The sequence below is a fragment of the Acidimicrobiales bacterium genome (assembly GCA_041394265.1).
Taxonomy (GTDB): Bacteria; Actinomycetota; Acidimicrobiia; order Acidimicrobiales; family SZUA-35; genus JBBQUN01.
Genome location: JAWKIO010000006.1, coordinates 519,044 through 601,413 on the forward strand (window position 1 = coordinate 519,044; position 82,370 = coordinate 601,413).

Consider the following 82,370-nt stretch of genomic DNA (forward strand, 5'->3'; position numbering starts at 1 on the left):
CGGTGTGGCCTCGGGGTCGGTACACAGCCAGGCCATCGTTGCGCCGCCCGGCCCCCAGTCCTCGCGTTGCCAGCGCCGTAGCAACGTCACCGGCACGCCGTCGTCGTCGATCTGGGTGACCTTCAGCGGCAGTTGCCAGCACACCGACGGTTTCACGTCGATCGGCGACTCGCCGTCGTCGAGCGCCGCGAGATGCAGCGCACATCCTTCCCCGCCGGCGAACCCTGGACGGTTCAAGAACACGCAGGCGCCGTCGACCACGAGGGTGCGGCGGTTGTCCGGGTCGAAATAGTCGGCCATCCCGGCCGAGTCGCCGGCGTGGAACTGGAAACGGGCCGGGTCGAGTGAAAGGGCCGCCGCTCCCACCTGCATGGCCTCATCGCGATCGAGCAGCTCCGCTCCGACGCTGCAGCACCCCTGCCCCAACTCGTTGGCCGGTTCGTCGAGGATCCCCACGCAGTCGCAACCCCAGCGACACTCCCAGCGGGAGCGGAGGAAGTCGGCGTCGAAACGCCAGCGCCGACCCCCGGGTTCCTCCTCCAACTCGATCACCGGCGAGAGGGTAGCGGAGGTCTTCTAGGCTTTCGGGGTGCCCAAGACCGACTGGAACCCGATCCTCAACGGCGAATTCGCCAAGCCTTATTGGGCGGAACTCCAGCAGTTCGTGGCCGAGGAACGGGCCCGTGGCCCCGTCTATCCGCCGCACGACGAGGTGTTCGCCGCCCTGCACCTCACCCCCTACGCCGAGGTCAAGGTGATGATCCTCGGCCAGGACCCGTACCACGGCCCGGGTCAGGCGCACGGACTCTGCTTCTCGGTCCGGCCGCCGACGCCACCACCACCGTCGCTCAAGAATCTGTTCGCCGAACTCGAGTCCGACCTCGGCATCACGCCGCCAACCGATGGCTCGCTGGAGCCCTGGGCTCGCCAGGGCGTGCTCCTGCTCAACACCACCCTCACCGTCCGGGCCGGACAGGCCGCGTCACACCAGGGCAAGGGGTGGGAGCGCTTCACCGACGAGGTCCTCATGGCCGTCAACGCCAAGCCGGAACGGGTGGTGTTCATGTTGTGGGGATCGGCGGCCCGCAAGAAACGAACGCTGATCGACACGAGTCGCCACGTCATCATCGAATCGGCCCATCCGTCGCCCCTCTCCGCCCACCGCGGATTCCTCGGAAGCCGCCCATTCAGCCGAGCGAACGCCGCACTCGTCGCCGCCGGTCGCACGCCGATCGATTGGTCCCTTCAGCCCTGACGTGGGTGAACTCGGTGGGTGGACCATCCCGCTGACCAGCCGCGACGGCAAATGATGGTGACAAGGTGGTTTGATTCCCATAACCTTTGGGAAGGGCGACGTCCAACGTCATGCAGACCTCACACTGAGACACCTCACACGGGGGCGGGGTTCGATGGGGGCAACTCATCCGACAACCGACGATGCCGCATCGGCATCCACCGCAACATCGTTGTCGAGTCGCGTGGTCGATCTGGCCCGCAACATCGCCGTCTTGGGTGGTCTCTACCTCGCCTACGCCTTCGTCCGCCGCATCACCGCCGACGACCACACCACGGCATTCGGCAACGCCGCCCGCCTGCTCGACTTCCAGAACGCCATCGGTCTGCCGTCCGAGACCATGCTGCAGTACCCGTTCCTGCGCCATCCCGAGATCATCACGGCGGCCAACACCTTCTACATGTGGGTGCACTTCCCCTTCACCGCTGCCTTCTTGGCCTGGGCGTGGTTCCGTCACCCCCGGCATTTCGGTGTCATCCGAGCCAGCCTCATCATCCTCACCACCGCCGGTTTGGTGCTCCACCTGATCTTCCCGCTGGCGCCGCCCCGCATGCTCAAGTCGGTGGGCTACATCGACACCGGCGCCGTGTTCGGCCCGAGCCCCTATGACCTGGCGGCGTCATCGGCCGCCAACCAGATCGCCGCCATGCCGTCGCTCCATGTCGGTTGGGCGCTGCTCATCGCCATCAGCGTGATCGCCCTGTCCCGCTCACGCTTCCGCTATCTGATCCTGGCGCACCCGATCATCACCACGATGGTGGTCGTCGTGACCGCCAACCATTACTGGACCGACGCCATCATCGCCGCCCTGCTGGTGGCGGGGTCATGGCTGTTCATGGTGCGACTGCGCAACCTTCCCGTGCTGCACTTCGATCTCCACCATCACGACCCCCAGCCGCCGCCACCGGCGAGGGTCGATCTTGTTGCTCTAGAGCAGGCGGCGAAGATGGGCGTCGAAGATCTCGCCGAGTTCGCCGGCGCGTCGTCCGTAGGCGTGGATCGGTGACCGTTCGGCGTGCGCCTCGTTGATCGCCACCCGGTGTGGGATCGACGGACTCCAGACACTCTTCGATCCGACCAGCTTGGCCAGTGCACCAGCTTGGGTGTGAGCGTCGCTCGACACCGCCGGCACCCGGTTCAGCACGACGCCGGCCAGCTCGAGCGCATCGTTCTGCGTGCTCCAGACGTCTTCGATGAGGTCGAGCACCGGGCCAACACCACGAACACCGAAAACGGTGGGTTCGACGACCACCAACGCATGTGAGGCGGCCACCAGGCCGTTGACCGTGTTCAGCCCGAGCGACGGTGGGCAGTCGATCAAGATCAGCTGGAACTGCTGGTCGAGGCCCTCGAGCGCCCGCCGCAGCCGGCCTTCGGGATGACGTCGGTTGACGTCGGTTTCGCGCTGGACGAGGTCGGACGCCGCCGGGAGCAACCAGATGTCGTCGCCCCATCCCGAGGCGACGATCATGTCGGCGGCGGCGCCGGGCTTGTTGGCGAGCAGAGCGTCGCCGGTCCCCCAGTTCTCGATCGCCGGTTCGACGCCGAGGGTCCACGTGGCATTCGCCTGGGCGTCGAGGTCGACGACCAGCGTCTTGACGCCCTTGGCCCAAGCGGCCGAGGCAAGCCCGAGGGTGACCGTGGTCTTGCCGACCCCACCCTTTTGATTCAGCAGTGCAACGGTGCGAGACATGGCACCATGCTTGCACCCCGACGAGGTGCAGCGGCGTATGGGTGCCGGGTCAGTCGACCCGCAGGCTCTCGACCTCGTGCAATCGGCTTCGAGTGCGGTCGAGTTCGCCGCGGATCATGGCGATCGAGGCGTTCGAGTGCGCCCGCCGGACCACGAGTTGCTCCTCGGCTCGCAGGCGCGCCTTCTGTGCGTTGCGCAGGCGACGTTCCATCGCCTCGATGACTTCGGCGTTCGCCTGCTTCTGCAGTGCCCAGCCGACAGAGAACCCGGCGGCCACACCCACCACGATCCCGATCAGCAGCATGATCATGCCCATGCGGAAAACGCTAGAGCGGTGAGCGGCCGCGAATCTTGAGCCGATCCACCCGCCCGGCGGACGCGCTCAGCCGACGATCTTGCGTTCCACTCTCGCCGGCCGAGGCTCGACGAAGAGCGCGTCTTGCTCGTGCCGCTGCTTGCCCTCGAGCCAGTGCTTCCGGCAGCGCAGGTCGTAGGTGACGGTCGCCTCGCCGCCGGTGTCGCCGACCACCGTGATTTCGCCGTCGTAGACCTGGATGCCGTTCACCAAGCGAGCGTTGTGGGTGGCCCGATCACCGCACCAGCAGCGGGCCTCGACCTGCAGTTCGCTGCGGACATCGGCCAGTTCGAGCAGCCGCTTCGATCCGTCGAACAACACACCCTGAAACGTGGTGAGCAGGCCGAACGCGTAGACCTCGATATCGAACTCGTCGACCACTCGAGCCAGCTGGTCGACCTGGTGGGGGGCGTAGAACTGGGCCTCGTCGCAGATGACCGCCTCGAGACCCGGTCCCGAGAGGTGTTCCTGGGTGATGAGGCGGAACAGATCGACCCCCGGATCGAGGATGATCGCCTCGGCCGAGACGCCGAGGCGGCTCGACACCTTGCCCGCCTGTCGATCGAGTTGGGTGATCAGCGCACACTCGAGACCACGGCTTCGCAGGTTGTGGTGGATCTGGAGGGCCTGGGTCGACTTTCCCGATCCCATGGTGCCGAAGAAGAAGCGCAGCGCAGCCATCCCCTCAACGTAACCCGAAGCGAGCACGCTGCCGCCCGAATCCCGGGCCGATCGACGATCGCCAAGCGTGCGCCCAACCGACAGCCACGTAGGCCCACTCGCACGCACCACGCCACCAGCCGGCCTGGACGACCCCCACGTCGCGACGCCCCATACCTTCACCCGCCACCGGCCCGGACAACACCACGTCAGGACGGCTCGCCCGCCGCCGGTAGCCTTGGCCACCGTGACCACCGATGGCGCCGGATCGACGACACCGCCCTCGGTCCCCCCATCGCCCCCGTCCAACGCCACGTCAGCCAACCCCGGCGACAGCACGTCCGACCCCGCAGCTGCGGCATCGAACGTCGTCGACCCCGGCCCGGCCTCGCCCAGGTCGGCAGCGAATGCCACGCCCGACGTCGAGCCAGCGACGACCGGCCAGCTCGACGGGAGCGCGACCTCACCCACCCCTGCACCAAACGGCCCGCCCGATGCCGAGCCAGCGACGACACGCCAGACCGACGAGAGCGCATCCTCACCCGAGCCGAAACGGGGCATCGCCGGCATGTTCGCTCGGCCGGTGTGGCTCGAAGCCCGAGCGCCGTTCGAGCGGCGAGCGCTCCGGCGGAGCCCGCTCTGGCAGGGCACGGGTGTGCCCGCCGGCGAGGGCCGTCCGGTCCTGATCATTCCGGGGTTCATGTCGGGTCCGCACAAGGCTCGCCAACTCTCGCACGTGCTCGACAAGGCAGGCTGGCATGTCCAGGTGGCCCGGGTCGGGTTCAACGCCGGCCCGGCCTACCACTCGGTCGACGCCGCCGCCGCCGACCTCGACACCCTCGTCGCCCAGACCAAGCAACGGGTCACCATCGTCGGCCACAGCCGGGGCGGTCAGTTCGGCCGGGTGTTGGCCGTGCGCCATCCCGACCTGGTGCGGCGGGTCATCGCGATCGGAGCGCCCCTGCTCACCAAGTACCCGCCGTTCGTCGTGGTCAAGGTCCCGGCCGAAACCCTCGACAAGGCGTGGCGCCTCGGTGCCTTCGGTTCGGTCGCCCCCGAGCGCGAGCAGCAGGTCGACGACGACCGCTACCTGCCCTTCCCCGACGAGGTCGACCTCGTCTCGATCTACTCCCGCAACGACGGCATCGTCGATTGGCGCTACTGCTTCGACCCCGCCGCCGAGATGGTCGAGATCACCGGCTCCCACCTCGGCCTGGTCAACTCGATCACCGGCATCGAAGCCATCGCCAACGCCCTCCCCCGCTGACTCAGCATCAACCGTCGAGCCTGAAGCCCATCTCCACCAACTGTCGACACTGAAGCCCGGAACTGAGCTTCAGTGTCGACAGTTCGCAGGTTTGGGCTTGTGTGCGGACAGTTCGGGCGGTGACCGGGCGTGGCAGGCCGCTGGTGAGCTTGTGCGTGCCCGCCACGTTCCGCGCTCGCCAGAACCAGTGAGTGGTTGACAAGTGCGTTTATTTACGTTTATCTACCACACATGGCACAGCGAGTGGATATGGAATGTCTTCGGCTGGCGGCCGCCAACTATGGCGCCGTCACACAGCAACAGTTGATCGCAGCGGGTGTGAGCGCGTCGAGCGTCACCCGACGAGTCCAGAGCGGGATGCTGCGATCGGTGGCCAAGGGGGTCTTCATCGTGCCGACGATGGAGGGCCCGAACTCAGTCCTGGCTGCCGGCCTCCTCCACCACCCCGACGCCGTCGTCAGCCATCGCTCCGCCGCTCGACTCCATGGCATGGCACTCAGCGACAACGAGGGCGCCGAGCTGACCGTTCCGCTGGGCACCCTTCGCCGGATCGCCGGTGCCGTGATTCATGAAACCCGATTCCTCCCGGCCGACGATGTGATGATGATCGATGGTCTCCGGGTGACCACCCCGGCACGGACGTTGTTCGACCTCTGCGCCGTCCTTTCCTTCGCTCACTACCGGCGGATCGCCGAAGAACAGTTGCTCGCCCAGGTCCCGTCCCCGGCCCGCTTCCTCGCCTGTCACCGAGCGATGGCCCGCCGAGGCCGAACCGGAAGCGGCATCATCCGCACGGTGCTCGACGAGCTGATCGACGACCAGCCGTTCCCCGCCTCCAAGCTGGAACTCCGAACGTGGGTGGCGCTCACCGACCGTGGCGTCAACTACCTGCGACGCCAGTTCGCTCCCCCGTGGTACAACGGCCTCGAGGGCATCGTCGACTTCGCTGACCCGATCGGATGCACGATCATCGAGGTCGACGGTCGCAGTCATCATCGTCTGGAACTCGACCGCCGCCGAGACGCCGCCCGCGACCGAGAGGCCAATCGGCATGGCTGGCTCGTCATCCGCATCGGTTGGCACGAAGTGATCTACCGCACCGAATCGACCATGGCCGAGATCATCGAGATCCTCGAGCAGCGGCGCAACCTCGCCGCATGAGCGGGAGTCCGGAGCGCCACCTCATCCGCCCGCTGCCATGCCCCAACTGTCAACACTGAAGCCCATTCCTGCGAACTGTCGACACTGAGGCTCAGTTCGGGGCTTCAGTGTCGACAGTTGGGCGGATTGGGCTTCAGGCTCGACAGATGCGGTGACCAACAGGTCGGCGCGGCGGCTCGACGAGGTGGCGGCTCGGGGCGATGGCTGGGCAGGGCGGCCGGCGCGCTCCGGGCGCACAGGGTCAGGAGCGGGCGGCGAGGCGGTGGGCGGTGAGTTGTTCGACGATGAGGGCGAGGCCGTCGTCGTCGCTCGAGGGGATCACGTGGTTGGCGGCGGCCTTGGCGTCGTCGGAGCCGTTGCCCATGGCGTAGGAGGTGCCGGCCCACTCGAGCATGGCGACGTCGTTGTGGTTGTCGCCGAACGCGGCGACCGCCGAGGGCGACACACCGAGATCGGCGCACAGCAGGTCGAGGGCGACCGCCTTGGTGGTGAGCTTGGCCGAGATCTCGATGAAGTTCAGCCCGGAGTACGACGGCACGGCGTTGTCTTCGACCGAGCGCACCGACGCCTGGTAGAGCTCGTCGACCGACAGCTCGTCGTGGAAGACCAGCACCTTCTGGACCCGCCCCAGCATCCCGTCGAGCACGTCGTCGATGGGATGTCCTTGCGGGACCGACGGCACCCGGTCGCTGAACCCGTGCTCGTGGGCCAGCCCGTGTTCGAGTTCGATCGCGAAACGCGCCCCCGGGATGGCGTCTCGCAGGTCGACCACGATGCCCTGGGCGATGGTCGGATCCATCCAGAAGGCCCGAACGACCTCACCCCGTTCGAGGTGGCGGGTGATCGCCCCGTTGGCGAACACCCAGTAGTTGTCGAGGCCGAGCTCGGCGATGACGTCTTCGGCCACGTGCAGCGGCCGCCCGGTCGAGGGCACCACGTGGATCCCGGCGGCATGGGCGTGATGCAGCGCCTCACGGACCCGGTGCGACAGGGTGCCGTCGCTGCGCAGCATCGTGCCGTCGATGTCGGTGGCGATCAGGTCGACCACGGGCAAGTCGACCAGCGGCAGGTCGAAGGCGAAGTGGTCGTTGGTGGGGCTCACCCCCACGTCATATCTCGTCGAGCAGGCGAGTCACAACCGCCGCGATCACGGACCGCTCCGATCGGGTCAGCGTGATGTGGCCGAACAGTGGGTGCCCCGACAGCGCCTCGATCACCGACACGATCCCGTCGTGGCGACCGATTCGCAGGTTGTCTCGCTGATTGATGTCGTGGGTCAGCACAGCCTTGGAATTCTGGCCGAGGCGGGAAAGTGCCGTCAGGAGCACACTCCGCTCGAGGTTCTGGGCCTCGTCGATGATCACGAACGCATCGGTGAGCGTTCGGCCACGGATGTGGGTGAGCGGCAACACCTCGATCATGCGGCGCCGGTGCAGCTCGTCGATGACCGACTGTGAGGCGATGGCCGACAGCGCGTCGGTGACTGCCGCCGTCCACGGGTGCATCTTCTCGTCCTCGGTTCCGGGCAGGAACCCGAGGTCCTGACCGCCGACGGCATGGAGCGGCCGAAACACCAACACCCGCCGGTACTGGCGAGTCTCGAGTGTCTGCTGGATGCCGGCCGCCATGGCCAGCAGGCTCTTGCCGGTGCCGGCCGGACCGCCGAGGCTGACCACGCCGAGCTCGGTGTCGAGGAGGAGGTCGAGCGCCACCCGCTGTTCGGCCGAGCGGGGCCGAACCTCGAACGCCGAGCGTTCCCGGACCAGATGGACCCGCTTGTCCTCCTTCACCCGGCCAAGGGCCGATTGTGACCCGGCGAGCAGCGCAACACCGGCGTTGCATGGCATGTCCCGGGCCTCGTCCAGGTCGACCACGCCCTGATGGAAGAGCGTGTCGACCACTCGGCCGGCCACCTCGACCGTGCCGAACCCGGCAGGCACCGGAGAGGTTGCCAGCTCGCTGCGGTATTCGTCGGCCTCGATCCCGAGGACGCCGGCCTTCAGCCGCAGCGGCAGGTCCTTGCTGACCAGCTGGACGTCTTCGTGCTCGTCGAGCAGGCCGATACATACGGCCAACACCCGATGGTCGTGGTTGAACGTGGCCAACGCGTCGGGCAGCTCGACATCGGCGTGGTTGGGCTCGATCCGCAGGGTGGAGCCTCCACCGAGCGGCAGCAACTCATCGAGCCCTCCGTGGAGCTGACGCAGTTCCTCGAAGAAACCGAGCGCCTTGCGGGCGTTCCAGCCCAGATCTGGGTGGTTCCGTTTCGCCTCGAGTTCGAGGATCGCCACCACCGGCACCACCACGTCGTGACCTTCGAAGCGCAACGGTGCACGGGGATCGGCCAGCAGCACCGAGGTGTCGAGAACGTAGGTCCTGCGACGAGAGGCTTCGTCAACGGTCATGGACTACCCCGATCTGGCCCGACGGGATCCGCTCCCGTCTTCTGCCGGTCAACTTGTACCAGTCCCAACGGCAGTCTTCAGACCAACTTGAGGCCTTCCATCATGATGCAATCATGCGTTCACTCTCTCGTCATCGTTCGTTGCCCCGGCCATCAGAAGACCGACCTGTTCACGGGTGGCTTCATCGGCGGGGATGACCGCGACGATGCGTCCTTCGTAGATGACGGCGATGCGATCCGAGAGTCCGAAGATCTCGTCGAGCTCGGCCGACACGACGAGCACGCCGTTCCCGCCGTCACGCTCCTCGATGAGTCGGGAGTGGATGAACTCGATCGAACCGACATCGACGCCACGAGTGGGCTGCGAGGCGATGACCAGCTTGGTCTCCTCGCTCAGCTCGCGGGCGACGACGAGTTTCTGCTTGTTCCCGCCTGACAGCGAGGCCGCCGGTGTCTCGATCGACGGCGTCTTGACGTCGTAGCGCTCGACCAGATCGGTTGCGTGCTCGGCGACGGCGTCGAACTGCCGCACCATCCGCCGAGCGAACGGCGGCTTGAAGTAGGTGGTGAGCACCAGGTTGTCGGCGACCGAGTACGAACCGACCAGACCGTCCTTCTCACGGTCTTCCGGAACGTGGGCGACCCCGAGCTCCGAGATCGTCCGAGGATCGGACTTGGTCACATCGAGCCCGGCGATCGTGATCGTGCCGGCGTCGGGGCGGCGCAGCCCGGTCAGTGCCTCGACCAGCTCGCGCTGTCCATTGCCCTCGACCCCGGCGATCCCCACGATCTCGCCCACTCGGACCTCGAGATCGATGCCGTTCAACGCCGCATGACCGCGATCGTCTTTGGCTCGCAGACCACGTACCGACAGCACGACCTCACCGGGATCGGCAGCGGGCTTGTCGACGCGCAACACCACGGACCGCCCGACCATGAGTTCGGCCAGGCTGGCCTGGGTCGACCCTTCGGTCTCGACCGTGCTGATCCACTTGCCGCCGCGGAGCACGGTCACGGTGTCGGTCACCGCCAGGATCTCACGCAGCTTGTGGGTGATGAAGATGATGCCGACACCGCTGGCGGCGAGGTCTCGCATCACCTGGAGGAGCTCGTCGGTCTCCTGGGGCGTGAGGACGGCGGTCGGTTCGTCGAGGATCAGGATCTCGGCACCCCGGTAGAGCGCCTTCAGGATCTCGACTCGCTGTTGGACACCGACCGGGAGGTCCTCGACCACAGCGGTCGGATCGACGGCGAGACCGAAGCGCTCCGAGAGCTCTCGGACCTCCTTCTCGGCGCCGGTGTTGTCGAGGAAGATGCCCCGCTTGCGTTCCGCGCCCAGCGTGATGTTCTCGGCGACGGTGAGCGGACCGACGAGCTGGAAGTGCTGGTGCACCATGCCCATGCCATGAGCGATGGCGTCGGCGGGGCCGTTGACCGGGGTCGGCTCGCCTCGCAGCAAGATCTCGCCGCCATCGGGGTCGTAGATGCCGAACAGCATCTTGACCAGCGTCGACTTCCCTGCCCCGTTCTCGCCGAGCAGCCCGACGATCTCACCCTGCCGCACTTCGAGGTTGACGTTGTCATTGGCCAGCACACCGGGGAATCGCTTGGTGAGCCCGCGGGCCTCGAGCAGCATGGGAGCGTTGTCGGCAACAGGCACGACGCATCATTCCTTTTCGTAGGGCTTGCCGGCAGCGGCGGGCGGTCGCGCACTCAGACCAGCAACGGCCAGGACGCCGACCGTGAGCACGAACGGGATCATCCCGAAGAACTGGGGCGGAATGTCGAACGCCTGCTTGAACTGGAGCTGGCTCTGCAGCGCAGTGAAGAACCCGAGGAGCAGCGCCGCGCCCAACGCACCGAACGGTCGGTAGCGGCCGACGAGCATCACGGCCAGGGCGATGAAGCCCTTGCCGTTGGTCATGCCCCGGTTGAACACCGACGCCGACTGGATCAGCAACATGCCGGCGAGTCCGGCCAGTGCGCCGGCGATCATGAGGTTCCGGTAGCGAAGGCGCACGATGTTGATACCAACGGTGTCGGCCGCGGACGGATGCTCACCCACCGCTCGGGTGCGGAGCCCCCAACGGGTGTGGAACAACGCCACGTGCACGATCACCACGATGATCAGCGCGGCGTAGGTGAGCGGGCCGTTCTCGAAGACCGCCTTGCCGAGCACCGGGATCTCGCTGAGGCCCGGCACCTTCCAGTTGGGATAGAACGGCTGGGTTCGGCCCTGCACATAGAGATACGTGGTGATACCGAGGGCGAAGATGTTCATGACCGTGCCGGCGATGATCTGATCCATCTTCAGCGTGATCGAGCACCAGCCGAGGAACAGCCCGAAGAAGGCGGCGCCGAGCATGCCGGTGAGGATGCCGAGTCCGAGCGAGACGAACGTGCCGGCGCCTGCGGTGTAGGACGAGGCCATGAAGCCGACGAACGCTGCGAACAGCATTTGGCCGTCGATCCCGATGTTGACGACGCCCGAGCGTTCACCGATGAGACCGCACAGCGCCCCCAGCAGCAGTGGCGCAGCAGCACGAACGGTGGCGGAGATCACGGCCTCGGTCTGTGTGGAGTCCCACTGGTAGGCCACGACGATGGCGATGAAGACGACCAGCGCACCGACAGCGGGGGCGAACCGCTTGATCGAGTCGAGCGCATTCGGCATCGCCTCGTCGGCGGGTGGGGTGGCGAGTGCGGTCATGTCATGCCCCCCATCCGGCGGAGAGACTCACGCTGTCCTCGCCGGCCTCGACGGCTCGGAGTCTGGTCAGGTAGCGCACCACCGACGGTGCGGCGATGAAGAACAGGATGCAGGCCTGGATGACGCTGATGATCTCCGGCTCGACCTTCGAGATCGACTGCATTCGGCTCGAGCCGGCGTCCATGGCCCCGATCAGCAGGGCGGCGGGGACGACGGCGAGCGGGTTGGTCCGGGCCAGGAGGGCAATCGTGATGCCGTCGAACCCGAGTCCGGTGTTGAAGCCCGGCTCGAAACGTCCGACGACGCCCTGGGTCTCGATGGAGCCGCCAACCCCGGCGAGGAAGGCGCTGAGTCCCATGGTGGCGATGACGATCCGATTGACCTTGATGCCCGCATAGGTGGCGGCGAACTTGTTCGCTCCGGCGGTCTTGATCTCGAAGCCGAAGGTGGAGCGCTCCAGCAACCACCACACGGCCAGGGCGGCAAGCACTGCGACCGCGAAGCCGAGCGGAAGACCGCCGACCTTGGGGATCTCGGCCGACGGGTTGACCAGCGGCGTGCGGGCGATCGCCCCACCGTCGGGGTCGTTCCAGGGTCCGTCCCTGCTGGCGAGCCAGTCGGTGAAGTTCGCGGCGACGAAGTTGAGCATGATCGTGCTGATCACCTCGTGGGTCCCCCGATACGCCTTGAGCGCCCCGACGACCATGCCGAGCAACGAGGCAACCAGGCCACCGATCAGCATCGTGAGGGGGATGTGGAGAACCGAGGGCATCGAGAAGCGGAAGCCGATGTAGGCGCCGAACGCTGCGCCCAGCAACAGCTGGCCCTGCCCTCCGATGTTGAAGAGCCCGGCCTTGAAAGCCAGGGCGACGGCGAGACCGCCCATCACGAGGGGCGTCGCCTTCTCGAGTGTGCGACCGAAGCGATCCGCCCCGCCGAAGGCGCCGACGAGCATGGCCCAGTACGCCTCGGCCGGGTTCTTGCCAGCGGCCAGCATCAACAGCGCACCGATCACGAGCCCGAGCACGACGGCGAGGGCGGGCAGGAGAGCAGTCGTTCGTAGACGTGCGAGCAAGAAACACCCTTCCAGAAGCAGGCAGCAGCCGAAACGCGAGTCGGACCCGGCGGGATGCGAGATACTCGCACACCACCGGGCCCGAATCGAGCGAATCAGGAAATGATCAGCCGCCGTAACCGGTCGGGATCGATCCGTCGAGCACGCCGACAGTGATCTCGTCGACCTGGGCCTTCACGTCGGGGCTGACGACGCTGTCGAAGTCGTGGTACGGAGCGATGCCGACATCACCGACGAAGTTGCCGCTGGTCATCGAACCAGCTGCGGCCTCGGCGATGAGGGCGACGACACCCGGGTTGATCAGCTTCATGGCGCTGGTGACGAGGCACGGGTGGGCCTCGGGCACGGTCTCCCACTGGTCAGAGTCGACGCCGATGCAGAAGGCGGCGCCGCCGTCCTTGGCGACTTCACCGAGGGCACCGTTGCCGGTCAGACCACCGGCGCCGAAGACGACGTCGGCGCCGGAGTCGAGCGCCTGGCGAGCGGTGTCAGCACCCCACGCCGGGTCGACGAAGGCCACATCGAGGCCACCGGGGTGATAGGTCGAAAGCAGCTCGACGTCGGGGTTGGTGTACTTGGCACCAGCCTCGTAGCCCTCCTTGAAGGCGACGACCGGCGGGACCAGGTCGGTACCGAGCACGGCGGCGACGGTGTTGGTTTCGGTCAGCAGACCGGCGAGGGCACCAGCGATGAAGCCGGCCTTGTCCTCGGGGAAGATGAGACCGGCGACGTTCGCCGCGGGCTCGCCCTGGAACTGGTCGACACCGATGAACAGAGTGTCGGGGTTCTCGCCGGCGGCAATGGTGGTCGCCTCGCCGAGAGCGAAGCCGACCGTCACGATGATGTCGTAGTCCTGATCGAGGAACGTGCCGATGTTGGTGGCGTAGTCCTTGGAATCCTGGGTCTCGATGAAGTCGTAGACGTCGGCAACCGAGGCCTGCACACCTTCCCAGGCCGACTGGTTGAAGGACTTGTCGTCGATCTTGCCGACGTCGGTCACGAGACCGACACAGAGGACCTCTTCGGAGGCGCAGTCGCCCTCGCCGGAGGCGCCGGCGTCGCTGCCGCTGTCCTCACCGCTGTCGTCGGCGGCGGTGGTCTCGGTTGCGCCTTCCGAACCGGCCTCGGTGTCAGAACCGCCGGAGTCGCTGCCGCAGGCTGCTGCCAGCAGGGTGAAGGCAAACATCATGGCAAGCAGACGCTTGAAGGTTGAACTCATGGGTGCGTTCCTCGCTTTTCTCTCCCAATAGGTCGTGGCGCAGTCTAAAGCGGGGCCGCAGTGGCCGCACCGCACCCGGCGTGCTGTCACACAGCGGACACACGAACGACCTGCGGGCCACGCATTGCGAACGAGTGATTTTCTGCGATGGGCGCCGAGACGAGCCGCCGTCATGGCACCCTGTTGCGCGTGTTTGGCTTCATCACCGGCTCGGGATTCTACGAACTCCCCGGCCTCGAGCAGTCACAGGTCGCCACCGTCGACACGCCCTACGGCGAGGTCGACGTCACCACCGGCACCTGGCACGACCAGCCCGTGGCCTTCCTGCCTCGCCACGGTGGCTCCCACTCGATCTCGCCGCAACAGATCAACTACCGCGCCAACATCTGGGCGCTCGCCAGCGTGGGCGTGAGCGACATCTTGGCCACCGCCGTCAGCGGCGGCATCGCCGACCACCTCACACCGGGCAGCCTCGTCCTGATCGACGATTTCATCGACTGGACCACGGGCCGGGCCGACACCTTCTTCGACAACCCGGGCGAGGTCCGCCACACCGACATGAGCGCGCCCTACGACCCGTCGCTTCGGGCTGCGCTGAACATCGCCGCCGAGGAACTCCAGATCCCGCTGGTTCGCGCCGGCACCTACATCTGCTTCAACGGCCCTCGCTTCGAGACCCGGGCCGAGATCCGCATGGCCCGCACGCTCGGCGCCGACCTGGTCGGCATGACCGGCTACCCCGAGGTCGCCCTCGCCGTCGAACACGGTGTGCGTTACGCCTCCGTCGGCGTCATCTCGAACCCGGCAGCCGGACTGTCCGACACCGAGATCTCGATCGACGACATCTGGGCGGTCATCAACGACGCGAAGGACACCGTGCTGACCCTGTTCGCACGAGTCGTCCAGGGCGGCACCCACCGAGACGAGGAGGCCAACCAATGAGCATCGGAAGCGGTCCTGCAGCCGAACACAAGGCGCGCCAATCACTGGTCGATGTCTGCCTCGCCGCCAACGCCTCGGGGATCAATCAGGGGACGTCGGGCAACGCCAGCGTCCGGTGGGGCGACGGCCTGCTCGTCACCCCCTCCGCGGTCCCCTACGAGGACACCACGCTCGACGACATCGTCTACGTGGCCGCCGACGGCACCCCGACTGGCCGCCGCCAGCCGTCGACCGAGTGGCATTTCCACCACGACATCCTTGCCACCCGCGACGACGTCGACGCGGTGCTCCACCTGCACTCCCCTGCTGCCACCGCCTTGTCCACGCTGCGCCGCTCCATCCCGGCGTTCCACTACATGGTGGCCATCGCCGGCGGCAACTCGATCCGATGCGGCGACTATGCCACATTCGGCACGCCCGAGCTCTCCACGATCGCCGTCGAGGCCCTGCGCGACCGCACGGCCTGCCTCCTCTCCAACCACGGCCAGATCACGGTGGCGGCCACTCCGGCCAAGGCGCTGGCGCTGGCGGCCGAGGTCGAGTTCCTGGCCGATCAGTATCTGCGAGCACTGGCGGTCGAACCGCCGGTGCTGCTCAGCGAAGAGGAGATGGCCGAAGTGCTCCTCAAGTTCGAGGACTACAAACGGGCCGGGGCACCGCTGCCCGACGACGATCGCTGAACGACCTCACGCATCGCCTCGTCGAGATCGACCCGCACGGGTCGACGATCGGCGACGACCTGCTCACCGTCGACCCACACATCGGTCACGTTGCCGCCCCGATTGGCGAAGACCAGATGGGTGAGCAACTCGTGCTCGTCGAGTGACGGCGTGAAGGTCGGCTGGTCGATGTCGATGCGGATGAAGTCGGCTCTCGACCCGACCGTGAGCGTGCCGACGTCGGGCTGGCCGATCGCCCGGCCACCATTCGCCGTGGCCATCAGCAACACGTCGTCGACCCCGAGCGCTTGTGGATCGTGGCGCATCCCGCGGGCGAGACCGGTTGCGAGCGAGACCCCGCGCCAGAGGTCGAGCGAGTCGCCTGACGCCGGGCCGTCGGTGGCGATCGTGACGTTGATCCCGGCATCGGCCATGGCCCGGATGTCGGCGATGCCGGCGCCGAGCTTCAGGTTCGAGTTGGGACAGTGGGCCAGCGATGCGCCGGCCTCGCCGAGCAAGCGTCGATCGTGGTCGTCGAGCCAGACGCCGTGGGCAGCGACCAACTGGCCGTCGAGCGCACCGACGTCGGCCAGGACCTGGGTGGCCGACCGACCGTCGCGATCGAGTACCACCTGCCGCTCCTCGCTCGTCTCCTCGAGATGGATGTGCACGACGGCGTCGAGCTCGGCCGCGGCTCCGACGATCAGGCGAAGCAGATCGGCGTCGAGGTCGTAGACCGAGTGCGGACCGAAGCCAACCGAGATGCGCTCGTCGGGACGGTGGTGGCGAGCGTGGAGTTCACGCACCTCGTCGAGCCGGCCGGGGAGGTCGGCGCCGTGCAACGCCCGGATGATGCCGGGCGACGACACCAGACGCCCGCCAGTGCGGCGGACCGCTTCGATGATCGCCTCGTCGTGGAGGTACATCTCCATGCTCGTGGTGACACCGGCCAGGAGCATCTCGAGCGAACCCAGCACCATGCCGGCGTGGACGTCGTCGGGCGTCATCTTCGCCTCGCGCGGCCAGATCGCCTCGCTCAGCCACCGGTCGAGCGGTAGGCCGTCGCCGGCCGATCGGAACAGGGTCATGGCGGCGTGGCAGTGGGCGTTGACGAGACCGGGCATGACCAAGCCGCCGAGCGCGACCACCGGCTCGTTGCCGGTTTCGACGGACGGCCCGATCGAGGCGACGCGACCGCCGACCACCTCGAAGGCTCCGCCGGGATGGCAGATGACCTGGTCGGGCGTCACCTCCACGAGGTAGTCCGCCGAGTAGTAGGTCGAGTGGTTCGCCATGGCGCCACGCTAGTGGGAGCACCCGTCACGACCTGATTTCATCCTGGAGGAAGGCCAAGCGTCACACCACGCCGGGGCGCGGGATCAGTAGTCGTAGTAGCCAAGGCGGGGCTTGGATCCGACGAGCACCGCACCGGCCACCTTGCCGCCGGCCAGCTCGATCAGCTCGGCGGCTTCGGCCACCTCGTTGCGGCGGCTGTAATGCACCCTGGCCACCACGACGGCAACATCGGCGGCAACGCTGGCCAGCGCTTGGGCGTCGGTGACGGCCAACACTGGCGGCGAGTCGATGATCACCAGGTCGTAGGGCTTGGAGATGGCATCGAGCACCCGAACCGCAAGGTCGCTGCGCATGAGGCCGGCCGGATTGTCGACCCATCCACCGGCGGTGACCAGGTGGAAACCGCCCTGGCCCGACGCATTGCGGATCTCGTGGATCTGCGGGATCGTCCCGCTCGCCAGCGCCTCGGTGAGGCCGTCGTCGTTGGCGATGCCGTGCAGCAGATGCTGGGTCGGGCGGCGCACGTCGGCGTCGATGAGCAGCACCCGCGAACCCTGCAGGGCGGCCCGCTGAGCGAACAGACCGGCGGTGGTCGACTTGCCCTCACCCTGGCGGGCGCTGGTGACGACGACCGTCTTGGCATTCGATGCCCGGGTGATCGCGGCGAACGCAGTAGCCAGACCCTCGATGCCTTCGAGCACAGCGTTGCTCGCCTCGTTGAGTTTCTGGACCGGGCGGCCGTTGTCGGGCACCTGGGCGAGCACCGGCATGTGGAACCGGCCCCGCTCGATGTCGCTCGCCCGGTTGACCTTGGAGTTGACCGAGTCGGCGATGAGGATCGCAGCGATGGCGAGCGCCAACCCGAGGATGGATCCGATCACGATCGTCTGCAGCGGGCGAGGCGCCACTTTGACCGCCTCGTCGGCGATGCTCGTGACCTTGGCGCTCATCTCGTCTCGCTCGAGGAAGCGCATGACCGCGGTGAACTGGGCGAGCTGGTCGGCCGAGTCACGCAGCTCGGCCTCGATCGGCAGGAGCTGATCGGAGAACGTCTGCAGCAGAGCGACCCGCTGGGTGGTGAGCCGGCTGATCGTGTCGGGATCGGTGGCCCGTTCGAGCGCAGCATCGAGCGGTGCGAGCGGGCTGAGGATGTCGGCCTTCTCGGTTTCGAGATCGTCGATCGCGTCGGTCAGCGAGGAGCGCGCCACGTCGTTGGCCTCGACCTCGAGCGCCTGGCGGGACGTCACATACGCGCTCGCCCACTGGTTGGCCAGATCCATCGCCTCGGCCGCCGTCGGCGCTTCAGCGGTGAACACCAACACGTTGGAGTCCTCGGGGGCGACGATCTCGACCGCCTCGCGATTGGGCAGCGAGCCGGAGAAGTCGTCGGACTGGACGTAGTCGAGCTCGGCCTGCTGATCACGTTCGAACTCAGGGTCCTGACTGCCGGCCGACGGGAACAGCTGCTGGCTCGACGCCGTGCGCAGCAAGACGATCGCTTCGGCCTGATGGCGCTCGGCCTGCGTCAACCCGAACAGCGCAGCCAGCAGGACCACGGGGATGAACGTGGCAAGACCCACCTTCCACCGCTCCTTGGCGATGGCGATGTAGTCCGACATGGTGCGGATGCCCGAATCGAACGCACGGTCGTCGTGTCGTCCATCGAAGGAAGTGGGGCTCGCGGCAGGCATGCCACCGAAGGTATCGGAGCCTCACTGTCCGTGATAGAGGCTCGGGTGAGATCACCCTCAGTGAGGTTTTACCTGCTCGGGGATCACCGAACGGGCCCGGCGCAGGGCGACCACGAGCAGGATCAGATAGAGAAGTTCGGAGACATACGTCGCCACCGCTGCCCCCTTCCAGCTGTGCTCCGGAATCCACCACAGGTTGAGGACCACATTGGTGAGCGCCGTCACCATGATCGCCCCGCTCACCGCACCGAACCGGCCGACACCCTTCAGCGCATCACCCATCAGCGACTGCATGATCCGCAGCACCGGGAAGCCGCTCATCGACCAGATCACCACGGCCACGCCGTCGTAGTCGTTGCCGAGTAGCCACTCGACGATCAGCGCACCGATCCACAGGGGCGGGAGGATCACGAGTCCGTAGGTCACCATCGGCTTGGCCATGCGGCGGGCGAAGGCCACGGTCGCCTCGATCCCCTCGGCGCCTTTCGAGAAGAATTCGGGGTAAATGGTGGTCGTCACGGCCGACGCGGGCAGCAAGGAATAGCTGACGATGCGGACGCCGACGCCGTACAGGCCGTTGTCCCGCTCGAAGCCCGCCCGTAGCAACAGGGTCTGGTCGATGCCGGCCGACACCGATGTCGAGGTCTGCCCGAGGGCGATGGCGCCGCCCTGGCGATAGTCGGCCGTCGTGGTCGGGATCGACAACCGGGGCCAACCGAACGACCGGACCACCCATCCGGTGGTCGCCGCCGAGACGACGACGGCGCCGACGAGGTTGACCACTGCGTAGTGGCGGAGTTCAGGCTGGTCGACGAAGAACAGCGACGCTGCGGCGACGGGCCGGGCACCGAACACGAACGTGGAGGTGAGCGCGCCCTCCTTGAAGCGCCCCAGGCCCCGCAGCAGCTGGACGTTGACGGTGCCGACGCCCGAGGCCAAGTATTCGGCGGCGGCGAGGGCGGCGATCAGGCTGGGGCTGACGTCGGGCAGGATCACCGCGGTGGCGGCCATGAGCACGCCGAAGCACACGAGGCTCGCCAACAGCGCGGTGCCGAGGCCTCGCCCCCAGATGCGGGCGATGCTGTTGGCCTCTCCTACTGAGGCTGTCAGGTCGGCGCTGCGGAGGCCGAGCAGCATCGCCTCGCCCGAGCCGAACACGGCGAACCCGAGCAGGATGCCGCCCGCCGACACCACGCCGGCGTACACACCGAACTGCTCCGGCGAGAGCACGACGGTGAGGATGGCAAGCGATCCCAGGACGGCGACGGCGCCGAGCAGGGTGCCGACGCCGGTCCACATGGCATCTCGGGATCGACCCGAGGTGAGTCGCTGTCGCAGGCCGAACACCGGACCAGTGTGCAGGGTGAAGTGTCCCGATGCCCAGGAGTCGTTGCACCCGGACTCGCTCCTGTCTGCTTTCGACGTGGCACCATCGATAGCTGTGTCGACCGCTGCCGCTACTTCGAGCGAACTAAGCCCGTTGCGGGAGGTGCCGCCGCTGGACGGCGTCGACGATCTGCTGCCGCTGACGCCGGCGCAGACCGGCATGCTCTTCGAGACGCTGAGCCAGTCCGACCCCGAGGTCTACTTCGAACAGGTGCGGTTCGATCTGGTCGGACCGCTCGACCTCGACCGGTTCCGGGCCGCCTGGCAGCTGGTCCACGAACAGCACTCGATGCTGCGCACGGTGTTCCTGTGGGACGGGCTCGACGAGCCGCTGCAGGCGGTGCTGAGCGAGGTCGAGCTCGACTGGAACGTCGTCGGTGTCGCTGGTGACGATGATGCTGCCGCTGTAAGCGACGGTGCTGGCTCGCCCCGGGAGTGGGCCGACCAGCTGGCAGCGCAACGACGATCCACCGGCATCGACCTGGGTGTCGGGCCGATCTCGAGCTTCGACCTGCTCCCCATCGACGACCAGCGCATGCACGTGATCTGGAGCTTCCATCATCTGTTGCTCGACGGCTGGTCGACCGCCCGGGTCGTCGGCGAAGTGCTCGACCGCTACGAGGGTGTCGACGCCGATCACATCAGTGGGGCCTCGGAGTTCCGGCCGTACCTGGAGTGGTTGGCCGATCGGGATGCCGGCGCAACCGAGGCGTACTGGCGCACGCTGCTGGCCTCGGTCGACGAGCCGACCACCATCGCACCGGGCGGGGCGTCGCCTGGTGGGCAATTCGTCCGGGGCCGCATCGATGCTCAGCTATCGGCGCCCGAAAGTGCGCTCGTTCGTGCATTCGCTCGCTCACAGCGAGTCACGGTCAACACGATGGTGCAGGCGGCCTGGGCCCGAACGCTCGCTCGCTACACCGGGCGCCGAGACGTGGTGTTCGGCGTGACGGTGTCGGGTCGCCCGCCCGATCTCGACGGCGCCGCCGAGGCCGTCGGCATGTTCCTCAACACGCTGCCGTTCCCGGTCAGCGTGAACGAGGGTGACGATGTGGACGGCGACTGGCTGGGGTCGCTGCAACGCCAGCAACTCGACGTGAGCCACCACGGGCATGCGTCGCTGGCCGAGGTCCAACGGTTCGCTCCTGCCGACGGTGCGCTGTTCGACTCGATCCTTGTGTTCGAGAACTATCCGATGCGGGTGGCCCACGAGGCACCGAGTGTGGAGGTCGAGCACTACACGGTCTTCGAGCAGACCCACTACGCCCTCACGGTCATGGCTGGCGACGTTCCCGACGCTGCTTCGGATGCGACGTCGGATGATTCCGACGGCCGGCCGCTCGGGTTCATCGTGGTCTACGACGAGTCTCGCCTGGCTCCGTGGTTCGCCCGCCAGATGGTCGACGACCTCACCGACGAGCTGGTGCGCTTGGCGTCGCCTGCGGACCCGCTCGACGACCTCGCCAACGAACCGGCGCGCTCGGCATCGCCAGCGGACCCGCTCGACGACCTCGCCAACGAACCGGCGCGCTCGACATCGCCAGCGGACCCAGTCGACGACCTCGCCAACGAACCGGCGCGCTCGACATCGCCAGCGGACCCAGTCGACGACCTCGCCAACGAACCGGCGCGCTCGACATCGCCAGCGGACCCAGTCGACTCCTTCTCGGCTGGCGCAGGTGTGCCTCACCCTCGGCCGAGTGATGCGATCGCCGTCGGTGACCCCGAGAAAGCAGCTGTGATCGCCGAGAGCCTCGAGGACGCCACCGTCGACTCAGCCTTCGCCTATCGGGTCCGCATGCACGGCGTCGAGGTCGCCGTCCGCTGTGGTGACGATGCCTTGACGTTCGCCGAGCTGGACCGTCGTGCCCGGCGGTTGGCGGCGGAGCTTCGTGGCCGAGGCGTTAGGCCCGAAGTACCGGTCGGCATCGCCATCGAACGCTCGCTCGACATGGTGGTTGCCATCGTCGGCACGGTGTTGGCGGGCGGCTGCTACCTCGCGCTCGATCCGTCACACCCCGCCGAGCGAACGGCGAACATCCTCACCGACTCGGCCACTCCCCTCGTGCTCGTGGCGGGCGACGCCGTTGCCGAGACGATGACCGGCATCGCCGCGACCGTGGCGACTACAGGCGATGCAGACCGGAGCGGACCTGCGCCGGTCGTGGTCGATGTGCACGACCTGCTGCTCGATGAGCCGCCCGTCAGCGATGAGGCGCACACAGTCATACCGTTGCACCCCCTCACCGGCAAGGACTCGCTCGGGGGTGCCGCCGCCGATCCATCCGACTGCGAGGCGGCCGCTTCGGGCGACGATCACGCCACCGGTACGACCCCGGACTCGACGCTGTTCCTCACGTTCACGTCGGGTTCCACAGGTCGTCCGAAGGGCGTGCCCGTCCATCACCGGGGCGTGTTGGACCGGCTGGCGTGGCAGTACCTGACGCACCCGCCGACCGACGACGAGGTCGGAATCGCGAAGACCACGCTCGGGTTCGTCGACCATCTGTCCGAGCTCTGGGGTCCGCTGCTCGCCGGCCAGTGCGTGGTGCTCGCTCCCGACGAGACGGTGCGTGACGCATCGGCCTTCGTCGAGCTGTGCGCAAGGGAGCGCATCCGGCGCCTCGTGGTCGTGCCGTCCTATCTGGATGCGCTACTCGACTCGGCGCCCGACCTCGGCGAGCGACTCCCCCACCTCGCCCTGCTCACCACGAGTGGCGAGCCGCTTCCCGCAGCCCTGGCTCGCCGGGTGGCCGAAGCCCTGCCGGGCGTGACGTTGCTCAACATCTACGGCATGTCGGAGGCAACGGCCGACGTGACCGTGGCCGAGTTCGCTGCTGCCGAGTTGGCTGCGCTCGACCCGTCGTCGCCGGTTCCGGCCGGGCGGCCGTTGCCGGGGCTGCGCGTGGCCATCACCAGCGAGCATGGCGAACCGTTGCCGTTCGGCGCCGTCGGGTCGATCGACGTGGCCGGCGTCGCCCTGTCGACTGGGTACTGGGAGCGACCGGACCTCTCGGCCGAGCGATTCCTCGAGCGGACCGAGCCCGACGGGTCGACGACCCGGTGGTACCGCACCGGCGATCTCGGCTGGCTCGGCCCCGACGGTTCGCTGCGAGTGGTCGGTCGGTCCGATCAGCAGGTGAAGATCCGCGGCATGCGGGTCGAGCTGGGTGAGATCGAATCAGCGATTGCTCGTCATCCGAGCGTGTCACGGTGTGTCGCCGTGGTGCGAGAGCAGGGCGAGATCGTGGCGTTCGTCGTCGGGACCGCGGGGGCTCGACCGCCGTCAACTGACGAGCTTCGGGCGCACGCGGCCGGACTGCTACCCAGCCACATGGTGCCGGTGGCGTTCCTGCCGCTCGACGACCTCCCGACCACGGCGACCGGCAAGCTCGACCGTCGGGCGCTGGCCGAGCAGGCTTCCATTGCCGCTGTGTCCGGCCCGACCGACACCTCGACCGACCTTGCGGCACCGGTGGGTGATGACGACCTCGCCACGATGCTCGGCCTCTGGCACCACGTGCTCCCCCGGGCCCAGGTTGGCGCCGACACCGACTTCTTCGACGCCGGCGGCCACTCGCTCCTGGCGTTGCGGTTGCTCGCCCGAATCAACACCACGTTCGGCAGCGAGCTGAGCCTGGCCCAGATGCTGCAAGCGCCGACGCCACAACACCTGACGGCTCTCGTCACCGGTGGCTCGGTTGGCAACGATGCCGATCGAGCCGTCGATTACCTGGTGCCGATCCTGCCGGGCACGCGAGGCATCGACGACGGGCGGCCGACGCTCTTCTGTGTGCACGGTGCCGGCGGGAACGTGCTCAACTTCCGGGCGCTGGCCAAGGAACTCGAGCCGGCGTTCGACATGGTCGGCATCCAGGCGCGCGGGGTCGACGGTGTCGCCCAGCCGCACACGACCATGGTCGAGGTCGTCGACGATTACCTGCCCGCCATTCGGGCTCACCAGCCCTCGGGGCCGTACCTGCTGGCCGGGTACTCGGGCGGAGGAACGATCGCGGTCGAGATCGCCCGAGCACTCGAAGCTGCCGGCGAGGTGGTCGAGGCCACGTTGCTGCTCGACACGTTCCACAACGAGACCAGGCCCCGCCCGTTCACCCGGGAGCAGCATCTCCAGCAACTGCGCCGCCAAGGGGTGCGCTATCTCGCCGAGAAGGTGAACGAGAAGGTGCGGCCCCACGAGTCGGAGAACTTCGCCCCGATGGTCGACGCCGCCCGGGCCGAAGGTCGACCGATCCCGCTCGAAGCCCGGGAGTGGTTCATCAAGGGCCGCATGTACGACCTGATCGGATCGCATGGGATCGAGCCGTACCACGGCACCGTGGTGCTGCTCGCCGCCACCGACACCCATCCCGGGCTGGTGCACACCGGCCACGACCACGGCCTGGGCGAGGTGTTCCCGAATCTCGAGATCATCGATGTCGAGGGCGACCACCACTCCCTCGTGGAGGGCCACAACGCCCCCGAACTCGGCCACCTGATCCTCACTCGCCTCGGTGCTGCGCGCACGACCAGCACCCCCGGCGGCTCCGCCCCCGAACCACTCGGTCGCTTGCGTAGCAACGCCGACGCCAACAACGTGACCGACACCGTCAACGGTGCAGGCCATCGCTCGGTGCCCGGCTCAGCATCGGTGACTGCCTCAACCACTCACGATGCCGACACTGCGCTCGATGCTCGGACCCACGTCTACCGGCACCTGCCGACCGGGCTCGATGAGTCGCCGCTCCTCGCTCGGTATGTGACCGCAGGTCAACGTGTGCTCGACGTCGGCACGGCCGCCACCGGTCGCAGTGCGCTGGCGCTCGAGCGTCTGGGGGCCGACGTAGTCAGCATCGAGGTCAACCACGATGCGATCAGCGAGTTCGCCGACAGCGACGAGTTCGCCGCCTCGGCCATCCGTCTGACCACCGCCGACATGGCCAGGCTCCCCTTCGCCGACGCCAGTTTCGACACGGTGCTCGTGGCCTTCCACGGCTTTGACTATCTGGTCGACCCCGCCGTCCGGGCCCAAGCCATCGCCGATCTCGCTCGGGTCGTTCGCCCCGGCGGGCACTTGATCTTCAACTCGTTCAACTCGCTCGGGATCTTGGCCACACCGACCGGGGCGAAGTCACTCGCCAGCTGGAAGCGACGCCTGCGGTTCCTGACCTCGGGTGAGTTCGCCCGCCGCCGACTGGTCGACGACAACGGCCTCGCGCTCCACCACGCTCGTCCCGATCAGCTCATCGCCGAAGTCGAGCAGTCGACCCCGCTCCGCTTCGAGACCATGACGACCTTGTTCGGCGTCGAGCGCCACCGCCTCCTCGTCACCGCCCTCGCCCCCGAACCCCACTACGTCTTCCGGCGCCCCTGACCCCGGCGCCACTCTGCGCCCCGCCCGCGCCAACCTCACACCGACACCCACCCGTTCTGTGCGTCAAAGTCCTCGCGCTCACCGTTCTGTGCGCCAAAGTTCCCGCAGCCGGGAAGAATGAGGCACAGTCCGGCTTTGCCGGTGGGTTTGACGCACAGAAACGTCAGCTCGACCGGGCTTGAATGCGGCGCCCGGGTCAGAGGTCGAGTACGAGGGCGCGGTGATCGGAGACCTCGGGTTCGGCCAGCGCCTCGAATCGTCGGACACGGGAGGGATCCGACACGAGGAGGTAGTTCGCGTGGCGACTCGGCTTGGTGTAGCGGCTGGTCCGAGTGTCGGCCGTGCCAACGAGATCGGCGAGGCCGATGCCCGCCAAGATCTCGAACGTCTCGCTCCCGGGCAACAGGTTGAAGTCGCCGCACACGACCGCGAGATCGCCCGGCTCGCGGACCGATTGGATGAGTGAGACCAGCCGCTGTGCTTGCGCTCGCCGTTCCGGTGTGTCGCCCTTGCCCGACGGATCTCGCAGTCCGTGGAGGTGGGTGACGGTGACCACGGTGTTGCTCGATCGGTCGAACACGCGCACGGCCTGGGCCAATCGAGGCCGGTCGGCGATCTGCCACTCAACGTGGTCGACGAAGTGTCCGTGGACGAAGTCCGCTCGCTCCCCGATGACCGGATGCGTCTCGGCCACGAACATGGCAAGGCCGAAGTCCTGACGATGCTCGACCCCGTCGTCGGTGGTGACGGGACCAGCATCGCTCACCACGAACGAGGCTCGGTGTCGGGGCAGCAGCCGTCGTACGTCGTCGAACAGACTGGCGCGTTGGGGAAGCGACCGTTCACCGTCGGCGAAACGGGTCGACCCTCCCAGTCCAGCGACGCGGGTGACCTCCTGCAGACACACGATGTCGGCGCCACAGGTCGGCAACCATGCCGCGAGTTCGGCGAACATTGCGCCACCCCACGCGTTCAGTGAAACGATGCGCACAGCACCCCTCGTGACGGACCCACTGCTGGCCAACGGATCTCGGCCCGCACCCACGGCGTCGTCATCATCGCTCCCCCTTCGCTCGACATCCGCCAGTATCCCAGCCTTCGCCTCGGACCACTCCGCCCGAAGTGGCAGGACGGGCCGCCCAGGCGGCCCGCACCCGGCACGTCAGCGCCAAAGACGGCCCCCTCCCACCACCAATCCCGGACCAACCACCGGCACGGGCCACATCTCCGGTGCCCCCGTGCCGCAAACGGCACCCTCCCGACGCAGCAGCGATGACCAGGGCTCACCCGAGCCGCCAGACCCACGACCGGCCGCATCGGCGGCACCTCAGCGCCAAAGACGGCACCCTCCCACCACCGATCCCGGACCAATTACCAACCCGCACCCATCTCCGGCACCTCAACACCGCAAACGGCACCCTCCGATCGCAGCAGCGATGACCAGGGCCAGCCCGAGCGGCTCGCACCCACGACCGCCCGCATCGGCGGTACCTGAGTGCCGAAAACGACACCCTCCCACCACCGATCCGAGACAGACTGCCAGACCGGGCGACATCTCCGGTACCTCGACACCGCAAACGGCATCCTCCGGTCGCAGTGGCAACGAGCGGGACCGCCGGCAAGGCCAGACTCACGGCCGGCCGCATCGGCGGTACCTCAGCGCCGAAAACGGCACCCTCCAACCACCGATCCGAGCCAGCCGCCGGCCCGGGAGACATCTCCGGTACCTCAGCGCTGCAGACGGCACTCTCGTACCGGAGATGGCCTGGACCACCTCCGGGGGCGGCGATCGGGGCCGTCAGCCGGTGGGCGGCTTCGAGTCGGTGGCGCGGGCGAGGAGGTCAGTGACTCGACGGAGGGCGGAGGACGACAGCGAGACCAGCTCGCGCTTGCCGACGAGCGAGGGCGAGATGGCGGCCGGCGGGAGCGGCGCCTCGTCAGCCTGGGCGACGAGATCGGCCAGGATCGCGTCGGCCAGGGCGTCGAGCTGGCCGGGTGGATGGTGACGGGTGCCGTCGACCTCGACGTGCAGCTCACCACCCTCGACGAAGGCCAGGATCCCGAGGTCGTGGAACCGCGGGTTCGATGGGTGGATCGAGGTCGTCATCGGATCGGAGCCGGCGAAGACGTCGTCGTTGGCCGACGGCGCGTCGACCCGCCCGAGGAACCCGACCACCACCGACGGGAGCGGGCGATACGCCAGCCCCGAGGTCGGGTCGAGGTAGCGACCGATCCCGAAGCCGATGCCCCGATCGGGGATCCAGCCGAGTGTGTCGGCCACCGATCGGCGCAGGTCCACCGGCTGGACGTCGACGGCCAGAGGCACCGAGATCGGATGATGGCTGGTACACCAACCCACCGTGCGGCTCAGGTCGAGTCCGGCACCAGGGACGAGCGCCTCGGATTCTCGGCCGTGACCTTCCACGATCGCGTCGAGCCGATCCCAGCCGAACACCGAGCGACCGGCGACCGCCAGCGCGTAGAGGATGGCTCGTTCGTGGCCACGTCGGCGGAGCATGGCGGTCTGCCCGCTCGGGAGCGTGCGCCGGACCGAGAGTCCATCGGCCTCGGTCGCAGCAGCACTCCTGCTCGAGGTCGCCGGGACCATCTCGTGCCACAGCGGATAGTGCGGGCGGACGGCCGCCAGCACTGCCGACGAACCGAGCACTCGTGCCCAGTCGCTCACATCGCCGCCCGCCTGCGGAGCCGCCCCCGATCGATACGCCTCGGCCCAGTCGTCGAGCAGCACCGACCACGACACCCCATCGACCACCAGGTGATGAGCGACGATCAGGCAGCGTCGGCGACCGCCGGCCACGAACGTCGCAACTCGAACAGTCGGCCCGTTGGCCAGATTGATCCGAGATGCAACCTCGTCGGCGTACGCCGCCCACGAAGGCTCGGGCTGACCGGCATCGCGTCCAGTGCGGGACTCGACGACTGGAACCGCACCAAGGTCCTGGCGGACGACGCCACTCATGGAATCACCGACGGCTCCCCCCAGTGCATCGTGCTCAGCCCTCGCAGGAGAACTCGTCGCGTCCGCACCGTCGGACAAGGGGCCACGAGGGTCGACGCCGTTCACGGATTCACGACCAGCGTCGGTGCGGAGACCGTCGTGCGCCGAGGAGGCTGATCTGGCCGACCCGGACCTGGAATCGGCAGTGAGGTCGTGGCGCTCGATGCCGATCAGCGAAGGCGAGTCAGAGGGCTCGACGTCGATGACCCAGCCAGCCTCCGTTCGTCGGAACCGGTGCCGGAGCGCAGGGTGGACGAGCGGAAGCGTCCGGGCTGCCGACTCGAGCCGATCGAGGTCGACGTCGTCGGCAAGATCGAGCCACCGGTACTGGGCCCAGTGATCGAGATGGGTGAGCTCCTGATCGAGCAGCCAGCGCTGGATCGGCAGCAGCGGCGGGGAGGTCGACGAGGCGGCGTCGGTGTCCGTACCTGGCGCCGTGTCCGTACCTGGCGCCGTGGTCGCCGTCTCCGGGCCAGTGAGCTGATCGGCCGACGCAGCCCGGTGCTCGCGAACTTCGAGACCGGGATCGCTGGTCGAGGCGAGATGGCCCGCCAGTGCTCGCACGCTCTGATGCTCGAACACATCCCGAGGCTTGAGATCGAGTCCCAGCCTGCGGGCCCGAGCCACGATCTGGATGCTGATGATCGAGTCGCCGCCGAGGTCGAAGTAGTTGTCGTCGAAACCGACCGCCTCGACGCCGAGCGCTTCGGCCCAGAGCACCGACAGCTGGTCGGCCACGTCGGCGTCGGGGTCCGCCGTCTCGGGCACCGTGGCACCGAGCGAACGGTCGGCCACCGGCTCGGCTCCGCTCTCGTCGGCTCCCGATCGGTCAGCATCGACCGACAGCCCGCCCGGCGAGTCCTCACCTGCCTTGGACGATCCGGGGGCGGCTATGCCGACTGACTCGGTCGTGGTGACCACCTCAGACGCCGGCGCCAACGGAACGTCGAGCATTGCGGCCACGATGTCGGTCGGCGCCACCTCGGCCGCCACCGCTACTGGGGGCGCTCCCCCGTCCGCCTGCGAACGAACCGGCGGAACCACGAGCGACGAGCGGTCGATCTTGCCGTTGGCGTTGGTTGGGAGGGCATCGACGAAGACGTACACGCCGGGCCGCATGACCTCGGGCAGCAGCGCCGCAGCATGCGCTCGGAGCTCGTCCTCGGCGACCGGTCGATTGGTCTCGAGCCACACGCCGAGGGTCGGCGCCGGACGATCAGGCGGCTCGACCAGCGTACACACGGCCTCGTCGACGGCCGGGTGGGAGCGCATGACTCGCTCGATCTCGCCGGTCTCGATCCGATGACCACGCAGCTTGATCTGGTGATCGATCCGGCCGTGGAACGCAAGTGCTCCGTCGTCGAGTTCGAGCACCCGGTCGCCGGTGCGATACCAGCGCTCGCCGTCGACCTCGACGAAACGCTCCTCGGTGAGGTCGGGCCGCCCGAGATAGCCGAGCGCCACTCCCCGACCACCGATCCACAGTTCGCCGTCGACCACCCGTTGCGTCGCACCGGGAATGGGCCGGCCGATCGGCACCGTGGCGTCGGCACGAACCTCCGGTCCGAACGTGTAGGCGTGGCTCCACACCGCCGCCTCGGTCGGGCCGTATTCATTGTGCAACCGAACGTGCGGGAGCCGCTCACGGTGCAGGTCGACCACCGCCTGCGAACACTCCTCGCCGGCAACGATGGCATCGCGCAGCGACGCCAGCTGCGACGGTGCGTTCTCGCTGATCAGCAACCGATACAACGAGGGCAGCGCCAGCAGCTGGGTGACCTGGTGTCGCTCGATCAACTCGCCCAGGTGAGTGACCTCGGTGTGCAGCCCGTCGTCGGGAAGCACCACGGTGCCACCCTGGCTCAGCGCCCACCACAGACCGGCGAACGATGAATCGAAGGCGAACGACGACAACACCAGGAACCGCTCGACCGGCTCGGGGTAGAACTCGGTACGGGCCAGCGTGGTCGCCACGATGTTCGCGTGGCGCACCACCACGCCCTTGGGTACGCCCGTCGAGCCCGAGGTGAACAGCACATAGGCCGGGTCGTTGGCCTCGACCGGCGGACCGACGTCGAATGAGCTGGCATCTGCATCGGCCGCAGCGGGGACCGCAACCACGTCGACGGCCGACCACCCAACCAGCGATGCATCGGTCGAGACGACCAGGCTGATGCAGGCGGTCTCGATGATCGTCGACAGCCGGGCCGACGGTAGAGCTGGATCGAGCGGGGCAAACGCGGCACCCGTCGCCATCACCCCGAGCGCTGCGATCGCGAACTCCGAGCGACGGCTGGCATCGATACCAACCACCGACCCTGAACCGACCCCACGGCTGCGCAGCTGCTCCGCCAGCGCACCGGCGCGAGCGACCATCTCGCCGTACGACAGCATCTCGCCCTCGCAGACGACAGCCGAGGCATCGGGCCGTTCGGCGGCGACATCGAACACGAGCTGGTGCAACGGCCGCGCCTCGACGGCCGCAAGTACCTGGTTCGCAGCGGCTGAGGTGGCTGCTCCGCGATCGAGCACCTCGGCGGCGACGCCGTTCTCGGCAAGCTCGGAGGAGTCCGCTGCGACGGGCTGCAGTTGCAGCGCGACATTGTCGGCGTCTGCTTCACCAACCTCGTGCCCGGTCGAGGTGGCGGCGCTTAGCGCGGCGGCAACGGCGTCGACGACTTCACCAGCGCCGGTCCCGCTACCAACCCGGTCGTCGAGGCGGTTCTCGATCGTGGCCAACAGCTGATCGGCCAGGACCGGGGTCAGCGTGCCGCCCTGGTACTCGACCGCAAGTGTGACCGACTCGCCTTCCAGTTGGACGAAGAACGTCACCGGGGCGACTGACGAACCGGTGCCGATGATCTCCTGCGTGACACCGTGCTCGCCGAGACGGATCGGGGCCGTCTCCTGGAGGGCGACGAGCACGTCGAGGTCGAGTGGGTCGAGTCCGGCCTTTCGACGGTCGGCCACCATCGCCGAGTACGGGTAGGCCCGATGGGCGAGTGCAGTGCGAACGGTCTCACCGGTGTGGCGGAGCAGGTCGTCGGCGCCCAGGTCGAGCACGATCGGCAGTGGGTTGATGAAGTACCCGATGAGCGGCCGGGCGGCCACGTGATCCCGAGTGGAGCCGACCATGCCGATGGCCACCCGGTCGCCGTCGGTGACGTCGCCGATCACCGTGGCGATCGTGGCCAGCGCCGTCACGAACGGGGTGGCACCGTCAGCGCCGGCAAGCTCTGAGCGCTTCAGCGCGATTGGTCGGTCCACGTAGCCAGCCTGGGTGGCCGCGTCGCCCACGGCGGGCCGGGCCGCAGCGTCAGCGTCGACGGGACCTTCTCCTACCGTGCCAGTCTCCGTGGCCGGGCCGCTCGTGGCAGGTCGGGCCGCAGCGTCGGCGGCATCGGGGCCTTCGCTTGCCGTGCCAGCCCCGGTCGCCGGGCCGCCAGCTGCGGCTTGGGCCGCAGCGTCGATGCCATGGGGTCCTTCGTCTGCGGAACCCACGGGAGCCGCGCCGAGCCCGGCCGACCAGTGGGGACGAGGCAACGCCTGCCCGTCGTTGACCGACAGCCAATGGTCGCGGGCCCGGTCACGGGGTTGCTCGGCCTGCCAGGCGGCGACGTCGGCGTAGTCCACCTCGAGCTCGGGCAGCGACTCACCTCGGTAGGCGGCGTCGAGTTCGCTCCACAGCAGGTCGAAGCTGGTGGCGTCGATCGATAGGTGGTGCACGACGAGGGCGACCGACATCGCTCCCCCATCAGCCTCACCGGGCGCAGACGCGATCGGCTGGAGACGGCACCGTAGGAGCGGCCCGTGGTCGAGGTCGAACGGCTGCGACTGCAGCGCCACGGCGCTCGCTCGGATCTCGTCCGGCATCGCCGGCAACGGGTCGATCACCAGATCGATCGCCTCGTCTGGGGTCAACCGCACCCGGGGGAACCCGAACGTCCAGTGCAGCGGGACGTGTCGATCGACGACCGTACGGAGGGCAGCAACGAACCGCTCGACATCGAACTCCCGATCCTCGCCACCCTCGACCCGATACAACCGGCAGATGTTGTACCGAGGGTCGTCGGGCGCGTCGAGGTGCTGGAACAACAGCGCCAGCTCGCCCTCGGAGAACTGTGGCGCCGCACCCGGCAACCGAGCCTCGGGGCCCGACTCGCCAGACGCCGTCCCGCCAGTCGCCGTCAACACCTCGATCGCCTCGGCCAGCAGCCGTGGCGTGGTGTTGGTGAACGCCATCTCCTCCGGTAGCACGACGCCGAGCCGCTCCCCCAGGTCGACGATCATCTCGAGCGCCATGAGCGAGTCGCTGCCCAGGTCGAAGAAGTCGTCGGTCGCGCTGATGGGCTCGATCCGCAGCACCCGCTCCCACCGCTCGACCACGAGCCGTTCGAGGTCAGACGTGGCCTCCACATGCAACGCCGGACCAGGCCGGTGTACCCGCTCGGGCGCCGGCAAGGCTGCCGTGTCGAGCTTGCCGTTCGTCGTGGTCGGCAGTTGCTCGACCGCCACGTACGCCGCAGGAATGGCGTGTGCCGGGAGCAGGTCGGCCAGGTGGTGTCGCAGCGCCGCCGGCTCCGGCATCGAGTGCCCCTCGGCCACCTCCACCCACGCCGTCAGCACCTCACGAGGTTTCGGCTGGTAGTCGATCTCGGCCAGCATCGAACGCACCACGTCGAGGTCGTCGCGATCGTCGAGCTCGGCCAGCGCCTCGTCTCGGGTCTTGTGCCCGAGGCGCACGTCCCACGCATACGGCTCGGCGTAGTTGTGGTAGCCCTGCTCGATCAGGTGACTGTGGATGCCCGCCGCATTGATCAGACAGTTGGTGGAACGCCCGGTGTCGCTGGGCCGCACCCACGGCGCCGAGTGGTCGAGGAAGTCGAGCATCTCGGCCAGTTCGACGTCGACATAGCGGTAGAAGTCGACGTAGCGGATGCGGTCAAAGAGGTCGCCGTCGTCGAACGCCGACTCGGCGAACACGCTGGTGTCGAGCAACCGGTTCGGGACATCGTCGCTGCGGTGGTACGCCCGACGAGCCTCGACCACGGCCCGGTCGATCGCCTCGGGGTCGAATCGGTCGCCGCTGAACTGCTGCGGGATGAGGCGGGTCTCGAACAGCTGCCCCCGCGACAACCCGGTGACGATCACGGGCACGCCCTCGGCCACCGCCCGGTTCGTGGCGAGCGTGTAGATCGCCTTGTAACAGCCGTTGCACACGTTCGAGAACCGCTCGAGGCTGTCGCGGAAGATCTCGTTCATGGCCGGAGTGGTCATGAACTCGTGGTCGATGCCGAGGTCCGCAGCCGAGCGGCGGGCGTTGGCCATCGCCTCCTCGGAGATGAACCCGTTGTCGAGAGTGAGCGCCAACACCTCGAAGCCCAGCTCGACCAGCTGGTACAGGGCGTACGTCGAGTCCTTGCCCCCGCTCAGCAGATGGATGGCGTCGTACCGACCGGTCCGCTCGGCCCGTGCCCGGTCGCGGATGGCGACCAGGTCGTCTCGGGTACCGAAGTACGAGGCGGCGGCGACCTTCACCCGATCGTGCGAGTGGCACACGTTGCAGACACCGTTTGCGTCGAACGTGGTGCTGGGCACCCGTGACGACAGACCGCAGCGAACGCAGTAGCTGACCGCCGTCGCCTGCACCGCCTCGGCCGGCGACCACACGCGCACGGCGGCGACCGAGATGGCGGGGTGCGCGGCGAGGGCTTGCTCGACCTCGCTCGGGTCGAGGCGGATGCCACCGATCTTGACCTGCTCATCGGCCCGACCGAGGTAGACGAGCGTGACTGGATCACCGACGAGGCGAACCAGATCGCCCGAGCGGTACCAACGCCGGCCACCCATCTCCACGAACGGATCATCGGTCGACGGACCTGCGTCGCTCGACCCGAGGTAGCCGTTCGTCACCCCGGCGTGGCTGATGTAGAGCTCGCCGACCGCCCCGATCGGTACCGGCTGGCGGTAGCGATCGAGCACGGCGAGGCGAACGCCGGGCGCAGGCACACCGATGGGCACGTCGGCCAGCGTCTCCGTGGACGATGCCAGGTGGATCATGCAGCCGACCACCGCTTCAGTCGGTCCGTACTCGTTGAACAGCACGAGGTCGGGATGCCAAGCCCACAGCCGACGAGCGAGTCTGGTGGTGAACGCCTCACCACCGACAACGAGGGTCCGCAGCGCATGGTCGTCGGGCAGCCACCGCAGCAGCAGGTCGAGGTGTGACGGTGTCGCTTTGGCCCAGGTGATGTCGGGTCGCTCAGCAATCGCCCGCACCGCCGCAGGGCCGTCGGCGTCGATCACCACCAGTCGACCACCGGCCAACAGTGGAGCGAACAGCGTGGTGACGGTGAGGTCGAAGGTGAGCGCCGTGAAGAGGGCGGCCACCGGCGCCGCATCGAAGTACGACGTGCGGGCGAAGTGGACATACCCCGCCAATCCCCACTGCGTGATCGGCACACCCTTGGGTTCACCGGTCGACCCCGAGGTGAACAGCAGGTACGCCTCGTCGTCGGTCCCGATGGCAGGGCGCTCAGTCCGCACCGATTCCCCCGCAACGTTGGTGCCAGGAGCCTCGATTTGATGTTCTCCGCGCCAAAGTTGCCCTCGGGCCCCATCGTCGGTGAGGGTCAGCACCGTGCCCGCTCGCTCGGTGAGCGAGTCGAGCCGGGCGCGGGGCTGGGCCGGGTCGAGCGGGACGTACGAAGCGCCGAGAGTCATCACGGCGTAGATGTCGATCACGGTGTCGACCGAACGACCCCGCTCGACCGCCACCCGGTCACCGGCGCGCACCCCGAGCCCAGCGAGCTCGGCGGCCCGAGCGTCAACCCGCTCCCACAGCTCGACACCGGTCAGCGGCGACGAACCATCGGCCGCTTCGATCACCACGTCGGTCCGAGCGCTCACGGCGCTGCGCAGCTGCTCGATGACCGGACCCCGAGGATCGACCGGCGTCGGGCCGGTGCCCCAGGCGACGAGTTGCGCCGATTCCTCGGGGGTCACGATCGAGCGAGCGCCGATCGGCTCGTCGAGTCCGTCGAGGAAGGCATCGAGCGTGGCCAGGAAGTGCTGGGGCGCGAGACGGGCGTGTTCGGGACCGGCGGCGGCCTCATTCAGGTCGAGCGCCAGCTGGAGCTCGGGGCCATAGCCGGTGAGCTGCACTCGGAGGAGGTGGGTGGGGTCGGTGGCACCGGCGTGGATCCACGTGGTCGAGGCCGGGATCAGGCTGAAGTCGCCGTAGCCCATGTTCGGGATGACGTTGACGACGGTCTCGTAGTCAGCTGGTGCGCTCCGCCCGAGCTCGGCGTTCCGCAGCGTGGTGAGGATCGAGCGGCCGATGCGCTTGTGCAGTGAGCGGGCGGTGTCGTCGGGTTCGATCGTGATGTCGACACCGAAGACGTCCATGACCGGTCCGACCACGTCGCGGGCTTCAGGGGTCGAGCGGTTGTGGACCGGCATGCCGATGGCAAACCGGTCGGCACCGGTGAGTCGGTGCAGGTACAGCGCAGCGGCGCTGATCATCAGCGTGGTCCAGCCCAGTTCGACGCTGAGCATGCGAAGGTCGCCGTCGAGCAAGGCCCGGGCTCGAGTGAGCCGGTCGGCAGGGTCGACCTCGACTCGGCGACTGCGTGGGGTCGGCTTGGTGACGGCGTCGTAGAGCCGTCCGATCTTCGGCGCTTCGCGGCGGGTGGCCCAGAACTGGTCCGCCTTCGCTGCACGCGGCGACGGCGTCCGAGTCGCCTGCCGGTACCACTGGTAGTAGCTGTCGTTCGGCCCGGCCGCGGGCAGCGCCGTCCCGGTCAGCAGTGCGTCGTAGGTCGCACCGACGAGGCCGAACACCTTGGCGGCCGAGGTGGCATCGATGGCCACGTGGTGGAAGGCGAGGTACCACGAGCTGGTGCCGTCGTCGTGACGAAGCAGCACCGAGTCGGCGGGGCCGACGGTCAGGTCGATCGGCCGGCTCGCCCGACGAGCGGCCCACTCAGCCACCTGCGACCGGTCGAGCTCGATCACCTCGGTGGTCGCCGCCAACTCTCCGGGCGGGGCAACCTGCGCCACCACACCACTGTCGGCGTCGACGATCCGGGTGCGCACCGCATCGAACCGGTTGACGACCGTGGTGAACGCCCGAGCCAGCGCGCTCGGATCGATCGGACCGTCGAGGTGCGACACGAGCGCCATGTTCTGGTGCGGCGAGTCGGGATGGCGCCGTTGCGACGCCAACAGCCCGCGTTGCATCGGCGTGAGCTGGGTGCCGAGTCGCACCGCGGTAGCCGAAGCTACGGGCGCGTCTGCCGGCGACCTGTCGACGGCCGGGCCGCTCGTCATCGAGCGGTCGCCAACCGATCCATGAATGCGACCATGAGGTCGACGGTCTGGAAGTGTTCGAGGATCACGTCGCCCGGGTCGATCTCGACGCCGGTGCGGTCTTCGAGCCACTCCACGATCTGCACGACGCCGAGCGAATCGACGAGTCCGGTGAGGAGCAGGTCGGTGCTGCCCTCGACCGGGACTGAAGGGTCCAGGGTGATCTCGTCGTTGATGAGTGCGATCAGCTCGTCGGCGAGCCCTGCGTCACCCGCTGCTGTCCCCATCGATTCCCTCCATCTGTTCGTTGCTCGTTGCGAGTTCGATGCGGACCCGTCTGACGTCGATCTTTCCGCTGGAAGTGGCGGGCATGGATGCGCGCTCGACGAAGCTCGCCGGCAGCGCACCCGCCGACACCCGGGCCGACACCCAGCGCCGCAGCGATCGCTCGTCGAACTCGGCATCGTCACGCATCACCACCGCCGCCAACAGGGCGTCGCTCGCTTCGTTGGGTCCGACCACGGCGTGCAACACGCCGGGTGCGGCAGCCACGACGGCCTCGATCGAGTCCAGTTCGAGCCGCACTCCTCGCACCTTGACCTGATGGTCACGGCGACCGGCGAACCAGAGCACGCCTTCGTCGTCGAGGCGGACGAGGTCGCCGGTGCGATACCAGTCGGGGCCGTCGCTACGGGCCAGGCGGGTGGCGGCATCGAGGTCGGGACGCTCCCAGTACTCGATCATTCTGGTGGGGGCGGACACGACGAGTTCGCCGGTCTCGCCGATCGGGAGCGGCGTGGTGCGGTCGTCGTCGACCACCATGGCCTCGACCCCCATCGCCGGGACGCCGAGCGGCGTCTCGAACACCCCGGCGGCGGGCGGTTCGGTCAGATGGTGGTGGGTGATCGCGTTGACCTCGGCCGGGCCGTACACGTTGGTGACGAGCACGCCGGGGAACAACTCCATCAGACGACGCAGTCCTTCGACCGGGTAGACCTCACCGCCGTAGGCGATGGTGGCGAGCGTGGAGAGGTCCCGCTCGTCGAGGGCACCCCGCTCCACGATCTGCTGCAGCATGTACGGCACGGCGTACCAGATGGTGCAGCGAGCGGCGGCGGCCCGGTCGGTGAAGGTGGCCGGGAAGCGGAGTTCGGCCTCGGAGAACATGGCCGACGACCCGCCGACGAACGGCAGGGCATAGAGCTCGAGGGTCGACATGTCGAAGTGGAGTGGGGTCATGGCGGCCAGGCGGTCGCTGGCGGTGAGGCCGTACTCCTCGGCGCACATGGCGGCATAGGCAAGGCCGCTGGCGTGACTGTGGAGGATGCCCTTGGGCACCCCGGTCGAGCCCGACGAGTAGATGATGTAGGCGGGGTGCTCACCGGTGAGTGGCTCGGGCACGGCAACGTCGGCCACCGTGCCGGCCAGTTCCTGCGTGACCTCCTCGATCACGAGGCGAAGGTCGGGTGCGGTCGTGTCGAGGTCGAGCTTGGCGATGACGCTGGGGTCGCCGATCACGGCCGTCGGGCGGGCGTTGGCGACGAGCGGCTGGAGCGCCGGGGCCGGGGCCAGCGGATCGAGGGGCACCACGACGGCGCCCGCTCGGAGGATGCCGTGGACCGCCATGAACGAGCACATGCCCTTGCGCTTGGCGATCATGACCCGGTCGCCGGGAGCGACACCGGCGGCCACGAGGAGTTGGGCGACGATGGCCGTGCGTTCCTCGGCCTGAGCGTAGGTGACGGTGATCGGCGTGCCGTCAGGGTCGCGATCGATGAGCACGGGCGCGTCAGGGGTTCGCTGTGCTCCTGCGACCAGGAGTGATGCCAGGCTGTCGATCACGCACTACATCGTACGAAGTCAAACGATCGAGGGTGAGAGTAGATTCGCCCCTCCATCCGACACGACGGCAGCAGGCATGCTGTGCTGCGGAGACGGACGCGACGCTCTCGACGCGTCGGCACGGAGGGAGTGCGATGACCGAGAACCAGCACGAATCGACCGCCCCATGGACTGAGGTGACGGCGCCGGACTCGCAGCCCTCGAGCGACTCGACGCTCGACGCTTCACCTTCAGAGGTATCGGCGCTCGACGCAATGCTCGATGCGGCGCACCCGATCAAGATGGCGATGGCCGACCTCGCTGCCAGGTTCGCCATGCCGGCCGACACCACCACGTTCGATAGCGAGGCTTGGGCCGCAGCCGCCGAGGCAGGCATTCTGGGCCTGCTGGTCGATCCCGAGTACGGCGGGCAGGGCCGGTCGATCGTCGAGGCCCTCCTGGCGTTCGAAGGGCTGGGCCTCGGGACCGGTGCCCACGGTACGGTGTTCGCCCTCGCCTCGCAGGTGTTCGCCATGCAACGAGCGCTGGCCGACGCCGGCTCAGCTGCCCAGCTCGAACGGTGGCTGCCGTCGCTGGTCGACGGTTCGGCGATCGGGGCGTTCGCCATGACCGAACCCGGCGCCGGCTCCGACACGGCCGGTATCACCACGCTGGCCACACCGACCGGCGACGACTCGTGGACGCTGAGCGGTACCAAGACGTGGGTGACGCTCGCGCCCCAGTGCGACGTGTTGATCGTGTTCGCCACCACCGACCCGACCAAGGGCCGCTGGGCCCAGACGGCGTTCCTGATCGAGTCAGACCGCAACGGCGTCGAGGTCGGGCCAGCCATCCCCAAGTCCGGACTGGCCGGCTGCCCGTTCGCCGAGGTGCACCTCCACGACGTTGCCGTGACCATCGACGACGTGCTCGGCAAGGTGGGCGCCGGCGGCAGCGTGTTCTCGAACGCGGTCGACGCCGAGCGGGCCTTCCTCTACGCCGCCCAGCTGGGGGCGATGGAGCGCACGCTCGACCTCACGATCAGCCGGGCCCGGACCCGGCACCAGTCAGGGCAGCAGATCGGCAAGTACCAGGCCGTGTCGCATCGCATCGCCGAGATGAAGCTGCGCCACGAATCGGCGAGGCTGCTCGTCTACAAGGCGGCAGCGCTCCACGAGTCGGGCCGGTCGATCACGATGGCCGGTGCGCTCGCCAAGCTGGCGGCCTCCGAGGCGGCGGTGCAGTCGGCGATCGATGCCATCTCGGTCCACGGCGCCGAGGGCTACACCCTCGAGCTGGGCCTCGAATCCGACCTGCGCAACGCCATCGGTGGCCTTGCCTACTCTGGCACCAGCGACATCCAGCGCAACATCGTCGCCGGCCTCCTCAGCGTGGATCGCCCACGACGACGATGATCCCCATGGCCGGTGTTGGTCATCCAGGCTGGCGGTGGATCAGCGCATCCTCAGCCAACGCTTGAGCAACCGAGGCCTCGACCCGCCAAGCCGACGATTGCCCTGCGACGGCGTGAGGTGGCCTGGTCGCCGATGAAGGACTCGGTCATCGCTGTCGGCACTCGGCGTCGATGCTGCGAGGTCGGGCCCGGCATTCGTCGATGCGACCCGAGGCGTTCGTCCGCTCGTAGCGCTCGGGACCGCACCAAGGCCCCACGCCCCTGCCGCAGCGTCGTTGCAGCCGCCGATGTCTTCACCGCTGCGGCCGGGGTGCGATCGGTGAGATCGATCACGTCATCCTTGCTCGGTCTCGAGTCGTCCATGCCTCCACCGCCTTCTCTGCAACTGCAAGGACCCCTTGTCCGCGTCATAGCGTAGTACGAGCGGAACGATCAGTCGGTGTTCCGGGAAGTCGCCAGCTTCGTATGCTCGCAGGCCGCGCTGGTCGCGTTGCTCAACCCCAGGGAAGCCACCTGAAGAACCGGCGCACGGACCTCCGGATGGGTGAGCCGAGTCCACGGTTGTCGAGGTCCTGGGGGCGGACCTCGGACAGCTTGATTCGCCGCGCCGGGTTCGACTCGCCGAAGAGGTGACCGATCGATCCACGATGTTCGCTCGGAGGTGTCATCGACGCTCGGCTCATCAATGACGAGCGAGCCATGCTCTCGGTGTGCCTGTCGTGCACACCGAAGCCCGCGGTCGCGGGTGCCATTCTTTTGGGTGGACCGGGCACCGCTGCCTCCCGAGTGGTCGGTGTCGACGACACTCGCCGACACGAACCACTGTACGCAAGACGATTGCACCGTACGTGAGCGATTTGCCTCAAAGAGTGACGGCAGATGCCGAGCCGCGACGCTACGTCTCCCGGATCGACAGCGCTTCGTTTCGCTGACCGAGACCCAGGGCATCGCTCACGGTGTTTCGCCAGCTGGGCAGGACCAACGCCGTGGCGATCGCACCGCCGACGATGGCGCCATTCACCCCGCCGAGCGTCACCCCCAGCGCAACACCGACCACGGTCACCGCGGTCAGCCGTAGCCGCACCGCAACGAGGGCATCGACTCGCCGACGTGCCAGCAGGATCATCTGTCCGACGACGATGGGAACGCGCAGAAGCGAGATCGCCAGGAACGCGGGCGTCAGGTGGACGGCTTCGTCGAATACGTCGCCCAGGAGCACCTGCCCCCATCGCTCGGGAAGGAGGAGGACTGCCGCACCCGTCGCCGACACGGCGCTCACCATGACCAGCAGCAACCGGCGCGCCGGCGATCGCAGTCCGTCGAGGTCGCCGGTGCTCGCCGCTCCCCGCATGATCGGGACACCCGCCGACCGCATCCCGGCGATCATCGCGTTGCTCGGGCCGAAGAGTGTCCGAACCCCCCGAAGCGCCCCAGCCCCGACAGGACCGGCGACGACCAGCACCATCCAACCGATCGAGTGCGTCTGCGCTGCCGACAGCAGATTCTCCTTCGTCAACGAACCCGTTCCTCGCAGCAGTCGGCCGAGAGCGACCTTCGAGGGTCTCGGGAGCCCGAGGCCCAGTGAAGCGACGCCACACACCGCACCAGCAAGTGCTCCCAGCGCCCACCAGACCACGATGGCTTCGGGCGAGAGCGACCACACGAGCGACACGACGAAGACGGCGATCTGGATGCCGGTCCACACCCCATCATTCAGCACCGCCAACGCTGGTCGGCGCAGGGCGAAGGCCAACGACCGGGCCGCTTCTTGGGCAAAGAGCGGAGCGAACACCGCGCCGGCGACCACGAGCAATGACTGGTCGAGGACGACGCCGATCGAGATCACGACGACGCATGACACCAGACCGACGGCGAGGGCAAACGCCAATGCGGTCGAGACAAGTGAGGCCTGCTCGTGTTGTTCCACCTCTGGCAAGAGCAATGACGGCGACTGCACGAAGACCGACTGCACCGCCAGCAGGAGCGACTCGTAGGCGAGTACCGCCGCCGCGACGAGTCCGAACTCCTCGATGGTGGCGATCCGACCCAACGCAACGTAGAACAACATGTTGCCGAGGGAAAACAGACCCTGATCGATCGCACCGAGACCGATGGTGCGAACGAGCGTTGAGGGCGAACGACGGATCACACACAAAGTGTTCCATTGTCGCCAGTCCCTCCCGTCGAGCGGTTCTACCCAGTGCCGCCGGTGAAGGCGATTCGCCTCATGAGCCACCGCCGCAGCCTCGCTACCGTGGGACTTGACCAGCGGAGGAATCGTGCCAGGCATCGCCGACTACAAGCGTCGCATCGCATCACTTTCGGGCCACCGGCCCTCCCCCGCGGCCATCGAGCGACCCCGTATCGTCGTCAACGACTACGCCGGGCACCCGTTCCAGATCGAGCTGGCACGGTCGCTGGCCGAACGTGGCTCGAGTGTCAAACACCTCCACTGCTCGACCAACGTCACGCCCCATGGCGACCTCGCCAAGAACGAAACCAAGCATCTCGAGGTCGCAGCGATCGCCACCGGCAAGGCGTTCGACAAATATCGTCTGGGTCCGCGCCTGAAGGGCGAGGTCCTGTACGGGATTCGCAGCGTTCGCCACCATCGACGCCATCGTCCGGAAGTCGTGCTGTCGTCGAACATGCCGATCATCTCGCTGCTCATCGTGCAGCTCCTCCACCGACGTGCCCTGCACGTGCTCTGGCTCCAGGATCTCCAATCCGGCCTGGCTCAGTTGAGCGACAAGCGACGTCTGCGGTTGGCGGGATTGGTGCTCGGGTGGTTCGAGCGCCTGGCGATTCGTCGAAGTGACGCCGTCGTTGCGATCGCCCCGTCGATGGTCGATGAACTGGAGCGGATGGGAATCGACCGTACCCGTATCGATGTGATCGAGAATTGGGCGCCGATCGATTCGCTGCCGGCGCTCGACCGGGCAAGTCGTTGGTCGCACGATCACGATCTCGACGACAAGGTCGTCTTCCTCTACTCCGGGACACTCGGCATGAAGCACGACCCAGCATTGCTGGTCAGGTTGGCCGAGCATTTCGCCGACGATCCCGAGGTCCGGATCGTCGTCGCCAGCGAAGGAGTCGCCGTCGATTGGGTCGTGGACGAGGTCGCCGATCGCCGCATCACCAACGTGTTGGTCGTCCCGTTCCAGGACTTCGAGGTGTTTCCCGAAATGCTGGCCGCCGCCGACATCCTCACCGTGATCCTCGACCCGGCCGCCGGCTCGTTCTCGATCCCGTCCAAGGTTCTGAGCTACCTCTGTGCCGCTCGCCCGATCCTGGGCTATCTGCCACGATCGAACTCGGCCGCGACGCTGATCGGAACGACCGCGTGCGCCGGCATGGTGACGGACGACGAGGCACGCTTCATCGAATACGCGGACCAACTCCGGAACCAGGCCGGATTGCGTGAGCGGCTCGGGTCCAATGGACGCCGGCACGCCGAGGCGACGTTCGACATCCAGGTGATCACCTCGAAGTTCGGCGCAGTGTTCGACCGAGCCAACCGAGCGAGGGTCGGCGTCGACACCATCAGCTTGCCGACAGACGATGGCATCGTGATCGACCTCCGGTCGCCCATCCCCAGCCGATCCGATGCGGGCACCGATGAGGCCGAGTACCGATCAACCTTCAGCGCCGATGCCCGCTGAGGTCGACCGAGCGCGCCAAACGAAGACGATCCTCATCGGGCCGTTTCCACCACCGGCTCACGGGATGGCCAGGGTGCTCGAAGCGGTTCGGAACGAGCTGAGTGATGTCGAGTGCCTCGACACCGCCGCCGGCTCGATTCGGCCCGGCAGTCGGTCGTTCGCCTGGACGAAGCTCCGAAACTGCCTCGGGGCCATCGTGGGACTTGCCACGGCGTCGCGCTCGGCACAGCGGGTGGTGATCGCACCCGACAGCGGTGAAGGAATGCTGTTCTCGCTGCTCTATGTCGCTCTCGCAAGAAGCCGTGGTCTGGACATCTTCGTCCAGCATCACACGTCGAGCTATCTCGACGGCTCGTCACTCATGATGCGAATGATGTGCAGGATCGGCGGCCGAAAGCTGAGGCATGTCATGCTCTGTGCATCGGCTTCCGAGACCTTTCGACGTCACCATCGAGTCGATGTGGCACCGTTGATCATCGGTAACGCCTACGCCGTCGATTCTCCGCCCGTCCGGCGAACGACGTTCGACCGCGGCGGCGTCGTCATCGGCTACCTGGGGAATCTCTCAGCGGCCAAGGGCATCGAGGACTTCGCCGCGCTCGTTTCGATTGCCCGTGATCAACCCGGCTGGAGCTTCCGACTCGGCGGTCCCTCGGTCGACGCCATCGCCGACCGCACGGTCAGGCGCCTCGCGGCCGACGAACGGGTCGAGATCGTGGGCGAACTCGACCGCCACGAGGTCGCCGAGTTCCTCGCCGACCTCGATGTCTTCGTGATGCCGAGCCGACAGGAAGCCATGCCCCTCGTGATCTGGGAGTCGCTGCGAGAGGGCACGCCGGTGGTGGCGCGCTCGATCGGTTGCATCCCCACGATGGGTCGGCCCGACGCCGTTGCCCTCGTCGACGCCGACGAGCAGTTCGCGGACGCCGCCCGCTCGGTCATCGCCGCGTGGTCGGAGGAAGGGGGCGAGGCGAACGACCATCGGCGCTGCTCCGCCCGCGCCATCTTCACCGAGGCCGCAGCTCGAGATCGGGCGGCGTTGTTGGCGGCGCTCCGATGACGAGGTCGACCGCCCGGGAACCTCTCGACATCGTCGTTCTCGGCGCGCAGAAGTCCGGGTCCACCTTCCTGTCCGACATCATCCATTGGTCGGGGCTTGCCTGGATGCAAGAGGACGAGGTGCCGATCTTCGAGGCGCCCTTCTTCGAAGGCAGTGACCTTCGCGAGCTCGATCGCGCCGTCGCCGGTAGTGACCGACCGCTCCGTGGCATCAAGCGGGCCGACTATCTGTGCCGTCACGAGTGCCCAGCGAACCTGGCGCAGGTCGTCCCCGGAGCGAAACTGATCGCCGTCCTTCGCCATCCGATCGAACGGGCGCTTGCCGCGGCTGCGTGGTACATGGTCCATGGCCATGTCCCGGTCCAGTCGCCGGAACTCCTCCTCGATGATCTGCTCCAGCGATCGTCCGAGCTGGTCGGCCGGGAGCGGGAAATCCTCGAGTTCGGACGCTACGGCGAAGCGATCGCGCGATACCTGGAGTTCTTCGATCTCGATCAGCTGCTCCTGCTCGAACAGGGCGAGCTGCGGGACATCGACGGACTCTTGGATCGCCTTGCCGTCTTCCTCGACACTCCCGTTCTTGAGGGGCTCGACCGAAGCGCCACACCCGCCCGATCCAACGAGGGCGCCTACCACCCACTTCGCCAGCGGGTGCTTCGACTACGTGCCCCGCTGATCTACGACTGGGAGAAGGGGCATCGATACGAGTATCGCCCGCATCGGCAGTACCGACCGGTTCGCACGGCGATCGCTGCCGTCCCGTTGGCCATCGACCGTTTCGTGCTACGGCCCCTCCTCCACGATGGACCGTCACCGCTGTCGCGTGATCTCGTCGATCGCCTCGCTGACTTCTACGCCGACGATCTCGACCTGCTGGCCGACGTGACCGACTTCGACGTGGATCGATGGCGATGATTCGGACAGCACTCCGTTGGCTGAACTTGGCTCGGCGACTCGCAACGGTCGATTCCTGGGTGCTTGCGCTCGGTGATCTCGACACCTTGCGCAGCGGCGACGCGCCGCAACGACTTCTCCGCCCGACGGATGACCAGTGCTACTGGGCCGATCCATTCTGGGCTCACCCGGATGGACGCAACATCGTGCTGTGCGAGGAGTACGACTATCGAACTCGGCTCGGCTCGATCGTTGCCCTCGAGATCGGACCCGATGGCGAAGTGGCCAGCAAGACGACGGCCCTCGAGACCGGCGATCACCTGTCCTACCCCTTCACCTTCTTCGATGGCGAGGACTGGCGTTGCATGCCCGAGTCGTCGGCATCGGGCGCATTGTCGATCTACCGGCTCGACTCGTCGTTGCGCCTCGTCGATCCACAGCCCATCACGATCGAACCCGACGCGTTGGATGCCACCATGCACGAGGTCGATGGGCTACTGCTGCTCTTCTACACGACCGCCTCGGATCCCGAGACGCTGCGGATCGCTTGTGCAGAGCGCATCGACGGGCCGTGGACCGAGCATCCGGCGTCGGGTCAGTACCGGGGTGAGGTGCGTTCCGCCGGCCGCTTCCTCTCCACTGGGCACACGTTGTTGCGACCGACCCAAGACGGACGCCAGCGGTACGGCGGCGCCGTGCGATTGAGCGTCATCGATCAGCTGTCACCGTCCTGCTACAGGGAACGCCTGGCCGAGGTGATCGAACCGCCTCCTGGTTGGGAGGGTCTCCACACGTTGAACCGCCGCAACGACGGCATCGTGATCGTGGATCTCGTTCGCCGCGTCCCCGTGTGGCGGCACCGCTCGTTCGCGACATGGCGAATGTCGGAGTTGGTACGGCGCGTCGCAGAAGCTCGACGTCGATCGATGAAGGCCCGAACCTCCGAGGAGTGCCGATGATCAGCCGAAGACTCCGCGAAGCCGCCAAACGCGGTTTCCACACCGGATTCGCTGCCTGCCAGCGACTTGGCGTCGACGTGTTGCCGCGCCACTTCTATTCCCAGATACCCGACGTTCGGAGTCTTCGCTCCTCCGAAGGGTGGCGGCAACCACGATCGATGTACGGGATCGCCGGTGCATCGATCGAGGAGCAGGTCGGTTTCGTCAATGAGGTCTGCGAGCGAGAAGCTCGATCGACCCCATCGGATCTCTACGAGCGCTCAGTGGCCGCCAACGGCGAGGACGGCGGCTTCGGTCTGGTCGAGGCCGCCTTCTTGTATTGCTTCATCCGAGCGACCCGGCCCCGGCGGGTCGTGCAGGTGGGCTGCGGCGTCTCCACGGCGGTGATCCTCGAAGCCGCGACGTCGGTCGGCCACGACATCGCGGTCACGTGCGTCGACCCGTTCCCCACGCCCTACCTCCAACGGCTGGGGGAGGTCGATCCTCGTGTCTCGGTCGTTGCCGAACGAGCCCAGGACGTCGCTCTCGATGTGCTGACCGATCTCGGTCCCGGGGACCTGTTCTTCATGGACTCCACGCACACTGTCAAGCCGGACAGCGAAGTCAATCGAGTCGTGTTCGAAGTACTGCCTCGGCTCGACCCTGATATCTGGGTGCACGTTCACGACATCTACTTCCCGTTCGACTACGCGCCGGATCTCCTGAGCAACGATCTCTTCTTCTGGAGCGAGACCGCCCTCCTCTACTCCTTCCTGGTCAACAACCCTGGCTATCGTCTCTGCGTGGCACAGAGCATGATCCACCACGAACAGCCCGAGGCACTCTCGAGGTACTTCTCGCACTATGTTCCGAGGGCGACCTCCGGCGGACTCTTCACCGACACGGTCGGTGAGTTTCCGGCCTCGCTCTATCTCCGGTCGGTGCGACCATGAGCGACGAACCTGCGGCAACGACCGGAACCGTGGTCTACCTCCTGGGGGCCCAGCATTCGGGCTCCACGATCATCGAGACGATGTTGGCCTCGAGTCCTGACGTGTTCGGACTCGGCCAAGTTGGCCACTTCTACACCTACACCGACTTCGAAACGTGCGAATGTGGGCAACGGGCCGCCGGTTGCGAGCCGTGTCGGAGCATCGTCGAACACGTCATCGAGCCCGCCGGCGTCGACCGATGTCGCCGGCTGATGAAAGGCCACTCGCCGTGAGACCGGCATCGTCGCGTTCCTTGCGTCAGCACCGGTCCGGAGGCGCTACGCCGCGTTGGCCGACGCCATGTTCACCGGCGCGTCGCACGACCGGGGCGACCACGCTCATCGACTCATCGAAGAATGTCTGTCGGGCCATTGCCCTCGCCGATGCCTCGGCTCACGACGTGAAGTGTGTCCACCTCGTCCGCGACTACCGGGGATTCATTCGATCCCGGGAGCGACGAACCGGCAGGACAGGCCATCTGGTCGGCTTCGCACGGCTTTGGAAGTGGATCGCCAAGAACTACATGGCGGTCCTGGTCGGCCGGTACGCCACGACGCCCGTGCTGACGCTCAACTTCGAAGATCTCACGAAGCCCGAGACCATTCGACGATTGTGCGAATTCTGCAACATCGACGCCGCCCCGGTCGTTGCGAACATGACCGACGGCCGCAGCGTCGATCGCCGCCACCTGTTCGAACCTCCACGACAGCTCGACTACTCGACGGTGACCTTCTCGAAGGATCGTGCGCTGGCCAGTCTTCAGACCTCACATCGGGATCGATGGTTGGAGATGTTCGGCGGCCGGTTGGGACGCCGATGGGGATACCCAAGGGACGCCGACCGTTGACCATGATCACCGCGCCGGCGGCTCCTCGTCGGGTCTCGATCCGAATCGGAGTTCGGTCCGTTCGACGCTGGGTCGTCGTCTTGGGCTTGGTGCTGTCGGCGATCGGCGCGTGGACGCAGCTCATCGTGTTCGAGCAGGTAGCAGTGAGCTTCGCCGGCCTCATCTGGGCCGCGGAGGTGCTGCTGCTTGCGATGCTGTCGGTGTCGCTCAATCGCTTCCCGTTGCGACTCGTACTCGGCACGATGCTCATGGTCGTTCCCGTGTTCTGGGGATCGCTGTTGACCTTCTCACGCCCGGTGGGTGGATCGGCGGCAGCAACGATCTTCGGGCTGGTCTCGCTCCCGCTGGCGACGACGGCCGCAGCGGTCGCGGTGGGCGAATCGGCCCGGTCGGAGCGACTGATTCGCAAGGGCCTCACCGCATTCGCGTGCGGCATTGCCGCTTCGACGCTGGTGAAGGTGGCAGTGCTCGGAACCGGTGGACGTGAGCTCAGTTCTCGGTCGTTCGGACTGGCCTCGGCGGTCGGTCTGGTATGGCTGATCTCTCAACATCCGTCACCATTCGGTTTTGCGCGCGACTGGCGTTGTTGGCTCGGCGCCGCCGCCGTGGCCCTCTCGCTCTCCCGAACCGCAACGGTGGCTGCGCTGACCGCCCTGCTTCTGGTCAGCTGGTCCGGCTATCCCCGCAATCAACGATCTCCTCTTCGGGTCGCCGCACTCATCGTCATCGCCGTCCTGGGTCTCGTCAGTGCCCTCTCCACCTCGACCGTCGTCCAGAACCGGGTCTTCGGGCTCGAACAGACCGATGGCATCGCCTTCTCCGGACGTGAGAACCTGTGGCCCGGCGTCATCGATGCCATTCGCGCCGAGCCGTACGTCGGCGCCGGCCTCGGTCGGAGCGACATTCTCACCCTGCGGCTCGACGGAGTGCATCGCAATCCGCACAACGAGTTCCTTCGGCTTGGCTACGAGGTTGGCATCGTCGCCACCTCGTGCCTACTGCTCGGACTCGTGCTGCTGCAGATCGACATCCGCCGCCGGTGGCGCTCCGTCCGACACGGCGGGCCTCTCGAGTCGATCCGCCGCGATGTGGCGGTCTCCCTCGCGCTCCTCGTCGTGCTGCTCTACTTCATGATGTTCGACAACGTGCTGCTGTATCTCGGCACCCTCGTTCCCATCGGTACGACGTGGGGCTACACCTACGGCCGCGTTCGAGCGGCGGAGCACGATCGAACGGCATTTGTCGGCTGATGCCCGAGCTCGCGTTCCTCACCTACTGCAGCCGGTCGGGCTCGACCAAGCTCGCCACGATGATCGACACGAGCGGCGCCGACATCATCGTCGTTCCCGAGTTCCGGTCGTCCATGCTCGCGTTCCGGTTCGGAGCCGATCATCGATTGTCACACCAGGAACTCGCCAAACTCACCAGATCCGACGCCCAGCTCAGGACGAGCCTACGCCTCGAAGAGCCGGCGATCGATCGAGTCATCGCTGCCAGCGTCGCTGCGCCGCCCAGTTCGTACGTGCGAAACGTCGTCCACGAATACCTGGCCGGGGACCAGGCGAAGGTGGTCCTGGTGAAGAGTGGTCAGATGATCCACCATGCGAAGTCGGCCATCGACCAGGACGCCTCGATCCGCTGCATCTTCCTGGTGCGGGATCCCCGAGCGGTGGTGAGAAGCCTCTTGACGACCAAGATCCCCGGCCATCCGCTCGGCGCGACATTCGGACTCGGCAGTCCGTTCTATTCCGCCCGCTTGTGGCGTGAGCGCCTTCGCGGTTACGTCACGGCCTCGACTGCGCACCCGACACAGGTTCGCCTCGTCCGGTACGAGGCGCTCGACGAGCCGTCGACCGTCGACGACGTGCTGCAGTTCCTCGGAGTCGACGGCACCGAGCGTGTCGATCGCCGAACCGGCTTCAACGTCGCCGACAACGAAGCGGCCATCCATCAGCGCGTCGATCGTCCCTTCGATCCGCTCGTCAACGAACAGTGGCGAGTGGAGCTCGCGCCGCGCACCGTGCGCTGGATCGAATCGATGCTGTTCCACGAGATGCGAGCCCTCGACTACCCCAGCACCGGCGACGTTCCGGGAATCGCCCGCCGCATCGAGGTCGGGCTGATGGCGACGCTCTATCGGCCGCGCGAACTCGCTGACCGTCTGATTCGCCAGGCGTTGCTCCGCCTGGCACCCGAACGCTTCTGAGTCTTCGAGGTCGTCCTACGGCCGGCCGGGCGGTGCGGACGAGTCCGCTGCCAGGCGATTTCACCCGTTCGGGGTCGAGCGATCCCGACCTACACTTTGATGATGGACCGTGAGAGGGATGCTGATCCAGAGCTGAGTCTCGCCGACTACGCCCGGATCCTCCGCAACCGTTGGCTGGCGGTCTTGACTCCGATCCTCATCTTCGGAGGTCTCGCCGCCTACTCACTCAGCACTCGGACCCTCCAATACGAGTCGACGAGCAAGGTACTGCTCGCCGACACGGCGGCTCAGGCGGCGCTGCGTGGAGGCTCGCAGAACCCGAACTCGTTGACCAGAGAAATGACGAACGAGATCTCGTTCGCTGCGAGTGACGACGTCAAGAACGCCGTGCGGGACGCGATCGGCGTCGTGCCGAAGGTCACGGTGAGGGCCGATCCCAACTCTGACGTCCTGAGTTTCACCGGAAAGGCGAGCGATCCTGGCGATGCAGCGATGTACGCCAACACGTGGGCCGAGGCCTTCGTGTCGACCAAGCAGAAACAGGCCGGCGAGAGCCTCGATGCGGCCGTCGACCAGTTCAGTGAGCGAGTTGCTGTCCTGCGCGCTCAGCGAGACGCGTCCACAGATCCTGCCGACCAGGCGCGAATCGACAGCGAGATCGACGCCGTCAACGCTGCCATCACGAATCTGCAGCTGACGGCGGGGGTCGCCGCGATCGGAACGGCACAGGTCGTTCAAGTCGCGTCGAGTCCGACGGAGCCGACGAACCTCGACGCCAGGGTCATCCTCGCCATTGCACTTGCCCTCGGATTCGCCGTCGGATCGATCGTGGCATTCGTGATCGACAACCTCGATCGCCGGATCAAGACGAGTGACGACATCATCCGGGCCGTCGGTCTACCGGTGCTCGGCACCATCGCTCGGGCGAGCCGCAAGGTGTCGGCACAGGATCTTGCGCTCGCCGTCAGCGATCGTCGTGAAGCGCGGGTCGCCGACGGCTACCAGAAGGTGCGGTCGTCGCTGCAGTTCGCTCTCTTGGGTCGCGACGTGAAGTCGATTCTGATCACGAGCGCCAACGAGTCCGAGGGCAAGACCACGACATCGTCGAATCTGGCGTGGGCGCTCGCTGCCGTCGGTAGCCGGGTGGTGCTGGCCGATATCGACTTCCGCCGCCCCAAGGTGCACGCGGTCTATGGGCTTGCCCGCGAGCCCGGCTTTTCGAATCACCTGGTGGATCGCATCCCACTTCACGAGCTCGTTGCGCACGTCGAGGACGACGAGCGGACATTGGCCGTGCTGCCGTCCGGCACGACACCGCACAGCCCGGGCGACTTCCTCGCCTCACCAGATTTCCTCGAGACGCTGCGCTGGATCGAGTCCGAGGCCGACGTCGTGGTGCTCGACGCCCCACCGGTCCTGCCGGTCTCGGACACGCTCGCCATCGCCCACCATGTCGATCGAACCATCCTGACCGCGAGTGCCGGGTCCACCACGGTCGAGCAACTCCAGACGGCCGTCGAGAGCCTTCGAGCGGCCGGTGCCTCGATCGCCGGCGTCGTCCTGGTCGGGGGCAAGCAGGACCGCTCCTACGGCACGTACACCCAGCAGCAAACGACTCGGCGAGCCAGGCGCTCACGCGCCGAATCTCGAAAGACCAGCGGTACCGGAGCGACGTCGTGGTCACCCGCGCCGGCGAGCGGTGTCTCTGCTCGCTCATGACCATGTGACCAGGGAAAGACGATCGTGTACGGCCAGTGGGTAAATGTCACCCATAGTGGCGCCACCCCTTGCCTCACCGTTCGATCGATGCGAAAGTTTGTATTCCACAGGCGGGAGCGGCGGACCATGCTCCCAACAACTCGGAGGGAAGTATGACCCGCAAGATCCGGTCGTCGATCGTCATTCTCGTTTGTACGTTGCTCTCGTTGTCAGCGGTGCCCTCCGCCTCGGCCCAAGGCTTGGCCGAGCCCACGACGCTCGACGAACTCACCCGACAGACCTCGTTCACGCCCGAGCATGCGCAGCTGCTCCGTCTCTACTGGGCCTTCTTCAATCGGGAACCTGATCTGCCCGGGGCAATCTACTGGATCGACCTTCGCGATGCTGGCTTGTCGCCGATCGCCATCGCCGACTACTTCTCCTCATCAGAGGAGTTCCGGAACACCTACGGCGACCGGACCGATCAAGAGTTCCTCACGATCGCCTACAAGAACATCCTCGGCCGGGTCTCGGACCAGGCGGGTTTCGACTACTGGCTGGCCGAGCTGCGGTCTGGTCTCCGCCGAGGCGAGGCGGTGCTCTACATCGCCGAGAGCATCGAGTTCCGAGGCCAGCACCCCTATCCGAAGCCAGGCGGTGTGGATTTCTCCGGCCAGGATCTCTCCGATCAGGTGATCAACGCGAAGAACTACGACGGCGCAAACTTCACGAACGCCCGACTGGCTGACGCCCTCGTCTTCGACTCCAGCTTCGTCGGCGCCAACTTCACCGGAGCGACGATGACCGACATGGCGATCCAGCGTTCGAACTTCTCGGGTGCCAACTTCACCAACGCCGTCATGTCGGATGCCCTCATCTCGAAGTCCAGCAACTTCACGGGCGCCATCTGGAACAACACGGTGTGCCCTGACGAAACGAACAGCAACGACAACGGAGGCACCTGTGCAGGCCATCTGTAGTCGAGCCGTCCGACTGCTCGACGCCGAACTGTCGACGGGTCAGGGGAAAGGCCGAGCGCCATGGCGAAGCTGAACGTCGAGGACGATCTTGTGTTCGAAGCCTCTGAGGTGTCGGTTTCCGCGGCCCCGGCTCTGCCGGCCGGAGGCATCCGTCTCGAGGACGACCTCGTGCTCCTGCCCGACCGCCCATGGGACGCTTCGCCGGCGCTCAAGCGTGGGCTCGACATCGTCGTGTCACTCATTGCCCTGGTCGTGCTCGCACCCCTCCTGGTCGTCCTGGCCGTGCTCGTGGCCGCAACCAGCCCGGGTGGAGCGTTCTTCGTGCAACGACGAGTCGGGAGGAACGGTACGTACTTCCCGTGCGTCAAACTTCGCACCATGCATGCATCGAGCGAGCAACGTCTCGCCGATGTCCTGGCTCGTGACGACGCGCTGCGCACCGAGTGGGAACAGTGTCAGAAACTCACGCTGGATCCACGGGTCACGCGTCTCGGCCGTCTCCTTCGCTTGTCGAATCTCGACGAACTCCCCCAACTGTGGAACGTACTGTGCGGGCAGATGAGCCTGATCGGGCCTCGGCCGGTCGTGCCACTCGAGACCGTGCGATACGGAGCGCACCTCGACGAGGTCCTGAGCGTTCGTCCGGGCCTGAGCGGCCTTTGGCAGACCTCCGGTCGCAACAATCTCAGCTACGACGAGCGAGTCAGACTCGATCTCGTCTATGTCCGCACGCGAACGATGCGAGTCGATCTGAAGATCGCTCTTCGAACGCTGGTGGTGACGGTGCAAGGAAGCCGAAGCGGCGCTCGCTGATACACGGCGGTATCAGCGGTTACAGAAAGAAGTTTGGAACATGAAGAAGATTCTCGTAGCCGGCGGTGGCGGGTTCATCGGCGGAAGCCTGGTCAAATCGTTGTTGGCCGATGGCCTCGAGGTACGTTCCGTCGACGTGAAACCGTTCGGCGAGTGGCATCAAACGCACGCCGAGGCCGAGAACCTGCAGCTCGATCTGATGGATCGGGAGGCATGCGACAAGGCGACCGACGGGGTCGACGCGGTCTACAACCTTGCTGCCGACATGGGCGGGATGGGGTTCATCGAGAACAACAAGGCCGCGTGCATGTTGTCCTCGCTGATCACGACTCACCTCTTGCTGGCGTCACGCGACAACGGCGTCGCCAGGTTGTTCTACAGCTCGTCAGCGTGTGTCTACGCTGCGGGACACCAGATCAGTCCTGAGGTCACTGCGCTGCGCGAGTCCGACGCTTACCCCGCCCAGCCCGAAGATGGCTACGGCTGGGAGAAACTCTTCGGCGAGCGCATGTGTCGGCACTTTGCCGAGGACTATGGGCTCGAGACCCGTGTCGCCCGCTATCACAATGTCTACGGTCCGCACGGCACCTGGCAGGGCGGACGCGAGAAGGCGCCGGCGGCTATCTGCCGCAAGATTGCCGCCGCCAAACTGTCAGGCAATCACGTCATCGATGTGTGGGGCGACGGGCTCCAGACCCGGTCATTCATGTACATCGACGATTGTGTCGAAGGCACTCGGCGTCTGATGGACTCCGACGTCGCCGAACCGATCAACGTGGGATCGAGCGAACTCGTGTCGATCAACGGGCTCGTCGACATCGTCGCCTCCATTGCCGGCATCAAAGTCGTTCGCAATCATGATCTCACCGCGCCGCAGGGTGTGCGTGGTCGAAACTCCGACAACACGATGATCCTCGACCGGTTGGGATGGGAACCCTCCATCACGCTCGAGCAGGGTTTGCGACACACCTACGAGTGGATCGAAGGCCAACTGACGCACGAGGCCTGAGGCCCCGAGCTACGCCTGCAGCGGTCATCGACCGGTCTCGTCGCGAGCCTCGGCCGTCGCGGGCGGTGGACGAGTCGACTTCGGTCTCGTGCACCGCTCTCCACGACGATCGCGGAGCCGTTGCGTTCCCCACCATTGTCAAGGGCGGCGGTGAGCTTCCTGTTGGGGGTGAGGGCGGGCGGTGTGTCTCGGAGCGGCTCGACGTCTCCGTTCACAGCCGGTCCGAGGAGTCGGTCCTGGTGTGCGTGGACAGGTGGTCGCGCAGATGCGCCGATCGTTCCGCCGGCACGATCACGTGGCGGCGGAACCATGCAGCGAGGGGCAGGTCGGTTCCATCACCACGACCACCTCAGTTGCATCGGCGGAGACCGGCACCCAGACCGCCGAGAGCTCCGCCGCGATGGTTCGGAATCGATGCCGTCTCGACCGGATGCTTCCGGCCCCGCTTCGGTTGCTGCGCACCCGACGAACCGGTGAGGGTCGGCTCGCTCCTCGAAGCGGGTCCTCGACGTCTTAGAGGTGGCCCTCGCAGGTGCCGCCGTTGTCGTCGCTGTTCGACTCATCGGGGCACACGGTGTTCTTCCAGATCGCACCGTCGAACGACGTCGACTTCGAGATCAGTGCATCGGCGAGATTGGCGTCGGTGAAGTTCGCGTTGTCCATCGTGCTGCGCTGGATGACCGCGTCCTTGAACGTACTTCCGCTGAAGTCGGCGCCGGTGAAGTCCGAGTCGAAGATCAAGGCGTCGGAGAAATCACCCGACGAATAGTCGTCGCCGGGAGAACTGGCAGTCTGGAACACCGCGTCGGAATAGTCCTTGGTGGGGCTTGGCGGTGGCGTCATCACCGGACGCGGCGTCGTGGTCGACGGCACCGCCTCTTCGACGGTGATCCGAGACGACCCGTCACCCGTCGGCTCCTCGCCCGCGGCGACGCCCTCGACCCCGGTGACATCCTCGCTGAGCTCGCCTGCAGACGTCACCGTCGTCGCTGCGTCATCGTCGCCGCTTCCGCTGCACCCTGAGGCCAGTGCGACCATCAGGACCACTACCGCGAACAGACTTTTCTCACGCCTGGTGACCATCGAATCGGCTTCCTCTCCCGCTGGCTCAGCCAACTAGTCGTAGTCCACATTGTCGCACCGCCGCGACCGTCGTGAACAGGGAGAATGAGCTGAGAAGCCGGAGTCGATCTACCCAGCAACAGAGGGCTCGAGGTCGACTCGGCCCGTTCGCTCCCATTGACGGTCGGTAAGAACTCAACCAACATCACTGAGCGTGATGGTTCTTGGCGGACGGAAGATGGAGGGATCATCGTGAGGACAGCTCGTGTGCTGGTGGCGTGGCTCGTGGTGATGCTCACTGCCGCCACCACCGGTACACCCTCGCTCGGAGCGCAAACCGACTTCGCCCCCGAGCCCGAGTCGGTGGCACTGCGTCATCTCGAGAGCAACGCCAAGCTGTATGGGTTGAGTGGCCAGGATCTCGCCTCGCTGCGAGTCACTGCGCTGCTCGACGTGGCCAACGGCGCCGCTACCAACGTGATCATCCAACAGTTCATCGGTGGCGTCGAGGTGCTCCACGCCGTGTCGAACGTCGTTGTGACACGACAGGGCGAGATCGTGACGGTGGGCGACCGCTTCGTTTCGGTCGACGCGGCCCTCGGCAACGGTCTCGTCGCTCCGGCCGTCAAGGAGAAGGATGCGGTCTCGGCTGCATTGACTGCACTGGCACTCGAGCCATCGCTGCCCATTGCACCCATCGCGACCGACGGCGCCTCGGCCGGCACGACATCCTTCACGGACGGCGGCGTTGCTGCCGCCCCCATCGTGGTACGCCCAGCGTTCGTCGCCGTCGAGCGTTCGATCGTGCGGGTGTGGGACGTGGAGGTCCGAGAGGCGAGCTCAGCGCACTGGTGGCGAGTGCAGATCGATGCCATGTCAGGGGTCGAGGTTGGGCGCATCGACTACGTCGACGAAGAGGGCTACCACGTCTACCCTCCCCCGATCGAGGCTCCCTCCTTCGCCGTTCCGACACCACCGGGTGACGGAAGGGTCACGGTCGTGGATCCTTTCGATCCGGTCGCTTCTCCCTTCGGCTGGCATGACACCGACGCGGTTGCCGGACCTGAATCGACGCTCACCATCGGCAACAACGTCAATGCGTTCGCTGATCGAAACGGCGACAACCTTCCCGATGGTGGAAGCCAGCCCGATGGCGGCGCCGGTCTCACGTTCGCTCCCCCGCTCGACCTGACCCAGCAGCCGCTTGCCTCACGAGATGCCGCCGTGGTCAATCTCTTCTACTGGAACAACCTGCTGCACGATGTGCTCTACCGCTACGGATTCGATGAAGCGGCAGGGAACTTCCAAGTCAACAACTACGGCAACGGTGGCATCGGAGGCGATGCGGTTCTGGCCAATGCACAAGACGGAGCCGACGTGGGCGAGCGGAACAACGCCAAGTTCGCCACGCCGCCCGACGGGGTCTCGCCGGCCATGAGCATGTACCTGTGGAACACGGCGACACCGATGCTCGACGGCGACCTGGACAACGGCATCATCGTCCATGAGTACGGGCACGGCTTGTCCAATCGGCTCGTCGGCGGGCCGTCCAATACGGCGTGCCTCGACAATGCCGAGCAGATGGGTGAGGGGTGGAGCGACTACCTCACCCTCATGTTCACGATGTCGCCGGGCGATGTCGGCCCGACCGGGAGAGGCATCGGCACCTACGCCCTCGCTCAGCCGACGACCGGTCCCGGTATTCGAGCGTTTCCCTACAGCACCGATCTGGGCGTCGACCCCCGCACCTACGACGACATCAAGACGGCCGTCATCCCGCACGGAGTGGGATCGACGTGGACCTCGATGTTGTGGGAGATGACCTGGTCACTCATCGACGAGCACGGTTTCGACCCCGATCTCGCCGGTGGCGATGGCGGCAACAACCGTGCGCTGCAACTCGTTGTCGACGGTCTCAAGCTCACGCCGTGCAGTCCGGGCTTCGTCGACGGGCGAAACGCCATCCTCGATGCGGATCTGATCGTGAGTGGAGGCGCGAATCGTTGCCTCATCTGGAAGGCGTTCGCCAAGCGAGGTCTTGGATTCGGCGCAGTCCAGGGCTCGACCTCGAGCGTCACCGACGGATCCGAGTCGTTCGATCTCCCGCCATCGTGTCGACCACTGATCCTCACCAAGTCGGCCCCGAGCGAGGTGACGGCGGGGGCCATCCTCCCCTTCGTCCTGTCGGTCACCAACAACGATGCAGTGGTTCACACCGACATCTCCGTCGTCGATGACATTCCGACGGGCACGAGCCTCTCCCCCGGCTCATTGACCTGTCCGGCCTCGGTCGATGCCGGGGTGCTCACGTGGGAGCTGGCCAGCCTGGACCCTGGGGTCACCGAGGAGTGCGCCTACTCGGTCCTTGTCGACCCGGCACCGTCCACCACGACCTTGTTCGGCGACGACTTCGAGGACGACCTCGGATCGTGGATCGTGTCACATGGCGAGGGCTCGATCGACTGGTCGCTGGTGACGACCGCGGCCCGCAGTGGTGCGACCTCGGCCTTCGCTGCCGACCCAGCCGTTGTCACCGACCAGTACCTCACGCTCGGCAATGCGGTGCCGATCGAGGCCGCAACACAGTTGTCCTTCTGGCATCGGTATGCGACCGAACAAGACTTCGATGGCGCCGTGGTCGAACTGTCGACCGACGATGGCGCGACCTGGACCGATGCGGGACCGTTGATGACGACGAATGTCTACAACGGAATCCTCAACAACGTGGTCGCCAATCCACTCGCCGGGCGGCCGGCCTACACCGGCACATCGTCCGGATTCGTGAAGACGGTCGTCGACCTGACCTCGCTGAGCGGCGCGTCGATCAAGGTTCGATTCCGGTTCGCCTCCGACGCTTCGGTCGGCGCGACCGGCTGGTGGATCGATGACATACATATCGGCGACATCGTCAGCATCGACACCACCGCCACGGCCACGTCTGCCCAGGGCGCGTCCTCGGCATCTTCCACGGCGACCACCGTGCTCTCACCTCCGGCGACCCCGCGCTGCAACGGGCTGGAGGTCACGGTCGACCTCGCCGTCGGCCAGCAGCCGACCGAGGGTGACGACGTCATCTTGGGCTCCCCTGATGCCGACCTCATCGAGGCGCTCGGTGGCGACGACGTCATCTGTGGGGGCGGCGGCGATGACACCGTGGTCGGCGGAGACGGCAACGACTGGATCGATGGTGGCAGTGGTGACGACACCATCTTCGGCCAAGACGGGGACGACACGATCACCGGTGGACCGGGGGCCGACCTCATCAGCGGCAACGCCGGTGCCGACACCCTCAGCGGCAGCGACGGTGCCGACGAGATCTACGGTGGGTCCGGTGCCGACACCATCGACGGAGGTATCGGAGATGACATTCTCGGTGGCTCCTCCGGCTACGACCTCATCGACGGAGGAGACGACGACGATCTGATCAGCGGCGGCTCCGATGTCGACGGCGCCATCCACGGCGGCCTCGGCAACGATCTGGTGAACGGAGGCGGGGGTGACGACCTCGACGTCCGGGGCAACGAAGGCGACGATTCGGTCTCGGGCAATGGCGGCAACGACATCGTCTTCGGCGACGAAGGCAACGATGCCGTGCGGGGCGGGAACGGCGACGACACCGTCAACGGCGGAGCCGGTGACGACTTCGTTGCGGGAAACCCTGGTGTCGACATCTGTAACGGCGATGGGGGAACCAACACCATTGCTGCGTCGTGCGAGTTTGCCGACGTCGGCACCTGATCCGGCAGGTCGTGTCGACACCGGCCGCTCGACAAATCCGATGACCGATTCGCGACGAGTGACGACTTTCACGTAGCGTGGTCTCGAGCTGAGGCCCAGAGCGGTGTGCTGCCGGTTGGGTGCCAGCGTGCGTCGGCGGTCGTGCTGCCGACGTTCAGGAGGGAACATGCGGAGCTCCGGCCCAGCCGACAGCGTGATGGCAATCGCCGTCCTCGGACCACTGACAGTCGAGACGTCAGCGCGCCTGTTGGGCCCTCGGGACTTCGGCGGTCACAAACCTCGGGAGATCTTCCAGCTCCTGGTTGCGGCCCGCGGCGCGGTGGTACACAAGGGCGACCTGAGCGTCGCCCTCTGGCCCGGTGCACGGCCACGCAATGTCGAAGCCACGATCGAGACGTACCTCAGCGTCCTGCGTCGCTCGCTCACCGACGATCGCGTGCAGGGTCGCGAGCTCATCGCCAACGTGGCGAATGGGTATCGCCTCCACGTGGAACGCTGCGACATCGACATCGACCGATTCGACAGGTTGATCCAACAGGCCACGGTCGAACCCACCGATCGCGCCGAGGTGCGTACGCGTCGGCAGGCAGCAAACCTCCCTCGGGGTGCGCTGATGCCCGAGGTCCGGGCCACCTGGGTCGACGAAACGCGAGATACCTACCACCTACGCGTCGTTCACAATCTCGTTCAGCTCGCGGAAGCTGAACTGCGAATCCGATCGTTCGTGTCGTCCGCACAGCACGCCGAGGCTGCGCTCCACCTCGAACCGTTCCTCGAGGAGTCGCTGCGGGTCCTGATGCTCGCTCACTATGCGAGCGGGCATCAGGGACTCGCTCGAGCCCAGTACGACAAGTTCCGCCATCAACTCGAAACCGAACTCGGACAAGCTCCGACCGCAGGCACCGTCACGCTGATCGAGGCGATCGACGCTGGCCAACCCATCGAAGAGCTGATCGGAGCCTGGGTCCCTACGCCCCGCCGGGTACACGCCGCCCTGTCCGACGATCGACCGGGATCCGACCGCCGACGGGCCAACAACCAGATGCCGTTCGTCGGGCGCGCCTCCGAGCTGGCGCAGGTCGACGCGGTGCTCGAGCAGGGACGCAACGGACACCCCTCGTCGATCCTGTTGGTCGGAGGTCGCGGGAGCGGCAAGACCGAACTCCTCGATCGGGTGGACGACGCCAACGTCGATCTCATCGGACGGGCGCGCTACCCGCAGGACCGCTACGACAATCTGCCGTGCGCGCTTCCGCTGCTGGACGCACTCGAGCGACGCGGCTCGGTCGGCCTCGGCCAGCGCTATGTCGACGGCCGCTTCCTCTGTGCCGACGAACTCGCCATCGACACCCTTGCCGAGATCATCCTCGAGTCGGGCCCGATGGTCTTCATGCTCGATGATCTCGACCAAGCACCGAGACCGGTCGTGTCAGCCCTCGGTCGACTGGTCGCCGCCCATCCTTATCTTCCGTTGGGGGTTGTCGCCACCAGCTCGAAGCAACCCGAGAACTTCATCCCACCCGCAGTGAACTTTCGCTTCGACACGGTGCTGGAGCTGAAGCCGCTCACGGCCGACGAGTGCGCGACGCTGGGACCTGAAGGTCCCGAGCTTTGGGCGCTCAGTGGGGGGCAGCCGGGAACACTCGCCGATCTGTGGCGCTGGCGCGCCGCAGGCGGCGAAGCGATCTCGCCGTCGCTGCGGGCGTCGGTCCTCCACGATCTACGGTTTCGCGAACCAGCCGAGGTTGCGATCCTGCAGGCCGTCGCAACCTCCGATGTACCACTGGATGTCGACGAGCTCGCCGCCCTGGTGGCGAGCGATGCCTCCGAACCCGGTGACGAGATCGACCAGCTCGTCGCCGCAGGGGTGCTGATGATCGAGCGTGGTCGACTCCACTTCGTCGAACCCATCATCGGCCTGGTCATCCTCGAGCATTTTCGTTCGCTTCAGCACGGCGCCGGTCGGAGGGGTACAGCCGACCACTGACGCTCGGCACCCGTTCCGACGGCCCTCGAGTTCAGCTACCCGACGAGTTCGTCGGTACCGGGACCACCGTCGAGCCAGTCCTCGCCGCCGTTGCCGTCGAGTTCGTCGTCGCCTTCGTCACCGAAGATCAAGTCCACGCCTGGGCCACCGTCGAGCTCGTCGTCCCCCGCTCCCCCGGCAAGAAGATCTGACCCGCTTCCGCCGTCGATCTTGTCGTCACCGGCTCCACCGCACACGATGTCGTTCCCCGCACCGGCGTCGATCTCGTCGTCACCGGGTGTGCCGGCAATGACGTCGTCACCATCGGTTGGTTGTTGGCCTCGAGCAAGATCGACCGTCACCTCGTGTCCTTCGCACAGCAGCGGTGCCGGACCAGCTCCCACCACGATCCGCAGGTGATCCTCGACGGGCGAGCTCTCCGCACTCGCCGCCGTGGCCGTGATCACGACGGCCACCTCGTCGGCCACCCGTAGATCGTCGACGTACCAGCCGTCGGCGCCCACGCTGCCGTCGGACCCGAACCGAAACCGGATGGAGACGGCTTCGCCCGCGAGGTCACCGAGGTCGAGCGCCGCGGCAACGAAGCCTGACGAATCGCCCGAGAACGCAGGCCGGTTGGCCAGGGGGTTGCTGCCCCCGGACAACACGGCGTCGTAGCCACCGGTGATGAACCGGGGACCGGCATCGGTCCACGTCGCACCTCCATCGATCGACAGTTCGATCACACCACCGTCGAAGGGGACCTCGGTCGAATAGCTGTGGGCGAAGCTGGCCACCGTCGCCGATCCGACGATCACGGGTGGCGTCGTCAGCCGCTGATCGCTCACGACGCCGACGTCGGCGGCGTAGAACGAGCGGAGGCCACTGTTCGCTGCGACGTCGGTCAGTTGCCAGTCCGCGGCGCCAAGACCGTGATCGATCGTCCATCCATCGATCGCAGACTCGAAGTCGTTCTCGTAGCGCACCACGGTGCCCGCCCCGGCGTCGAGCACCACCTGGTACTCGCACGATCGCGGCTGACCCGGCGAGATGCTGGCGAATGCCCACGTGACGAGATCACCGACCACGACGCCGTCGCAACCGATCGAACCGGGCACGACGGTGGTGCCGGCCGGGATGGTCGAAGACGCGGTGACCGACGTCTGGATCTGGCCGGCGTTCGCCGCCACGGTGACCGTGATCGGCAACGTTCCGCCCGGCACCGGTGCACCCGGCGGCACCGAGACAGCGACGGACAATGGCGCGCACACCGGTGGGAGGTCGAACGCGGCGACGCCGTCGGTGTGGTCGAGCGGACTCCCCTGGTCGGCTCCGAAGCCGAGCCCGCGCCGTGCGAACGCCGTCCAGATCAGGCAGGTGTTGTCGCCGCCGTTGTCGAGCTGATCAGCCACGAGCATTGCGTCGCGGAAGTCGACGAATCCAGGGTTGCACGGCTGGATCTTGAGAGCGTCCACCATCAAGGCCAGCGCCAGTCGATTTCCTCCCGACCCACCGACGAGGTCGGCGTCGAAGCCATGGCGGTCGATCAGGTCCCAGGTGAGATCCCACAGCGTCGAGGTCATCACTGCCCCGACCTCGTAGGGTGCGGCCGAGCTCGGGAGGTCTGCGTAGGTTCGCCCGTCGACCAGTAGGTCGGTGCTGTACGGTACGCCGCGAATGCCAGGCCCATCAGGGGGCTGGCCGAGTGCGTAGGTTGCGATCCCCCGTGCATCGGTTCCGCGATCGCCGGCGTCCATCGTCAGCACGAGCGCCAGGTAGTCGCTCCAACCTTCACCGGCCTGCTCGTCGTTCTGCAAGCACGACACATTCGACGGTCCGCCGGTGAGTCGGTTGGAGAGGCCATGCCCGTATTCGTGGAACACGATGGTGTTGTCGAGCGATGACGACCGCGACGGATCGGTTGCGTCGAAGAGGAAGAACTGCATTCGTGCGGGGAACCCGTCGGGCGGGGTCACGAAGTTGGCGTTGTTGAGCGCACCGCCGTTCTGCGCCTCGGCGCGTACCGGGTCGCCACCGAGGCCCCCGCGCCCGTAGTTGTTGGTCTGGAAGTTGCCGCTCGCTTCATCGAAGCCGAGCGAATAGAGCACGTCGTGCGCGAGGTTCGCCATCGTGAAGAGCGAGACCACATCGGCATCGCTCGACGACGCAGGCGGCGCAAACGGATCGAACGCGAACGCAAAGTCGAGCGTGGGGCCGCCGTCGGGTTGGCTGCCCGGGTCGGGTTGGTTGTCGGCATCACGATCGGTGTAGGCGATCACGTTGTTGCCGATCGTGGACGTCGACTCGGCCCCCGGCACACCGTCGGTGTCGTGCCAACCGAACGGGGAAGCGATCGGGTCAGCCGGATTGGTCAGCGTGTCGACCGGACCCCACCCTGGGCCGACGGCCGGAGGAGCAACGACGAGATAGGAGTCGCCGGACACGAGATTGGTGCGATCGAGTTCGGCACCCGTCGCTGCGTCGATGCGCAGCTGCCACCAGTGCTCGGCGACCGGGTCGATGATCGTCACCTCCCATGCGAGGCGAAGAGCGCCGGACGTGCGCGGCTGGAGCACCAGACGTGTGGGAACGTCTTCGTCACCCACTGGAAGTGCCAGGTCTCGATCCTCGGGCGCAACGCCGAGCAGTGCCAGCGCCGCCGCCTCGGCATCTGCGGCACTCAGGGCCGGCGGTGGGGCCGGCTTGTTGGACGACAGCATCGGGAGGAAGCGGCTCACGGCTCCGACGACCGCGCCGTCGCTTTCGACGACCACGTTCGCGACCGCCCCGAGAATGGGCACACCACGCAGACGTTGCTGCAGATAGACCACCGAGGTTCCTGCATCGTCGACGGCGACGATGTCGCTCACGACGATGTCAGCCACGTCACCGGCGATGAGGTCGAAATCGGCTCGGTGGACCATGAGGTACTCGATGGCGATGTCGGACGCCGGCTCGAAGCGAGCAGCCCCGACGGGGTCGTCGACGCCGACCTGCGCACGGGCAACGGCGGATGACATGAGCATCGATGCCAGCAGCGCCGGTACCAGCAGCAAATGGGCGACCCGTCGTCGCATTCGTTCCCGCTCCCTTCGACGACATGTCCCGCACAGAGGTCGTCAACCACCGAGAGTAGGAGTCGAGCGGCAGCCGGCATTGAGTGATATTGCTACATCTACCAGGAATTACGACGCAGAGTGACCAAATCGCCACTCCCAAAAGTTTTGCAAAAGGTTTGCTTGCTACACATGTCATCGGCGATCGTGCAGACGGCACGAGTGCGGACACAGTGCCATCGAGAGCACTTCAACGAGGGAAGGAATCATTGTGATGCATTGGCGGAAGATTCTTCGGGAGCCCACGGCCCCGACGCGGCGGAGGAAGCGGGTGATGGCATCGTTTGCGAGCGCTGCCGTCGTTGCTTCCATGACGCCGGCAATGGTCGGTGCTGCCGACCGGCAGCCATGGGAAGGACTCGAGGATCCGGGCAACCCCCTGGCTCCCGTCGGCCAGGGGTTCAATGTCACCCCTGCCGACCTCGTCTTCATCCTCGATCAGATCAAGATCGCGGAGAACCACGCAGCGACTCGGACCGACCTCGAACCTTGCTCGACCCTGATCGGACCGGGACCCAACCAGATCCCCGAAGGCGGAAATGCCTTCGAGTTCCCCTTCGGTCTGCGAACCATCTCTGGTGAGTGCAACAACCTCCGGGCGGGACAGGAGTTCTACGGGGCAGCCGATCAGGTCTTCCCGCGACTCACCAACCCCGACTTCCGGGCGCCGTACAACGTGCCGACGGGCAACATCAACGATCCCGAGCCTCGCGAGATCTCGAACCTCATCGTTGACCAGACCGACAACAACCCTGCTGCGGTCGCCGCAGCCGGTTTGCCCCCGGTCGCCGTGCCCACGGGTGCCGAGCTGGAGATCCTCAACGTCGCTCCCGACGCCGGACTCTCCGCACCGTACAACTCGATGCTCACCTTCTTCGGCCAGTTCTTCGACCACGGGCTCGACCTCGTCGAGAAGAACAGCTCCGAGCTGGTGATCATCCCGCTGGATCCGTCTGACCCGCTGTACGTCCCCGGTTCGCCCATGAACTTCATGGTGATCAACCGAACGGTGACCACTGCGTCCGACGCCGGCAACAACAAGACCACGCCCTACGTCGACCAGAACCAGACCTACGGCTCACACCCGTCGAAGAACGTGTTCCTTCGCGAGTTCGTGCTCAACGGCACCGGGCAGCCAGTGGCCACCGGTGCGTTGATCGAAGGAGCCTCGCTGGGCATGGCGACCTGGGGTGAACTGAAGGCCGACGCTGCTGCCCATCTCGGCATCCAGCTCGTCGACCTCGACGTGCACAACGTGCCGCTCCTCCTCACCGATCCCTACGGCAAGTTCGTTCCGGGCCCTGCCCGCGGCATGCCGCAGATGGTGTTGAACGGCGGTGGGCTCCTCGAGGGTGATCCGGCCGCCAACGGCGGTGCGGGTGTGCTGGTGCCGGCCAACGCGCTGCGCACCGGCCACACGTTCCTCGACGACATCGCTCATGCGGCCAATCCCAATGGTTCGGTCGTTGCCGACGCCGACGCGGTCATCAATACCGCTCCCGGTGCGACCTACGTGCCGAACCCGGGCGCAACGGTCTACGACGACGAGATGCTGGCGGCCCACTACATGGCCGGTGACGGTCGGGCCAACGAGAACATCGCGTTGACCTCGGTGCACCATGTCTTCCACTCCGAGCACAACCGCTTGGTGGCCGACATCCAGAACACCCTCCTCACCAACCCGGCGATCACCCCGGCGTTCCTCGCCGAGTGGCAGCTGGCGACCGGTGCGGGCGGCTGGAACGGCGATCGTCTCTTCCAGGCGGCGAAGTTCGTCACCGAGATGGAGTACCAGCACCTCGTGTTCGAGGAGTTCGGTCGCACGATCTCGCCTGACATCAACGTCTTCCTCGGGTACGACTCGACGATCGACGCTGCGATCAACGCCGAGTTCGCTCATGCGGTGTATCGCTTCGGTCACTCCATGCTGAACACCGACGTGGCTCGCTACAAGGCCGACGGCACACCCGACGACATCGCGTTGTTCGATGCGTTCCTGAACCCGCCGGCGTGGCTGGCAGGGTACGGCGACGCTTCGGCGGCGGCCGGCGCGGTCTTCCGTGGCGGCGTTGCCCAGCAGGGCAACGAGATCGACGAGTTCGTGGTCGACGCACTGCGGAATCAGTTGCTCGGTCTGCCCCTCGACCTCCCGGCCATCAACATCGGCCGCGGCCGTGATGCCGGCGTGGCTCGTCTCAATCAGGCTCGCCGCGAGTTCTACGCTGCGACCAACAACGATCCGTCGCTCAAGCCCTACGACAGCTGGCTCGAGTTCGGCTTCGAGTTGAAGACCCCTGAGTCGCTGGTCAACTTCATTGCGGCGTATGGCACGCATCCCGACATCACCGCTGCAGGCTCCGACCTCGACGCCCGTCGTGTCGCAGCCCAGGCGATCGTCGATGGTACGGCGGTCGATGCGTCGGACTTCATGCTGGGCTCGGGCATCTACGCCAACGTCGGCGGGATCCCGGTCACCGGCCTCGAAGACGTCGACCTCTGGGTCGGCGGCCTCGCCGAGAAGAAGCAGGCCTTCGGTGGCTTCCTCGGCACGACCTTCAACTTCGTCTTCGAACGCCAGATGGAGAACCTCCAGAACGGCGACCGGTTCTACTACCTCGGTCGTGTTGCTGGTACGGACCTCCTCAATGCGCTCGAAGGCAACTCCTTCAGTGAGTTGGTCATGCGGAACACCGATGCCGAGGGTCTCCCGGCCGTCGTGTTCACGAAGCCGACCTACAACTTCAACGTTGCGGCGCTCGGAACCTCGGGCCCGATTCTCGATGACCCGACCACCGGCTACGACGAGTCAGCACTGCTGGTCCGTCTCGCCAATGGCACGATCCGGTACGCCGGTGAAGAGCACGCCAACTGGAACGGTACGCCGCAGGGCGATCGGATCCAGTCCGGCGATGGTGATGACACCGTTCGCGGCAACGACGGCGATGACGTCATCGAAGGCGGTCAAGGCAACGACAACCTCGTCGGTGGCGAAGGCCACGACCGCCTGACGGACAGCTTCGGTATCGACACCATCAAGGGAGGCCCGGGCAATGACTACATCTCGGGTGGTCCTGGTGTCGGCGACCTGCTCCAGGGTGGTACCGGCAATGACTTCTTCATCGGCGGTAACGACGGCACCGAGCACCTCGCCGGTGACGGTGACGACTTCATCTTCGCAGGCTCCGGTCCTGACATCGCCGTTGGCGACTATGGGAATGACTGGATCGACGGAGGCGCCGACGCCGATGCACTGACCGGCGACCTCGGGAACCCGTTCCTGAATGATCCGGTCGGCGGCAACGACGTGCTTTACGGTGGCGCTGGTGCCGATATCACTCTCGCCGAAGGCGGGACCGACATCATCATCCATGACACCGGCACCGACGATCATGACGGTGGCCTCGGCTTCGACTGGTACACCCACTACGGTGACCCGCTCGGGGCTGATACCGACTTGAACTTCGGTGAGCTCACGCCGGCGCCGATCGACCCGCTCCGGGATCGGTTCAACCTGGTCGAGGCGCTGTCGGGTTGGGATCACGACGACATCCTCCGGGGTGACGGTGCGAACCCGCTCGACATCGGCAGCAACGATCTCGATGCTGACGGCATTGCGCTCATCCCCGGCCTCGAGCAGATCCTGCCGACCGGAGTGAGCTTCTTCGCCAGCGGCAACATCATCCTTGGCGGTGGTGGCAGCGACATCTTGCAGGGCCGGGCCGACGACGACATCCTCGATGGCGACGCCTACCTGATCGTTCAGCTCGATCACAACGGCACCCGCTACGACACGCTGAGCCAACTGCGCACGGCGGTCGACAACGGGACCATCCCGCTGGCCGAGCTGTCCAACGTCACGATCCACCGTGAGATCCTCCCCGGAGCTCCCGGTACCGACATCGACCGTGCCGTCTTCCAGGGTCCCCTGGCCGACTACGACATCACGACCACGCCGGATGGCGTGCAAGTGGTGCACGCACGGGGCAATGGTCTGCTCGTGGGCAGCGTGCTCAATGACGGCACCGACCTGTTGAAGAACATCGAGGAACTCGAGTTCGCCGACCAGGTCGTGCCCGTGACGAGTGGCCTGCTGTGCAACAGCTTGCCGGTCACGGTCGACCTGAGCCTGGGTCAGACGCCCACGACCGGCGACGACGTCATCCTCGGCACCAACGGTGATGACTCCATCGACGCTCTCGATGGCAATGACACCATCTGCATGCTGGGTGGCGACGACCTCGTCATCGGCGGTCCGGGCAATGACTGGATCGACGGTGGCGCCGGAAACGACACCATCAGTGGCAACGCTGGTGCCGACACCATCCTGGGTGGCGACGGCGCCGACAGCGTCTTCGGCGGGTCGGGCAACGACATCGTCGAGGGTCAGCTCGGCGACGATCTCATCCTCGGTGGCGGCTCCGACGCCGACATCATCCTTGGTCAGGACGGCAACGACACCATCAACGGTGGTTCGGGCGCCGATCTGAACATCGACGGTGGCATCGGCGATGACTTCATCGCTGCCGGTGGAGACAACGACCTGTTCGTCTTCGGCGGCGAAGGCAACGACCAGATCGGTGGCAACGGCGGTGCCGACGTCATCAACGGCGATGCCGGCAACGACACGCTGTATGGCGGTCAAGCCGACGATCAGGTCTTCGGCGGCGACGGCGATGACTTCCTCGGCGGCAACGGTGGTATCGACGTCTGCGACGGCGGCACCACCGGCGAGGTGGCCGGCGACGTCGCAGCCCCGAACTGTGAGACACAGATCAACATTCCCTGATCCTTCGGGAGCAAGGAACATGAGCTGAAAGGAGCTGGCAACCGCCTTCGGGTGGTTGCCAGCTCCGCGTTCGGGGTGCGGAGCGTGGACGTCGCTCGCCTGAGTCGGTTCGCCCGTGGCGGTTCGGGCGGCGACATGATGCGCTTGCATTGCACGCGTCCGACCGATGGAGAGTACGAGCGCTCATGCACCAGCAACCCACACACGGCCCTTCACCGACCACGACGCAGGGCTGGCCGAGGCCGTCCTCCGCCACCCGCCGCATCTGTCCGGAGGTCGAGGTCGGAGGCTTCCATCGCTACAGCCAGCAGCTCCAGTTCTACGCTCGAGTCAATGCGCTGCTCGGCCCCGAGTCCGTCGTTGTCGATCTCGGTGCCGGTCGCGGGGAGTGGGCCGACAGCCAACCGTCGGCCTACGTGCGGGACCTGATGTCGTTCCGTGGCCGCGTCGGCGAGGTGATCGGGGTCGACATCGATCCGGTCGTTGCCACGAACCCCACGGTTGATCGGGCCGTGATCATGGACGACGCCATGACGATGAGCGGCGTCGCCAGCGCCTCGGTCGACCTCATCGTGGCCCGGGCAGTCCTGGAGCACGTCGCCGACCCATCGACCTTCGCAGCCGAGGTCGACCGCGTCCTGCGCCCCGGTGGTTGGATGTGCGCGTGGACACCGAACAAGTGGGGGTGTGTCGCACTCGCCGCACGGGCCGTGCCGAACGACTCGCATGTGTCGGCGCTTCGGCGGCTGCAACATGGCCGGCAAGCCCGAGATGTCTTTCCGACGGCGTATCGGCTCAACACCCGCCGAAGCATCCGCCGCTGGTTCCCTGCCGAACACTTCGACGACTTCACCTACACCTATGGTGGCCTGCCGTCCTACTACGGAAACTCGGTGGTGCTCGGCTCTGCGTTGCTCGCCTACGAGAAGATCGTTCCTCGCCCACTCAATAGCCACCTCCATGTCTTCCTCCGCAAAGCTGGCCCGGAGCGCGCCGGCTGACATGCCGACTTGCTGCGGCCCCGGAGCGGAGGTGGCCCACCTGCCCCGTGGGCAGTCCATCAGCTTCTTCACGTCTCGAACAATTTCCGGCCTGGGGTGCGATATTGACGCTCTGATCTGGTAGTTGTCTGGGCAGGCAATCCGGAGCGGCGTGGTGATTCGAGTACTGGGACCCATATCGACCGACGGAGGCAACGGATGTCACCGGTCGCTGTCTCGGGTACAGCGCCACCTCCTTGCCGTCCTCGTCGCCGCCGGACCGAGCGGGTTGGCCCTCGATGCGCTTGCCGACGAACTGTGGGGTGACACGCTCCCGGCTTCCTGGTCGGCGTCGCTTCGCAACCACCTGTCCCGTCTGCGCCTGGTGCTCGACGGCCCGATGCTCCCGACGAGGGGCGGCGTGTGTCGTCTCGATCTACCGACGCACGCGGTCGACGCCTGGCTTCTCCTGACTCCACGCCTCCCCGATGAGTGGACCGACGACCTGGTGTGGTTGCTCGAGCCGTGCAGGCCATATGAAGACGTCGAGCCGACGAATCGCATTGCACAGTCGACCAACCGAATCGTTGCGGCCCGCCGACGCATCCTCGCCGCCTTCGTGACCGAAGCCGGCGCTCCGGTGTCACCAGCACTGCGTGACGTGATGCGGGCCTGTGCGCTCGGGGATCCGTTCGATGAGCACTTGACCACGCTGTCGGCAACGGCCGACGCCGAGGCGGGCGAGGAGTCCCGAGCGTTCGCCACGTTGCAGACGACGATTGCCGTGGTTCGGAGTGAGTTGGGCGACGGCGCGTGCGACGCACTCGTCCGCTTTGCCGATGAGCTCGGTGCGCGGCGTCAACCGCCGGACATGTTCGAGCACACATCCGACCTCGAGCGTCGATTCCCGGTGCACCTCGATGCGTTGCTCCGGGCCTCGCTCGCCCATCATCCGACGCAACACCGCTCGGCGCTCGCTGGCTTGCAGGCAATGCCGATGCCTCGCCTGTTGTCGATCGAGGGCGACTGGGGCGCCGGCAAGAGCCGCTTCCTCGCCGGCATCGGTCGATCGCTCTTCGATGAGGGCGCCGCCGTTCGCTTCGCTCGAGGCAATCCCTCGTCGGTTGCCTACGAAGCCGCGCTGACCGCACTTCCCGAGCTTCGTCCAGCGCTGCAGGATTTGCTCGCCCCTGCACCACCGAGCGGCATCGGGCGCAGCACCAGGTTGGTGGAGCCAATCGAGAAGACCGTGGTCTGGAGTCGAGCGGCCTCGATCGTCGAGTCGTTGACCGCCGAGCGACCGCTTGCCGTCGTCGTCGACGACATCGATCAGATCGATCGACCTAGCGCTGAACTGCTGGCGTTTCTCCTCCGTGGACACGACGATTCCGACCTCACGGTGGTGACAGCGAGCCGGCGTTGTCAACTGCCCGACCCCCTTGCGACCACGACGCGCCGGGCGCACGTCGAGCTGGAGGCGCTCGACGCCAACGGCATCGCCGACGCCATCGCACAGCTGTTTCCAGACCTCCCGACGACTGACGCCGCTCGTCTTGCCGAGTCGGTCGCACGACTCACCGCGGGGCTTCCCAAGCTCGTCGACATCGTGCTCGACGCAACCGACCGCACGACGTTCGAGCCACCGTCTGATCTCCGCCCGCTCGACGGTTCCCTCGACTCGCTCCTCTCAGGCATTGGGGACGCTGACCGCGCCATTGGTACCGCCCTCACGATCCTGTGTCGCGGCGTCGCCGGCACCGCACGGCTTGGTGAAATCGCTCGAGTCGCCGACCGCAGCGTCGACGACACCCTGGCGTCGCTCGACCGCCTGGTCGAGCATCGTCTGGTGCACGAGGGGCCTCGACCAGATGAGTTTCGACCTCGCCACTCCCCTGCCGTCCAGGCGTTGCTGGCTGGATCGACGAGGTCCGAACTGCGGGCGATGCACCACCGATGCGTCACACTCGCCTCCAACTCCCACCAACGAGCGCACCACCTCGTTGCTGCACTTCCGCTGTCCGACAGTGCCGCAGCTGCAGCTGCGCTGGAGGCTTCAGCCAGCGACTACGTCCAACAGGGTGATGTCCGATCGGGACTCGCTGCACTGCGCTCGGCGGCTTCGCTGTCCGAGGGCGGTCTCGATGCCGTTGCACGAGGCCAACTCGCCCTCTGCCTCAATCGGCTCGGCCACATCGAGGAAGCGGCAGCGGAGCGCACGGTAGGGTTTCGGCAAGCAGCCGCAGCGGGCGACTGGGAGCTGGCCTTCGCGATTGCTTCCTCCGGTCAGCACGACGACCTGGACCGTGTCCCTCACCGTCAGCGGCTCGAGCTCCTCGAGACGATCCCGCTCGATGAGCTCTCACGACGATCGCAGGGCCTCGCGCTCTCGCTGATGGCGATCCTCAGCTCGGACAACGGAGACGACGAGCGCCGAGTCCGCTATCTCGAACAGGCCGGGGCCGTGATCGACGACCTCGATCGTCACGAGCTGGCGAGGGCGGTCTACCTCTCGAGCGCGTTCGACCACCCCGCCCGCCGCCTCGCCACGATCGATGCGATCGTGGGCGCTCACGATCAGCCTGGGCACTCAGCGCTCACGAGTGCGCAGGCGATGACGATTGCGCAGCTCCGAATGATCGAGCTCTACCGGCTCGGCCATACCGCCGACGCCATCGCCGAACTCGATCGCTTCGAGCGCCTCGCAGGTGAGCTCGGCGCAGTACGGAGCGAGTGGCACGCCGGTCTGGTGCGATCCATGCTCGCCTTGACCAGTGGAGACCGAGAGGGTGCCGAGCAGCTTTCTGCAGCTGCTCACCGGCTGGCACACCGCTATGCGTTGGCTGGCGCCGACGAGGCCCGCTTGGCGCAGCAGTTCTTCGTGCACTGGTTGGATGGCACCCACGGCTCGGTTCTCCCACTGCTCGAGCAGGTCCCGGCCACGAACCAGATCGTTCCGGTACAAGCGGCGATTGCCAACGCGCTCCTCGCCGTCGGGAGGATCGATGAGGCGATCGAGCGAGCCCGCCCGCTCGTGACGCAGATCGCCGAGCGCAACAACACTACCGATCCCACCATTGCTGCCGCCTTGGTCGACATTGCCGCGGCCGCCGATGAGATGGGCGACCCGTCGTTGGCGACCATCACCGCCGACGTGCTGGCGCCGCTGTCGGGAACCATCGTGACGTTGGCCACCGGGATCCTCGATCGTGGGCCGGTCGACGCCTCACTAGCCGTGCTGCATCCGGCCGACTCAGCCGAGCGATCTCGGCTACTCGACACAGCAGCCGACCTCGCTCAGCGCTCGGGATCAGCCGTGTGGCAGAAGCGAATCGTCGACCTGCGCTGACTTGGCTCGACACGCCTGGTCCTGGCTCAAGAACGACGTTGCGATGCCGTTGCGCACCTTTCGTACGGTGGCCAGGCGGTCCAAGTGAGCGGCGGCCACTTGGACCGCAACAGCGCTCAGCGGCGCCGCAAGAATCCGAAGCGACCGAGGGTGGTGAAGCCGCCCCGACGAGCAGGGACGCCTGCGTCGCCGGCCGACAGCAGGAGTCGCTCGGACTCGAACGGCGACCGACGGAGCTTGGCCGGCTCGATCTCGGCCGTTTCCGTCTCCGACGGGCGAACGAGGATCGACGTCTGTCCGAAGCGCCAGGGCGGTGAATCGCCGATGGGTGGCCGACTCAGACCGGACCGTTCCGAGACCTCTGCGCTACGACGCGAGGCGGCGTCGCTGAGATCGATGATGTGCTGCTCGTTCCGCCGGGTACGGCCCATGGTCTTCCGCCTTCGTTCGTGCTCCGCTCCGACCACTGTAGGTGAACGAGTCATCGCGGTCTTGGGTCGAAGCACTCCCGCACCTGGGCGATTGCGACCAGGCGCACGACCTCAGGCGTCGGTTTCAACCGTTGACGGGTCGGGTGCGCCCGTTGTGTGGGGCACGGCGTGCATGATGCGCGGGTGCTCTCGGGTGATGGCGATCTCGGTGTGTGATACGAGGATCTCGTCCATCTTCTCCCCGGCCGCAGTCCGGTGAACACGATGTCGACATCGGCGCCGAAGTGCCGGATCAGCTGCTTGGCCAAGTCGACGATCTTCACCGGCTCACCCATGTCGAGGATCATCACCTCGGCCGGACGACCGATGGCCCCCGCTTGTAGCACGAGCCGCACCGCTTCGGGGATGGTCATGAAGTAGCGGGTGACGTCGGGATGGGTCACCGTGATCGGCCCACCCTGGGCGATCTGGTGCCGGAAGATCGGAAGCACCGAACCACGAGAACCCAACACATTCCCGAACCGGACCGACACGAACTTCCCGCTGGCCGTCGCCGCCTTCGCTGCCGTCAGTTGCTCGGCCTCGAGTTTGGTCCGCCCCAGCACAGACGTCGGGTCGGCCGCCTTGTCGGTGCTCACGTTCACATAGCACTCGACGCCAACCGCTTCCGCCGCGTCGAGCAGGTTGCGAGACCCCTCGACGTTGGTCTTGCGACCCTCCTCGGGGTACTGCTCGAGCAGAGTGAGGTGCTTCAGCGCTGCGGTATGGAACACGACGTGCGGGCGGTGCTCCTCGAACACTTCGAACACTCGGGCTCGGTCGCGGATGTCGGCAACGACCAGGCATCGTGTGTCGAGCAGCGCCTTGCCTTCGATGGACAGCTGGGTGCCATGAAGGCCGGACTCATCACGATCGAGCATGATGAGCGATTCGCAGTCGAGTTGTGCCAGCTGGCGGGCCAGCTCGCTACCGATCGACCCGCCGGCACCGGTGACGAGCACTCGTTTGCCGGTCAGGTAGGAACGGATCGAGGCCATGTCGACATCGACCTCGTCGCGACCGAGGAGGTCGGCCTCCGTGAGTTCGCGGATGTCGGCGGCCGACAGCAGGCCGACCAGTTCGGTGGTCGACGGCAACACCCGCACGTCGAGCCCGCAGCCAGACCAAGCTCGTCGATCTCGGCGATCAGCGACGATTTGGCCGAAGGGATGGCGATGAGCAGGACATCGGCTCCGGTGATGCTCTTGACCGCAGCGATGTCGTGACGGGTGCCTCGCACCCGCACACCCATGATCTGGCGGCGAGCCTTGGTGGTGTCGTCATCGAGGAGTGCGACCGGCACGTATCGGCTGGAGCGGTCGCCGAGCATGGCCCGGATGATCTGGTCCCCGCCCTCACCGGCACCGAAGACAATGACCTTCTTCGTGCGTGCGTCGACCGGTGGCCGACGAAGCGATCGCTGGAACAGGCTCCAACTCATGCGGGCCCCGAGCATCGTGGTGAGCGCAAGTGGCAGTGACAGCGCCAGCGCGATGGTGGGCACCGGTCGGCCGAACAGGAAGAAGTTGGCAGCGACGACAACGGCCGACGTCGCTACCCATGACTTGATGACCGAGGTGGCCTCATCGATCGATCCCACCCGGTAGGCGCCGAGCAGGTTGTGCTGCCAGGTGTCACACAGGCCCTGGGAGGCTGCTGCCAATGCGGCGAGACCGAGGAGCGGCCACCAGTCGACGCTGGTGTCGGCCAACGTCAGCCGGGTGGCTGTCGCCAGGCCGAGGGCGGCGACCCAGGCCAACGCCCCGAGCAGACCCAGCCCGAGGGGCCGCTGCTTCATGATCCAACCTGGGAATTCGTTCACGCTACCGCCTCTTTGTTCGCAGGTGATCGCCCCTGCGTCAACCTTCGTCTGCAAGCTTGGCCAAGTGGTGGATGGCCACAAATCTTTGCCGTTCGACGACGCCTTCGAGTGTAGGAATCGCAACTCTTCGTCGCCGGAGCAGATGCACCCACGCCGCTCCGTGCATGTTCAGGCACGCTCCGTATGCGGCGTGGCGTGCATGATGCGTGGGTGCTCACGGATCTGCACCTGCTCGGTCTGCGAGACCAGGACTTCATCCATCTTCTCCCCAGGCCGCAGCCCGGTGAACTGGATGTCGACGTCGGCCCCGAAATGGCGGATCAGTTGCTCCGCCAGGTCGACGATCTTCACCGGCTCACCCATGTCGAGGATCATCACTTCCCCTGGGCGTCCGATCGCACCAGCCTGCAGCACCAGCCGCACCGCCTCAGGGATCGTCATGAAGTAGCGGGTGACGTCGGGATGGGTCACGGTGATCGGGCCACCCTGGGCGATCTGGTGCCGGAAGATCGGCAGGACCGACCCCCGGGAACCCAACACGTTGCCGAAGCGAACCGACATGAAGTTGCCGCTGGCCGTCGCCGCCTTGGCGGCGGTGAGCCTCTCGGCCTCGAGCTTGGTTCGGCCGAGCACACTTGTGGGGTCGGCCGCCTTGTCGGTGCTGACGTTGACGAAGCATTCGGCGAGGAACATCTCGGCCGCATCGAGCAGATTGCGAGACCCTCGATGTTGGTCTTGCGCCCTTCCTCGGGGTACTGCTCGAGCAGGGTGAGGTGCTTCAGCGCTGCGGTGTGGAACACCACTTCGGGTCGGTGTTCCTCGAAGACCTCGAACACCCGGTCTCGGTCGCGGATGTCGGCGACCACCAGGCTTCGAGTGTCGAGCAGCGCCTTGCCCTCGATTGCCAGCTGCGTGGCGTGGAGACCGGACTCGTCTCGATCGAGCATGACCAGGGCAGCGCAGTCCAAGCCGGCGAGCTGGCGACACAACTCCGAACCGATCGAGCCACCGGCGCCGGTGACCAGCACTCGCTTGCCGGTCAGGTACGAACAGATCGACTCCATGTCGACCTCCACCTCGGCACGACCCAACAAGTCGGCTTCGGTCAGCGCCCGCATGTCGTGCGTGGACAACATGCCCACCATCTCGGTGGTGTTCGGCAGGACCAGGACCTTCAACCCCGCCTGCTGACCGAGGTCGTCGAGGTCCGACATCAGTTCCGAACTGGCCGACGGCACGGCAATCAGGAGCACCTCGGCCTCGGTGACCTGAGCCACTTCGAGCAGGTCACGGCTGGTGCCCTGCACCCGCACGCCCATGATCTGGCGCCGTGCCTTCAACCCGTCGTCATCGAGAATGGCTATCGGCACGTATTCGCTGTCGGGATCGCGCAGCATCGAGCGGATGATCTGCTCACCGCCCTCTCCGGCCCCGAACACCAGCACCCGCTTGCGCCCTGCCCCGAGACGGGGACGACGGCTCGAATCTCGTGTCACCCGCCAGCCCAACCGCACCCCGAGCATCACCGACAGAGCAAGTGGCAGCGACAGGATCAGGGCAAGCGTCGGTGCGGGTCGGCCGAAGACCGAGTAGTTCAAGGCTGCGACGAACAGCGAGGTGACCGCCCATGCCTTGACGACGCCGAGCGCCTCATCGACCGATCCGATACGGAACCGCCCCAGCAGCTCGCGCACCCAGCTGCCGAAGATGATCTGAAAGACCGCCCCGAGCCCCGCAAGAGCCAGTAGTGCTTCCCAGTTGACGGTCGTCTTGGCGATCGACAACCGAGTGCTCGCCGCCATGGCCAGTGCGACCACCCAGGCCAACGAGTCGACAATGGCCAGCAGGGCCTGCCGAAATCGGGGGGCAGCGCGAAGACTTCGCTGATGAACCATGGAGAGGGATCCTCTGGTCGTTGGCCGCCCTTCGCCCAAGGACTGCCGCTCGGCCGCTGGCCGAATGCCGCTCGACGACGTCACCGCCGTCGCCCCGCCGATACTAGTCGCTCGGTTCGCCTCGCCATCATTCCCGCCGCCACTCCTTCGCCAACTGCACGATTCAGCCTGCCGACACGCTGGGCCCTACATCACCAGAAGTGCGCAACAGCAGCGCAACGTCGAAAGGGCACGTCGGACGCCCGCTTCGCCATACAACCCACGTTGCAGGGTCGTTGCGGATGGCAACTACGTTCGAGCACGGTTTGGGGCCAGACGGCCAACGTGACTCGCTCACAGCCGAGGCAGTCCTTCAAGTCATCGACCCGACGGCCGACTGGGGCCAGTACCATCACCCACGGCTGAGGTCGCAGCGGCAGTCCCACCCAGCCTGAAGGCCGAGCATTCTGAGGAGCATCGCCTTGAAGCAAGTTGTCCAGTCCGCCGGAGGCGGCGCCGTCGAGGTCGTCGACTCGCCCGCTCCGCAGATGAACAGCACATCGGTTCTTGTTCGCACCGAGGCGACGCTGATCTCCGCCGGCACCGAACGAGCGGTCACTCAACTCGCTCAGGCCAACCTGCTGGAGAAGGCGAAGGCTCGCCCCGATCTCGTTCGGCAGGTCATCTCCAAGGCCAAGACCGACGGTTTGAAGCCCACGCTCGCGGCGGTTCGCAGCCGCCTCAACGATGATCTCGCCCTTGGCTATTCGGGTGCCGGCACGATCATCGACGTCGGCAGTGCTGTCTCGGGCCTGCACGTCGGTCAGCGTGTAGCGACTGGTGGCAGTGGGTTCGCCTCACATGCAGAGTTCCAGGCAGTCCCGTGGGTGCTGGCCGCCCCGATTCCCGACACGGTGACCTGCGAGCAGGCTTCGTTCGCCACGGTCGCCGCGGTCGGCCTGCACGGGTTGCGACTTGGCGAAGTCCGACTCGGTGCAAAGGTGCTCGTTGTCGGACTTGGCCTGATCGGACAGCTGACCTCACGCATGGCGGTCGCCTCCGGATGCGACGTCATGGGAATCGATCTCGATCAGTCCCTCATCGAGATGGCACAGCAGCATGGCGTGCACGGCGTGCTGGAGGCGGGAGCCGACACGACAGCGCACGTCACGGATTGGAGCCGGGGCCGCGGTGCCGACCTTGTCGTCATCACCGCCGGAGCAAGCGGACACTCGGGGATCATCAAGGCAGTTCCGGCCCGGTGCCGAGATCGTGCGACCGTTGTTGCCGTGGGCGACATTGGGCTCGATCTCAATCGGAACGACTTCTACCACAAGGAGCTCGACCTCAAGGTCGCCCGTAGCTACGGGCCCGGCCGCTACGACCGCAGCTACGAGGAGTGGGGCGTCGACTACCCGATCGGCCACGTCCGATGGACCGAGGGCCGAAACCTCGAGGCAGTCATCGACCTCATCGCCTCCGGCCGCCTCGATGTCGATGACCTCGTCAGCCACCGCTTCGACATCGGCGAAGCCGAGAAGGCATACGCCGTCCTCGACGACAAGGCAGCTCGCCCGATCGGCGTCGTCCTCACCTACCCCGGTACCACCGAACCCGACACCACGGTCACGAGAACCGCTCGTCGTCCCACACGCGCGATCAGCAACGCCCCGAAGGTCGGGATCCTCGGCGCCGGCGGCTTCGTACGCAGCGTCATCCTCCTCTCCCTGAAGGAAGCCGGATACGGGCCGGTCGTCCACATCGCCTCCGCCTCCGGGGTCTCGGCCAGCCGGCTCGCCGAGCGCGAGGGAATCAGCCGAGCTTCCAGCGACCCGTACGCCGTGATCAACGACCCCGAGGTCGAGGTCCTGGTGGTCGCGACACCGCACTCGAGTCACGCCGAGTACGTGGTGGCCGGACTGGATGCCGGCAAGCACGTGTATTGCGAGAAGCCACTCGCGATCACCGAGGATCAGCTGGCCGATGTCGCGGCCGCTCTCGAGCGCACTAACGGCCGCCTCTATGTGGGGTTCAATCGACGGTACTCACCGATGGCCGTAGCAGCTCGAGACGCGCTCGCCGGAGGCTCAGGTCCAATTCACGTCCACTATCGGGTCAACGCCGGTCCGCTCTCTCCCGATCACTGGTACAGCGACCGACGAGAGGGTGGACGACTGCTAGGCGAGGTTTGCCACTTCATCGACCTCTGCGCCTTCCTGACCGGCGACCAAGACGTGGTGTCGACACATCGAGTCGGGCCGACGGTGGGCCACGATACCTACCACCTCCTCCTCGAGTACGCCGACGGATCGAGCGCATCGATCCTCTACGTCGCCGATGGTCATCCGACGACACCGAAGGAGCTGGTCGAGATCAACGGCCGCCACAGCACGATTGTGATCGACAACTTCCATCGACTCACCTTCAACAACCAGGTGCAGCGAATTCGTCCCGGCAAGGGCTTCGTCGAAGGCCTTGCCTCAGCCTTCACGCACGACACGGCCGTAGCTACCAGTCAGATAGCGCTGCGGCTTTCCGCACCCGCACTGCGATAAGTACAGCACATACCCTCCAATGCCTAGCCCCTCATTGAGCGCCACCGAACATGGATGCAAGGGCGAATCGATCAGCACACCGCAGAGAAATCGCGAACCCCTTCCGTTGAGGAAACGCAGCCAATTCGCACCGCCAAACCGTCGCACCAGCAGACCCCAGCTAGTTGGACGCCTAATTTGCGCTCGTGCACTCGAGCTTTCGTTCGTCGCCGCCCAGGCGCTAGCAATTGCCACGGCAATTGCAGTCGCACGATATGCGGGGGCCACGACACGCGGCCACTTTGCCTCGTTCGTCGCAACGACTCAGACTATCGGTCTGCTAGCTGGCCTCTCGCAAGACCGAGTAGTTGGCTCGGGGCGCAGCATGATCTCGTCATACCTGCAAGCAGTTCAATCAATGGGCCTCGCTCTCCTACTAGCAACCATCGGGGCGATAGCCGTAGGCTCAGCCAGCCGCACCCCAATAGACAGCCTCTACTTTGTTGCAGCGGCCAGCTCGATCGCTTCACTTCAGCCGCTTTACGGCCTACTGATATCTCAGCGACGAATGGGCACGCTCGCTGCCCTCCGCCTCACTCAGCCAGTCCTCGCGTCATCCGCCACACTTGGGCTGCTGATCTTTCGGAGCGCTCCGACTGCCACCGAGCTAGCAGCCATCTACGCAATCTCGGTCCTCGCACAGGAGACGGGAGCCATCTGGCTGTCACGATCAATACTCAGCCGTGACTGGACGGCGGGGCTAACGCGCTCGCACTTCAAGATCTCAGCGCGCCTACATCCATTCCAAGTTGTCCAGATGGCCAACAACCGTATCGACATCCTAATTCTGACCTTCTTGGCGCCGGCGGACGCGATCGGCCGATACGCCGTCGCCGCAAGCATCGCAAAGGTTCCCCAGATGATCGGAACAGCCGGCTTCCTGCGCGGACTAGCAGGCGAAGCGAAGACAGAGAGCCGCTACCGACGGCATACACTCACGGCAGTCGCAATTTGTGTCGGCCTCTGCGTGATACTCCCCGAAGTGGCCGTCACATTAGCCGGACGAACGCAATATGGCGGAGTAGTCTGGCACTCACGCGTACTTATGGTCGGCAGCTTGATCTACATTTCCGCTCAGCGCACCTTCGGCCGCCTCGTACGAGATCAAAGAGAGAAGGCCCTAGCAGTTACTCTAGCTACGGGAAGCGCGCTAACTATCGTAACGATTGCACTCTACCCGACCACGACGGGCGCCGCCATTGGGAGCTCTGCTGGGTGGGCACTCAGTGGCGTTCTGACACTCGCACTTGGACGACGCCTCTCCGATGATCCTGACAAAGTTGACTGCTGATGGCGACTATTGCGTTTGTCGTCGTGCTGGTCGGCACCGTCTCGATGGTGATCTTCTGCTATCGGCGAGAGGCTGCCGAGCGCAACTATCTCCCGCTGCAGACGCTCTCGCTCACGGCTGCGGTCCTCTATCATGGCGCGCCCGCCATCTTTGATTTAGCTGGACTACACCACCGCTATAGCGAGCTCGGAAACTCTCAGTCGCGGCTAGAGGTCGCAACATGGTCTCTGATTGCCGCCGCGGCCTTCGCTCTCGGAGCTCGTCGCACAAGAGACACTACAGCAACCACCTTCGATTACCGTACTGTCGCACTACGCAACGTCGCGCTCGCCTTCTACTTAAGCTCGCTAGCTTTCGCACTATTAGGTCATTATCGCGTGCCGGGAGCGGCAGGTGAGGGCCCTATATCGCGACTGACTAGCCAGTTCCTAATGATCAGCGGCTCCCTCGCCGTGTTCATCATCGCACGCCAACACG

At 66.5% G+C, this 82,370-nt stretch carries 52 protein-coding genes and 1 pseudogene (1 of these 53 cut by a window edge); 28 read left to right on the top strand and 25 right to left on the bottom strand.

What is annotated here, in order from left to right; genetic code table 11:
* On the bottom strand, positions 1-552 hold the 5' portion of the coding sequence (locus tag R2733_26640) for a hypothetical protein (protein ID MEZ5380102.1). 117 nt of this gene lie to the left of the window's left edge; the window shows 552 of its 669 coding nt (coding positions 1-552); the start codon lies at positions 550-552; its stop codon lies off the left edge, out of view.
* Between the two features lie 37 nt (positions 553-589).
* Here R2733_26640 and ung point away from each other — a divergent pair, with 37 nt between their 5' ends.
* Entirely contained in the window at positions 590-1,255 is a 666-nt protein-coding gene (gene ung / locus R2733_26645; protein MEZ5380103.1) for a uracil-DNA glycosylase, read from the top strand.
* A gap of 211 nt (positions 1,256-1,466) precedes the next feature.
* Positions 1,467-2,300 (top strand): phosphatase PAP2 family protein, encoded by an 834-nt coding sequence (locus R2733_26650; protein MEZ5380104.1) that lies wholly within the window; start codon positions 1,467-1,469, stop codon positions 2,298-2,300.
* Here R2733_26650 and R2733_26655 read toward each other — a convergent pair.
* The 3 genes from R2733_26655 to R2733_26665 all read right to left on the bottom strand — a co-directional run bounded on the left by R2733_26655 (position 2,223) and on the right by R2733_26665 (position 4,023).
* A complete protein-coding gene (locus R2733_26655) occupies positions 2,223-2,987 on the bottom strand; it encodes a ParA family protein (protein MEZ5380105.1) in 765 nt (254 codons plus the stop codon). The genes R2733_26650 and R2733_26655 overlap by 78 nt on opposite strands.
* Positions 2,988-3,036: 49 nt before the next feature.
* Positions 3,037-3,303, bottom strand: a complete 267-nt coding sequence (locus R2733_26660; protein MEZ5380106.1) for a hypothetical protein — start codon at positions 3,301-3,303, stop codon at positions 3,037-3,039.
* 66 nt (positions 3,304-3,369) lie between these two features.
* Positions 3,370-4,023 (bottom strand): thymidine kinase, encoded by a 654-nt coding sequence (locus R2733_26665; GenBank protein MEZ5380107.1) that lies wholly within the window; start codon positions 4,021-4,023, stop codon positions 3,370-3,372.
* Between the two features lie 226 nt (positions 4,024-4,249).
* Between R2733_26665 and R2733_26670 the strand changes: the two genes are divergently transcribed.
* Both R2733_26670 and R2733_26675 read left to right on the top strand, forming a co-directional pair.
* Positions 4,250-5,269, top strand: a complete 1,020-nt coding sequence (locus R2733_26670) for an alpha/beta fold hydrolase (GenBank protein MEZ5380108.1) — start codon at positions 4,250-4,252, stop codon at positions 5,267-5,269.
* Positions 5,270-5,500: 231 nt separating this feature from the next.
* Positions 5,501-6,430 carry a type IV toxin-antitoxin system AbiEi family antitoxin domain-containing protein gene (locus R2733_26675; GenBank protein ID MEZ5380109.1) on the top strand — a complete coding sequence of 310 codons (930 nt, stop codon included), beginning with the start codon at positions 5,501-5,503 and terminating at the stop codon, positions 6,428-6,430.
* 241 nt (positions 6,431-6,671) lie between these two features.
* Here the strand turns inward: R2733_26675 and R2733_26680 are convergent, their stop codons facing one another.
* The 6 genes from R2733_26680 to R2733_26705 form a co-directional block, all read right to left on the bottom strand.
* A complete protein-coding gene (locus tag R2733_26680) occupies positions 6,672-7,532 on the bottom strand; it encodes a Cof-type HAD-IIB family hydrolase (GenBank protein MEZ5380110.1) in 861 nt (286 codons plus the stop codon).
* Positions 7,533-7,539: 7 nt separating this feature from the next.
* Complete coding sequence (locus tag R2733_26685) at positions 7,540-8,835, bottom strand: PhoH family protein (protein MEZ5380111.1); 1,296 nt, start codon at positions 8,833-8,835, stop codon at positions 7,540-7,542.
* Between the two features lie 111 nt (positions 8,836-8,946).
* Positions 8,947-10,494 carry an ABC transporter ATP-binding protein gene (locus tag R2733_26690; GenBank protein ID MEZ5380112.1) on the bottom strand — a complete coding sequence of 516 codons (1,548 nt, stop codon included), beginning with the start codon at positions 10,492-10,494 and terminating at the stop codon, positions 8,947-8,949.
* 6 nt (positions 10,495-10,500) lie between these two features.
* Positions 10,501-11,544 carry an ABC transporter permease gene (locus R2733_26695; protein ID MEZ5380113.1) on the bottom strand — a complete coding sequence of 348 codons (1,044 nt, stop codon included), beginning with the start codon at positions 11,542-11,544 and terminating at the stop codon, positions 10,501-10,503.
* 1 nt (position 11,545) lies between these two features.
* Positions 11,546-12,619, bottom strand: coding sequence for an ABC transporter permease (locus R2733_26700; protein ID MEZ5380114.1), 1,074 nt, complete (start codon positions 12,617-12,619; stop codon positions 11,546-11,548).
* A gap of 106 nt (positions 12,620-12,725) precedes the next feature.
* A complete protein-coding gene (locus R2733_26705) occupies positions 12,726-13,838 on the bottom strand; it encodes a BMP family ABC transporter substrate-binding protein (protein ID MEZ5380115.1) in 1,113 nt (370 codons plus the stop codon).
* A 189-nt stretch (positions 13,839-14,027) separates the two neighbouring features.
* Between R2733_26705 and R2733_26710 the strand changes: the two genes are divergently transcribed.
* Together R2733_26710 and R2733_26715 are read left to right on the top strand one after the other, a co-directional pair.
* Entirely contained in the window at positions 14,028-14,780 is a 753-nt protein-coding gene (locus tag R2733_26710) for an S-methyl-5'-thioinosine phosphorylase (protein MEZ5380116.1), read from the top strand.
* The gene (locus R2733_26715) at positions 14,777-15,460 is read left to right on the top strand and encodes a class II aldolase/adducin family protein (protein MEZ5380117.1); all 684 of its coding nucleotides are present in this window, start codon (positions 14,777-14,779) and stop codon (positions 15,458-15,460) included. The genes R2733_26710 and R2733_26715 overlap by 4 nt, the downstream gene beginning before the upstream one ends.
* Here the strand turns inward: R2733_26715 and R2733_26720 are convergent.
* The 3 genes from R2733_26720 to R2733_26730 all read right to left on the bottom strand — a co-directional run bounded on the left by R2733_26720 (position 15,418) and on the right by R2733_26730 (position 19,773).
* Entirely contained in the window at positions 15,418-16,734 is a 1,317-nt protein-coding gene (locus R2733_26720) for an amidohydrolase (protein MEZ5380118.1), read from the bottom strand. The genes R2733_26715 and R2733_26720 overlap by 43 nt on opposite strands.
* Before the next feature lie 84 nt (positions 16,735-16,818).
* Positions 16,819-18,426 carry a polysaccharide biosynthesis tyrosine autokinase gene (locus tag R2733_26725; protein ID MEZ5380119.1) on the bottom strand — a complete coding sequence of 536 codons (1,608 nt, stop codon included), beginning with the start codon at positions 18,424-18,426 and terminating at the stop codon, positions 16,819-16,821.
* A 57-nt stretch (positions 18,427-18,483) separates the two neighbouring features.
* Positions 18,484-19,773: an oligosaccharide flippase family protein gene (locus R2733_26730; protein ID MEZ5380120.1), complete on the bottom strand. Its 1,290-nt coding sequence runs from the start codon at positions 19,771-19,773 to the stop codon at positions 18,484-18,486.
* A 142-nt stretch (positions 19,774-19,915) separates the two neighbouring features.
* Between R2733_26730 and R2733_26735 the strand changes: the two genes are divergently transcribed.
* The gene (locus R2733_26735) at positions 19,916-25,183 is read left to right on the top strand and encodes an amino acid adenylation domain-containing protein (protein MEZ5380121.1); all 5,268 of its coding nucleotides are present in this window, start codon (positions 19,916-19,918) and stop codon (positions 25,181-25,183) included.
* A gap of 196 nt (positions 25,184-25,379) precedes the next feature.
* Here the strand turns inward: R2733_26735 and R2733_26740 are convergent, their stop codons facing one another.
* The 4 genes from R2733_26740 to R2733_26755 all read right to left on the bottom strand — a co-directional run bounded on the left by R2733_26740 (position 25,380) and on the right by R2733_26755 (position 38,354).
* The gene (locus R2733_26740) at positions 25,380-26,228 is read right to left on the bottom strand and encodes an endonuclease/exonuclease/phosphatase family protein (GenBank protein ID MEZ5380122.1); all 849 of its coding nucleotides are present in this window, start codon (positions 26,226-26,228) and stop codon (positions 25,380-25,382) included.
* A gap of 753 nt (positions 26,229-26,981) precedes the next feature.
* Positions 26,982-36,470 (bottom strand): amino acid adenylation domain-containing protein, encoded by a 9,489-nt coding sequence (locus R2733_26745; protein MEZ5380123.1) that lies wholly within the window; start codon positions 36,468-36,470, stop codon positions 26,982-26,984.
* Positions 36,471-36,529: 59 nt separating this feature from the next.
* Entirely contained in the window at positions 36,530-36,799 is a 270-nt protein-coding gene (locus tag R2733_26750) for a phosphopantetheine-binding protein (GenBank protein MEZ5380124.1), read from the bottom strand.
* Entirely contained in the window at positions 36,780-38,354 is a 1,575-nt protein-coding gene (locus R2733_26755) for an AMP-binding protein (GenBank protein MEZ5380125.1), read from the bottom strand. Before R2733_26755 ends, R2733_26750 begins: the two co-directional genes overlap by 20 nt.
* 134 nt (positions 38,355-38,488) lie before the next feature.
* Between R2733_26755 and R2733_26760 the strand changes: the two genes are divergently transcribed.
* A complete protein-coding gene (locus R2733_26760) occupies positions 38,489-39,748 on the top strand; it encodes an acyl-CoA dehydrogenase family protein (GenBank protein MEZ5380126.1) in 1,260 nt (419 codons plus the stop codon).
* An 894-nt stretch (positions 39,749-40,642) separates the two neighbouring features.
* Here R2733_26760 and R2733_26765 read toward each other — a convergent pair.
* Positions 40,643-41,896: a hypothetical protein gene (locus R2733_26765; protein MEZ5380127.1), complete on the bottom strand. Its 1,254-nt coding sequence runs from the start codon at positions 41,894-41,896 to the stop codon at positions 40,643-40,645.
* A gap of 112 nt (positions 41,897-42,008) precedes the next feature.
* On the opposite strand from R2733_26765, the gene R2733_26770 reads away from it, so the two are divergent.
* From R2733_26770 to R2733_26830, 13 genes are all read left to right on the top strand, one after another.
* Positions 42,009-43,412, top strand: coding sequence for a glycosyltransferase family 4 protein (locus R2733_26770; protein ID MEZ5380128.1), 1,404 nt, complete (start codon positions 42,009-42,011; stop codon positions 43,410-43,412).
* Positions 43,402-44,472, top strand: a complete 1,071-nt coding sequence (locus R2733_26775) for a glycosyltransferase family 4 protein (GenBank protein MEZ5380129.1) — start codon at positions 43,402-43,404, stop codon at positions 44,470-44,472. The genes R2733_26770 and R2733_26775 overlap by 11 nt, the downstream gene beginning before the upstream one ends.
* Entirely contained in the window at positions 44,469-45,386 is a 918-nt protein-coding gene (locus tag R2733_26780; GenBank protein MEZ5380130.1) for a hypothetical protein, read from the top strand. The genes R2733_26775 and R2733_26780 overlap by 4 nt, the downstream gene beginning before the upstream one ends.
* A complete protein-coding gene (locus R2733_26785) occupies positions 45,383-46,324 on the top strand; it encodes a hypothetical protein (protein MEZ5380131.1) in 942 nt (313 codons plus the stop codon). The genes R2733_26780 and R2733_26785 overlap by 4 nt, the downstream gene beginning before the upstream one ends.
* The gene (locus tag R2733_26790) at positions 46,321-47,256 is read left to right on the top strand and encodes a class I SAM-dependent methyltransferase (protein ID MEZ5380132.1); all 936 of its coding nucleotides are present in this window, start codon (positions 46,321-46,323) and stop codon (positions 47,254-47,256) included. The genes R2733_26785 and R2733_26790 overlap by 4 nt, the downstream gene beginning before the upstream one ends.
* On the top strand, positions 47,253-47,528 hold the full coding sequence (locus tag R2733_26795) for a hypothetical protein (protein MEZ5380133.1): 276 nt from the start codon (positions 47,253-47,255) through the stop codon (positions 47,526-47,528). The genes R2733_26790 and R2733_26795 overlap by 4 nt, the downstream gene beginning before the upstream one ends.
* A gap of 167 nt (positions 47,529-47,695) precedes the next feature.
* On the top strand, positions 47,696-48,142 hold the full coding sequence (locus R2733_26800; GenBank protein ID MEZ5380134.1) for a hypothetical protein: 447 nt from the start codon (positions 47,696-47,698) through the stop codon (positions 48,140-48,142).
* A 2-nt stretch (positions 48,143-48,144) separates the two neighbouring features.
* Positions 48,145-49,392: an O-antigen ligase family protein gene (locus R2733_26805; GenBank protein ID MEZ5380135.1), complete on the top strand. Its 1,248-nt coding sequence runs from the start codon at positions 48,145-48,147 to the stop codon at positions 49,390-49,392.
* The gene (locus tag R2733_26810) at positions 49,392-50,348 is read left to right on the top strand and encodes a sulfotransferase (GenBank protein ID MEZ5380136.1); all 957 of its coding nucleotides are present in this window, start codon (positions 49,392-49,394) and stop codon (positions 50,346-50,348) included. The genes R2733_26805 and R2733_26810 overlap by 1 nt, the downstream gene beginning before the upstream one ends.
* A 102-nt stretch (positions 50,349-50,450) precedes the next feature.
* Positions 50,451-52,067, top strand: a complete 1,617-nt coding sequence (locus R2733_26815; GenBank protein ID MEZ5380137.1) for a polysaccharide biosynthesis tyrosine autokinase — start codon at positions 50,451-50,453, stop codon at positions 52,065-52,067.
* A gap of 152 nt (positions 52,068-52,219) precedes the next feature.
* The gene (locus R2733_26820; protein ID MEZ5380138.1) at positions 52,220-53,026 is read left to right on the top strand and encodes a DUF4214 domain-containing protein; all 807 of its coding nucleotides are present in this window, start codon (positions 52,220-52,222) and stop codon (positions 53,024-53,026) included.
* Positions 53,027-53,086: 60 nt separating this feature from the next.
* Positions 53,087-53,839, top strand: a complete 753-nt coding sequence (locus R2733_26825) for a sugar transferase (GenBank protein MEZ5380139.1) — start codon at positions 53,087-53,089, stop codon at positions 53,837-53,839.
* Between the two features lie 40 nt (positions 53,840-53,879).
* A complete protein-coding gene (locus tag R2733_26830) occupies positions 53,880-54,848 on the top strand; it encodes an NAD-dependent epimerase/dehydratase family protein (GenBank protein MEZ5380140.1) in 969 nt (322 codons plus the stop codon).
* Between the two features lie 513 nt (positions 54,849-55,361).
* On the opposite strand, the gene R2733_26835 is transcribed toward R2733_26830, so the two are convergent.
* Positions 55,362-55,886 carry a pentapeptide repeat-containing protein gene (locus tag R2733_26835; GenBank protein MEZ5380141.1) on the bottom strand — a complete coding sequence of 175 codons (525 nt, stop codon included), beginning with the start codon at positions 55,884-55,886 and terminating at the stop codon, positions 55,362-55,364.
* A 276-nt stretch (positions 55,887-56,162) separates the two neighbouring features.
* Between R2733_26835 and R2733_26840 the strand changes: the two genes are divergently transcribed.
* Complete coding sequence (locus R2733_26840) at positions 56,163-59,648, top strand: M36 family metallopeptidase (protein MEZ5380142.1); 3,486 nt, start codon at positions 56,163-56,165, stop codon at positions 59,646-59,648.
* A gap of 166 nt (positions 59,649-59,814) precedes the next feature.
* Positions 59,815-61,635 (top strand): BTAD domain-containing putative transcriptional regulator, encoded by a 1,821-nt coding sequence (locus R2733_26845; GenBank protein MEZ5380143.1) that lies wholly within the window; start codon positions 59,815-59,817, stop codon positions 61,633-61,635.
* A 35-nt stretch (positions 61,636-61,670) separates the two neighbouring features.
* On the opposite strand, the gene R2733_26850 is transcribed toward R2733_26845, so the two are convergent.
* Positions 61,671-64,691, bottom strand: coding sequence for a M36 family metallopeptidase (locus R2733_26850; GenBank protein MEZ5380144.1), 3,021 nt, complete (start codon positions 64,689-64,691; stop codon positions 61,671-61,673).
* Between the two features lie 313 nt (positions 64,692-65,004).
* On the opposite strand from R2733_26850, the gene R2733_26855 reads away from it, so the two are divergent.
* From R2733_26855 to R2733_26865, 3 genes are all read left to right on the top strand, one after another.
* The gene (locus tag R2733_26855; protein ID MEZ5380145.1) at positions 65,005-69,516 is read left to right on the top strand and encodes a peroxidase family protein; all 4,512 of its coding nucleotides are present in this window, start codon (positions 65,005-65,007) and stop codon (positions 69,514-69,516) included.
* A 185-nt stretch (positions 69,517-69,701) separates the two neighbouring features.
* The gene (locus R2733_26860) at positions 69,702-70,517 is read left to right on the top strand and encodes a class I SAM-dependent methyltransferase (GenBank protein MEZ5380146.1); all 816 of its coding nucleotides are present in this window, start codon (positions 69,702-69,704) and stop codon (positions 70,515-70,517) included.
* A 154-nt stretch (positions 70,518-70,671) separates the two neighbouring features.
* On the top strand, positions 70,672-73,842 hold the full coding sequence (locus tag R2733_26865) for an AAA family ATPase (GenBank protein MEZ5380147.1): 3,171 nt from the start codon (positions 70,672-70,674) through the stop codon (positions 73,840-73,842).
* Positions 73,843-73,958: 116 nt separating this feature from the next.
* On the opposite strand, the gene R2733_26870 is transcribed toward R2733_26865, so the two are convergent.
* From R2733_26870 to R2733_26890, 5 genes and pseudogenes are all read right to left on the bottom strand, one after another.
* Positions 73,959-74,273: a hypothetical protein gene (locus R2733_26870; protein MEZ5380148.1), complete on the bottom strand. Its 315-nt coding sequence runs from the start codon at positions 74,271-74,273 to the stop codon at positions 73,959-73,961.
* Between the two features lie 50 nt (positions 74,274-74,323).
* Complete coding sequence (locus R2733_26875) at positions 74,324-75,310, bottom strand: polysaccharide biosynthesis protein (GenBank protein ID MEZ5380149.1); 987 nt, start codon at positions 75,308-75,310, stop codon at positions 74,324-74,326.
* Positions 75,286-76,134, bottom strand: a complete 849-nt coding sequence (locus R2733_26880; protein ID MEZ5380150.1) for a hypothetical protein — start codon at positions 76,132-76,134, stop codon at positions 75,286-75,288. Before R2733_26880 ends, R2733_26875 begins: the two co-directional genes overlap by 25 nt.
* A 168-nt stretch (positions 76,135-76,302) precedes the next feature.
* Positions 76,303-76,827, bottom strand: coding sequence for a polysaccharide biosynthesis protein (locus tag R2733_26885; protein ID MEZ5380151.1), 525 nt, complete (start codon positions 76,825-76,827; stop codon positions 76,303-76,305).
* A gap of 35 nt (positions 76,828-76,862) precedes the next feature.
* Positions 76,863-78,029, bottom strand: a pseudogene (locus R2733_26890) (SDR family NAD(P)-dependent oxidoreductase).
* A 461-nt stretch (positions 78,030-78,490) separates the two neighbouring features.
* Here R2733_26890 and R2733_26895 point away from each other — a divergent pair.
* Together R2733_26895 and R2733_26900 are read left to right on the top strand one after the other, a co-directional pair.
* On the top strand, positions 78,491-80,563 hold the full coding sequence (locus R2733_26895; GenBank protein ID MEZ5380152.1) for a bi-domain-containing oxidoreductase: 2,073 nt from the start codon (positions 78,491-78,493) through the stop codon (positions 80,561-80,563).
* A gap of 1,329 nt (positions 80,564-81,892) precedes the next feature.
* The coding region (locus R2733_26900) for a hypothetical protein (protein ID MEZ5380153.1) at positions 81,893-82,370 on the top strand (478 nt) is incomplete at its 3' end.

Excerpts from the sequence above, each read along its gene's own strand:
- R2733_26655 (MEZ5380105.1), bottom strand. The coding sequence starts at position 2,987 with ATGTCTCGCACCGTTGCACTGCTGAATCAAAAGGGTGGGGTCGGCAAG.
- R2733_26660 (MEZ5380106.1), bottom strand. The coding sequence starts at position 3,303 with ATGGGCATGATCATGCTGCTGATCGGGATCGTGGTGGGTGTGGCCGCC.
- R2733_26665 (MEZ5380107.1), bottom strand. The coding sequence starts at position 4,023 with ATGGCTGCGCTGCGCTTCTTCTTCGGCACCATGGGATCGGGAAAGTCG.
- R2733_26675 (MEZ5380109.1), top strand. The coding sequence starts at position 5,501 with ATGGCACAGCGAGTGGATATGGAATGTCTTCGGCTGGCGGCCGCCAAC.
- R2733_26685 (MEZ5380111.1), bottom strand. The coding sequence starts at position 8,835 with ATGACCGTTGACGAAGCCTCTCGTCGCAGGACCTACGTTCTCGACACC.
- R2733_26695 (MEZ5380113.1), bottom strand. The coding sequence starts at position 11,544 with ATGACCGCACTCGCCACCCCACCCGCCGACGAGGCGATGCCGAATGCG.
- R2733_26705 (MEZ5380115.1), bottom strand. The coding sequence starts at position 13,838 with ATGAGTTCAACCTTCAAGCGTCTGCTTGCCATGATGTTTGCCTTCACC.
- R2733_26715 (MEZ5380117.1), top strand. The coding sequence starts at position 14,777 with ATGAGCATCGGAAGCGGTCCTGCAGCCGAACACAAGGCGCGCCAATCA.
- R2733_26720 (MEZ5380118.1), bottom strand. The coding sequence starts at position 16,734 with ATGGCGAACCACTCGACCTACTACTCGGCGGACTACCTCGTGGAGGTG.
- R2733_26725 (MEZ5380119.1), bottom strand. The coding sequence starts at position 18,426 with ATGCCTGCCGCGAGCCCCACTTCCTTCGATGGACGACACGACGACCGT.
- R2733_26750 (MEZ5380124.1), bottom strand. The coding sequence starts at position 36,799 with ATGGGGACAGCAGCGGGTGACGCAGGGCTCGCCGACGAGCTGATCGCA.
- R2733_26760 (MEZ5380126.1), top strand. The coding sequence starts at position 38,489 with ATGACCGAGAACCAGCACGAATCGACCGCCCCATGGACTGAGGTGACG.
- R2733_26775 (MEZ5380129.1), top strand. The coding sequence starts at position 43,402 with ATGCCCGCTGAGGTCGACCGAGCGCGCCAAACGAAGACGATCCTCATC.
- R2733_26780 (MEZ5380130.1), top strand. The coding sequence starts at position 44,469 with ATGACGAGGTCGACCGCCCGGGAACCTCTCGACATCGTCGTTCTCGGC.
- R2733_26785 (MEZ5380131.1), top strand. The coding sequence starts at position 45,383 with ATGATTCGGACAGCACTCCGTTGGCTGAACTTGGCTCGGCGACTCGCA.
- R2733_26790 (MEZ5380132.1), top strand. The coding sequence starts at position 46,321 with ATGATCAGCCGAAGACTCCGCGAAGCCGCCAAACGCGGTTTCCACACC.
- R2733_26795 (MEZ5380133.1), top strand. The coding sequence starts at position 47,253 with ATGAGCGACGAACCTGCGGCAACGACCGGAACCGTGGTCTACCTCCTG.
- R2733_26805 (MEZ5380135.1), top strand. The coding sequence starts at position 48,145 with ATGATCACCGCGCCGGCGGCTCCTCGTCGGGTCTCGATCCGAATCGGA.
- R2733_26810 (MEZ5380136.1), top strand. The coding sequence starts at position 49,392 with ATGCCCGAGCTCGCGTTCCTCACCTACTGCAGCCGGTCGGGCTCGACC.
- R2733_26815 (MEZ5380137.1), top strand. The coding sequence starts at position 50,451 with ATGGACCGTGAGAGGGATGCTGATCCAGAGCTGAGTCTCGCCGACTAC.
- R2733_26820 (MEZ5380138.1), top strand. The coding sequence starts at position 52,220 with ATGACCCGCAAGATCCGGTCGTCGATCGTCATTCTCGTTTGTACGTTG.
- R2733_26825 (MEZ5380139.1), top strand. The coding sequence starts at position 53,087 with ATGGCGAAGCTGAACGTCGAGGACGATCTTGTGTTCGAAGCCTCTGAG.
- R2733_26830 (MEZ5380140.1), top strand. The coding sequence starts at position 53,880 with ATGAAGAAGATTCTCGTAGCCGGCGGTGGCGGGTTCATCGGCGGAAGC.
- R2733_26835 (MEZ5380141.1), bottom strand. The coding sequence starts at position 55,886 with ATGGTCGCACTGGCCTCAGGGTGCAGCGGAAGCGGCGACGATGACGCA.
- R2733_26845 (MEZ5380143.1), top strand. The coding sequence starts at position 59,815 with ATGCGGAGCTCCGGCCCAGCCGACAGCGTGATGGCAATCGCCGTCCTC.
- R2733_26850 (MEZ5380144.1), bottom strand. The coding sequence starts at position 64,691 with ATGCGACGACGGGTCGCCCATTTGCTGCTGGTACCGGCGCTGCTGGCA.
- R2733_26855 (MEZ5380145.1), top strand. The coding sequence starts at position 65,005 with ATGGCATCGTTTGCGAGCGCTGCCGTCGTTGCTTCCATGACGCCGGCA.
- R2733_26860 (MEZ5380146.1), top strand. The coding sequence starts at position 69,702 with ATGCACCAGCAACCCACACACGGCCCTTCACCGACCACGACGCAGGGC.
- R2733_26870 (MEZ5380148.1), bottom strand. The coding sequence starts at position 74,273 with ATGGGCCGTACCCGGCGGAACGAGCAGCACATCATCGATCTCAGCGAC.
- R2733_26875 (MEZ5380149.1), bottom strand. The coding sequence starts at position 75,310 with ATGGCCTCGATCCGTTCCTACCTGACCGGCAAACGAGTGCTCGTCACC.
- R2733_26885 (MEZ5380151.1), bottom strand. The coding sequence starts at position 76,827 with ATGTTCCTCGCCGAATGCTTCGTCAACGTCAGCACCGACAAGGCGGCC.